Below are 113,109 nucleotides of genomic sequence, written 5' to 3' on the forward strand. Positions count from 1 at the left end.
ATCGTGAAGCTGATCGACGCGGTCCGTACGGTGCACGTCGCCGACGCCGTGCGGCGGTACGCGGTGGAGCTGGTCGGGGCCACCCGCAGCCACCCGGACCTCAGGCTCGGTGCCTCCCCGCGCGCGACGCTGCACCTGCTGCGCGCCGCGAAGGCCTCGGCGGCCCTCAGCGGCCGGGACTACGCCCTCCCCGACGACGTGCAGGCCTTGGCCGCGCCCGTGCTCGCGCACCGGCTGCTGCCCACCGCGCAGGCCCAGCTGAACCGCCGGACGGCGGAGCAGGTGGTGCTGGAGATCATCCAGCGCACCCCGGTCCCGACCTCGGCCGGTGGCGGTCCCGTGCCTCCGCCCCAGGGCGCGCACGATCCGGGCCGCCCGCTCTACGGTCAGCAGCAGCCCGGCACCCGGCGGCTGTGATGACGGCCGGCGAGCCCGGCGCCGTGCAGGACGGCTCCAGCAAGGGCGGACTGCGGGCGGCTTTCGGCGGGCTCACCACGCGGGGACGCTCCTTCCTCGCCGCCGGGGTGGCCGCCGCCGTCTGCGCGTACGTCCTGGGCCAGGCCGACCTGCTGCGCGTCGGGCTGCTGCTGGCCGTGCTGCCCCTGGTCTGCGTGATCGTGCTCTACCGCACCCGCTACCGGGTGACGGGGACCCGGCGGCTGACGCCGTCCCGGGTGCCCACGGGCTCGGAGGCCCGGGTGCACCTGCGGATGGACAACGTGTCCCGGCTCCCCACGGGGCTGCTGATGCTCCAGGACCGCGTGCCGTACGTGCTCGGGCCGCGGCCCCGGTTCGTGCTGGACCGGGTGGAGGGGGGCGGCCGGCGTGAGGTGTCCTACCGGGTCCGTTCCGATCTGCGCGGCCGCTATCCGCTGGGCCCGTTGCAGCTGCGGCTCAGCGACCCGTTCGGGATGTGCGAGCTGACCCGCTCGTTCAGCGCGTACGACACGCTCGTCGTCATCCCGCGCACGGTCCCGCTGCCCGCTCTGCGGCTCGCGGGCGAGGCCTCGGGGTACGGCGACGGGCGGCAGCGTTCGCTCGCGCTGGCCGGTGAGGACGACATCATCCCGCGCGGCTACCGGCACGGCGACGACCTGCGCCGGGTCCACTGGCGCTCCACCGCCCGCTACGGCGAGCTGATGGTCCGCCGCGAGGAACAGCCGCAGCGGGCCCGCTGCACGGTGCTGCTGGACACCCGGCAGGCCGGGTATGTAGGCGCCGGGCCCGACTCGGCTTTCGAGTGGGCGGTCTCGGGGGCGGCCTCCGCCCTGGTGCACATGCTGGAGCGCGGCTTCGCCGTACGGCTGCTCACGGACGACGGGAACGCGGTGCCCGGGAGCGGGTCCGACGGCTTCGCGGGCTCGACCCAGGAGTCGGCGGACTCTGCGGGCCTGATGCTGGACACGCTCGCGGTCGTCGACCACTCCGACGGCGGCGGGCTCTCGCGCGCCCACGATGTGCTGCGCGGCGGCGACGAAGGGCTGCTGATCGCGTTCTTCGGCGATCTCGACGAGGAGCAGACCTCGGTCGCGGCCCGGATGCGGCAGCGCACCGGAGCGGCGGTCGCCTTCGTCCTGGACAGCGCCCGCTGGTCCGGCGGCATGGAGCTGCTCCTCGGCCCCCCGCCCGGGCAGGCCGAGGAGCGGCTGCGGAAGCTGCGCGAGGCGGGCTGGATCGTGGTGCCCGTACCGCCGGGGGCCGAGCTGCCGGCGGTGTGGCAGCTGGCGGGCCAGATGCGCACCGAAACCCAGTCCGCCGGCAACGGCGGTTCGACAGGTTTCCCGGGGGGATGGTCATGAGCGGGCGGGCCCGGCTGGCGCTGTGCGCCTTTGCGGCGACACTCCTGGCGTCGGGGGCCCTGCTCCCGCTGGTGGAGGGGGCGGGCTGGCTCGTGCAGGCGGTTCTGCTGCTCGGGGTCCAGGGCGGGGTGGGCGCGCTCGCCCGCCGGGTTCCGCTGGCCCGGTCGCTGACGATCGCCTCCCAGACGCTGGTCACCCTGCTGCTGCTGACCGTGGTCTTCGCGAGGGACCAGGCCGTGTTCGGCGTGCTCCCGGGCCCGGAGGCCGTCGTCCGCCTCGGTGAGCTGCTGGTGGCGGGCGGCGAGGACATCGGTACGTACGCCATCCCGGCCCCGATGACGGACGGCATCCGGCTGATGGTGGTCGGCGGGGTGGTGCTGATCGGGCTGGCGGTGGACGCCCTGGCGGTGACCTTCCGCAGCGCGGCACCGGCCGGACTGCCCCTGCTCGCCCTGTACTCGGTGGCCGCCGGACTCGGTGACGGCGGGACGGGCTGGCTCTGGTTCCTGCTGGCGGCCTGCGGCTATCTGCTGCTCCTGCTCGCGGAGGGCCGCGACCGGCTCTCCCAGTGGGGGCGCGTCTTCGGCGGTGCCAACCGGTCCCCGGGAGGCCTGGCGGACGGCCTGTCCGGCCGGGGCGGAGGTGCGTCCGCACCGGTCCGCACCGGCCGGCGCATCGGTGTGCTGGCCCTGGGCATCGCCCTGGTGGTCCCGCTGGCGCTGCCCGCCATGGACAGCGGTCTGCTGGGCGGCCGGGGCGGCGGGAACGGCAAGGGCAGCGGTGGCGGCACCATCACCGCGGTGAACCCGCTGGTGTCGCTCAAGGACAACCTCAACCAGCCGGACAACCGGGAGGTGATGACGTACCGCACCAACGCCGAGGACCCGCGCGACCTCTATCTGCGGATCATCTCCCTGGACGAGTTCAACGGCAGCGAGTGGCGCTCCTCGACCCGCCGTCTCACGGATGTGCCGGACCGCCTCCCGCAGCCCACCGGGCTGGGCCGGGACGTCTCCGTCACCGAGATCCGCACGAACATCTCCTCCTCGCCCTCGTACCAGCAGAACTATCTGCCGCTCCCCTACCCGGCGAGCGAGGTGGCGATCGAGGGCCGCTGGCGGTACGAGCCGGAGGGCCGCACGCTCATCGGCGACGACGGGCAGGACACCGGCGGCGCGCAGTACGAGGTCTCCAGCCTGATCGTCGAGCCGACGGCGGCCCAGCTGGCGGCGGCCGGACCGCCGCCGGAGAAGCTGCGCAGCGAGTACACGCAGGTCCCCGACTCGCTGCCGAACGTGGTGGCCGAGGAGGCCGAGAAGATCACCGAAGGCTCGGCCAACGCCTACGAGCGGGCCGTGAAGCTCCAGAGCTGGTTCGCCTCCGAGGGCGGCTTCACGTACGACACCTCGGTCAGTTCGGGGACGGGCTCCTCGGCCATAGCCCGGTTCCTCCGGGACAAGGAGGGGTTCTGCATCCACTTCTCCTTCACGATGGCCGCGATGGCCCGGACCCTGGACATCCCGGCCCGGGTCGCGGTGGGCTTCACGCCGGGCACCCTCCAGGCGGACGGTTCGACCTCGGTCGGGCTGCGGGACGCGCACGCCTGGCCCGAGCTGTACTTCGAGGGCGTCGGGTGGACCCGCTTCGAGCCCACCCCGAGCCGGGGGGCCACACCGACGTACACCCTGCCGGAGACCCCCACGGACGGTGCGAGCGCTCCGGCTGAGCCGTCGGCCGGTGCCTCCACCGCCCCGTCGGCGGTCCCGTCCGCCTCGGAAAGCTGCTCGCCGCAGATGCGCCGACAGGGTGAGTGCGGTCTGTCCGCCGCGCCCGGTCCGACGTCCCCGACCGACGAGTCCACCCCGGCCGGCACGGTCGCGCTGGTGGTTCTCGGTGCGCTGCTGGTCCTGCTGCTGCCTCTGCTGCCGCTGCTCTGGCGGATCCGCGTGAGAAACCGGCGCCTCGGTTCCGGGGGGCGTACGCCCGCGGACGCGAAGGCCAGGGTCCTGGCGGCCTGGCAGGAGATCACCGACTGCGCCTGGGACTACGGCATCGCGCCGGACGAGTCGCTGACGCCCCGCAAGGCGGCGGCCCGGATCGTGCGTCTGGGCGGGCTCGACACCATGGCGGCCGAGGCCGTGCACCGGATCGCGGGCGCGGTGGAACAAGTGCTGTACGCCCCCGAGCCGCGCCTCGCGGCCGGGCTGACCGAGGACGCGCTGGCGGTGCGGGCGGGGCTGGAGGCCAACGCCGGCCGGGGCGCACGGCTGCGGGCGAAGCTGGCACCGCGCTCGGCCGTCCGGGTGGCTTGGGCGGTCTCGGACCGGTGGGCGGCGCTCGTCCAGCGGTGGACGGACCGTCCGGGGCGCGGCCGCTGGACGGCCCGGTGGCGCCGGCTGTCACGCCAGCACGGCTGAGGCGGAGGCGGGGCCCGGCCAGGACCGCGTGGTCCTGGCCGGGCCCCGCTCGTCCGTCCGCCCGTTCATCCGTCACAGAGAATCCATGCGCCGACGGCTAAGGGGCGGCCGCAGAAACGCGGCCGCCCCTCACCCATCAGTGTCGTACGTCGTGCCAAGCACGGCCCGCCCCGCCATGAGCTCCGGAGCCGGGCCGGAAGATTCTTACTGGCCCTGTTCGTCGCGGCGGCGCTGCCACCGCTGCTCGATGCGGTTCATCACCGACCGGCGTTGTCTGGGTCGTCGGCGCGAGCCGCCGTCCCCGCCGTCCGCGGCGGCCGGCTGCTGTTCACCGGGCTTCGGCGCCTTGCGCCATCCGGTGACCGCGAGCACGGCACAGCCGAGCATGACGAGGAACCCCACCACGCTGATCCAGATCTGCTGGGCGACCATTCCGGCCATGAGGAGCGCGATACCCACCAGGAAGCCAGCGACCGCCTGGTAGACCCTTTTACGGGTGTACGTACGCAGCCCGCTTCCCTCGAGCGCTGTCGCGAACTTGGGATCTTCGGCGTACAGCGCTCGCTCCATCTGCTCGAGCATGCGCTGCTCGTGCTCCGAGAGCGGCACGGGATCCTCCTCGTCGTCGGCCGCGGGGGCGACCGGTATGCGGCCCTTCCAGGATAGGCAGGGATTCGCCCCCGTGAAACCCGCCCTCTAGCGTTCAGCCAGTCCGGACCGCTATGTCGGCTCGGCTGCTGAGGCGTAGATTCCCCGACGACCGATCCGTCATGCCGGATGGTGTCACCCGATCATACGGGGCTCCTGCCCGCTACGGGGGTCCCGAGTCCGACTCCGTGCACAGCTTCGTTGCTGATCAGCCCCGTACCGGCCCTCGCGGGGGCTTCCGGGGGCCGGTCCAGGCGGCCGGTTCAGGGGCGCTTCTCGCCGAGAACGTGCAGCTGGGTCGCGACGGAGTGGAAGGCGGGCAGCTCCGCGACGGCGGCTTCGAGCTTGAGGAGCGCGTCCATGGCACCGGGCTCGGTGTCCACCAGGACGCCCGGCACGAGGTCGGCGAAGACCCGCACGCCGTGCACGGCGCCGACCTCCAGGCCGGCCCCCGAGACCAGCTCGGCGAGCTGCTCGGCGGTGAAGCGGCGGGGCACCGGGTCGCCTTCGCCCCAGCGGCCCGCCGGGTCGGCCAGCGCCTGCCGGGCCTCGGTGAAGTGGCCGGCCAGCGCGCGGGCCAGGACGGCCCCGCCCAGGCCCGCGGCGAGCAGGCTGAGGGCGCCGGAGGGGCGCAGGGCCGCCACCGCGTTCCGTACGCCCTCGGCGGGGTCGTCGACGTACTCCAGGACGCCGTGGCAGAGCACCGCGTCGAAGCCGCCGCGCTCCACGACGTCGAACAGGCCGAGGATGTCGCCCTGGACGCCCCGGACGCGGTCGGCGACCCCGGCCTCGGCGGCGCGGCGCTCCAGCGCGAAGAGCGCGTTGGGGCTGGGGTCGACGACGGTGACGTGGTGGCCGAGCCGGGCGGCGGGCACCGCGAAGTTGCCGGTGCCGCCGCCGGTGTCCAGTACATCCAGGGCGTCCCGGCCGGCCGCCTTGACCTGACGGTCCAGAGCGTCCTTCAGGACCTCCCAGACCACGGCGGTACGGAGGGAGGCGCGGGGGCGCAGCTGGTCCGACACGGCAGATGACTCCTCGGCACGGTGCCGCCTGGGACGGCGGAGCGTGAACAGTGCAGGTGGTGATGTGAGCGTTGACCACCCTATTGCCTCGCACCGCCGTCCCGGTCATCCGGCACCGGCCCGTCTCATCCCGTGGCCGGCCTCCCCGGCCTCGGCTGCGGGAGCACCGGCTGGAGGACCAGCAGCCGCTCCACCAGGCGCAGGAATCGGGCGGCGTCACGCAGCAGGTCGTCCGCGTCCCGGTCGTCGGCGGCGCCGGGCATGCCCGCCTCCGCGCGGGCCCGGCGGGGCGCCCCGGAGGCGAAGAGGTCGCTCCAGTCGGTGAGCTCCGGGGCTATCTCCGGGAGCACCTCCCAGACGCTCCGGATGCGGTCGCGGTGGCGCTTGTTCGTCTCGGGGCGGCCCCGGGCGGCCAGCACGGCGGCCGCCGTGCGCAGGGCCGCGAGGTGGGCGGTGGCGTAGCGCTCGTTCGGTTCGTGGAGCACGGCGGCCTCGTCCAGGCCGGTGCGGGCCTTGGCGAGCAGGTCGAGGGCGGCGGGCGGTGCCGTGGTGCGGCGCAGCACGGGGTGCACATCGTCGGCGGGACCGGTCAGTGAGGGGGCAGGGCTGCCTGCGCGGCGCCGCGGGGCGGCGGCTGCGGACGAGCTGGCCATGACGAACCTCCTGTCGTCGTGTGACGGCTCCGTGGCCGTATGTGTCCATGGTGACGGGCCCCACTGACAATCGGTCAGAACCCTTCCCTGACCTGCTGTTCCTTCTCCGCGAGGGTGGCGAGCGGGGCGTCCTCTGAGCTGGGGTTCGCCATGATCACTGAGCGGTTCTCGGTGTTGCCGTCTCAGTAATCATGGCGATTTTTGGGTTCCGCCAACGGGCCCTGTCCATCTGGAGCATGTAGAAGAACTTGTTGATGGGGTCGCCCGTTGGGTTGCGCCGGGGGTCCAGGCCGAGGCGGGATCGCAGGTGTGCTTTGAACTCCCACTCACGGAGGTCACGGCGGTAGTGGCTTGGGTCCAGGTAAATGGGCACGAGGGCGAAAGCGAGGGTCACGACTTCCGGGTGGGTCATGACGTGGGCAGGCAGTTCGTAACTGCGGAACCCCGTTGGCAGGCCCAGCTGCCTGCGGCGCTGTTGCCAGAGATCTTCGAATTTCGGCTCCCGGCTTGGGATGGGAATCCAGCCGCTGATGATCCAGCGGGCATCTCGGACGCAGCAGGCCATGATGTGGTTACCGTGGACCTTCCGAAGCTTGCGAAGGCTCCGTTGTGCCCGTTCGATCTCGGGGACCGCCGCAACATCCCAGGGCTCTGGTGACTGCCAGATGTGGTGGCGGTGACACACGATGTCGGGCAGGGCCAGGTGCGCTCGGACCGCGGCGCTGACGCCTCGACGGAGGGTGCACTGTCGGCAGATAGTCGCGTTGGGCGAGTGGGCTTGGCGCAACCAGACAGTGGGGACGTCGGTGGGTAGCGCCGATGACTCTTGGGTGGCCCAGGAGAGCGCCGGAAGAGCCTTGCGCAACCGTTCGATGGGAATCCCGGACATGACGACAAGCCGTGCGACGGCGGGATGGTTGAGGGTGGCTTCCCAGGGCAGCGTTGCGCTGCTCGCTCCGGCCCTGAAGGGCACTCCGATATGCCTCCAGAGAGCCGTGTGCGGGGTGTGATTGGCGTGCGCGAGACGGGCCACGTAGGAGGGCAAGGACTCGCCTCCCCAGGGGCGCACGGGGATGGACAGGCGTCTTGCGGGTGTCAGGGTTTCAGGATTGTGCTCGTTCCTGTTCATCCGGCACGTCGCTGTGCGGTGCGGGTTCGGCGCGAACGCGCACTGAGCGGTGCACTCGTCTCTGCGGCGGTGTCGAGGGGAATCTCTGCCAACAGCTGCTTGGTGATCTTTTCGGTTCCGGAAGTCATGGCCCGCAGGGCCGCCGCCCTGATCAGGTGCGCGAGGCTGCCGATCATGCCGGAGGTGCGCTGGTAGAGGAAGTCCGCGTGGGCGGTCAGCATCCCGGGGGTGTGTCGGTGAAGTCGCAGGGACTGTTCCATGGTGGCCAGCAGCGCGAGCCATTCCTGCCTGTAGGCGGTGGTGGCGATGGTGAACGGTTCGGCGTGGATGCTGACGAAGCGTCCGGCGATCTGCTTACCGCGGGTGCCGGCGAACAGTCCCGCGGACTCGACGTCGATGCCCGTATAAACGAACGTGGCCGCGATCCGTTCTGACAGGTATTTGAGCTGGTCGGAGACTTCTGCGCCGGACCTGGTGGTGAGCGAGATGTTATGGATCTCGTCGACTAGGACCAGTTCGCAGCGCAGTTCGGCTAGGACCTCGCAGACTGCGTTGGTGATTTCGGTCTGGTTCATGCGGCGCGACAGCGGGAGGCCGAGGAACCGGGCGAACTCGACCGCGAGCATTTTCGGGGTGGCGGCCGGGGGAACGGTGACGTAGGCAACGGGTTGCCGGGGCCCGCAGTCGGCGGGCAGGCGGCGGCGGACGTGCTGTTCGTGTGCCTTGCCGAGCTGGGTGATCGCGGTCGTCTTGCCTGTGCCAGCCTCGCCGGAGACGATCAGGCCGCGGCGGGCGGAGACTTGGCGGCGGTTCAGGAGGGCCAGCTCCCGGCCGGTGCGGATCACTTCCATCACAGTCGGGGTCTTCGCGACGAACAGCTGGGTGTGGTGTTCGGCCCGGGCCTCGTCGTAAAGCTCGCGCTCGATGTCGCTCAGGGCCAGCAGCGCGGAGCTGTCCAGCACGGGGACACTGACTGGGGCGTGCTGGACGAAGCGGCTCCATCCTTCCTTGGCGGTCAGGGGAAACTCGTGGTCGGCCGTGTCGGACGCGGTCACCGGTAGTCCTCCTCGTTGAAGGGGTCGAAGACGCCGAAGGGGATCACCTTGGCCAGCTCGGCTGGCTCACTCTCCGCCTGGTCGTCGTCTCCGTCCGGCGCAGAAGCAGTCCGCAGTGGGGTCGGCGCAGGTGGCCCCCCAGCCCTGGCCGACCGTGCTTCGCGTCCCTCAGCTCCTCTCTGCCGTTCGGCCCGTCGCAGTAGTCCCTCCAAGGCTCGGGCAACGACGGTCTGGTCGTCGCCGTTCTGACCGCGTTCGACGACCTGGCGCCGGGCCTGCCGCCAGAGAGCATCGGAGAACGGGCGGGCGACCAGTGGCAACAACGTCCACTCGGCGGTGATCCAGCCTTCCCCGCGGTGATTGCGTACGAAGATGTGGCTGAGGTCGTGAGGGTCGTAGTGGACCTCCCACTTGCCGCGCTGGACCGCGACGCCCGAGGATTGTCGGCGGTAGGCCGTCAGCTCCGGTGCGTCGTACGTGCGGTTGGCGATCCGGATGCCGTAGTCGTTGATCACTCGCCAGGTGACCGGCAGAAGCTCGATGTAGTCAGACGGCCCCAGCGGCATCGGCAGATAGCCGGTGGCCGACACCTGAAGCGCGTAGGCGTCGTTGGGCGACAGCGACCGGCCAGGCAGATAGGGGTGTACCAGTCCGTCATGCGGGCGCATCTGCCACCCCACGATCACCCATTCCTGGAGCAGGTCATCAAGTTCAGCAAGGGTGAAGGCCGCCTTGCGGGCTGGGTCGACGCCGCGTCGACTGACGTCCCGGCCCGTGTAGCTGGCGATGTGCTGGCAGAACAGGGTGTTGATCGAGGAAAACGTGCGCTCGACAACGCCCTTGTCTGTCGGGGTGCCGGGGTGGGCAAGTTGGATGGAGACGCCTAGACGCTGGCAGGCCGAGGTGAAGGTCCGCGAGAGATAGACCGCGCCGTGGTCAGTGACGATGGTCTCCGGGACGATCACCGGCTTCGCTGCAGCGTGCTCGAACCGGGCGTCGATCTCCAGCAACCGGGCGTGCGGAAGCCGGGACGCCGAGGCGGCAAGCGCCCTCGGCCAGGCTGGCCGCATCGGTTCTGGCACTAGCATCCGCGCCAGCAACAGGGCGGCGTCCACCGCTTTCGTGCTCTCCGGCCGCAGCACCGCCGCGCAGATTGTCCGGGTGGCGATGTCGACCGCAATGGTCAGCTCCGGCCTGCGGACCGCCCCGTCGTCGAGGACCGCCAGCACGTCGAGCTTGGTGGTGTCGATCTGCACCTGCTCCCCTGGCCGGCCGGCCAGGGTCAGAGTGAACGGGCCTTCAGGGCGGTTGGCGTTCTGTCGCCGGGTGGTAGCCGGGCCGAAAGTGTGCCGCCCGGTGGAAAGCCGTTCGGCCAGACGGTAGAAGGCTGGTCGAGAGGGCATCGGGACCACGCCAGGCCCATGCTCGGCCTCCAGAAGCCGCTCGACCCGACGCATCAGACGAGAGCGCGTCCCAGTGGACGTGTCAGTCTCCTCCCCGATCGCTCGGACGATCGCGTTGACAACTCGCTGATCGGCCCGTCCGGTCGGGGACGAGGGCCGTATCGCCCTGCGGTCCACGAGCCCGAGCAGTCCCTGGGCCCGGTAGCGGGCGCGCATCCGCTGCAAGGTCCGCCGTCCCACCGGCCGCCCCAGCGCGGCCAGCTCCTCGGCCTTTGCCCGCTCCCGGTCGGCCAGTACCGTGCGGGCCGGGTCGTATGTTGGTCGAGGGCGAGTGCCCGGTGCGACGTCCGCAGGCAGTCCGCACTCCACCTCAGTCACATGCTGTTCCCAGAACCGGGCCTCGGCCACCGCTTCCGGCGGCACTGAGTCGAGCAAGCCCGCCGATGCCAACTCCGTCGTCTCACCGACCGAGCCGACGAGTGCGAACCCGTCCGAGGCCAGCAGGTAGGGCAGTAGTAGAGCCTGGTCTCGACCGTTGGCGCCGTGCAGGCGTACAGTGACGCCTTCGATGCCGACCACGGTGTGCTCAATGTCCTCGAACAGCACCTGGTCACCGAGTCGGAGCACCCCCGCCCTGGACGTCATTGCCATCGTCACGGCACCTCCACCCGCCGAACAAGGGCGTACTCTCCCAAGACGGCCGATAGGTCCGTAGCCAGCCAGCCCGACCACAGCAAGTGGAACAGCACCGGCAGAGCCGCGATGGGATCGCCGACCCGTTCGACACCGACCCGCAGGGGCGTCTCGCTGGTGAAGGCGTCCAGGCACCGATCGACGACAGGGGCCACCCAGTGCCGTGGGTGCCGGTAGCCTGCCAGCCAGCGGACGTTGGCCATCTGAACCACGTCCGGTGCCCCAACCAGGCGGTACTCCCATCCAATCTCCTGGCAGGCCTGCTCAGTCGCCGCAAACGCCTCAGCATCCCGCGGCTTGATCCGGTCCAGAGGACGGCAGTCCACCACCAGACCAGAGCCGTCCGACCGACGCGCGAACCAGTCCGGAGCATGCGACCGGCGACGACCGCCCACCCCCCAGAACAGCCACATCGGCTGCGACGCGAACCCTGTGACCCGCCTGTCGAAGTCCAGCAGCATCGCATGATCGCGCTCCAGCCAGGACTCGTAGCCGACGTGCCGGCCCACCGTCGCCGACCACCACAACCCTGAATAGTTGCGCTGCCCCTTCCAAGACGGAAACGACCTCACGGGACGACAGTCCTCGAACCTCACGAGTGATGCGTCATGCAGGGCTACACGGTGCTCGCCACCCGCCTTGTCTACATACCCGACTTCGTACCCAGTCCCCGCTCTCGGAAGACCGCCAGTAACTACCCGAAGTGCTCTCACCTGCACCACGGTGACAAGCGGCAGGGGGCGGCATTCGCCACTCTCGCCATGTTCACTGGGACGAGTGGTCGCGCCGTAGGACCGTCACGGGAGGTCGACACAGTGAACTTTTCCATCTTGATCAGGTTGCGAGTTCGAGGGCGATGACGGCACGGACGGCGGCTGTGATCCGGGGGGGGGTGCTGCAGCGGAGCTTCCGCAGGAGCCGCCAGGACTTGAGTATGGCCATGGCGCGTTCGCCGAGGCTGCGAATCTTGGCGTGATCGCGGTTGCGGTGTCGGCGCCAGTCGCGGAGGTGCTTGCCACGGATCGGGACACGGATCGCAGGGCCAGCGTCCTGGTACGCCTTGTCGGCCCAGCACTTGCTGTCGTCTACGTCGAGGGGGCAGGTATGCCGTGGTTCCGGGCCGCGGTCAGGTCGTGTGCGGCTCCCGGCAGTGCGTCCGAGGCCCAGATCAGGCGCCCGGCGGGATCGGCGAGGACTTGCACGTTCATCCCGTCAGGTTGGAAAGGCTCACTGCCCAAGATCCACTTTCGATACACGGCCTCGCAGGCCGCGCCGGTTCGGTGGACCTCGGCAATCCACTGGCGTGGGGGCACTGTCGGGTCATATCCTGATCTGTTCTTCGATGAGTAACTACCACACGGAGGCTGCTAGTTGATGGACGTAGCGAGGATGATGGCTCAGCTTGATGAGCTTATTGCTGAGTACCGAGAAATGATCAGCACCCGGGCTGAAGGAGTACTGGCCTCTGATCGAGCCAAGCTCCTTGTGAGCCGTCTCGAAGCCGCTATCGATCGCTTGGCCCCTCCTGGTAGTAGCTACGTGAGGCAGCTAGATGCCTATCGGGAACAAAAGCGAACCTCGCTGAAGATTCGCGAGATATTTAGCATTGCTCTTGGCCTCCATCACGACCTGGCATCCGGATGGATGGAGACATTTGCTGAGATGGCGCACGCTGACACCCATAAAAGTTACCTGGATATGGCAGAGACGTTGTTGCAATCGGGATACAAGGACGCCGCAGCCGTCATCACAGGTACGTCATTGGAAGTTCATGTGCGAACACTCTGTGTTAAATATGGCATAGACACCGAACTGGCCAGTGGTGCACCGAAGAAGGCCGACGCCATGAACTCCGACCTGAAGAAGGCTGACATCTATGACGGACTACGGCAAAAGCAGATTACGGCCTGGATGGACCTGCGCAACAAGGCGGCTCACGGTGACTACCAAAGCTACGACGAACACCAGGTACGTATGTTCATTGATGGCGTGCGGGACTTCATGCTGAAGTACTCGGCATAGCCCGCAGACAAGGGGACTAAACGATGGTCAACATCGACAAGGTAGTCGAGCAGCTCAACTTTCTGATCAAGGCTTCCGAAAACTACGCACGGAACGATAACTGGTCTCTCCTGCATGACGGGGCAGACGACCCCATTGTTCTCAGCAACCGGCTCGAAGCCGCAATCGAGCGAGCTACGCGACCGACCTCTCTGTATATGAAGCAGCTTGACACTGCCCGCCGTAGCGTACAGCCTTATCGACTCAGAGAAGTGCGCATTGTCGCACTGGGACTACGTGACGATTTGGCCGCCGGGTGGGTAGAATCGGTCGTCGAGCTGGTACACGCTGATACCTACCGCGATTACTTGGAAATGGCGGAGGAGCTGCTTGCCAAGGGATACAAGGATGCCGCGGCCGTCATTACGGGAACGTCCCTCGAAGTCCACGTGCGCGCTCTGTGCGCGAAGAACAACGTGACCGCGGCAGTGGCAGGCAAGCCAAAGAAGGCCGACACCATGAACGCCGACCTCAAGAAGGCTGGAGTGTACGACGGCTTGCAGCAGAAGGAAGTTACCGCCTGGATGGACCTCCGGAACAAGGCAGCCCACGGGGACTACGCCGACTACGACCGCGAGCAGGTACGTCGGCTCATCGGTGGAGTAGAAGCCTTTATGAGGAAGTACCCAGCGTAGGCGAACCCAGTAGGCCAGGGGTAGGTGTGAAGACTTCTCGCTATCAGTCACCCTTAGCCTACGGATGACTTGGACCATTGTGATGATGTCATGACGTCAGGTGCGCCGAGAATAATTCGGATCGAAAGAAGAGGGACCAATGACAGTTCAAGATGATGTGGTGGCGCTCGGCATAAGAAGTGATGCCGCCTATGTCGGCCGGTTCAGTCGCGATTTGGGTGCATCGAGAGCCTCTGGACACGGCGGTACCATCATGTTCTGTTTGGTGCCGTACCTGTCACTGTTTGTACATGAGTCGTATAGCAAGCTCAAGCGAATTGATCCCAAATTGCCCGCCTTGTTGTCGGCTGATGCCGAAGCAATCGTTGCGCGTTCACGCCACAGTTTGAAGCTTTTCGAGGACAACCGGCGCGGCATTGAAGGGCAGCTTGCGTACTTCCGTGACGAGATCTCGCCTGCACACGCGGATAAATTCCTGAACAACACGTGGCTTAAGGCTGCCCGCTTTCTAGAGACAGACTTGGGTCTCTATAGCTACGACGGAAGGATTATCTCGACGACGCATGCCGCCACGTTCCATCTGGGATTTGACCCTGTCGCACTACTGGAGGAGGAGGCGGGTCCGAATCTGCAATCCGTCTACGAAGAGTACGGCCGTTACTTCAGTGGGCTGGGCGCGAGGACCGATTCAGGCGCGAAGACCTTTGTGAGTCATCTCGATCCGATGCGCTTTGATCAGCGGGACAACGACGTTCGATCGACTAATTACTACGGTCAAGTATTTAATGGCAAGGGTACGCCAGACCTCAACCGGCTACTGATGGTTTTCCGGGGTTTGATGAATTTCGTCGACTCCATGGTCGGGCTGGGCGCAGATGCGAATGAGGTCGAGTACACCGTATTCAAGATTCGCTTTCTGACCCTATACCAGGTTCTTGGCAGCTTGCAGATGCTTCATGACGAACGGCCCGGTGACCTCACCACGCAGTCCACGAGGCTTATCGAAAAGATCACGGGCACGCGGTCGGCAAGCCTGATTATGGATCGCTCAGCAAAGCCGTTCCGCAACACCCTGATGCACTACAACCTGGACTCTCGCGTCGACCTGGCGAGGGTGGACGCAGCTCAGCCACTCTTTGGACTCGTGCCGATCTATTTTCCGTCGCACGACGCTGCATCGTTCGTCGAGGCCGTTGACAGCTGTATCGAGGAAACCGCGTCGATCATAGAGGAGTGGGCTACTGCCTGAGCAGTGAGCGCGGAGTCAGTTCGGCGAGCACGAGGACTCGGCCGTCTGCACGTAGGACAGCACTGCGGCCACTGGTCGCGGGGTGCTTGGCTTGCGCGGCTTATTCAGGCGGACCTGACAGGCGTGGCCGGCGCAGGGTTGGTCGGCTCGATCCAGGCGGCCGACTCCGGCTTCCCGCTCCTGGCGTCTTTGACCGCAACGCTGACGGCTACGACACCGATCAACCACCAAAGGCCGTTGGCAGCATCGGCACAACAGCACACACGCCAAAATCCGCAGCCTGGGCGAGCAGGCAATGGCCTCCCTGAAAGACTGGCGCCTCCTATCAACACGTCTCCGCGTGAGGTTGGAAAGGGTTCAGTGGTTCAGTGCAGGCCAGGGGCTACCTACGCACAGGATTCCCAACGGTCAGCGCTTGGGGAACTGACCGCCGAACAACAAACCCAGGTAGTCGAAAGCCGACTGCACGTTCCCCGACTGTTCAGCTGTGACGACCTTCCTGGCCCGTGTCGCAGCTGTGTGGAGGTTGGAAAGCGCGATTGTTCGGGTTGCCACGCTAGAGCATGCAGAGAAACGACTCGCCTTCCCCATAGGGTCATTCATGTCCGCCAGGTCCATCTTGTTAAGCCACTCCAGGTATCCGCAGAAATACAGAGCAGCACTGAAGGATTTCTGTGCTGCCATGTACTGCGCAGCACGCATCTCCAGGTAGAAGGAAGAGATCGGCACTCGGTTGTAGTACTTCCATGCCTTGGCCAGCCGGGCGAGCTTCTTTGTGCCGCCGACGACGCCAACCTGCTGGTTGGTGCTGTTGACATAGTCCAGGTGCGCAGTCGGGGCCGAACTCATCCACCCACCGGCTGGTCCGGGTATGTCATAGATCGGCGTCTCACTCTGGGAGGACGTACGAAATCCTGGGAGGATCTCCCATTGCTCCACTCCACCAGCGAACCTGACGACGACTGTTGGACGGCGGATCTCAACAGCGGTCGTCGGAAAGCTCGCCTTCAGGGCGTCTTTCACCCAGTTCAGGGCGGTGTCAGAAGTGGGCTGGCTACCGCTCATGCTGACCAGGAGATCCACGTCGCAGTGGTTCCTGATGCCAGTTCCGTGAGTAAACGAGCCTGTCTCGCGGAAGAGTTGCACGCCGAAACGGGTGGACCCCTTCAATGAGGTTTCGACGCTGAGTCGGTGTCGAGCCTTGGCGTCCCGCTCGCTCTGGAGAGGTGTCAATCGTTCCAGAAAAATGTCGAATCCCTGAGAGACCGTCAGCGCCATCGTTTCTCTACCGCCCCGTCGTCGTGGTCGTTTCGTCGACAGCGTAAGTCTGCCCACCGCTGCCGATGTTCCGCTGAGCTCGCCTGTACGCCCGAGTATTTGGCGGCTCGGCAGTCTTGTTCTGCTCATCCCGTCGGGCCGTGAGTTCAGCTAGGGCTTGACGTGCCTCCTCTATGGTCGAGTAAGGCAAGTCGATCTCCCTGACCTGGCGAGCCGCAGTCTGGATCTCCAAGTAGGCGTTACCTGCGGCCGCCGCCTGATTCATCCGTTGCGCGGCATTGATCGTGGTGAGGATCACGCCACAGCCAGAAGCGACGAGGGCAAGGATGCCAGCAGGAACCCGCCCCGCGGTGGAGACGAGGGCGGCAGCACCAGAGATAGCGGCCAGCACACTTGCTGGTATGCCGAGCCAGAGGTTAACGCTCCGCCACTGTTTGGTCAGCTCGAACTGCATCTGCCCGCTATACATGGCGCTCTCTTCGAGCCGCTTCAGTTCGACTTCGATCGCACTCCGACGCGCGGCCTCGGAGGGGCCGTCAGGGTCTGTCATGCCGACAAAGGTACGGGCAAGCGGCGGGCATCCGGCAGTAGTTGCCAGCCACCAGCCCAGGCGGGGCGTCGCTCTGGCCATCACGAACGTCCCACTCGCCACCTTCGCCAGGTTCGGCGAGACGAGACGGCCGCGGCTCGCCAGCTTGAGTGGACATTCGCCACATACATAGAGAACGGACACCTGCCGTTTTGCTTCGAGCGCGAGTTCGGGCTAACTTTTTGCACTGACCGGTCAGTTCAAAGAATGGGACCGGATCGGATCACGGACGAGATCAGGGGAGGGTCTGTGGAGAGCCCGCACGGTGCCGCAGTCGGCGCCGAGGACTTCGGACTCAAGGGGCCGCGCGGCTGGGTCTTCCGCCACGTGGGGTTCAGCGCTCCACCGGGGTCGCTCGTCGCCGTCGAGGGGCCCTCCGGCTCCGGACGCACCTGTCTTCTGCTCGCCCTGACCGGCCGTATGCGCGCCACCGAGGGCAGCGCGGAGACCGGCGGCCTCGAACTGCCCCGCAAGGCGGCCGCCGTCCGCAGGATCGCGGCCCTCGGCCCGGTGCCCGGCGTCAGCGAGCTGGACCCCGCCTTCACCGTCGCCGAGCACCTGCGCGAACGGGCCCTGCTCCAGGGCCGTTACGGGGCCTCCCTGCGCACCCTGCTCCGCCCGCGCGCCGAACGCCGGGCCACCGCCCGGGCCCGGATCGACACGGCGCTCGAAGCCGCGGGGCTCGACCCCGCCACCCTGCCGAAGGCCGAGCGGACCTCCGTACGGGATCTGGAGCGGCTCGAAGCGCTGCGGCTCTCCGTCGCCCTGGCGCTGATCGGCACCCCGCGGCTGCTCGCCCTGGACGACGCCGACCTCAAGCTCTCCCCCGCCGAACGCGCCGACGCCTGGGCGCTGCTGCGGTCCGTGGCCGACTCCGGCACCACGGTGCTCGCCGTGTGCAGCGAGGCCCCCGAGGACGTCCAGGTCGTCCGCACCACGCCCGCGACCGCCGAAGAGGCCCCGACCGCACCCACCGACGAAGAGGAGAGCGCCGATGCGATCGCCGAAACTGGCCGCGCTTGAGCTGCGGCGGTTCCGCAGGGGGAAGCTGCCGGCCGCCGCGCTGGTCGCCCTGCTGCTGCTGCCGCTGCTCTACGGCGCCCTGTACCTGTTCTCGTTCTGGGACCCGTACGGGAACCTCGACAAGCTGCCCGTCGCCCTGGTCAACAACGACAAGGGGGCTTCGAACGACGGCAAGCGTGTCGAGGCGGGGGACGAGATCAGCGACAAGCTCCTCGACTCCAAGGTGTTCGCGTGGCATGAGGTGAGTTCCGCGGAGGCGGAGAAGGGCGTCGAGGACGGGACGTACTACCTCTCGCTGACGATGCCGGCCGACTTCAGCAAGAAGATCGCGTCCAGCGGCGGGGACTCCCCCGAGACGGGCGCGCTCCAGGTGCGGACGAACGACGCCAACAACTACATCGTCGGGCAGATCTCCAAGACTGTCTTCGGTGAGGTGCGCAACGCCGCCTCCACCAACGCCTCGCGGGGCTTCCTGGACCGGATCTTCGTCAACTTCTCCGATCTGCACGACAAGACCGCCGACGCGGCCAAGGGCGCCGACGAGCTCAAGGGCGGCATATCGAAGGCGAAGAAGGGCTCCAAGGAGCTCGCGGACGGCCTCAAGGACTCCAAGGCGGGCACCGAGCGGCTCTCCGACGGAATCGTCAAGCTGAACACCGGCGCGGGCGAAGTCGCCTCCGGTGCCCGCCAGGTGGCCGGTGGCACCCAGCAGCTGGCCGACAAGGTCAACGGCGCCGCCGGCCGGGCCCGCCCCTTCTTCACGTACTTCAAGGAGAACGGGAAGAGCATCGGGGAGACCGCCCGCCTGGCCGCCGACGGGGCGAAGACCGCGCGCGAGAACCTCGGCAAGCTGGTGGCCGCCGCCCCGGCGGCGGCAGCCGACGCCCGCACCGCCGCCGACGAACTCGGTGAGGTGTACCGCACCCGGTGCGAGGAGGCGGACGAGCCCGACCAGGCGTCCTGCCCCGCGTTGAAGAAGGCCAGTGAGGCGGCGTCCGACGCCGCCGCGACGGCCGCCGACGTGAGCAAGCTGGTCAGCAGTCAGAACGGCGAGCTGAAGACGCTCAGCAGCCACCTGGCCGCCTTCCAGAAGCAGGCCGAGAACCTGGCGCAGCACGCGCCGAACCTGGAGTCCGACCTGGAGAAGGCCGTCAAGGACGTCAACGCCCTCAACACCGGCGCCCAGAAGGTCGCCAAGGGCGCGGTCGCGCTGCACACCGGCCTCGGCAACGCCCGCACCGGCTCGGCCGACCTCAACACCGGCATGGGCAAGCTGAAGACGGGCGCCGAGAACCTCGACGGCGGGCTGTTCCGGCTCGGCGACGGCTCGGCCGAGCTCGCGCAGGGGCTCAACGACGGCGTCGAGAAGATCCCGGACTACGACAAGAAGGACCGCGACGCCCGGACCGACGTCATGGCCGACCCGGTGAAGCTGGCCTCCAAGTCCCTTCACGCGGCACCCAACTACGGCACCGGTTTCGCCCCGTACTTCATCCCGCTCTCCCTCTGGGTCGGCGCGATGGTCGCTTACATGATCATCCAACCGCTCAACAAGCGGGCCCTCTCCACCGGCGCCTCCGCCTGGCGGATCGCCTTCGCCGGCTGGCTGCCGGTCGCCGCCATCGGCATCCTCCAGGTCGGCGCCCTGATGGCCGTCCTGCACTGGGGCCTCGGGCTGGAGATGGAGCGCTCGGCCGGGACGATCGCCTTCCTGGCGCTGGTGACCTGCTGCTTCGGCGCGATCGTCCAGTGGCTCAACGCCTGCTTCGGCGCGGCGGGACGCATCCTGGTGCTGGTCGTGCTGATGCTCCAGCTGACCTCGGCCGGGGGCACCTACCCCGTGCAGACCAGCCCCGGCTTCTTCGGCGCGATCCACCCGTACCTGCCCATGACGTACGTCGTCGAGGGGCTGCGCAGGCTCATCACCGGCGGTCCCCTCGGCCCGGTCTGGCTGGGCTGCGCGGTGCTGGGAGCCTTCACCGTCGGCGCCCTCGCCCTGACCGCGTTCACCGCCCGCCGCAAGCAGGTGTGGAGCCTGAGCCGGCTGCACCCGGAGCTGAGCCTGTGAGCGCCCCGGAAGCTGGGAGAATCGGCCTCATGGAAAGCAGTGGCACCACGCGCCGCCAGGCCACCCGGCAGAGGCTCTACGAGGCGGCGGTGACCCTCATCGCCGAGCAGGGCTTCTCCGCCACCACCGTCGACGAGATCGCCGAGCGGGCCGGGGTCGCCAAGGGCACGGTCTATTACAACTTCAAGAGCAAGACCGAACTGTTCGAGGAGCTGCTCCGGCACGGCGTCGGGCTGCTCACCGCCTCACTGCGGGCCGCCGCCGAGGAGTCGGAGGAGCGCGGCGGCACCCGGGTCGAGGCACTGGACGCGATGATCCGGGCCGGCCTGGCCTTCATCGACCGCTACCCGGCCTTCACCCAGCTGTACGTGGCCGAGCTCTGGCGCACCAACCGCGCCTGGCAGTCCACGCTGCTGGTGGTGCGGCAGGAGGCCGTCGCGGTGGTGGAGGACGTGCTGCGCGAGGCGGTGCGCAGCGGTGAGCTGAGCGAGGAGATCGACATTCCGCTGACGGCCGCGGCGCTGGTCGGGATGGTGCTGGTGGCGGCGCTGGACTGGCAGGCGTTCCAGCCGGAGCGGTCGATCGACGAGGTCCACTCGGCGCTGTCCCTGCTGCTGCACGGGCGGGTCAGCGGGCACTGAGGGCCGGAGCTCTCGGAGAATCGCAAAAAACACGAAGACGCCGGCCGGTGAAGCTCGCATCCCCCTGCGAACTCCACCGGACCGGCGTCTTCCGTGCATCCGCCGGACCCGTCCCCGTGACCCCGTATGTCCCCCGTGGCCCCCGGTCCTGACGTCGTGCACCCCCGTTCCGGCAGGGGCCGCGCCGGTCCGCCGCCCCGTGTCGGCGGTCCGGGCGCCGCGCCCCTTCCGTGGTCACCACTCTTCCGTCCCCGCAGGTCCGGGCCTATCCGCGCACCTACTCATCTCGCTCCCTGAGTACGGGTACTCAGGGCTGCGCACCCGACCCCAGCCCGTTGTCGGACCGGGTCGTTACGATCTCCTGCGTGTCCGTAATCCCTCTGGTGTTCACAAGCGGCTGGGCGAGCGGGATCAACGCCTATGCGGTGGTCCTGTTGCTCGGCGTCTTCGGCGCGACCGGCGTCTCCGACGAGGTGCCCGCCGCGTTGCAGCGCACCGACGTCCTGATCGTGGCCGGTGTGCTCTTCCTCTGCGAGGTGGTGGCCGACAAGATCCCGTACGTGGACTCGGTCTGGGACACCGCGCACACCGTGATCCGCCCGGTGGCGGGGGCGGTGATCGCCGCGCTGCTCGCCGGGGAGAGCGGTTCGCTGCCGGAGCTGGCGGCCGGGGCGATCGGCGGGTCGACGGCGCTGATGAGCCATCTGGTGAAGGCCGGCACGAGGATGGCGGTCAACACCTCGCCGGAGCCCTTCAGCAACATCGGGATGAGCATCGCCGAGGATCTCGGGGTCGCCGGGGTCGTCACGTTCGCCATATTCAACCCGGTGGCGGCGGCGATCATCGCCGCGGTGCTGCTGGTGCTCGGGATCGTCATAGTGATCTTCCTGGCCTCGCGGATCCGCCGCTTCCTGCGCCGCCGGGCCCAGCGCCGCGAGGAGAAACGGCTGGCCGGCGCGGAGGGGCCCTGGCCTCCCGGCTGAGCTGCCGGTCGGTGGGCCCCGGCCTCCCGGCCGGGCTGTCGGTGGTGGTCGATAAAGTCACCCGCATGGCACGAATTGCGGTGATCGGCGCCGGGACGGGCGCCATGGCGGCGGCCGCCCGGCTCGCCGTCGCGGGCGACAAGGTGACGGTGTACGAGCGGTCCGCGAGCTACGGCGGCTCGCTCGGCCGCCATGAGCACGAGGGCTTCGTCTTCGACACGGGACCCGGGCTGCTGCATCTGCCCGCCGTCCAGCGGGACCTCTTCGTCAAGACCGGCAAGGAGTCCCTGGAGCAGAGCGTCACGCTGACCCAGGTCGACCCGGCGAGCCGTCACCTCTTCGCCGACGGCACGGCGGTGTCCCTGCCCAACGCCTCGCGGGCCGGGGTGGCCTCCGCCCTGGACGCGGCGCTCGGCGCCGGTGCCGGGGAGCGGTGGACCGGGTTCCTGGAGCGGGCCCGGGACGCCTGGGACCGGTCGCGGCGGCCGTTGCTGGAGGAGCCGCTCCGGGCGGACCACCAGGTGCTGGGCCGCGACCCGTATCCCGCCCTGAAGCAGCGGCGGTTGCTGCGCACCCGGCAGGCGGCCACCGTGGCGGAGATCGGCGCCTGGGAGCTGGCGGACGCCCGGCTGGCCGCCCTGCTCGACGGGTACGCGCTTTCCTACGGCCTCGACCCGCGCACCGCGCCCGCGAGCGCCGCGCTGCTTCCGTACATGGAGCAGAGCTTCGGCAGCTGGTACGTGATGGGCGGGATGCGGGAGCTGGCCCGGGCGGTGTACGAGCGGTGTGTGGCCCGGCGGGTGGAGTTCGTCTTCGGGGCCGAGGTGGTCCGGGTCGTGGAGAAGGACGGCCGGGCGGCGGGCGTGGAGCTGGCCGGCGGTGAGGTGGCCGAGGCGGACCGGGTGGTGCTGGGGGTGCGGCCGCACGCGGGGCTGGTGCCGGGCGGGCAGGTGTGGGGCGCGGACGACGTGACGGTCCGGGAGGGCTCGGTGCCGGGGCGGTTCGTGGTGCTGCTGTCGCTGCGCGGGGGCCGGGAGGCGGACGCGGTGCACCGGACCGTGGTGCACAGCGCCGATGCGGCTGCGGAGCGGGAGGCGGTGTTCGGGGGCCGGGTCGCCGCGCACCCGACGGTGACGGTACTGCGCCCCGACGATCCGGCGACCCGGCCGGACGAGGCGCACGAGGCGGTGACGCTGAGCGCGGTGGTGGCCCCGCAGGGCCCGGTGGACTGGACGGACCCGGCGGTGCGGCAGCGGTTCGCGGACGTGCTGGTGGAGCGGGCGGGCGCGGCCGTGCCCGGGCTGCGGGAGCGGATCCTGCACACGGAGGTCCGTACGCCTGCGGAGACCGAGGCGGAGACGGGGGCCGAGGGCGGTGCGGTGCCGCCGCCCGCGCTGGCCGGTGCTCAGGGCGCGTATCTGCACCCCCGCAACCTCACCCGGCTGCCGGGGCTCTATCTGGCGGGCGGCTGGTCGCACCCGGGCGGCGGGCTCGCGCACGCCGGGATGTCGGGGACGCTGGTGGCCGGGCTCGTGGTGGAGGGCGACGGATTCCGCGGCTCGCAGTAGGGGCCGCGGGGGCGCGCCGCCTCAGTAGCGGTACTGCTCGTTCTGGCCGGTGTCGTAGCCGTTGGTGTTGCCGTTGCCCTGGCCGTACGGAGCGGGCTGCTCGGGCTCCATCGGGGGGTACTGCTCGGCGTCGCGCTGCTGCGGGACCCAGACGCCGCCGGGCGGGGTGTCCGTGGTGTACGCGTCCGTGCCGTAGCTCTGGGCGTAGGGGTCGGCGTAACTCTGCTGGCCGCCCTGGCTGTCGTAGCCGTTGCCGCCGTTCCCGTAGGCGTCGTAACCGGCGTAGGAGGCCGTCCCGTTGGTGGTGCCGATGTACGGGTCGGAGTAGGCGGCGTAGCTCTGCTGGCCGGTCGTACCGTAGTCGTACGAGCCCGCGTAGGGGTCCTGGGCCTGCTGCGGGTCGTAGCCGGTGTACGGGTCGTACGCGGCGAACTGCGGCTGGCCCGCCGGGTCCGGCTCGTACCCGTGCTGGTCCTGGGCGCCCGAGCTGTCCGGCCCGTAGCCCGAGTCGCTGTACACGCCGTACTGGCCGGTGTCGTCGGGCAGCGGCTGCGGCTCGTAGACCGAGGTGACCGAGGTGGGGTCGTCGGACCCGGTGGCCGGAGCCCCGATGCCGTTGCCGAAGGAGTCGAAGGCCGGTTCGGCCGCGGGGTCCGAGACCTCCAGGCCGGAGACCTCCAGCGTGGGCTCCTTGGCGGCCGCGCGCTCGCCGCCGCCCCGGCGACGGCGGCTCTCGCCCGGGCTGCCGCCTATGGCCCAGCCGGTGGAGAAGCCGCGGCGGAAGGAGAGCGTCACATAGGTCTGGCCGGTGGCGAAGGCGAGGGTGCCGACGACGATGACCGGGACGGAGGCGAGCAGGACCCCCATGACCACGCCGAGGAAGCCGCCGAAGGCGAGGAGCCGCCAGCGCAGCCGCGCCTTGTACTGCAGCAGCACCTCACCGAGCAGCCACAGCGCCACCAAGCCGAATGCGATGTAGAGGACCGTCCAGCCCACGCCCGCCCCCTCCTGCGGCCGCAGCCGCTCGGGGGCGGGTACGGCCGGTCACGACTGCTTGTGCAGTCCGAGATTCTCGTAGATTTCGAGCGTTGCCGTCGAGTTGTTGAGCGTGATGAAGTGCAGCCCGGGCACACCCTCGGACAGCAGTTTCGCGCAGAACTCCGTTGCGAACTCGATACCGATGGAGCGTACAGCGGCCGGATCGTCCTTGACCGCGAGGATCCGCTCTTTCAGCGGCTCCGGGACGGTCGCGTTGCTGAGCTGGGAGAATCTTTCCAGTTGCTTCACACTCGTGAGCGGCATGACCTCGGGAATCACCGGCGTATCGCAACCGGCCGCGACCACCCGGTCACGCATCCGGAGGTAGTCCTCCGGGCGGAAGAACATCTGGGTGATCGCGTAGTCGGCTCCGGCCCGGCACTTGTCGACGAAGTGGCCGATGTCCGTCTCCCAGTCGGAGGAGCGCGGGTGCATCTCGGGGAACGCGGCGACGCCGACGCAGAAGTCGCCGGACTCCTTGATGAGGCGGACGAGGTCGGCCGCGTACTTCACGCCCTGCGGGTGCTCGACCCACTCCCCCATGGGGTCGCCGGGCGGGTCGCCGCGGACCGCGAGGATGTTCCTGATCCCGGCGTCGGCGTACTGGCCGATCATGTTGCGTAGCTCGGCGACCGAGTGGCTGACCGCGGTGAGGTGGGCGACCGGGGTGAGCGTGGAGTCGGCGGCGATCTGCTGGGTCGCCCGCACGGTCCCGGCCCGGGTGGAGCCGCCGGCCCCGTAGGTCACCGAGACGAAGCTCGGGCGCACCGCCTCGACCCGGCGCAGCGCGTTCCAGAGGTTGCGCTCGCCCTTCTCGGTCTTGGGCGCCCAGAACTCGAAGGAGTACGAGGTCTTGCCGGTCGCGAGCAGGTCACGCACCGTGCGTGCGTGGTCCGTCCTGGTGGAAGCTGTCCCAAGGGCCATAGGGCGAGGTTAACCAGGGGGTGGACACTCCCCCAACCAGAGCGGCCAAGATTGTCTCGTTTTGCCGGTTTGCCGTCCACCCCTTGGGACGAAGGTGGATCGGAGACCTCGTAAGACCTGATCAGAGGGTGTGTGCCCGGACCCTCTTCGCGAGCTCGGCGGTGGCGGCCGCCGGGTCGTCCGCCGCGGTGATCGCCCGGACGACGACGATCCGGCGGGCGCCCGCCTCCAGCACCTCGTCCAGGTTGCCCGCGTCGATGCCGCCGATCGCGAACCAGGGGCGCGACTGCCGCAGGGAGGCGGCGTACCGCACGAGGCCGAGGCCGGGGGCGTGGCGGCCGGGCTTGGTGGGGGTGGGCCAGCAGGGGCCGGTGCAGAAGTAGTCCACGCCCACCTGGGCGACGGCGGCGTCGACCTCGGACTCGGCGTGCGTGGAGCGGCCGATCAGCCGGTCGGAGCCGACGATCGCGCGGGCGGCGGGCACGGGCAGGTCGCCCTGGCCCAGGTGCAGGACGTCGGCCCCGATGGCGTGGGCGACGTCGGCGCGGTCGTTGACGGCGAGGAGCTTGCCGTGGCGCCGGCAGGCGTCGGCGAAGACCGCGAGGTGCTCCAGCTCCTCGGCGGCCTCCATGCCCTTGTCCCGGAGCTGGACGATGTCGACACCGCTGGAGAGCACGGCGTCCAGGAAGGCCGGGAGGTCGCCTTGGCGCTTACGGGCGTCCGTGCAGAGGTAGAGCCGGGCGTCGGACAGCTGCTCGCGAGGCGTGGGCATGGTGGATTCCCCCCGTGGTCGTGGCGGGGCACGGGCCCGCGCTCAGCGCGGGGCCCGTACGCCGCTTCCGGTCGTGTCGGTCAGACGGCGAGCGCCTGGGCGCGGCGCTTCACCTCCGTACCGCGATTCTCACTCAGCGCCTGTGCGGGGGTGCCGGGCAGGGTCGGGTCGGGAGTGAAGAGCCACTCCAGCATCTCTTCGTCGGAGTAGCCGTCGTCCCTCAGGAGGGTCAGGGTGCCGGAGAGGCCCTTGACCACCTTGTCGCCGTCGATGAAGGCGGCAGGCACCTGGAGCGTCCGGTTCTCACCACGGCGTACGGCGATGAGCTGGCCCTCCTTGACCAACTGCCGTACACGCGTCACCTCGACATCGAGCTTTTCCGCGATGTCGGGAAGGTGGAGCCAGGCGGGGACGAGAGCATCGGTCTTTGCGTCAATCTCGGTCACAAGGACAAGCGTGCCATCCGGGACTGACAGCCGGTAGCCGGGCCGACCGTACGGGGGTCGGCCCGGGGCGTCACAGGGCGGTGGACTTCAGCGGTACGGCGGGGTCGGCGACCCGCTCGGGGTCGAGGACGGCCCCGGATTCGATGAGCTTGCGGCCCTGGGCGAGGTCGCGCGGGCGCCCCACCGCGAGGACGGCGACCAGCGCACCGGCCTTCAGCCAGCACACCGACCAGGTGGCCTCGGCGCCGTCGCCGCGCCAGATCAGGGTGTCGGCGTGGGCGTGGTGGCCGGCGTACTGCACGAAGCGGCCGAACTGCTCGGACCAGAAGTACGGGACGGGGTCGTGGACCGGCAGCGGCTCACCGCGCTCCGCGGCGAGGATCGCGGCGGCCGCGGTGCGCGGGCCTTGGAGGGCGTTGTCCCAGTGGTGGATCAGCAGGCGTTCGCCGTAGCGGGCGGAGGGGAAGGAGGCGCAGTCCCCGACCGCGTACACATCAGGCAGGGAGGTGCGCAGGGCGCTGTCGGCGGTGACCGAGCCGTCCGGGCCGCGTTCGATCCCGGAGCCGGCGAGCCAGCCGGTGGCGGGGCGGGCGCCGATGCCGACGACCACGGCCCCGGCGGGCAGCGTCCGGCCGTCCGCGAGGACAACCGTGGACTCCTCGACGCGCTCGACCCGGGCCTCGGTGAGGAGTCCGGTGCCGCTCTGGGCGTACCAGTCGGCCATCGGGGCGGCGACCTCGGCGGGCAGGGTGCCGGCCAGCGGGCGGGCGGCGGCCTCGACGACGGTGACCGCGCAGCCGGCGGCGCGGGCGGCGGTGGCGAACTCGGCGCCGATCCACCCCGCCCCGACGACGACCACGTCGTGCCGCTCCTCCAGGACGGGCCGCAGCCGGGCGGCGTCGTCCAGGGTGCGCAGCAGATGGACGCCGGGGACGCCTTCGGTGCCGGGCAGGGCGATGGGCTCGGCGCCGGTCGCCAGGACCAGGACGTCGTAGGGGACGGGGCCGTCCGCCGTGTCCAGGACGTGGTCGGCGGCGCGCAGGGCGGTGACGTCCACACCGAGGCGCAGCGTGATGTCCAGCGCCTCGAAGTCGACGTCGAAGGCGGAGTCCTCGGCCTTGCCCAGCAGCACCGCCTTGGACAGCGGCGGCCGGTCGTAGGGCTGGTGGGGTTCGGCGCCGATCAGGGTGACGGGGCCGGTGAAGCCGGCTTCCCGCAGGGCGACGGCGGTCTGCACGCCCGCCATGCCCGCTCCGACGACCACGACGTTCCGTGTCGGCCGCCCAGCCACGTGGTGTTCCGTCTGCTCGCTCACGTGTACCACTCTATTCAGCTGACGCGACGTCAATGGGTGACTTCCTCCACCACGCTCGTCCCGCTGCCTTCCTGTGACTCCCATTCCCAGCGCTCGTCCAGCCGCACCCGGCCGTCGGCGAGATCGGTGACGGTGGAGAGGCAGTGTCCGGAAGAGGTCGTTCCGTCCTGCTTGAGCTGGACGTAGCGGAAGTCGAGGGCATCCCCCTCGCGGGTGCCGACGAGATGGCCGCGGACCACGTCACCGCCCGCGTACTCGGCCCAGATCGTGCCGTCCCGCTCGTGGTACGTGAAGCGGGTACGGGTGCCGACCTGGCCCGGGGCCTGGTCGGCGACGGGTGAGAGGACGAGTCCGTCGAGTGAACGGGCCATGGTGGCTGCTCCCTTGCCGGGCGAGAGGCGGGTGGGTCTAGGCTGGACAACGTAGAACACTCGCGGGAGCCCGGACGCACCGGGCTGAGAGGGAGGCTGGAGCGCCTCCGACCGTACGAACCTGATCCGGGTCATGCCGGCGAAGGGAGGGGCTGGACACCCATGCGCGTCTCGGGGAAGACCTCCGGAAGCCCGGGGGAGAGATCAGGGTCCGATGTCCTCGTCATCGGGGGCGGCGTCATCGGCCTGGTCACGGCGTGGCGGGCGGCCCAGCGCGGGCTGACCGTCACCGTGGCCGATCCCGGTCCGGGCGGCGGCGCCGCCCAGGTCGCGGCGGGCATGCTGGCCGCCGTCACCGAACTGCACTACGGCGAGGAGATGCTGCTCGGCCTCAACCTCGCCTCGGCCGCCCGCTATCCGGAGTTCGTCGCGGAGCTGGAGGCGGCGAGCGGCCGGGAGACCGGCTTCCGTACCTGCGGAACGCTGGCTGTCGCGCTGGACTCCGACGACCGGGCCCATCTGCGGGAGCTGCACGCCCTCCAGGAGCGTTCGGGCCTGGAGTCGGTCTGGCTGAGCGGCCGTGAGTGCCGCCGCCTGGAGCCGATGCTCGCCCCGGGGGTACGGGGCGGGCTGCGGGTGGACGGTGACCACCAGGTGGATCCGCGTCGGCTCGCCGCGGCGCTGCTGACCGCCTGCGAGCGGGCGGGGGTGGTCTTCCGCAGGGCTTCCGCCGTACGGCTCACCGTCAGCGGGGGCCGGGCGGCCGGAGCCGTGCTCGACGACGGTACGGAGGTCGGGGCCGACCAGGTCGTCCTGGCGGCGGGCAGCCTCAGCGGGCGGCTCGCGGGGCTGCCGGAGGAGGTCGTGCCGCCGGTCCGCCCGGTCAAGGGCCAGGTTTTGCGGCTCACCGTGCCCCGGGCGTACGCCCCCTTCCTCAGCCGGACCGTGCGCGCCGTCGTCCGCGGCGGCCACCTCTACCTCGTGCCGCGCGAGAACGGCGAGCTGGTCGTCGGCGCCACCAGCGAGGAGATGGGCTGGGACACCACGGTCACCGGCGGCGGGGTCTACGAGCTGCTGCGCGACGCCCACGAACTGGTGCCCGGCATCACCGAGCTGCCGCTCACCGAGACCCGGGCCGGACTGCGCCCCGCATCCCCCGACAACGCCCCGCTGCTCGGCCCGACCGCCCTGCCCGGTCTCCTCCTCGCCACCGGCCACCACCGCAACGGCGTCCTGCTGACGCCCGTCACCGGCGACGCCATGGCCGAGGCGCTGACCACCGGCGAGCTGCCCGAGGTGGCCCGCCCCTTCACCCCGGGCCGGTTCACGTCCGCCGGCGCCGCCCCCGTACTCCAGGAGCAGCCCGTATGAGCACGCTGAGCCCACCCGTGTCGGTATCGGTCAACGGGGAGCCGCGCGTCCTCGACGCGGGCACCGCGCTGGACCGCCTCGTCGCCACCCTGACCACCGCGCCCTCCGGCGTCGCCGCCGCCGTCAACGAGTGCGTCGTGCCGCGCGGCCAGTGGGCCGCCACCACGCTCGGCGAGGGCGACCGCGTCGAAGTCCTGACCGCTGTCCAGGGAGGCTGACCGTGTCCGACGACGTCTTCACCCTGGGGCCGGCCACCTTCGGCTCCCGGCTGATCATGGGGACCGGCGGGGCGCCGAGCCTGGAGGTGCTGGAGCGGTCGCTGATCGCCTCCGGCACCGAGCTGACCACCGTCGCGATGCGCCGGCTCGACCCGACCGTGCAGGGCTCGGTCCTCTCCGTCCTGGAGCGCCTCTCCATCCAGGTGCTGCCCAACACGGCGGGCTGCTTCACGGCCGGTGAGGCGGTGCTGACCGCGCGGCTGGCCCGGGAGGCGCTCGGCACCGACTGGGTCAAGCTGGAGGTGGTCGCCGACGAGCGGACGCTGCTGCCCGACCCGATCGAGCTGCTGGACGCGGCGGAGATCCTGGTCGACGACGGGTTCACCGTGCTGCCGTACACCAACGACGACCCGGTTCTCGCCCGGAAGCTGGAGGACGTGGGGTGCGCGGCGATCATGCCGCTCGGCTCCCCCATCGGCTCCGGGCTCGGCATCCGCAACCCGCACAACTTCGAGCTGATCGTGGAGCGGGCCGGGGTGCCGGTGATCCTGGACGCGGGGGCCGGGACCGCGTCGGACGCGGCGCTGGCGATGGAGCTGGGGTGCGCTGCTGTGATGCTCGCCTCGGCGGTGACCCGGGCGCAGGAGCCGGAGCTGATGGCGGGTGCGATGCGGCACGCGGTGGAGGGTGGGCGGCTGGCGTACCGGGCGGGGCGCATCCCGCGCCGCCACTTCGCGGAGGCGTCGTCGCCGGTGGGCGGGCGGGCGGCGCTGGATCCGGAGCGGCCGGCGTTCTGAGGTCCCCCGCGCCCCCCACCACCTGGGACGTGTCCCTGTCACGGATCGGCTGCAGAACGGCCCCGGGAGTGCCCCGGCCCGTCCGGGGTGTCGGTGGCGGCTCGTAGACTCTCGGGGTGGACACGACCCTCCAGGACCCTCTCGTCGGGCAGCTGCTCGACGGCCGGTATCGCATTGAGGCGCGCATCGCCGTCGGCGGGATGGCCACGGTCTACCGGGCCGTGGACACCCGCCTGGACAGGATGCTCGCCCTCAAGGTGATGCACCCGGCGCTCGCCGTCGACGCCGCCTTCGTGGAGCGGTTCATCCGCGAGGCCAAGTCGGTGGCCCGGCTCGCCCACCCCAATGTCGTCGCGGTCTTCGACCAGGGCGCCCAGGGCGCGTACGTCTATCTCGCGATGGAGTATGTGGCGGGGTGCACCCTGCGCGACGTCCTGCGCGAGCGCGGCGCCCTCCAGCCCCGGGCCGCGCTGGACATCCTGGAGCCGGTCCTCGCCGCGCTCGGCGCCGCGCACCGGGCGGGGTTCGTGCACCGCGACATGAAGCCGGAGAACGTCCTGATAGGGGACGACGGGCGGGTGAAGGTCGCCGACTTCGGCCTGGTCAGGGCGGTCGGCACGGCCACCGACACCACGGGTTCGCTGCTGGGCACGGTGTCGTATCTGGCGCCCGAGCAGATCGAGCACGGCACCGCCGACACCCGCAGTGATGTGTACGCCTGCGGGGTCGTGCTGTACGAGATGCTGACCGGCGCCAAGCCGCACACCGGGGAGAACGCCGCCCAGGTCATCTACCAGCACCTCAACACCGATGTCCCGGCCCCGTCCGCCGTCGTGCCGGGGCTCCCGGTCGCGCTGGACAGCCTGGTGGCGAGCGCGACCGCCCGTAATCCCGAGGTGCGCCCGTACGACGCGGTCCTGCTGCTGGCCGAGGCCCGGGAGGCCCGTGCCGGGCTGACCGAGGCCGAGCTGGACGCCGTACCGCCGCAAGCACTGTCGGACACCCACGACAGCGCCCAGGACCGTACGAGCGTGATCCCCCGGGCCCTTCCGGTGGACGGCGGCGCGGACGGGGGCGGCGTGCACCGCACCAGCCGGCTGGAGATGCCGCCGCCGGTCGCCCCGCCCCGGCGCCGGGCCGCCCGGCGCGGGCCGTTCGGCGGACCGCACCGCAAGCTGATCACGATCATCAGCGCCGTCCTGCTGACGCTCGGCGTCGGGGCGGGCGTCTGGTACATCAACTCGGGCCAGTTCACCCAGGTCCCCTCGCTGCTCGGCCAGACCCAGAAGGTGGCGGAGCGGCGGCTCGCGGACGAGGGGCTCGGGCTGAAGGGCGTGGAGCGGGTCTTCAGCGACACCGTCGAGCGGGGTTCCGTGGTCGACAGCGACCCCGCCTCCGGCGACCGGATCCGGGGCAACGGCTCGGTGAAGCTCGTCGTCTCGCGCGGTCCGGAGATCGTCCGGGTGCCCGATGTCGCGGGCTCCTCCCTCGCGGACGCCCGGCGCTCCCTGAAGAAGGTGGGCCTGGCCCCCGGCATGGTGACCAGGGAGTTCAGCGAGGACGTGGCGCGCGGTGAGGTGATCCGTACGGATCCGCGCGCGGGCACCGACCGGAACCCCGACACGGCCGTCGCCCTGATCGTCAGCAAGGGCAGTCCCGTCGACGTCCCGGACGTCACCGGCCTCTCGGTCGAGGACGCCACCGCGGAGCTGGCGGAGGAGGGGCTGAAGGTGGACGTGCTGCCCGGCCGGGTCCACTCCTCCGAGGCCGACGGCGACATCGCGAAGCAGTCCCCCGGCGCGGGCACCGAGGCGGCCGAGGGCGACACCATCGAGCTGACCGTCTCCAAGGGCCCCCGCATGCTGGACGTCCCCGACATCACCGGGCGGGACGTCGACGAGGCCCGGGCCACCCTGGAGGAGGCGGGCTTCGAGGTGAAGGTCGACCGGCCGTTCCTCTCCTTCAGCGACACCATCGCGAGCCAGTCCGTGGAGGGCGGCGAGCAGGCGCCCGAGGGCTCCACCATCACCATCAGGACCAAGGGGTTCTAGACATGCGTAACCCTGTGGGCGGACACGTCCCGGTGGCCGGCGGCCTTGCCAAGGTCGGTCTGGAGTACGCCCGTGAGCTGGCGGCCGAGGCCGTGCAGGTCTTCGTCGCCAACCCGCGCGGCTGGGCGACGCCCACGGGGAACCCGGCCCAGGACGAGCTGTTCCGCGCCGAGTGCGCGGCCGCGTCGATACCGGCGTACGTCCACGCCCCGTATCTGATCAACTTCGGCTCGCACACCGAGGCGACGGTCGAGAAGTCCGTGGAGTCGCTGCGCCACTCGCTGCGGCGGGCCCGGGAGATCGGCGCGCTGGGCGTGGTGGTGCACACCGGCTCGGCGACGGGCGGGCGGCCCCGCTCCGAGGCGCTGGCCCAGGTACGGGAGCACATGCGGCCGCTGCTGGACGAGCTGACCCACGACGACGACCCGTATCTGCTGCTGGAGTCCACCGCGGGCCAGGGCTCCTCGCTCTGCTCCCGTACGTGGGACTTCGGACCGTACTTCGAGGCGCTGGACGCCCACCCCAAGCTGGGCATCTGCCTGGACACCTGCCACATCTACGCGGCGGGGCACGATCTGGCCGGCCCCTCGGGGATGCGGCAGACACTCGACCTGCTGGTGGAGACGGTGGGCGAGGGCCGGCTGAAGCTGATCCACGCCAACGACTCCAAGGATGTCGTGGGCGCTCACAAGGACCGGCACGAGAACATAGGCGCCGGTCACATCGGTGCGGAGCCCTTCCGGGAGCTGTTCGCGCACCCGGCGACCGAGGGCGTACCGCTGATCATCGAGACGCCCGGCGGCAAGGAGGGGCACGCGGCGGACGTGGCCCGCCTGAAGGAGCTGCGGGGAACCCGCTAGAGCTCCGGGCCGTCCCCGGGTTCCTCCTGGTAGGAGTAGCGCTGCTCGCTCCAGGGGTCGCCGATGTTGTGGTAGCCCCGCTCCTCCCAGAATCCGCGCCGGTCGGTCGTCATGTACTCCACGCCCCGGACCCATTTCGGGCCCTTCCAGGCGTACAGGTGCGGGACGACGAGGCGGAGCGGGAAGCCGTGCTCGGCGGTGAGGAGCTCGCCGTCCTTGTGGGTGGCGAAGAGGGTGCGCTCGGAGGCGAAGTCGGCCAGGCGCAGGTTCGAGGAGAAGCCGTACTCGGCCCAGACCATCACGTGCGTGACGTCGGGCGCGGGGGGTGCCAGGTCCAGCACCGTACGGGCGAGGACTCCGCCCCATTCGGCGCCGATCATGCTGAACTTCGTCACGCAGTGCAGATCGGCGACGACCGAGGAGAACGGGAGCGCCGAGAAGTCCTGGTGGTTCCAGCAGTGCTTGTCGCCGTCGGCGGTGGCCCCGAAGACCCGGAACTCCCAGCGCTCCGGTTTGAACTTGGGAACGGGCCCGTAGTGGGTGACCGGCCATCCGCGCTGCAGTCGCTGTCCCGGCGGAAGCTCGGACTGCTCTGATTCGCGGTATTCCCGGCTTTCCGGCTGACCCATGCCTCCATGGTGACAGACAGGCAGGGGTGGTCATGACCAGGGCAGACCCCCATGGGGTCAACTCGTACTAAGCGTGCACTTACTGGACGGCCGGTGAGTGCGGTGCGAGGATGCGGCCACCTTGTCGATCACGCTTGGAAGGAGCCTCTGCGATGCAGGGCGACCCCGAGGTCCTTGAGTTCCTCAATGAACAGCTGACTGCCGAACTGACCGCTATCAACCAGTACTTCCTGCACGCGAAGATGCAGGAGAACTTCGGCTGGACCAAGCTCGCCAAGTACACCCGGGCCGAGTCCTTCGACGAGATGAAGCACGCCGAGATCCTCACGGACCGGATCCTGTTCCTGGACGGGCTGCCGAACTACCAGCGGCTCTTCCACGTCCGGGTGGGCCAGACGGTCACCGAGATGTTCCAGGCGGACCGCCAGGTCGAGGTGGAGGCGATCGACCGCCTCAAGCGCGGGATCGAGGTGATGCGCGCCAAGGGGGACATCACCTCGGCGAACATCTTCGAGTCGATCCTGGAGGACGAGGAGCACCACATCGACTACCTCGACACCCAGCTGGAGCTGGTGGAGAAGCTCGGTGAGGCGCTCTACATCGCGCAGCTGATCGAGCAGCCGGAGAGCTGAGCCGACGCGTTACGAGCCGACGCGTTACGGTCCGACGCGTTACGAGCCGACGCGTTGCGAGACGCGTTACGAGGAGTGGTCAGGCGGCGTCGGAGAGCTGGACGTCCCGGATCGCGGAGAGGGCGACCCCCGCCGCGACCGGCGTCGCGACCGGTGCGGTGCCCGGGTGCGTGACGGACGCCGCTGCGGGAACCGGGTGGGTGACCGATGCCGCCGCGGAGACGGGGTGGGTGACGGACGCCGCCACGGGCTCCCGCTGCTGGCCCGTGAGGTCGCGGCGCGAGCAGTCGCGCCCCAGCAGGGCCTGGATCCGGCGGACGCAACCGCCGCAGTCGGTGCCGGCCTTGCAGGCCGAGGCGATCTGGCGCGGGGTGCAGGCCCCGGCGTCCGCGTGCTTCTTGACCTGCGCCTCGGTGATGCCGAAGCAGGAGCAGACGTACATGCGCTTCACCTCCCTGCGGGCCGGTCGCTGATGCCGCCCCCGTCTTCGTCGGTGAGGCTAACCTAACCTTACCCGCCTGGCGAGGCGCGCAAAAGCCCGGAGACGGACTGTGGGGCACGGATCACATGGATCCGTGCCCCACAGGTGCGTCCGGCGGGAATACCCGCCGGGGAGTCCCTACTGGTCGCGGTACATCTCGGCGACGAGGAAGGCCAGGTCGAGGGACTGGCTGCGGTTGAGCCGCGGGTCGCAGGCCGTCTCGTAGCGCTGGTGGAGGTCGTCCACGAAGATCTCGTGGCCGCCGCCCACGCACTCGGTGACGTCGTCACCGGTCAGCTCCACGTGGATGCCGCCCGGGTGGGTGCCGAGGCCCTTGTGGACCTCGAAGAAGCCCTTGACCTCGTCCAGGACGTCGTCGAAGCGGCGCGTCTTGTGGCCGGAGGCGGCCTCGAAGGTGTTGCCGTGCATCGGGTCGGTCACCCACGCCACGGTGGCGCCGGACGCGGTGACCTTCTCGACCAGCTCGGGGAGCTTGTCGCGGACCTTGTCGGCACCCATGCGGACGATGAAGGTCAGCCGGCCGGGCTCGCGCTCGGGGTCCAGGCGGTCGACGTAGCCGAGGGCCTCGTCGACGGTGGTCGTCGGGCCGAGCTTGATGCCGATCGGGTTGCGGACCTTGGAGGCGAACTCGATGTGCGCGCCGTCCATCTGCCGGGTGCGCTCACCGATCCAGACCATGTGGCCGGAGGTGTCGTACAGCTCGCCGGTGCGCGAGTCGGTGCGGGTCAGCGCCGTCTCGTAGTCCAGCAGCAGCGCCTCGTGCGAGGCGTAGAACTCGACCGCCTTGAACTCGGCCGGGTCGGTGCCGCACGCCTTCATGAAGTTGAGCGCGTTGTCGATCTCGCGCGCCAGGGCCTCGTAGCGCTGGCCCGCCGGGGACGACTTCACGAAGTCCTGGTTCCAGGCGTGCACCTGGCGCAGGTCCGCGTAACCACCGGTGGTGAAGGCACGCACCAGGTTCAGCGTCGAGGAGGACGCGTGGTACATCTGCTTCAGCCGCGCCGGGTCCGGGATCCGGGCCTCTTCGGTGAAGGCGAAGCCGTTCACCGAGTCGCCCCGGTAGGTCGGCAGGGTCACGCCGTCGCGGGTCTCGGTCGACTTGGAGCGCGGCTTGCTGTACTGGCCCGCGATCCGGCCGACCTTCACCACGGGCACGGAGGCCGCGTAGGTCAGGACGGCGCTCATCTGGAGCAGCGTCTTCAGCTTGGCCCGGATGTGCTCGGCGGACACGGCGTCGAAGGCCTCGGCGCAGTCGCCGCCCTGCAGCAGGAACGCCTCGCCCTTGGCGACGGCTCCCAGGCGGGCGCGCAGCTGGTCGCACTCGCCCGCGAAGACGAGCGGCGGATACGACGCGAGGTCCGCGAGTACATCGCGCAGGGCCTCGGAGTCGGGGTACTCGGGCTGCTGCGCCGCGGGAAGGTCTCGCCAGGTGTTGCCACCGGCGACGGAGGTATTGGCGTTCACGGTCACGTGCACCACATTACGGGGTCGCGCGGGGCGTCCATCCGAGCGCTCAATAGTTGAGACACCCGCTCCGATGCCCGGAACGTCCGCTAGGGTCGGAGCATGTCGACGCAACAGATCCAGATCTCGATCCAGAACTGGTGGTGGACCGCTCATCCGGCGGCCCGCTGACTCATCGCGCTGACACACTTCGCGAAGGCCGCCCGAGGGGCGGCCTTTCCTGCGTTTCGGAGCCGTTCCTCTACCCCGTGAATCCCGTACGAAGCCCTCGTACGGTCCGTCCGGAAGGAACCCGCTCCCATGTCCCGTACCGCGCCCCGCCCCGCCTTCGACCTCGTCCGCCGACTGCTGGCCGACGACGCCCCGCCGTTCGCCCTGCTGCGCCGGCGTACGCCCGGCCGTGACCACGATCACGTGGAAGTGCTGATCGGCCGGGTGCGGGAGGCGGAGCGGCTGGCCGATCTGCCGGTGGGCGTGTCGCCCGCGCTGGCCCTGGTGCCGTTCCGGCAGATCGCCGAGCGCGGCTTCGACGTACGGGACGACGGGACGCCGCTCAGCGTGCTGGTCGCCGACGAGACGCACGAGCTGGAGCTGGCGGAGGTGCTGGCGGCGCTGCCCGAGCATGACGTGACGGTGGAGGACCGGGGCTTCGATGTGCCGGACGCGGAGTACGCGGAGATCGTGCGGCGGGTGATCCGGGAGGAGATCGGGCAGGGCGAGGGCGCGAACTTCGTGATCCGGCGGACGTTCCGGGGAGAGATCCCGGGGTTCGGGCGGGCGGACGCGCTGGCGCTGTTCCGGCGGCTGCTTGCGGGTGAGCGGGGCGCGTACTGGACGTTCGTCGTGCACACGGGCAACAGGACGCTGGTGGGGGCCAGCCCTGAGGTGCATGTGCGGATGTCCGGCGGGACCGTCGTGATGAACCCGATCAGCGGGACCTACCGCTACCCGGCCGAGGGGCCCACCGCGACAAGCCTGCTGGCGTTCCTCGGGGACCGCAAGGAGAGCGAGGAGCTGTCCATGGTGGTCGACGAGGAGCTGAAGATGATGTGCACGGTGGGCGACATGGGCGGGGTCGTCGTCGGACCCCGGCTCAAGGAGATGGCCCACCTCGCGCACACCGAGTACGAGCTGCGGGGCCGCTCCTCCCTGGACGTACGGGAGGTGCTGCGCGAGACCATGTTCGCGGCCACCGTCACCGGCTCCCCGGTGCAGAACGCCTGCCGGGTGATCGAGCGGTACGAGCAGGGCGGGCGCGGCTACTACGCGGGCGCGCTGGCCCTCCTGGGCCGGGACGCCAACGGGGCGCAGACGCTCGACTCGCCGATCCTGATCCGGACCGCCGACATCGCCCCGGACGGTTCGCTGAAGGTCCCGGTCGGCGCCACTCTCGTACGCCACTCCGACCCGGAGAGCGAGGTCGCCGAGACCCACGCCAAGGCCGCCGGGGTGCTGGCCGCGCTGGGGGTGCGGCCGGGGCGGCCGGAGACGGAGGCGGGGCGTCCGCTGCTGGCCGCCGATCCCCGGGTGCAGGCGGCGCTGGACGACCGGCGCGGCTCTCTCGCCCCGTTCTGGCTGCGGATGCAGGAGCGCACCCGGGAGCTGACCGGCCACGCGCTGGTGGTGGACGGCGAGGACACGTTCACCGCGATGCTGGCCCACCTGCTGCGCTCGTCCGGGCTGGAGGTGTCGGTGCGGCGCTTCGACGAGCCGGGGCTGCGTGAGGTGGTGCGGGCGCACGCGGGGCCGGTCGTGCTGGGCCCCGGTCCCGGGAATCCGGGCGATCTCGCGGACCCGAAGATGCGGCTGCTGCGGGAGCTGGCGGCCGGGCTGGTGCGGGAGCACCGGTACGGGCTGCTGGGCGTCTGCCTCGGGCATGAGCTGATCGCGGCCGAGCTGGGCATGGAGATCGTGCGCAAGGCGGTGCCGTACCAGGGGGCGCAGACCAGGATCGAGCTGTTCGGGCGGCCGGAGACGGTCGGCTTCTACAACAGCTTCACCGCTCGGTGCGACGGTCCGGCCGCCGCCGAGCTGGCCGCGCACGGGATCGAGGCGAGCCGGGACGAGGAGAGCGGGGAGCTGCACGCACTGCGCGGGCCGGGCTTCGCCTCGGTGCAGTTCCACCCGGAGTCGGTGCTGACCGTGCGGGGGGCCGCGATCGTGACGGAGCTGCTGGCGGGGCTGCCGGTGCTGAGCTGAGCCCTCCGGTTCACATACGCGGCACGAGCACGTTCTCGCTGGTGCGGCGGGCCAGGTAGTCGGTGACGTTCTGTACGGTCGCGTCGATGATCTGGCCCACCGCGTCCTCGGTGTAGTACGCCTGGTGCGAGGTGACGATGACGTTGGGGAAGGTCACCAGCCGGGCCAGGGTGTCGTCGTCGACGCCCTCCAGGGACTTGTCCAGGAAGAAGAGCCCGGCCTCCGCCTCGTACACGTCGAGTCCGACGCCGAGGAAGCGGCCCGCACGCAACTCGGTGACCAGGGCTGCGGTGTCGATGAGGCCGCCGCGGCTGGAGTTGACGAGGATCGCGTCGTCCTTCATCGACTTGAGGGCCGCCTCGTTGATGATGTGCTGGGTGGCGGGGAGCAGCGGGACGTGGAGGCTGACGAGGTCGGCCTCGGCGAAGAGGCGCTCCTTCTCCACGTACTCCATGCCCAGCTCCAGGCAGGCCGGGTTCTCCACGACGTCCCAGCCGAGCAGTTTCATGCCGAAGCCGTGGGCGATCCGGGTGAACGCCTCACCGATCTTGCCGGTGCCGACGACGCCGACGGTCCGCCCGTGCATGTCGCGGCCGAGCAGCCCGTCGAGGCGGAAGTCGAAGTCGCGGGTGCGGCTCGCGGCCCGGATGACGCGCCGGTTGACCGCCATGGCCAGGGTCCAGGCGAATTCGGCGACCGAGTACGGCGAGTAGTACGAGACCCGGGCGACGCGCAGGGCGAGCCGTTCGGCGACGTCCAGGTCGATGTTGTTGAAGCCGGTGGAGCGCTGGGCGATCATCTGCGTGCCGCCGGTGGCGAGGGTCTGGAGCACCGGGGAGCCGAGGTCGGCGTTGACGCTGGTGGAGATGATCTCGTACCCGGCCGCGATGGGGGCGGTGTCCCGGTTCAGGAAGACGTCCAGGCAGCGGACCTCGTGCAGCCCCGCGAAGGCCTTCTCGATCAGAGGCTTCTCATCTGACTGCACACCGAACGCCAGGATCTCCATAGCGCGAATATACGACCCGGCCGCCGGGCGCGCAGGGGCCGGACGGCCCGCCCGCCCGGCCACAGGTCCCGGGCCGGGGTCCCGGTCAGACGTCGTCGAGGCCGCGCTCGATCGCGTACCGCACGAGCTCCACCCGGTTGTGCAGCTGGAGCTTGCCCAGGGTGTTCTGCACATGGTTCTGGACGGTGCGGTGCGAGATGACCAGGCGCTCGGCGATCTGCTTGTACGAGAGTCCCTTGGCGACCAGCCGCAGCACCTCGGTCTCCCGGTCGGTGAGCTGCGGGGCCTTGGGCTCGTTGGACGCGGCGGGTACGGGGTCGGAGGCGAGCCTGCGGTACTCGCCGAGGACCAGGCCCGCGAGGCCCGGCGTGAAGACCGGGTCGCCGTTGGCGGTGGAGCGGACGGCGTCGGTCAGCTCCTGGGTGGAGGCGGACTTCAGCAGATAGCCGGTGGCGCCGGACTTCACCGCCTCCAGGACGTCGGCGTGCTCGCCGCTCGCGGAGAGGACCAGGACGCGCAGGCCCGGGTGGGAGGGGACCAGCTCCTTGCAGACCTGGACGCCGGGCATGCCTGGGAGGTTCAGGTCGAGGACCAGGACGTCCGGGTTGGCGGCCTTGGCGCGGCGGACCGCCTGCGGGCCGTCACCGGCGGTCGCGACGACGTCGAAGCCGGACTCGGCGAGGTCGCGGGCGACGGCGTCGCGCCACATGGGGTGGTCGTCGACCACCATGACCTTGATCGGCCGGTCGGCGGCCTCCACGCCGTCCTGCCGCGGTGCGTTCTGAGGTGCGTCCTGCGGTCCTGCGTTCTGCGTGCTCATCGGGCCGATCCTGCCTTCCCCCGGGAAACCTGTGCTTTCGGAACCTTCAACTCGACCTCGGTGCCCTGTCCCGGCACCGAGATCACCTCGGCCGTGCCGCCGAGATCGCGCAGTCGGCCGCGGATGGAGAGCGCGACCCCCATCCGCCCCTCCCCCTCCGCCTGGGCGAGGCGGCCCTCCGGGATGCCGGGGCCGTCGTCCCGGACGGTGACGATGACCTCGCCGGGCTCGTCCTCGACCAGGATCCATGCCTGGGCCTCCGCCCCGGCGTGCACCCGCACATTGTCCAGGGCGGCACTGACAGCGGCGGCCAGCTCGCGGGCGGCCTCCGCCGGCAGGACCACCGGAGCGCCGGGCTCCGCGAGGCTCGTACGGGAGCCGGCGTGCGGGGCCAGCAGGGCGCGCAGGTCGCAGGTGGCCCCATCGCCGCCCGGGCTCTCCTCGTCCACGTCGACCGTGCGCACGACGGCCCCCTCGGCGGCGTCCTCGGAGACCCGGGTCGGCGGGACCAGGCCGCTGGAGACCAGGGTGCGCAGGGCGACCTCCTGCTCCCCGGCCATCCGGCCCAGCTCGGCCGCCTCACCGCCGATCGCGGTGCCCCGGCGCTGCACCATGGCGAGGACCTGGAGGACGCTGTCGTGGATGTCGCGGGCCAGCCGCTCGCGTTCCCGGGTCGCCGCCTCGATCTCCAGGGCGCGGGCCAGGGTGCGTTCACTGGCGCGGGCGACCTCGACGACGTACCCGATGGCGATGGAGGCGACCCAGACCAGCAGGACGTTGTGGAAGGTGTCCCGGCTGGGGTCGCCGCGCTGGATGATGTTGGCGATGGCGACGAAGGTGGAGGCGAAGGCCGCCCACCGCCAGCCGCCCTTGATGGCGAAGGCGAGGACCGCTCCGGCCGTCCAGATAGAGGGCAGCGTCGGGCCGTCGAAGGTCTGGGAGTGGATGTCGGCGACCGGCGTGAGCATGATCCCGGTCAGCGCGACGACGAGATCCGCGCCCAGGAAGCGCTTGGTACAGGCCGCCGCCGAGCGGACCTTGGGCAGGGTGGCGAGCGTCCACACGAAGAGGAACGCGAGGTAGGCGAAGGCCACCCAGGGCCGCTCGAACCTCGGCTGGCCGAAGTTGTCCTTCCCGAAGATCGCGAGCAGCACCGCGTAGACCATCGTCAGTACGCGGTAGCCCGTCAGCGCACGCCACAGCGGCTGCTCGACCGACATCCGTACGACCCGCTCACGCTTGGCCATCCGGCCTCACCCCCCGACGGTCTACGACGCTGTTACGCGCCGGACCGTTCCGTTCCGTCCTCGTCGCCGGCCGCCTGTGCCTGCTTCCGCTCACGCTTGGCCTCCTCCGCCTTGGCCTTCGCCTCGTCGGCGATCTGGCGCTTGGCGGCGGTGGCGTAGATGTCCACGTACTCCTGGCCGGAGAGCTTCATGATCTCGTACATGACCTCGTCGGTCACCGAGCGCAGGATGAAGCGGTCGCCGTCCATGCCCTGGTAGCGGCTGAAGTCCAGCGGCTTGCCGATGCGGATGCCGGGCCGCATCAGCTTGGGCAGCACCTGGCCGGGCGGCTGGATCTTCTCGGTGTCGATCATCGCGACCGGGATGACGGGGGCGCCGGTGGCCAGCGCGACGCGGGCCAGGCCGCCGGGCTTGCCGCGGTAGAGGCGGCCGTCGGGCGAGCGGGTGCCCTCGGGGTAGATGCCGAAGAGGCCGCCGCTCTCGACGACCTGGATGCCCGCCTTGATGGCGGCCTCACCGGCGCCGCGCGCTCCGGAGCGGTCGACGGGGAGCTGGCCGACGCCCTTGAAGAAGGCGGCGGTGAGCTTGCCCTTCACCCCGGGGGCCGTGAAGTACTCGGCCTTGGCGATGAACGTGACCTTGCGGTCCAGGACAGCGGGGAGGAAGAACGAGTCGGAGAAGGAGAGGTGGTTGCTCGCGAGGATCGCCGGCCCCCGCTCGGGGATGTTCTCCAGGCCCTCCACCCACGGCCGGAAGGCGAGCTTCAAGGAGCCGCCGATGGAGAACTTCATTGCGCCGTAGATCAACTGTGGTGCCTCCTGTGTGCTGTCGGTTGAGACCTTAACCCGGGGCCCCGGAGAGGCGGTGACGGCCCTGGTCGGTGTCGGTCCGGTCGCGTACGGTGAAGTCATCCGTCAAGCACGCCCCGGTGCGCGCCCCCGCCCCCGCCTCACCTCACGAACAGGAGACCCCGGTGCCGGTCCTCCCTGGAGCCGAGCCGTTCCGCCACGAGGGCGGAGAGGTCGGCGTCCTCCTCTGTCATGGCTTCACCGGGTCCCCGCAGTCGCTGCGCCCCTGGGCCGATTACCTTGCCGAGCGCGGGCTCACCGTCTCCCTGCCGCTGCTGCCCGGCCACGGCACCCGCTGGGAGGACATGGCGGTCACCGGCTGGCAGGACTGGTACGCGGAGGTGGACCGCGAGCTGCGGGTGCTGCGGGAGAAGTGCGCGCAGGTCTTCGTCTTCGGCCTCTCCATGGGCGGCGCGCTGTCCCTGCGGCTGGCGGCCAAGCACGGGGACGCGATCAGCGGTCTGGTGCTGGTCAACCCGGCCAACAAGGTGCACGGCCTCTCGGCGTACGCGCTGCCAGTCGCCCGCCACCTGGTGCGGACGACGAAGGGCGTGGCCGACGACATCGCGCTCCCCGGCTCGCACGAGGTGGGCTACACCAAGGTGCCGCTGCACGCCGCCCACTCGGTGCGTAAGTTCTTCCGGCTGGTCGACGGCGAGCTGCCGCAGGTGACCCAGCCGGTGGTGCTGCTGCACAGCCCGCAGGACCATGTCGTGCCGCCCGCGGACAGCGCGCGGATCCTGAGCCGGATCTCCTCCACGGACGTCGAGGAGATCCTGCTGGAACAGAGCTACCACGTGGCGACGTTGGACCATGATGCGGAGCGGATCTTCGATGAGAGCTACCGGTTCATCGGCCGTCTCGCACCGAGCGTCGGGATGAAGGGGAGCACGTCCGGTGGCTGAGCACGACGCGGAACGCACAGGCAGCGACGAGGAGCGCGAACCGCGCCCCACGGAGAGCGCGGCCGTCCCGGAGGGGACGACGAAACCGGCTGTCCCGGAAGGGGCCGAGCCGGAGAAGAGGGCGGACGAGGAGCGGGTGATCGACGAGGACGCGGCCTGGGCCGCGATCGTCGCGGGGTACGGGGAGGAGCCGCCGGACCCACCCGGCGCCAAGCCCTTCAAGTCGGTCGAGGACCTCGCCCTGCTGGAGGACGACCAGCGCAACGTGGTCGGGCCGGACAACGGCCGGGCCGGTGACCCGGCGGACAAGGGGGCGGGCAAGACGCCCCCGAAGCCGCCGGAGAAGAAGCCGCTCGGCAGCTCCGTCGTCTTCGCGCCCGGTGTCGCCGGTCCCCGCGACTACGAGCTGCCCGAGTCCAAGGACGACGGCATCGACGTGCCGGACGACGGCGAGGAGGGCCACTTCGTGCCCCCGGAGCCGCCGCCGCTGCCGGAGGCCGACACCACGGCGAAGTTCGCCTGGCTCGCGGTGATCGGCGGGCCGGTCCTGATGCTGCTGGCGGTGCTGCTCCAGTGGCACATGACGTGGTGGCTCACCACGCTCTGCGTCGGCGGCTTCCTGGGCGGCTTCGTCACCCTGGTGGCCCGGATGCCGCACGACGACGATGACGACAGCTACGGCGACCCGGGGCGCGGCGCGGTCGTGTAGCTCACCTCGTGGCAGGGACTCTGAGGGCGGCCAGGACCGGCAGATGGTCCGTGGCCGCCCTCAGGTCTTTCTCGCTCACCCCAGGGAGCCCGGCCGGGACGCCGCAGCCGAGCACCTCGATGCCCGGGGTCGCGAAGACCGCGTCGATGCGCTTGCGCGGGTCGTCGGGGGTGAAGGTGAGCTCGCCGCCCCAGGGGGCGACGGCCCGGCAGTCCTGAAGGTGCCCGGCCAGGTGCTGGAACGCCTTCCCGGTCGGTACGTCGTTGAGGTCGCCGCCCGCCACGGCGTGCTGGACGCCCATGGCCGCCAGCCGCTCAAGGAGCAGGTCCGCCTGGGTGAGGCGCTCCTCGCGCTGGAGGCTCAGATGGCAGCTCAGCACCCCGAGCCGGACCCCGCCGATCCTGACGACGGCGGTGGCGAAGCCCCTGCGGTGCAGGCCCGGCGTGAGCGGCAGCAGAACGTCCTCGGTGCTCTCGACGGCCGCCCGCAGCGAGCACAGCAGCAGCGGTCCGGCGGCGGTGGCACCCCCGCTGAGGACCACGAGGTCGCTGCTCCTGGCCAGCCTCGCGGCCGCCTTGCGCCAGCGGAAGAAGCGCGGCGCCTCCTGGACGAGGACGAGGTCGGGGGCGCAGGCGCGGATGACCCGGGCCAGGGCAGCGGTGTCGTCGTGCATCGACCGGACGTTGTAGCTCAGCACCCGGATCACGGCTGAACCGTCCGGCTCGGTACGGGAGTCGGGCAGGGGCGTCAGGACCATGCGGGCCACGATACGACGGACGCCCGCCGCTGCCCCGGAGGGCGGCGACGGGCGTCCGATGCGTCGTGCGGGGTCGGGCTCAGCCCTGGCGGGCCAGGTCGGCCGCGCCCACGAGCCCTGCCTTGCCGCCGAGTTGGGCGGCGAGCACCTGGGCGTGCGGGCGCCACTCGCCGCCGATCAGCCAGCGCCGGAACGACTTGCGGATCGGGTCGAGGACGAGCTCGCCCTCGTCCGAGACGCCGCCGCCGACGATGAACGCGGACGGGTCGAACAGCGAGGCGAGGTCGGCCAGTCCGGCGCCGGCCCAGCGGGCCAGCTCGCGGAACGAGTCGATGGCCACCGGGTCGCCCTGGCGGGCGGCCTCGCTGATGTGCTTGCCCTCGATGCCGTCCACGGTGCCGTCGCCGAGGCCCAGCAGTATGGCGGCGTTCTCGGGAGTGGCGTTGGCGCGCTGCTTCGCGTACCGCACGAGGGCGCGGCCGGAGGCGTACTGCTCCCAGCAGCCCTGGCTGCCGCAGCCGCAGAGCAGGCCGTCCGGGACGACCCGGATGTGGCCGAACTCGGCGGCCACGCCGAAGCGTCCGCGGCGCAGCTTGTTGCCGATGATGATGCCGCCGCCGAGGCCGGTGCCGAGCGTGATGCAGATGACGTCGTCGTGGCCCTGGCCGGCCCCGAAGCGGTACTCGCCCCAGGCGGCCGCGTTGGCGTCGTTCTCGACGACGACGGGCAGGCCGATGCGCTGCTCGACCTTGTCCTTGAGCGGTTCGTGGCGCCAGTTGATGTTGGGCGCGAAGAGCACCGTGGCGCGCTTGTCGTCGACGTAACCGGCGGCGCCGATGCCGACGGCCTCCACCTCGTGGCCCTCGCTCGCGCCGGCCACCGCCGCGCAGATCGCGTCGACGATGCCTTCGGCCGTCGGGGGCGTCGCCACCTTGAACGTCGAGAGGATCCGGCCCTCTTCGTCGACCACTCCAGCCGCGATCTTCGTGCCGCCGATATCGACGCCGATGGTGAGTCCCATGAATCCCTCAGTTTCGGTCGAGCCCCGCTAGGGCCAACCGTACCCGAGGCAGCGCCCGGCCTGGCCGGGACCGGTCGGTCCCGGCCGATGTGGAGCGGCCTTGCCGGGTGGTGCGTCCGCTCGGTCCAGGACGATTCAGTCCAGGTCGATGCGCTCGGTGCCGGAGGGGCCTTCGCCGCGGCCTTCGTCGCGGGGGTCGGACGGGTCGTCGGCGGCCTTGTCCGCCTGGGCGGCAGGGGTGGCCTTGGAGGGGTCGGCCGCGGTGCGGGTCCAGCGGCTCTCCTGGCCCTCCACCGCCGAGCGGTAGGCGGCGAGCAGCTCGTTGCCCGCGGCGGCGAGGTGGTCGAAGACCTGCGGGTTGCGCTCGATGACCGGCTCCACGGCGGACTTCGCCTGCCGGATGGCCTGCTGGACCGCGCCCTGGGCGGCGACGCCGAGCAGCGGCGACTGGAGCGAGGAGACCTTGTCGGCGACCGCGTCGACCAGCTTGCGCAGCTCCTCGGCGGCCGAGCCGGGCTGCGGGCCGTACTGCGCGCGGCGGCGGGCCTTCTCCTCCGCGAGGTCCTCGGCGCAGGCGTCGGCCCACGCGTCGCCGTCGACGGGACGATCGGTGGCTTCACTCATGGCGGACTCCTGCGACGCGGGTGCCGGCCGCCGACGGGCGGCCGGCGGGGCTCGTGGTTCGTACTACCGACGTTACCCGAATGGCCGCGGCCCGTTCAGGAACCGGGACGTACGCGGCCAAAGGATCACGGGGTGCGCGGCGGAAGGATCACGGGGTGCGCGGCCAGAGCGCCGGGTCCGGCGTGAAGCGGACCCGCAGGACCCCGTCGGTCAGGGCCGCGCCCGCGACCGTGCAGCGGCGCAGCGCCGAGGCGACCCGCACGATCCGGTGGAACGGGCCCACGGTCAGGAGCAGTTCCTCGCCCCGGCGGACCAGGCGCAGGTCCTCCTTCGTCGCGCCGGGCAGCGGCAGGCACCAGGCCAGCACGGACGGGCGGCCTTCCTCCCCAGGCCCGTCCTCCCCCGGCTCCTCCTCCTCGATCCACCAGGGGTCGTCCACCCGGCCCGCTCCCCGCTCGTCCGGCGCCGGGATACCGAGCGCGGCCAGGTCGTCGGCGGTCCGGGGGTCGCGGCCGAGGTGCGCGGCCTCGTGGACCGGGACGTGCGGGGCCCACTCCTCGTGCCAGTGGCCCAGGCACTTCTCCTGCTGGGCGGCGAGATCGGCGAACCAGGGGTCGGAGGAGTGGCGCGGCAGGACCCGGTTGGCCACCAGCAGGTCGGCGCGGAGCCCGTACAGGGCGAGGCCGGTGCGGGCGGTGCGCAGGGCGTCCTCGGCGGCGGGCCCGGGCTCTGCGGCCAGGCGGAGCGTGGTAGAGCCGTCTTCGACCAGGGCTTGTACGGCGGCCAGCTCCTCGTCCTTGCGGGCGGCGGCCTCGTACAGCCACTGCGCGGGCATCGGGACCCCGGCGAGCTGGGCGAGGACCGGGCGCAGGGCGCGGGCGGCCTGGCGTTCGGCGGGCAGCAGGCGGCGCAGATAGCGGCGGAGCTGCTCGGGGAGGGCCAGCAGGGCGAGGGCCTGGTCGAGCGGCGGGAGGTCGACGACGAGGGTGTCGTAGCCGGCCGTCGACCAGTCGCCTGCGGCGGCCCGGTGCAGGGTGTGCAGGAGGGCCAGCTGCGGGGAGCCGGGGAGTTCGGTCAGCTCCTCGCCGTCCAGGCGCCCGGCCCCGACCAGGTCCAGGACGCTCGATGCGCGCTGCTGGAGCTCGGTGAGTTCGGCGCGGAAGTGGGCGCCGGAGTCGATCCGGGCGTGGTCGAGGCGGTCGGTGACCGGGGTGGGTTCCGGGCCGAAGGGGAAGCCGGGTATGGGCTCGGCGGAGACCAGGAGCGTGCGGCGGCCGCTCGCGGCGGCGGCCAGGGCACTCGCCGCGGCGAGGGTGGTACGGCCCGCGCCGCCGGGGCCGGTGACCAGGACCGTACGCATCGCTCTCAGCCCTGCGGCATGGACTCGACGCGCTTCTTCAGGCCGGCGAGCGCGCGGTCGATGATGACCTTCTCGGCCTTGCGCTTGATCATGCCGAGGAGCGGGATTTTGACGTCGACGGCGAGCTTGTAGGTGACCTCGGTGCGCACCCCGCCGGCCATCGACGCGAGGGCGTACGTGCCGTCCAGCGAGCGGAGCATCTGGGACTTGACCAGGGTCCAGCTGACTTCCTTGTCGCCCAGCCAGGTGTACTTCAGGACGTGGTCGTCCTTGATGGCTCCGGCGTCCAGGACGAGGCGGACCTGCTCGGCGCGGCCCTCGTCGTCCGTGGCCAGGACCTCGGCCTCCTTCACCTCGCCGGTCCACTCGGGGTAGCGGGCGAAGTCGGCGATCACGCTCATGACGTCGGCCGGTGCCGCCTCGATCGTGATGCTCGAGCTGGTGTGTTCAGCCATCGCCGTGGCCCTCCAGTGCGGTGTAACCGGTCGCTTTCGGCAGGAGCCTGCCGCTGTGCAGGCTATCGCGTGCCCGCCGCGCTCCGGTCCACGGCCCGGGCCCTTCCGGTCACCAGGTCAGCGCCCAGGGCGTCCCGGTGGAGGCGAAGTGTCCGACGTTGACGCACTCGGTGTCGCCGATCCGCATCCGGCGGACCAACGGCTGGTGAACATGGCCGAAAAGTGCGTACCGGGGGCGGGTGGTGCGGATGGCCTCCAGCAGGGCGGTGGAGCCGCGTTCGAAGCGGCGGGCGACGGTGTCGTACGTCAGCTCGGGGACCTCGGGCGGGATGTGCGAGCAGAGCACGTCGACCGGGCCGAGCGCCTCGACCTTGGCGGCGTACTCCTCGTCGCTGATCTCGTACGGGGTGTTCATCGGGGTCCTGAGGCCGCCGCCGACGAACCCGAAGACCCGGCCGCCGATCTCCACCCGTTCGCCGTCCAGCACGGTGGTGCCGGGGAGGACGTACTCGGGCCACAGACGGGGGACGTCGACGTTGCCGTAGGTGGCGTACGTCGGGGTGGGGAAGGCGGCGAAGAGTTCGGCGTACTGCCTGCGTACCGCGCCGATGATCTCGGTGTTGCGGTCCCGGCCCGCCCACAGCTCGCGGCCGAAGGCGCGGGCCTCCTCGTAGCGGCGGGCGGTGCGCAGGGCGACGATGCGGCTCGCGTTCTCCTTGCCGAACAGGTCGGGGAAGATACCGCGCGAGTGGTCGGCGTAGTCGAGGAAGAGCACCAGGTCACCGAGGCAGATGAGGGCGTCGGCGCCGTCCCCGGCGCGGGCCAGGGCCTCGGTGTTGCCGTGCACATCGCTGACCACGTGGATCCGGGTGGTGCGCCGGGTGCCGGCCGCCGGGCCGCCTGCTTCGCTGCCTCGCATACGGATCACCCTAAAGCGCCCGTCCACGCGCGGGTAGACCGGCTGGACCTGCGGTTACTTTCGAGTCGTCACGCCGGTGGACTACTGTGCGCGAAAGGGCCATTTATATGTGTGATGCATAAGACATCTGGCCGGAACCCCCTATCGGGAACCTAGTACCGGTGGGTAACGTCCGGGCAGTCCAGTCGTGCTCACCCCACGGAGCACCTGCCATTCTTGGACCGCAGCCGGTGCGTCACACAGAGCCGTGGCACCGGAGCCCGATGAGGAGCAGCAGTCTTGCGCGAGTTCAGCCTTCCGGCCCTGTACGAGGTCCCGACGGACGGCAATCTGACGGATCTCATCCGCCGCAACGCCGCTCAGCATCCCGAAGTCGCGGTGATGAGCCGCAAGGTGGCCGGTGCCTGGACCGACGTCAGCGCCACCCAGTTCCTGGCCGAGGTGAGAGCCGCCGCCAAAGGTCTGATCGCCTCGGGCGTGCAGCCCGGCGACCGGGTCGCCCTGATGTCCCGCACCCGTTTCGAGTGGGTGCTGCTGGACTTCGCGATCTGGAGCGCGGGCGCGGTGACCGTGCCGGTGTACGAGACCAGCTCCGCCGAGCAGGTCCAGTGGATCCTGGGTGACTCCGGTGCGGTGGCGGTGCTCGTGGAGAGCGACGCGCACGCCGCCTCCGTGGCCTCGGTGCGGGACGCGCTGCCGGAGCTGGAGCATGTCTGGCAGATCGACGCGGGCGCCGTGGAGGCGCTCGGCAAGGCGGGTGCCGAGGTCTCCGACGAGACCATGGACCTGCGGATGGTCAGCGCCAAGGCGGACGACCCGGCGACCATCGTCTACACCTCCGGCACGACCGGCCGCCCCAAGGGCTGTGTGCTGACCCACCGCAGCTTCTTCGCGGAGTGCGGCAACGTGGTGGAGCGGCTGAAGCCGCTGTTCCGTACGGGCGAGTGCTCGGTGCTGCTGTTCCTGCCCGCCGCGCACGTCTTCGGCCGGCTGGTCGAGGTGGCCTCGGTGATGGCCCCGATCAAGCTCGGCTGCGTCCCCGACATCAAGAACCTCACCGACGAGCTGGCCGCGTTCCGGCCGACGCTGATCCTCGGGGTGCCCCGGGTCTTCGAGAAGGTCTACAACGCGGCCCGCGCCAAGGCGCAGGCGGACGGCAAGGGCAAGATCTTCGACCGGGCCGCCGACACGGCGATCGCCTACAGCCGGGCGCTGTCCACCCCGCAGGGCCCCTCGCTGGGGCTGAAGCTCAAGCACAAGCTCTTCGACAAGCTGGTCTTCGGCAAGCTGCGCGCGGTCCTCGGCGGCAAGGGCGAGTTCGCGATCTCCGGCGGCGCCCCGCTGGGCGAGCGGCTCGGCCACTTCTACCGGGGCATCGGCTTTACGGTCCTGGAGGGCTACGGCCTGACCGAGACCTGTGCGGCGACGGCGTTCAACCCGTGGGACCGGCAGAAGATCGGTACGGTCGGCCAGCCGCTGCCCGGCTCGGTGGTCCGGATCGCGGACGACGGTGAGGTGCTGCTCCACGGCGAGCACCTGTTCACCGGGTACTGGAAGAACGAGTCGGCCTCGGCCGAGGCGCTGGCCGACGGCTGGTTCCACACGGGCGACATCGGCACCCTCGACGAGGACGGCTACCTCGCGATCACCGGCCGCAAGAAGGAGATCATCGTCACGGCGGGCGGCAAGAACGTCGCCCCGGCGGTGATCGAGGACCGCATCCGCGCCCACGCCCTGGTCGCCGAGTGCATGGTGGTCGGCGACGGCCGCCCGTTCGTCGGCGCACTGGTCACCCTGGACGAGGAGTTCCTGGGCCGCTGGGCCGAGGAGCACGGCAAGCCGGTCGGCTCGACCGCCCTGTCGCTGCGCGAGGACGCGGAGCTGCTGGCGGAGGTGCAGCGGGCGGTGGACGACGGCAACGCGGCGGTCTCCAAGGCCGAGTCCGTACGCAAGTTCCGGATCCTGCCCGCCCAGTTCACCGAGGAGGCGGGCCACATCACGCCGTCGCTGAAGCTGAAGCGGAACGTGGTGGCGAAGGACTTCGCGGACGAGGTGGAGTCGATCTACCGCGCCTGAGCGGTGTCACGCGTACGAAGGGGCCCGCGCTTTTCGACCAAGCGCGGGCCCCTTCTCCGTACTCACAGCAGCGTCTTGTCCGTACTCACAGCAGCGTCTTGAGCTTCTCCGCCAGCAGGTCCCAGCGCCACTTCTCCTCGACCCAGGCGCGGCCCCGCTCCCCCATCCGCCGCCGCAGCTCCGGGTCGCCGAGCAGCGTCACGATCCGGTCCGCCGACTCCCCGGCGCTGCCGCCGCGCACCACCCACCCGGTCTCGCCGTCCAGCACCGCGTCCGGCGCGCCGCCCGAGTCCCCGGCCACCACCGGCAGCCCGGTCGCGGACGCCTCCAGGTAGACGATCCCGAGCCCCTCCACGTCGAGCCCCCGCCGCCGGGTCCGGCACGGCATGGCGAAGACGTCCCCGGCCCCGTAGTGCGCGGGCAGCTCCGCCCACGGCACGGGCCCGGTGAACCGCACCGAGTCCGCCACCCCGGTCTCCACCGCGAGCCGCTCAAGCTCCTTGGCGTACGGCCCGCCGCCGACGATCAGCAGCACCGCGTCCGGGATCTGCGCCAGGATCGCGGGCATGGCGAGGATCAGCGTGTCCTGGCCCTTGCGCGGGACCAGGCGCGAGACGCAGACGACGACGGGCCGGTCGGAGAGCCCGAGGCGGGCGCGGACCTGGTCACCGCCCGAGGCCGGGTGGAAGGTCTTCTCGTCGACGCCCGGGGGCAGTTGCACCATGCGGGCGGCCGCCTCCGGGGTGAGGGCGGCGGCGATCCGGGAGCGGGTGTACTCCCCCAGATAGGTGATCGTGTCCGTGGACTCGCCGATCCGGCGCAGCAGTTGCCGGGAGGCGGGCAGCTGGGCCCACCCGGCCTCGTGACCATGGGTGGTGGCCACCAGCCGCCTCGCGCCCGCGCGGCGCAGCGCCGGGGCCATGAGCCCGAGCGGGGCGGCGGCACCGAACCAGACGGAGGTGCAGCCGTGTTCTCGCAGCAGGTCGGTGGCCCGCCGGGTGACGCGCGGGGTCGGCAGCAGCATCGTCGTCCGGTCGCGCACCACGGTGAACGGCTGCTCGGCGTCGAAGGCGGCGGTGGCCGCCGTACCCTCCTCGCCGCGTTTCCAGGTGGAGGCGTAGACGACGACCCGGTCGGGGTCCAGGCGCAGCGCCATGTTGTGCAGGAACGCCTGGATGCCACCGGGGCGGGGCGGGAAGTCGTTGGTCACGATCAAGGTCTTGTCCATCGCGGCTGACAGTACCGAACGGCCGCGCTTCACGGCCCACGCCCTCACCCCCCGGCATCATGGGCCGCCGGACGGGAGCCGGAGACGATCCAGGGCGGCGGCGATGACGGGGCAGACATTCGCATGACAAGGCAGACACTCAGATGACAGGGCAGACATCCAAGGGCGCGGCGCTCCTGCCGTACGCGGCCTGGACGGTGACCCGGGCGGCGCTGCTGCTCTGGGTGTCCGGGGTGTTCACCCTGGGCGGCCTCAATGTCACGGTGGACGTGTCGGTGATCTACCGGGGCTGGTACGAGACGCTGCTGACGGGCACGTACCCGTTGGACGACGTCACCTGGCAGTACCCGCCCGGCGCCGCCCTCGCGATCCTCTCCCCCGCCCTGCTGCCCTTCTGGGAGTACGCGAGCGCCTTCTACGCCCTCGTGCTGCTCTGCGACGCCCTCGTGTTCGGGCTGCTGCTGTACGCGGGCCGGCGGCCGGGGATGAGGGCGGCGGGTGCGTGGGTGTGGGTCGTGGGGGTGCCGCTGCTGGGGCCGACCGTGTACGCCCGCTACGACCTGATGGTGACGGCGGTCGCGGTGGCGGCGCTGCTGGCGGGGGTGCGCCACCCGAAGGCGCTGGGGGTGCTGGCCGCGTTCGGGGCGCTGCTGAAGGTGTGGCCGGTACTGGTGCTGATCGGGGTCCGGCGAGGGCGGCCGACCCGGGCGGCCTGGTCGGCGGCGGCGCTGACGGCGGCCGGTCTCGGTGTGGGCTTCGCGCTGTGGATGCCGGGGGCGTACGCGTTCCTCGCCTTCCAGCGGGACCGGGGCCTGGAGATCGAGTCGCTGGGGGCGCTCTACTTCCACCTGGCCCGGCACACCGGCTGGGAGGGGCGGGTGGAGCTGCACTACGGCTCCATGGAGTTCCTCGGCCCGCACGTGGGGCTGGTCTCGACGCTGGTGCTGGGGCTGGCCGTGGTGGCACTGGGCTGGCTGCTGGTGTGGCGGCTGCGGGCCCGGACGTTCGCCGCCCACACCCCGGCGCAGGCCGCGTTCACGGCGGTGCTGCTGTTCACCACGACGAGCCGGGTGATCAGCCCGCAGTACGTGGTGTGGCTGGTCGGTCTCGCGGCGGTCTGCCTGGCGTTCCGGGGTGGCGGGATGGTGCGGCCCGCCGTGCTGGTGCTGGTCGCGGCCGGGGTGACGGTGCTGGAGTTCCCGGTGTACTTCGCCGAGGTGGTGGCGAGCGACGCGTGGGGCGTGGCGCTCCTGTTCGTACGGAACGGGCTCCTGATGGCCGCCTCGCTGATCGCCGCGCGGCGGTTGTGGCGGGAGACGGTGCCGGGGGCGCGGTCCGAGAAGGCGGCCCCGGTCCGCGGGGATCAGCCGAGCCGGGCGCTCAGGTAGTCGCGCCAGTCGGCGGTGAACTCCTCGGGCGTCGTGTCGAGGACCGATCCCATCGCCTGCTCCACCGCCCCGTCCCGCCCGGGATGGGCCCCCACGGCCGCGTAGAAGGCGGTGAGCTTCTCCTGGCCCCACCGCTCCGCGATGAGTTCGCAGGCCATCCAGGCGCTCTCGTAGGCCCGGGCGAGCTCGGCGGGGTCGCCGTCGAAGCCGAAGTCCTTGTCGTCGGGGAGTCCGGCGGGTACGTCACCGGCCCGGACCGCGCCCGTCAGCTCCGGGGCGATGAGGTCGGGGGTGCGGTCCTCGCCCCGGTAGGCGGCCCAGTCGGCGAAGCCCTCGGAGAGCCAGACGGGGGTCGCCGTGGAGGTGCTGGTCCGGGTGGCGACATGGGTCGTCTCATGGGTCAGGACGACGCGCTGGCCGAAGCTGCCGAGTGAGGCGTACGCCTGCGGGTTGACGATCACCCGGTCCGCGAGGGCGGGCCGCTTGCCGGTGGTGCCCGCCTCGCCGGTGGTGACGGCGGCGATGCCCCGGTAGCTGGTCTCCGGGGAGCCCAGCAGCCCCGCCATGGACTCCACGGAGTCCGGGACGAGGACGACGACCCGGCGCGCCCACGGCTGCGGCCAGGCGTCCGACACGGCCGGGACGGCGAGGTCCACGGTGTCCGCGATCTGGCGCAGCTCCTCCTCGGGCCGCCCGACGCCCAGGACGAGGCTGTGGGCGCCCCGGACGACCTCCACCTCCCCCTGGTGCCAGAGCTGGTCGGAGGCGCCCTTGGCGGGCCGGTCGGCGCTGACGTACCACCGCTCGCCGTCCCGCATCAGCTCCAGGGTGCGGCGGGCGGCGACGGGCGCGGTGTCGTACCCGTCGATCCGGTAGCGCAGCTCCACCTCGGCGGTGGCCCAGTCGCCGTCCTCCTCGGTGATGCCCTTCACCTCGTACGCCCAGGACTTCAGGGGTACGTCGGCGAGGTTGGCCAGTTCCGTGCGCTGGGCGGCCCGCAGCTTCGCGGCGTCGGGGGCCAGCGCGTCGAGGTAGCCCGCCGGGTCCCGGGCGAGGACGGCGGCGGCGCGGCGCTCCAGGGTGGCGTCGATCTCCCGGACGGTGAGGGTGGTGTCGGCATCGGCCGGGGCCGCGCAGGCGGAGGCGGTCAGCAGGACGGCGAGCGCGAGGCCCGCCGCACGCCGAGGGAGCCGAGGGCGTCTCCCTCGCGCATCACGTCCTCGTACGGCCACCCTGCCGATCGTACGGTCCGTTCCGGGCGGGGCGATCAGATCCGGGCGCGCGTCAGACCGGCGTGCGGCCGGATCCGGCGTGCGGTCAGATCCGGGTCACCGAGGAGACGGGCATCATCCCGACGGGGTCGTAGCGGATCGCGGCGCCCGGGTAGGGGGCGTGGATGACCTGGCCGTTGCCCACGTACATCCCGATGTGGCTGGCGTCGGCGCGGTAGGCGACCAGGTCGCCGGGCTGGGCCTGGGAGAGCGGCACCATGCGTCCCGCGTACCGCTGGGCCTGCGAGGTGCGGGGCAGGCTCACCCCCGCCTGGGCGTAGGCCCACTGCATGAGGCCGGAACAGTCGAAGCCGGAGGGCCCGTTGGCGCCCCACACATACGGCTTGCCGAGCGCCTGGCGTACGGCGGCGACGGCGGACATCGCCCGGGCCGAGCCGGGGGCGACGCCGGAGAGGTCGGGGGCGCCGTCGCGGCCGGAGCGGGAGACCCGGTCGAAGGAGGCGCGGTCCTCGGCGGGCAGCGAGGCCAGCAGTTGCCGGGCCTGGCGGAGCTTGGCCTCGACGGATCTCTTGTGGCGGGTGACGGCGGCCCGGTTGCGCTCCAGCTCGGTGAGGGCGCGGGAGGCCTCGGCGCGGGTCTGGGCGACGCTGCGCTGGGCGTGGCGGAGCTTGTCCAGGGTCAGCGCCTGGCGCGCGCCGGCCCGGTCGAGGGCGGCGGCCCGCTCCAGGTAGGTGTCCGGGTCGGAGGAGAGCAGCAGGGCGAGCGCGGGGTCAATGCCACCGGTGCGGTACTGGGCGCCCGCCATCGCGCCGAGCGAGTTGCGCATCCGGTTGATGGACTCCTGGCCGCGGGCCGCCGCGTCCTGGGCCCGGTCCGCCTCGCCGCGCAGCCGGTCCACCCGCTCCCCGGCCTCGTTGTAGAGCTCGGTGGCCTTCTCGGCCTCGCCGTAGAGCCGGTCGACGGCCGCCTTGGCGCTCTCGCGGGTGTCCTTCGGGTCGGCGTTCGCGGGGGCCCCGGTCAGGGTCGCGGCCGCGGTGGCGGCGGCCGCTGTGACGACCGTGACGCGGACGCCCCGATGGAGGCCGGACTGGGTGGGACGGCGATGGGACACCACAGGAAGCCGCACTTCCTTCCGCTGACGCAGTTGACGCAGGAACGCGCGGGTCCGTACGGGGAGCCGCGCAGCAGCCAGACAGTAATCGGACGACTACCGGGCGGCCAAAGACCCCGGCGGTGGCGGAAGGGGCGTCGAAACGGCGCTGCCCCGCCGGTGACCTCGGTCTCCGGGCGGGGCAGGGCGTCAGTGCGGGGTGGGGCGATTCCCTCGTTCGGGCGTCGCTCCGGGCGGGCGTGGCGTCAGATGCGGACGCCGAACTGGAAGGTGCCCATGTAGTCCATCGACTCGTAGCGGACGACGGTGCCCGGCTTCGGGGCGTGCAGGATCTGGTTGTTGCCGGCGTAGAAGCCGACGTGCGACAGGCCGTTGAAGAAGACCAGGTCGCCCGGGCGGAGCTGGCTGCGGCCGATCTTCGTGCCGTCGTTCTGCTGGGTGTACGTGGTCCGGGAGATGCCGACACCGGCCTGCGCGAAGGCCCACTGGGTCAGCCCGGAGCAGTCGTAGGAGTTGGGGCCCGAGCCGCCGGAGACGTAGGGCTTGCCGAGCTGGGTGGCGGCGGCGCTGAGGGCGGCGGCTCCGCGGCCCGAAGCGGGGGCCTCGTTGCCGAGATCGACCCGCTCGCTGGTGGCGCGGCTGGCGCGGTCCTTCGCCTCTTCCTCCTGGGCGATCTTCGCCCGCTCGGCGGCGGTCAGGCTGTTGAGCAGCCGCTGCGCGTCGGCCAGCTTGCCCTGGTACTTCTTCTTGTTCTCGCCGAGCGCCTTGCGGACGTCGGCGAGGTCGCCGAGTTTGTCCTGGGCTTCCTTGCGCTGCTGGGCGAGGGTGCGCTGCTTGGCCTGGATCTTCTGCAGCGACTCCGTCTGCTTGACCGTCAGCTGGTCGAGCGCGGAGGCCTGGTCGAGGAAGCTGTCCGGGTCCGAGGCGAGGAAGAGGGCGACCGAGGGGTCGATACCGCCGGAGCGGTACTGCGCGGTGGCGATCGAACCCAGCTCGCCGCGCAGGTCGTTGAGCTCGTCCTGACCCCGGGCGACCTTGTCCTGCAGCGCGTCGACCTGCTTCTTGAGCTTGTCCTGCTGCTCCTTGGCGCCGTTGTACTTCTCGGTGGCGGCCTCGGCCTCGTGGTAGAGCTTGTCGACCTTCGCCTTGACCTCGTTCTTGGTCGGCTTGGGGTCGGCGTGGGCGGCCTGGGAGGTCAGGGCAACGGCCGCGGCGGCGGTCGCGGTGAGCACGGTCACGCGGGTGCGGCTCGGCTGCTTGGGACGACGGTGGGACGCCACGAAGGCGAGCTCCTTCTTCCTCAGAGCCGCCTACCGGGCTGTGGGGAAGAATCCCCGGCTCCGTACACTCACGGACTCGGCGGTTCCTTCGCCGTCACCCCCAATGGGTGATCAACCGTGCGAAGGTTCGAGGCCTGACCCTAGTGACCCTCTTGTGATCAGTTCAAATCCTCACAGGATTTTTCTTGTCACATCAGGCACTTCTTTACTCTCACTCCACCACGTGTAGTGGCGACTTGACGGTACGTTCCCAAAAATCCGGCATGCCACACATGTCGCACAACTGTGCCTAGACGCGCGAAAGGCGCTTCAGGAGCAAGACGGACGCGACGGGCCGGGCCCCGGCCTTGGCCACCCCGTCCGCCACCTCGCGGTCGGTGGAGACGACCACGACAGGCCTCCCCGGCGGTTCCGCGCGGGCCAGTTGACGGATCAGCTCGTCCGCCGTGACCCCCGCCTTGCTGAACAGCACCCGCACCCCGCGCGGCGGCGCGAGCAGCACCGGGGCGGCCAGCTCGGCGCCGTCGAAGACACAGGTCATCTCGGCACCGGTCTGCGCGGCGAGCACCGAGAGGCCGCCCAGCAGCCGCAACCGCTGCTTCTCCAGCGGCATCTGGGGATAGCCGGTCTTGGTGACGTTGTAGCCGTCCACGATGAGATGTGCCTGCGGGAGTGCCAGCAGTTGGTCGAGCAGCGCCGGGTCGGTGTCCGAAAGCGCCCTGGCGGCGATGTCCTTGGGCGACATCCGGCCCGGCTCCACCGCGTCCACGCTGTCGGCCGGCCGGGCCGTCACCGGGGGCAGGGCCAGCTCGCGCCGGAGCCCCGAGGCCGCGTCCAGGACCGTGTCGAGCAGCAGCCGCAGCCGCATGTCCTCCATCGAGCGCCCCTCACGGGAGGCTCTGCGGCCCGCCTCCACGGCCGCCTCGGCCTCGCCGAGCCGGTGCTTGAGCCGGCGGGACTCGCTCTCGGCGGCGGAGAGCTGGGCGGCCGCCTCGGCGCGCTGGGCCTCCGCCTCGGCGGTGGAGCGGCGCAGGGCGGCCTCGCCGCGCTTCACCTCGCTCTGCGCGGAGCGGAGCTTGCGGTGGAGCGACTCGGACTCCTTGCGGGCCGCGTCCAGCTCGGCGCGGAGCCGCTCGGTCTCGCTACGGGTGTGGGCGCGCGCCCGCTCCAGCTCCTCGCGCAGCTGGACCAGTTCGCGCCGGGTCTCCTCGCCCACCCGTTCCGCGTCGGCCCGCTGGACCTCCTCGCCGGCCGCCTCGACCAGCTTGACCCAGCCCACCGGGCGCAGCACATAGGCGGCGGCGGCCACATCGACGGGGTCGGCGGCCGCGGGCGGCGACCCGGCCTCCAGCGCACCGGCCAGCTCCGGCTGGGCCTGGCTCAGCCGCTCACCGATGCGCTGCCGGAAGAGCGGCTCGCTCTCCAGGGCGGCGGCCATCGCGTTCCCGGCGAACTTGGCCCGCCGGGTCGGGGTGAACCGGGCATACTGCCGCAACTGGGCGGGCAGTTCGGCGACGGTCAGGCCGCCGAAGGCGTCCGCGACCAGGGCGATGACCCGCCGCCGTACGCCTTCGGGCAGCGGGCGGTCGAGCGCCTCTGCACCGCCGTCGGCCGCATCGGCCGGTTCGGCGCCGCTGGTCGGCTGATCCACCGTCCGTCACCCCATAGATATGTCTGTCGGTGCGCTCCCTCAGGAGGCGGCACCCGGCCTGTCCACCAGTTCGATCTGGTCCACCGCGTTGCACCAACGACAGCGGACCGACTCGATGGTCTCACTGACCACCTCCCGCTCCTCGACACTGGACTCACCGGCCAGGTCGAGGTGCACGTACTCCACGACCTTGGAGGACCGCGTCACGTCGAAGCGCGTGAGATTGCCGCACAGGGTGCAGCGCCAGCGGGTCGAGTCCGTCGGCAGGGGAACCGTCGTCATCGTCTGCGTCCTCTTTCGTCGTCTCCAGGAGCCCGCGCCGGGCGCGCCGCCGCGACTCCACCTGTCTACGTCAAGGATCTCGCGGTGCGCCGTCGAACTGCGGAAGTCCTGGCGTAACCCTACGGCCTCGCGTATAGGCATCGGCACGGCGAGGCGCTCCGTCCCGTTCTCGCCCTGTACGTCATGCTCTGTACATGATCGACCTACGGCGGTTCGACTGGCGGACCTCGGCCGGGAGGGTCCGGGACAGCGCGGCGGGCGGGACCGTGGGCGGGGCACCGGTGACGTACGGGCTGATCGCCCTGTGCTGCGCGATCTTCCTGATCAGCCCGCTCTCCGGCTTCGGCGGCGCCTCCTACGGCAGCCAGGACGCGCTGCTCGCCGCGCAGGCCGGGTACTTCGAGCGGTGGGGCGTGATCCCGGCCGAGCTGTGGGAGGGCTCTGCGCGCGCCCTGCTCACCCCGTTCACCGCGCTGTTCGTGCACGGCAGCTGGCTGCACCTGCTGGGCAACCTGCTCTTCCTGTACGTGTTCGGGGCGATGACCGAGGAACGCATGGGCCGGGTGCAGTTCGCCCTTTTCTACGTGGGGTGCGGCTATCTGGCGCTGGTCTGCTACGCGGCGGTGCACGCGGACTCGGAGCAGACGCTGGTCGGGGCGTCGGGCGCGATCTCGGCGGTGCTCGGCGCGTTCCTGTACCTGTTCCCCAAGGCCCGGGTGACCAGCCTGTTCCCGTTCCTCTTCTTCCTGCCGCTGCGCTTTCCCGCCTGGATCGTGCTGGTCTTCTGGTTCGGGCTCCAGTGGGCAGCCGCCCAGGCGGCGGACGCGGGGCCGGGGGTGGCGTATCTGGCGCATGTGGCGGGGTTCGCGGCGGGGTTCCTCTACGCCTGGGGACGCTATCGGGGTGGGGCTAGAGTGAAGGTTCCAGCCACGGCCACCGAGGGAGACAGCCAGCCGTGATCACCGCGATCGTGCTCATCAAGACCAGCGTGGACCGGATTCCGGAGATCGCCGAGGCCATCGCCGCGCTGGACAGTGTCAGCGAGGTCTTCTCCGTCACCGGCACCTACGATCTGATCGCCATGGTCCGGGTCGCCCGCCACGACGACCTCGCCGATGTCATCCCCGGCCGGATCAGCAAGATCCCGGGCGTCGAGGGCACGGACACGCATGTGGCGTTCCGTACGTACTCCCAGCACGACCTGGAAGCGGCGTTCGCCATCGGCCTGGACGCGTAGGACCACACTTTTTCGGCCGGGGACAGGCGCGCTGCCTGTCCCCGGCCGACGTGTTCGCGTACGGGTGGTCCTCAGACCCGGGCGGCCGTGCCCCGGTCCGGGACGCAGCGGCCGTCCTCGGTGCGGTACTTCCACTGGGCGCCCTCGCGGACCAGCTCGGTGACCGCGCGCAGGAACCGCTCGATGTGCTCGTCGGGCGTACCGGCGCCGAAGCTGACCCGGATCGCGTTGAGGGACCGCTCGCCCGGCTCGGCCTCGGGGGCGCCGCACTCGCCCGGGTCCTGCGGGTCGCTGCCGAGGAGGGTGCGGACCAGCGGGTGGGCGCAGAAGAGGCCGTCGCGGACGCCGATGCCGTACTCGGCGGAGAGGGCGGCGGCGAAGTGCGAGCTGTTCCAGCCGCGCACCACGAAGGAGATGACGCCGACCCGGGGCGCGTCGTCGCCGAAGAGCGAGAGCACCTGGACCTCGGGGACCTGGGCGAGCCCTTCGCGTACCCGGCGTACCAACTCCTGCTCCCGGGCGACCAGGTTGTCGAAGCCGGCCTCGGTGAGGGCCTTGCAGGCGGAGGCGATGGAGTAGACGCCGATGACGTTGGGCGAACCGGCCTCGTGGCGGGCGGCCGTGGTGTGCCAGTCGACGTCCACGCCGCCGTCGGCGCGCCGGGCGACCTTGCGGGAGGCGCCGCCGCCGGCGAGGTACGGCTCGGCGGCCTGGAGCCAGTCGGCGCGGCCGGCGAGGACCCCGGAGCCGAAGGGCGCGTACAGCTTGTGGCCGGAGAACGCGACCCAGTCGACGTCCAGTTCGGCGATGTCCACGGGGTGGTGCGGGGCGAGCTGCGCGGCGTCGAGGACGATCCGGGCGCCGTGCGCGTGGGCGGCGGCGGCCAGCTCCTTCACCGGCCAGAGCTCACCGGTCACGTTGGAGGCGCCGGTGACGCAGACCAGGGCCGGGCCGTAGGGGTCGCGGTCGGCCAGCGCGCGCTCCAGGGTCTCCACCGCCTGGCCGGGGGTGCGGGGCGCATTGAGGTAGGTGACCTGGGCGTCGCGCCAGGGCAGCAGGGAGGCGTGGTGCTCGGTCTCGTACACGAAGACCTGGCAGTCGGCGGGGATCGCGGCGGCCAGCAGGTTGAGGGAGTCGGTCGTCGAGCGGGTGAAGACGACCTGGTCCTCCGCGCGGCAGCCGAGGAACTCCGCGACCGTGCGGCGGCTGCTCTCGAAGAGGTCGGTGGAGAGCTGCGAGAGGTATCCGGCGCCGCGGTGGACGCTGCCGTAGTACGGGGCGTAAGCGGCGACGTCGTCCCAGACCCGCTGAAGGGCCGGGGCGCTGGCGGCGTAGTCGAGTGCGGCGTAGGTGACTTCACCGCCGGTGACGAGCGGAACGGTGACATCCTGCCCCAGAACGGGCAGCGGGGCACAAACCGACGGGTCGATGGCAGCGGTGGAGACAGACATGGCGAACTCCCGTAAAAGGCAGGCGAAATCCAGCGCCGGCGGTACGCGGCAGCGCGGGAGGGGAAAGGAAAAATGGTGCGCTGAAGGAGGGCGATGAAGCCCTAGCGCATTCGCTTGCTCACAAGAGGCTCCCTAGGGACCAGGACCCCGGGGGCTGGCGTCCACTGGACGCCGAGGGGCCCGCGCTTGCCGCAGACCTCGCTGCCTACGGCCTGGTCTTCACCCGGGGCACCCCGCCACGGACGGAGGGTTGCCGGACAGCGGGCCGGGGCCGTAGTCGCTGTCACTCATGACCTGCGCAGCATCTTGCCATATGTATGCGCACGCGCAAGGGCGCAGTCCGGCATCCGGACTGCGCCCTACGTCACACCGTGACTACGGTCAGGCGTTGCTGGCCGCCACCCACCGCTCCAGCGCGCGCTTGGCGGCCCCGGAGTCGACGGCCTCGGCGGCCACCTGGATCTTCGCCGCGATCTGCTCGGTCAGCGTGCCGGGCCCCGGGTCGAGGGCGACCAGCGCCGCCGCCGAGTTGAGCAGCACCGCCTCCCGTACCGCGCCGCCCTCGCCGTCCAGCAGCCTGCGGGCCACATCGGCGTTATACGAGGCGTCGGCGCCGCGCAGCGCCTCGACGGGGACCAGCGGGAGGCCGACGTCGCGCGGGTCGAAGGGCTCCTCGCGGACCGTGCCGTCGCGGACCACCCAGACCCGGGAGGTGGCGGTGGTGGTCAGCTCGTCGAGGCCGTCGTCGCCGCGGAAGACGAGGGCCGAGTTGCCCCGCTCCGCCAGCACGCCCGCGACGATGGGCGCCATCCGGGCGTCGGCCACCCCGATGGCCTGGGAGCGCACCTGGGCCGGGTTGGTGAGGGGGCCCAGGATGTTGAACGTGGTCTGCGCGCCGAGCTCCCGGCGGGCCTTGGCCGCGTACCGCAGGGCGGGGTGGAACTTCACGGCGAAGCAGAAGGTGATGCCCGCCGCCTCGGCGACCTCGACCACCCGCTGCGGGGTCAGCTCCAGGTTGACGCCGAGCTTCTCCAGTACGTCGGAGGAGCCGCTCGCCGACGAGGCGGCCCGGTTGCCGTGCTTGACGACCTTGGCGCCGGTCCCGGCGATGACGATCGCGGACATGGTGGAGATGTTGACCGTCTTGGCGAGGTCGCCGCCGGTGCCGACGATGTCGACGGTGCGGCCGGGCACATGGATGGTGTTGGCGTGCGCGTACATCGCGCGCACCAGACCGGTGACCTCCTCGACGGTCTCGCCCTTGGCCCGCAGCGCGACCGCGAAGCCGGCGATCTGCGCGTCGGTCGCCTCGCCGCTCATGATGCGGTCCATCGCCCAGGCGGTCGCCTCGGAGGAGAGGTTCTCGCCGCGCAGCAGGGGGTTCAGCAGGCCGGGCCAGGAACGGTCCGCCACGCTGTCGCCGCCGCTCGGGGTCACAACGTTCATGGTCCGCTCCAGGGGGTCCACAGCCGGAAAAGATACGGCTCCACCCTATCCAGCCACCGGGACCGCGAAGAGCCCCGTCCATCGGATGGACGGGGCTCCCACGGTGGCGATCAGTTCGGACGATCAGTGGTGGCCGTGGCCCTCGCTGATCTCCTTGTACTCCTCGGCGGTGGGCTTGGCGATCTGGTTGTTCTCGCCGTAGTAGCCCTTGCTGAGCTTGGCGCGCAGCTTCTGGACCGGGGAGATCTTGCGCTTGACGCCGTTCTCGTCGACCTCGGGGCCGAGTTCGACCGGCTTGTACTGCTCGTGCGCGGTGAGCGTGTGCAGCTGCCCCGGGGAGAGCGGCTCGTGGATCTCGACGAACTCACCGTGCGGCAGGCGCTTGATGATGCCGGTCTCGCGACCGTGCAGCACCTTGTCCCGGTCGCGGCGCTGGAGGCCCAGGCAGATCCGCTTCGTGACGATGAACGCGATGACCGGTCCGGCGAAGAAGAAGATCCGGACGAACCACGAGATGGCGTTCAGCGACAGATGGAAGTGCGTGGCCCACAGGTCGTTACCACCGCCGACGAGGCCGATGAAGTACGCCGTGATCCAGGCGACGCCCAGCGCCGTACGGGTCGGGGCGTTGCGCGGGCGGTCCAGGATGTGGTGCTCGCGCTTGTCCCCGGTGATCCAGGACTCGACGAACGGGTACACCGCGGGCAGCGAGAGCACCAGGCCGAAGAGGACCAGCGGGATGAACACGCCCAGGTTGAGCGTGTGGCCCCAGAAGTTGATCTCCCAGCCCGGCATGACACGGACCAGACCCTCGGCGAAGCCCATGTACCAGTCGGGCTGGGCGCCGGTGGACACCTGGTCCGGGCGGTACGGGCCGAGCGCCCAGATCGGGTTGATCGTGGCGATGGCCGAGATGATCGCGATGATGCCGAAGACCAGGAAGAAGAACCCTCCGGCCTTCGCCATGTACACCGGCAGCAGCGGCATGCCCACGACGTTCTTGTTGGTCCGCCCGGGACCCGCGAACTGCGTGTGCTTGTGGTAGAAGACCAGGATCAGGTGGGCCACCAGCAGCCCGAGCATGATGCCCGGCAGCAGCAGGATGTGGATCGAGTAGAACCGGGCCACGAAGTCGTGGCCGGGGAACTCGCCGCCGAACAGGAACATCGAGATGTACGTACCGACGATCGGCACGGACAGGATCGCGCCCTGGGTGAAGCGGACACCCGTACCGGAGAGCAGGTCGTCCGGGAGGGAGTAGCCGGTGAAGCCGGTGAACATGCCCAGCACGAAGAGCAGGAAGCCGAAGACCCAGTTGACCTCGCGCGGCTTGCGGAAGGCACCCGTGAAGAAGACCCGGCACATGTGCACGAACATGGCGGCCAGGAAGATCAGCGCGCCCCAGTGGTGGATCTGCCGCACGAGCAGACCACCGCGGACCTCGAAGCTGATCTTCAGCGTGGAGGCGTAGGCCTCCGACATCCGGATGCCCTGCATCGGCTCGTACGGGCCGTGGTAGACGACCTCGGTCATGCTCGGCTGGAAGAACAGCGTCAGATACACACCCGTGAGGATGATGATGATGAAGCTGTAGAGCGCGACCTCACCGAGCATGAAGGACCAGTGGTCCGGGAAGATCTTGCGCATGTTGGCCTTGGCCAGGCCGTAGATGCCCAGCCGGCCGTCCGCCCAGTCGGCGACCCGCTCGCCCGCGGGTGCCTTGCGCTGTCCCGCCTGGTCGGCGGGCGGGTTGGTTGTCGCAGTACTCATCCGCGCTCCCAGAAGGAAGGGCCGACGGGCTCGTCGAAGTCACCGAGCGCCTCGAGGTTGCCCTCGCTGTTCACGCCGATCCGCAGCTGCGGGAGCGCGTGGCCGGCCGGACCGAAGATGACGCGGGCGCCGTCGGAGAGGTCGAAGGTGGACTGGTGGCACGGGCAGAGCACGTGGTGTGTCTGCTGCTCGTACAGGCTGATCGGGCAGCCGACGTGGGTGCAGATCTTGGAGAAGGCGACGATGCCCTCGTGGGCCCAGTCGCGCTGGCGCTTGTCCTTGATGTCGTCCGGCTCGATGCGGACGATCATCAGGGCGGCCTTGGCGATCTGCGACAGGAAGTCGTGCGCGTCGTCCTCGAGCCCCTCGGGCTTCGCGAAGGTCAGCGACCCCACGGCGACGTGCTCGGGACGCAGCGGCTGGCCAGTGTTCATGTTGACGAGCAGCTTGCCCTTGGCCCACATCGTGGTCCGGAGCTTCTTCTCCGGGAGCGGACCGAGGTCGCGCAGCAGCACCACACCGGCGAGCGGCACCAGGGCCAGCGCGCCGAACATCGTGGTGCGGATGAGCTTGCGCCGGCCGATCGCCGACTCCTCGGCACCGGCCTTGAAGTCGGCCAGGACCTGGGCCTTGACCTCGGCCGGAGCCTCGATCGGGTGCCGTTCGGCGGCGACCTCGACGTCGGACATCAGGGTGCGCGCCCAGTGGACGGCGCCCGCTCCGATGAAGAAGAGCGCGAAGCCGAGCGTCAGTCCCAGGGAGAAGTTGAGCGCGCTCACATGGCCGAAGGGCCAGATGAAGACGATCTTGTCCACCGGGAAGATGACGTAGGAGGCGATGAAGCCCACCGTCGACAGCATCGAGAGGACGAACATGAACGCGACGGCCCGCTCCGAGCGGTTCGCGGCGCGTTCGTCGAGGTCCTGGATGCGCGGCTTGTGGGCCGGCAGCCCGGGGTCGGCGAACGGGTCGGCCGTACCCTCCACCGCGCCGTGCGCGGTCTCCTGCACTACGGGCAGGTTGTCTTCTGGAATCTGTTGGCTACTCATGACTTCTTGGCCTTAGCGGTGTGGGCCGCGACCCAAATGGCAACTGCGACGAGGGCACCGAGCCCGAAGATCCAGGCGAACAGACCTTCGCTGACCGGACCCAGACCGCCGAGGGCGAGGCCGCCGGGGCTCGCCGACTCCGAACCGTTCACGGTCTGGATGTACGCGATGATGTCCTTCTTCTCCTGCTCCGGCATCGTCGTGTCGGGGAAGGAGGGCATGGACTGCGGGCCGGTCTGCATGGCCTCGTAGATGTGCTTCGGGCTCACGCCTTCGAGGTCCGGGGCGTACTTGCCCTTGGTCAGGGCGCCGCCCTTACCCGTGAAGTTGTGGCACTGGGCGCAGTTGTTGCGGAACAGTTCGCCACCCTTGGCGACGTCCGCGCCGGCCGGGTCGACCTGCTTGTCGGTCGGCGTGATCGGACCGGCGCCGAGCGACGCGACGTACGCCGCGAGCTGGTCGATCTCCGCCTGGGTGTAGATGACCGGCTTCTTCGGTACCTGGGCGCCCGGCTGCTGCGCGGGCATACGGCCCGTGCCGACCTGGAAGTCGACGGCGGCGGAGCCCACGCCCACGAGGGACGGCCCGTCGGTGGTGCCCTGACCGCCGGTTCCGTGGCAGCTGGCGCAGCCTACGGTGTAGAGCTTCTTGCCCTCGTCGATGGCGAGGGACTGGGCGGTTTCATCGGCCTGCGCCTTGCCCGCAGGCGCAAACGCGGCGTACAGCCCCCCGGTAGCCGCCAGCGCGAGGAGTAGTACGACGACCGCCGCCAGCGGATGGCGTCGTCGTGCGGAGAGCTTTTTCACGGATTACCCCGGTGTCAGGATCTTCTGCGTCGATGGTGGGCGGGTGCGAGCCCCGGTTACTTGATCATGTAGATCGTTGCGAACAGACCGATCCACACCACGTCCACGAAGTGCCAGTAGTAGGACACGACGATGGCCGCGGTGGCCTGGTCATGGGTGAACCTCTTGGCTGCGTACGTCCTGCCGAGTACCAGCAGGAAGGCGATGAGACCGCCCGTCACGTGCAGACCGTGGAAGCCGGTGGTCAGGTAGAACACCGAGCCGTACGGGTCGGACGACAGGGAGAGCCCTGCGTCCTTGACCAGCTCGGTGTACTCCAGGACCTGGCCGCCGATGAAGATCGAACCCATCACGAACGTCACGATGAACCAGGTGCGGAGCTTCTTCACATCGCCCCGCTCGGCGGCGAAGACGCCGAGCTGGCAGGTGAGTGAGGAGAGCACCAGGATCGTGGTGTTCGTGGCCGAGAACGGGAAGTTCAGATGCCCGGCCATCTCCTTCCAGTAATCGGGTCCCATCACCGATCGCAGGGTGAAGTACATCGCGAAGAGGGCCGCGAAGAACATCAGCTCGGAACTCAACCAGATGATGGTTCCGACGCTGGTGAGGTTCGGCCGATTGACCGACGGGTGCGCGTGCCCGGTTTCTACTGTCGTTGCTGTCGCCACGACCGACATTATGTCGGTCGCTTATCCCGCCCTCACTCCGGGGGGTGCCGTTCGGTGTGTCAGTCCCGTGTGTCCTGCCCGAACGGCCCATCGAATCGGTGTCCTTACCGGTGCTGACGGCCGGTCGACCGGAGTACGATCCGCGCATCGGTTCATGCCCCGAGAGCCCCGAAGACACAGATGTCACGGAGGAACAATGCAGGCGACCGCCACGGTCCTGGTCTACAGCGACGACGCCAACATCCGCGAGCAGGTGAAGCTGGCAGCCGGTCGCAGGCCTGCCGCCGACGTGCCACCGGTGAAGTTCCTGGAGTGCGCGACGCTTCCGGCCGTCCTGGCGGCGCTGGACGGCGGCGGCATCGACGTCTGCGTCCTGGACGGCGAGACGGCTCCCATCGGCGGCATGGGCGTCTGCCGTCAGATCAAGGACGAGATCTTCCACTGCCCCCCGGTCCTCCTGCTGATCGGCCGCCCGCAGGACGCCTGGCTGGCCACCTGGAGCCGGGCGGAGGCGGCTGTGACGCTGCCGGTGGACCCGGTGGAGTTCGCCGACGCGCTGGCGGCGCTGCTGCGCGCCCGGCTCGCCGTGGAGGCCTGAGAGGGCCCTGTGAGCCCGCCAGGAGCGCCCCGCCGTGCGGGGCGCTCCTGCTGTGTCCGGTCAGACATGCGGGCGCAGGCGGGCGGCCTGGAGCGTCTGCGGGCTGTCCGGCACCCCTTCGTTGAGGGCGCTGCCCTTCTGCCACTTCTCCCAGGAGAGGTTCCAGTCGCCGAACCCGTTGTCGAACGGGGTCATGGTCTCCCCCGCGCTGCCGACGACCTTCACGATGTCGCCCTGGCGCACGGTGTCGAAGAACCACTCGGCGTTGCCGGTGGACATCCCGGTGCAGCCGTGGCTGACGTTGGCGCTGCCCTGGGAGCCGACGGACCACGGCGCGGCGTGGACGTACTCGCCGCTCCAGGTCACCCGGGTGGCCCAGTAGACCGGCAGGTCGTACGACTCCGAGGAGCCGGCGGCGATGCCGATGCTCTCCCCGCGCATCCGTACGAACTGCTCCTTGGCGAGGATCACCTTGACGCCGTTGCGGGTGGAGAAGCCGGGCTTGCCGGTGGTGACCGGAATGGTGTTGATCACTTCTCCGTTGCGCAGGACCGTCATGGTGTGGGTCGAGGCGTCGGTGAGGGCCTCGATCCGGTCGCCGGTGGTGATCTTCAGGGGCTTGGCCTCGGCCCCGTAGAGGGCGTTGGTCACCTTGATGCCGGTGAGGTTGGAGCGGACCTCGATGGTGGCGTTGGCGGGCCAGAACTCCTGGGGGCGGTAGTGGAGCTTCTTGTCGTCGACCCAGTACCAGGAGCCGGTGGAGGCCGGGGTGGAGCGGACCTTCAGGGCGCGCTCGACGGTGGCGCGAGCGGCCTTGTCGGTGACCGGAGCACTGAGTTCCGCCGTGATGGGCTGTCCGACGCCGTAGGTGCCCGCCTCCGGGCCGAAGGCGACCTTCAGCAGCTTCTTGGGCGAGGAGGTGTCGAAAGCGAGCGTACGGGTGCCAGGAGCGCCGTCCCCGTTCTCGGTGGAGACCCTGACGGTGTATCCGGTGCCGGCCGCCAGCGGGGCCGTGGAGCGCCACCTCCGGCCGTCGGCGGAGAGCTCGCCGGCCAGGTGGCGGCCGCCCGTGTCCACGGCGCTGACGTCGGTGATGCGGCCGTCGTCACCCTTGACGGTGACTTCCAGCGGCTTGTCGGGGTCGGCCTTCTCGTTCTTGGAGGGGCCGTTGAAGGAGACCTGGTCGCCCGCGTCGTACGGCTTCGTCGACAGCGGGTGTCCGTCGGGCTCACCACAGGCGGTCGCACCCGCGCCAAGGGTCACGACCAGCAGAGTGCAGCTCACTACGGTGCGGATGCGCGGCGTGTGGTTCATGTCATCACGCTAAGAAGATTCATCCGATCCAGCGCGTTCAATGACTCCGAACGAGCGAGGGGCCCGTGTCGCTTCCTGCGACGCGGGCCCCTCGTGGGGTAGTGCGGTGTCACCCTCCAGAGGGTGTCACTGGGTGCGGTTCTCACCCCGGTAGTACTCGAAGACCCAGCCGAAGAGGCCGATCAGGAGCAGCGGAGCCGAGAAGTACATCAGCCACCAGCCGAAGACGACGCCCAGGAAGGCGAAGGCGCCACCGACCGCCAGGGAGAGCGGCTGCCAGCTGTGCGGGGAGAAGAAACCCAGCTCGCCCGCCTCGTCGGCGACGTCCGCCTCCTTGTTGTCCTGGGCCATGGCGTCGACCCGGTTGGCCGTGAAGGCCAGGTAGAAGCCGATCATGACCGAGAGCCCGAAGGCCAGGAAGAGGGCCGTGGTGCCGACCGGCTCCTTCGACCACACGCCGTACACGACGGCCATGCCGAGGATGAAGACGCTCAGCCAGATGAACATCTGTCCCTGGATCTTCACTTGCCTGCCTCCTTGCCGCCGGCGAGGGCCTTGTCCGACTCGGAGTGGTGCTCAAGCTGTTCGAGCGCCGCGATCTCCGGGTGGTGCAGGTCGAACGCCGGGGATTCGGAACGGATCCGCGGCAGGGTGATGAAGTTGTGCCGCGGGGGCGGGCAGGAGGTCGCCCACTCCAGCGAGCGGCCGTAACCCCAGGGGTCGTCGACCTCGATCTTCTTGCCGTACTTGGCGGTCTTCCAGACGTTGTAGAAGAACGGCAGCATCGACAGGCCGAGCACGAAGGACGCGATCGTGGAGATCGTGTTCAGCGCGGTGAAGCCGTCGGCGGCGAGGTAGTCCGCGTATCGACGCGGCATTCCCTCGGCACCGAGCCAGTGCTGCACCAGGAAGGTGCCGTGGAAGCCGACGAACAGCGTCCAGAAGGTGATCTTCCCGAGCCGCTCGTCCAGCATCTTGCCGGTGAACTTCGGCCACCAGAAGTGGAATCCGGAGAACATCGCGAAGACCACGGTGCCGAAGATGACGTAGTGGAAGTGCGCGACGACGAAGTACGAGTCGGAGACGTGGAAGTCCATCGGGGGCGAGGCCAGGATGACGCCGGTCAGACCACCGAAGGTGAAGGTGATGAGGAAGCCGACGGCCCAGAGCATCGGTGTCTCGAAGGACAACGACCCCTTCCACATGGTGCCGATCCAGTTGAAGAACTTCACACCCGTTGGCACCGCGATGAGGAAGGTCATGAAGGAGAAGAACGGCAATAGCACGCCGCCCGTCACATACATGTGGTGCGCCCACACCGTCACCGAAAGACCGGCGATCGCGATCGTCGCGGCGATCAGACCGATGTAGCCGAACATCGGCTTGCGGCTGAATACCGGGATGACCTCGGAAATGATTCCGAAGAACGGCAGGGCGATGATGTACACCTCTGGGTGTCCGAAGAACCAGAAGAGGTGTTGCCACAGCAACGCGCCGCCATTGGCGGAGTCGAAGATATGCGCACCGAATTTACGGTCCGCCTCCAGCGCGAAGAGCGCGGCGGCGAGAACCGGGAAGGCCAGCAGGACCAGGACACCGGTCAGCAGGACGTTCCAGGTGAAGATCGGCATGCGGAACATCGTCATGCCGGGGGCGCGCATGCAGATGATCGTGGTGATGAAGTTGACCGAGGTCTTGTGGTCAGTGGTGGTCAGCCACTTGATGACGACGTTTCCCGGCTGCTTGCGGCGGACGGGCAGCTCGTCCTCGTACGAGTCGTCTGCCGGCGCCGCACCCTGAGGTTCGTTGAGGATGCTCACAGTTGCTTCTTCTCCGAATCCCTGGCCGGGTCGGTCTGCTCGATACCTGCCGGCATGTAGCCCGTCTGACCCTTCTCGGCCAGCTCCTTGAGGTGCTGCTGGTACCGCTCCGGGGAGACGACCTTGACGTTGAAGAGCATCCGGGAGTGGTCGACGCCGCACAGCTCGGCGCACTTGCCCATGAAGGTGCCCTCCCGGTTGGGAGTCACCTCGAAGACGTTGGTGTGGCCCGGGATGACGTCCTGCTTCATGAGGAACGGCACCACCCAGAAGGAGTGGATGACGTCACGCGAAGTGAGGACGAAGCGGACCTTCTCCCCCTTCGGCAGCCACAGGGTCGGGCCCGGGTTGCCGTTCTGGGGGTTGCGCGTCCCGGGGATGCCCGCGTCGTAGACGCCGGTGGCGTCCTTCGGGAAGTCATCCTGGAACTTCTTGGGGATGGCGTCGAGCTCCTTGGGGATCTCGTTGCCCGCCGGGGCGGGCTGGCCTTCCACCTTCTCGATGTAGTTGAAGCCCCAGCTCCACTGGTAGCCGACCACGTTGACGGTGTGGGCGGGCTTGTCGGAGAGCTCGAGGAGCTTCGACTCATCACGCGCGGTGAAGTAGAAGAGCACCGAGACGATGATGAGGGGGACCACTGTGTACAACGCCTCGATGGGCATGTTGTACCTGGTCTGCGGAGGTACCTCCACCTTGGTGCGGCTACGCCGGTGGAAGAAGACGCTCCAGAGGATCAGCCCCCAGACAAGGACACCCGTGACGAGCGCTGCCGCCCACGAGCCTTGCCAGAGGGAGAGGATCCGAGGGGCCTCTTCCGTCACCGGGGTGGGCATACCGAGGCGGGGAAAATCCTCCCAGTTGTATGAACAACCGGAGGCCGTCGCCAGGACCAGGCCCGCAGTCAGCACCTGCGGCAGCTTCCGCCGCATCGGGCGCCGCGACGAGCGGTCGGAGCCGTTGGGACTCACGTAGCGCCTTCCCGAGAGTCTCGCCCGCACGGTCGGCGCGCCCGTCTCTCTGGTCGGTCGCCGTCCCTGTCGCGGGCAGGGGTTTGGATGTTTATGCGGACCAAACCCTACTGGACGCTATTTGGGGTCGCGCGGGGAGGGTGCCCAACGCGCCGCCCGACTCCCCGAAGGGGTGGAATCCGGGCCTCCGGCCGTCATCTGACACCCCTTAGGACGGGCGGCCGGGCAGGCGGGCGCCGAGGTGGGAGGCGGTGCGGGCTAGCGTGGCGGTGTGCCCTACTTCGACGCCGCCTCCGCCGCCCCCCTGCACCCCGTCGCACGCCAGGCGCTGCTTGCCGCGCTGGACGAGGGCTGGGCCGATCCCGCCCGCCTGTACCGGGAGGGGCGCCGCGCCCGGCTGCTGCTGGACGCCGCCCGGGAGGCCGCCGCGGACGCCGTCGGCTGCCGTCCGGACGAGCTGGTCTTCACCTCTTCGGGGACGACCGCGGTGCACGCGGGAATTGCCGGAGCTCTTTCGGGGCGTCGGCGTGTCGGCCGCCATCTGGCCCTCTCGGCCGTCGAGCACTCCTCCGTACTCCATACGGCGGCGGCGCACGAGGCGGCGGGCGGGACGGTGACGCAGGTGCCGGTGGGGCGGTCGGGGGCGGTGGACCCGGCGGCGTACGGCGGAGCGCTCCGGCCCGACACCGCACTGGCCTGCCTCCAGTCGGCCAACCACGAGGTGGGGACCGAGCAGCCGGTGGCGGAGGTGGCCGCGCTCTGCGCCGAGGCGGGGGTACCGCTGCTGGTGGACGCCGCCCAGTCGTTGGGGTGGGGGCCGGTGGCGGGTGGCTGGTCCCTGCTGACGGGGAGCGCGCACAAGTGGGGCGGGCCGGCCGGGGTGGGGCTGCTGGCGGTACGCAAGGGGGTGCGGTTCGCGCCGCAAGGCCCGGCCGGGGAGCGGGAGTCGGGCCGGGCGCCGGGGTTCGAGAACCTGCCGGCGATCGTGGCGGCGGCGGCCTCGCTGCGCGCGGTACGGGACGAGGCGGCGGCGGAGGCGGTGCGGCTGCGGGCGCTGGTGGACCGGATCCGGTCGGTGGTGGCCGAGCGGGTGGGCGATGTGAAGGTGGTGGGCGATCCGGAGCGGCGGCTGCCGCATCTGGTCACCTTCTCCTGTCTCTATGTCGACGGGGAGACCCTGCTGCACGAGCTGGACCGGCATGGTTTCTCCGTATCATCCGGTTCGTCCTGCACCAGCAGCACGCTGGAGCCGAGCCATGTGCTCAAGGCGATGGGCGTGCTGTCGGAGGGGAACGTCCGGGTGTCGCTGCCGGTGGGCACGGCGGAGGCGGATGTGGACCGGTTCCTGGAGGTGCTGCCCGGGGTCGTCGCGGAGGTACGGGAACGGCTCGGCGCGCCGGTCGCCTCGCCCCCGTCCCCCTCCCTCGCCGCGTCCCTGGTGGTCGACGCGCTCGGCCGGCGCTGCCCGATCCCGGTGATCGAGCTCGCAAAGGTGATCGGGGAGGTACCGGTGGGCGCCACGGTGACGGTGCTCGCCGACGACGAGGCGGCGCGGCTGGACATCCCCGCCTGGTGCGAGATGCGGGAGCAGGAGTACGTGGGCGAGGAGCCGGCGGACCGGGGTTCGGCCTATGTGGTCCGCCGGCTCAGCTGAGGGCTAGGCCAGGTGCTGCTGGACCTCGGCGGCGGCCTCGTGGCCGTACGCCTTGGTGAAGCGGTCCATGAAGTGGGTGCGGCGCAGGGTGTACTCCTGGGTGCCGACCGTCTCGATGACCAGGGTGGCGAGCATGCAGCCGACCTGGGCGGCACGCTCCAGGCCGACGCCCCAGGCGAGACCGGAGAGGAACCCGGCCCGGAAGGCGTCGCCGACGCCGGTCGGGTCGGCCTTGGTCTCCTCCTCGGGGCAGCCGACCTCGATGACCGGCTCGCCGGCCTTCTCGATCCGGACACCGCGCGAGCCGAGCGTGGTGACGCGGTGGCCGACCTTGGAGAGGATCTCCTCGTCGCTCCAGCCGGTCTTGGACTCGATGAGCCCCTTCTCGTACTCGTTGGCGAAGAGGTAGGTGGCGCCGTCCAGCAGGATGCGGATCTCGTCACCGTTCATCCGGGCGATCTGCTGCGAGAAGTCCGCGGCGAACGGGATGTTCCGGGAGCGGCACTCCTCCGTGTGGCGGAGCATCGCCTCCGGGTCGTCCGCGCCGATCGAGACCAGGTCGAGGCCGCCCACCCGGTCCGCGACGCTCTTCAGCTCGATGAGGCGGGCCTCGCTCATCGCGCCCGTGTAGAAGGAGCCGATCTGGTTGTGGTCGGAGTCGGTGGTGCAGACGAAGCGGGCGGTGTGCAGGACCTCGGAGATCCGGACCGACCCGGTCTCGACGCCGTGCCGGTCGAGCCAGGCGCGGTACTCGTCGAAGTCGGAGCCCGCGGCGCCCACGAGGATCGGCTTGGTGCCGAGCAGGCCCATGCCGAAGCAGATGTTGGCGGCGACACCGCCCCGGCGCACATCGAGGTTGTCGACCAGGAAGGAGAGGGAGACCGTGTGCAGCTGATCCGCGACCAGCTGGTCGGCGAAGCGGCCGGGGAAGGTCATGAGGTGATCGGTGGCGATGGAGCCGGTGACTGCAATACGCACGGGGAGGCTTCTCCTGCGGAAGGCGAAGGGCCGAGGTGCGCCCTCCGGGACGGCGTGACAGTTCACGCTACCGGGTGAGCTCTTCAGGCGGGAAAAGGGAAAACTACCCGATAGTAGGGCTTTCTACCTGAGCGTGACCGTGGTTACGGTGCGGATATGTCGAACCACACCGCATCGCGGGAGTCCCGAGAGTCCGAAGTGAGCCTGGCCGAGCTGCGCGGGGACTGCGCGCGTATGGCTCCGCACTGGGCCGCGCCCAAGAAGGCGGTCACCGCGCCGGTGAAGCCGTCCCTGATCCACGGGGTCACGGTGCCGCCCGCGTCGGCGCGGCTGATCGACGCGATGTGCGAGTACGGGGACTGAGCACTTCGGCGCGTATTCCGGCCGGAACTGTCGCGTTTTTCGGCCGGAACTGTACGGGCTCCGCGCCCGGTTCACCGCCGTACGGGAACCGCATGCTCCTCCGCTCCGTCCCATCGGTGTCCCCGTCCGGGGGCACGCGGTAGTGAACGCGACGGCAACGCAGTCGAAGGAGCGATCCGGTGAGCACCGAGCGACCCGACAACGACGTGACCGGCCCCCGGCGGCGGCGTACGCCACTCGTGGCGGCCTCGGTGGCGGCAGCGGTGCTGCTGGCCGGGGGCGGCGCGGCCTACTGGGCCTCCACCGCCTCCAGCGACGGGGGCGCGGCGGACAGCGGCTCCGCCTCCCGCGACAAGGCCCCCGTGCTGGCCCTGGACTCCGTCGCCGAGGCGGGCCCGGCCACGCCCGGCGAGCCGAGCACGCCTCCCCCGGGCATCGCCCCGGGTGAACCGGACCCGAACGGCCCGCCCGTGGTCTACCGGGCGGCGGGCCAGCTCCCCGACGGCCCGGACGAGGCGGCGGTCCACCGCGCCACGGGCACGGTCGCCTCGGCGGAGGTGGCCCGGCTGGCGGAGGCGCTCGGCATTCCGGGGACCCCACGGAGCGTGGACGCGTCCTGGGTGGTCGGTGACGAGGACGGGCCCGGCGCGCTCCTGAAGGTCACCAAGCAGGCCCCCGGCACCTGGACGTTCGCCCGCACCACGCCCTCCAAGCCCTGCGACCCGGGGAAGATGTGCGCGAACCAGAGCCCGCCGGAGGCCGACGGGCAGCCGGTGAGTGAGAAGGCCGCGAAGGCCGCCGCGGTGCCGGTGCTCAAGGCCGTCGGCCAGGACGACGCGGCGCTGAACGCGGGCCAGCTCATGGGCAACGTACGCGTGGTGAACGCGGACCCGAAGGTGGACGGGCTGCCCACGTACGGCTGGTCGACCGGGGTGCAGGTCGGCCCGGACGGCAAGGTGGCCGGGGGCAGCGGGCAGCTGAAGGCGCTGGAGAAGGGCGACACGTATCCCGTGGTCGGCGCCGAGGACGCGCTGAAGCAGCTCAACGAGGCGGGCAAGGCCAAGGGGGAGGCGAGCCGGGACATCGGCGGGTGCGCCACTCCCGTACCGCTGGAGGGTGAGCCGAAGCCTTCGGACCCGCAGTGCGTGCCGTCGAACGGCAAGCGGGCGCCGGTGACGCAGACGGTCGAGGACGCGGAGTTCGGCCTGGCCCTCCAGTACGTGGACGGCCGGCAGACCCTCGTACCGTCGTGGCTGTTCCACGTCCGCCAGGGGGCGGGCGGGCCGGAGAGCACGGTCACGCAGATCGCGGTGGCGCCGGAGTTCGTCGAGAAGCCCACGGCCCCGACGCCCTCGGGCGACCGGAAGGCGACCTCGTACGCGGCCGACGGCCGGACCCTTGAGGTGACCTTCTGGGGCGGTGTCTGCTCCACCTACACGGCGAGCGCCGAGGAGAGCGCGGGCCAGGTGCGGGTCACCATCACGGAGGAGAAGCAGAAGAAGGGCGCCTGCATCATGATCGCCAAGGAGCTGAAGCGGACGGTGACGCTGGAGAAGCCGCTGGGCGACCGGACGGTGATCGACGCGGAGAGCGGGGCGACGGTGCCGCGCAGCTGAGCGTGTTTCCCGCGCAGGACAGTTTCCCGCGCAGGACGTACGAGGGCGGCCCCGGGAGTGATTCCCGGGGCCGCCCTCGTACGTCTGTGTCCGCTCAGCGGTTAGCTGAACGAGTCGCCGCAGGCGCAGGAGCCGGTGGCGTTCGGGTTGTCGATCGTGAAGCCCTGCTTCTCGATGGTGTCGACGAAGTCGATGGAGGCGCCGCCCAGGTACGGGGCGCTCATGCGGTCGGTGACGACCTTGACGCCGTCGAAGTCCTTCACGACATCGCCGTCGAGCGAACGCTCGTCGAAGAAGAGCTGATAGCGCAGGCCCGAGCAACCGCCGGGCTGGACGGCGACGCGCAGCGCCAGGTCCTCGCGGCCTTCCTGCTCCAGCAGGCCCTTGACCTTGGCTGCGGCGGCGTCGGACAGGAGGATGCCGTCGCTCACGGTGGTGGTCTCGTCCGATACGGACATCTGCTTCTCTCCCGGGTTGTACGGACTGCTTGCCGACGGTTCAACCGCCTTCGCCGCGGATTCATTCCGGGCCAAGCGCTTGTCTGTTCCTTTTCATGCTCGCACACCCGGCCGCCCGGGGGATGCGTCACATCGACGCTATCGGCATCGTCAAAGTGACACGAAGGAGCTATGATAGATAGCGTCAAATAGACGAAAAGGCGCGTTCGCAGAAGCGCAGAGCAGAACGCAGAGAAGAAAGGGTGCGTGACGTGACCACGGCCCAGCCCCTGGACGTACAGCCGACACCCCTCGCGCTGCTGCTGCTCGGCCGCGAGGCCGACCCGAGGAGCGAGCGAGGCGTCGAGTGCCCCGGCGACCTCCCCTCCCCCTCCGACCCGGACCTGGTGGCCCGCGCCCGGGCGGCCAAGGAGAAGCTCGGTGACCGGGTCTTCGTCCTCGGCCACCACTACCAGCGCGACGAGGTCATCCAGTTCGCGGACGTGACCGGCGACTCGTTCAAGCTCGCCCGCGACGCGGCCGCGCGCCCGGAGGCGGAGTACATCGTCTTCTGCGGTGTGCACTTCATGGCCGAGTCCGCGGACATCCTGACCACGGACGCCCAGGCGGTCGTGCTGCCCGACCTCGCGGCGGGCTGCTCGATGGCCGACATGGCCACCGCCGAGCAGGTCGCCGAGTGCTGGGACGTGCTGACGGAGGCCGGGGTCGCCGACCAGGTGGTTCCCGTCTCGTACATGAACTCCTCCGCCGACATCAAGGCCTTCACCGGCAAGCACGGCGGCACGATCTGTACGTCGTCCAACGCGAAGCGGGCCCTGGAGTGGGCCTTCGAGCAGGGCGAGAAGATCCTCTTCCTCCCCGACCAGCACCTGGGCCGCAACACGGCGGTGCGGGACATGGGGATGAGCCTGGACGACTGCGTCCTGTACAACCCGCACAAGCCGAACGGCGGCCTCACCGCCGAGCAGCTGCGGAACGCGAAGATGATCCTGTGGCGCGGCCACTGCTCGGTCCACGGCCGCTTCTCGGTCGAGTCGGTCGAGGACGTCCGCGCGCGGATGCCCGGGGTCAACGTGCTGGTGCACCCGGAGTGCAAGCACGAGGTCGTGGCGGCCGCGGACTACGTCGGGTCGACGGAGTACATCATCAAGGCCCTGGAGGCGGCTCCGCGCGGCTCGAAGTGGGCCATCGGCACGGAGCTGAACCTGGTCCGCCGCCTGGCGAACCGTTTCGCCTCGGAGGACAAGGAGATCGTCTTCCTCGACAAGACGGTCTGCTTCTGCTCGACGATGAACCGCATCGACCTGCCGCACCTGGTCTGGACCCTGGAGTCGCTGGCCGACGGCAAGCTGGTGAACCGGATCGAGGTCGACCCGGAGACGGAGAAGTACGCGAAGCTCGCGCTGGAGCGGATGCTGGCGCTGCCGTAACGGCAGGGCCCCGCCCGCCAGGAAGCCCGGGTATGCCGCAGGTGCGGCATACCCGGGCTTTTCGCCTTCTGCCGGGCGGGCTGAATCTTCCTCATACGACCTCCGACTCCTCCTCCCCGTAACTACGCTGCTACTCACCGCAGTGGGCTGTCGGCGCGCGCGGGACTGACCGGATGGAACGGCGAGGACAGTGGGGCGGGCATGAGTTACGAGGACCGTGGGACGGGTGCGGGCGACGAGGCGCGGGGGGCGGGGGGTGCCGGGCAGGCGGTAGCGGCCGGTCCGGGCGGCTTGGGCGGCCCGGGTGCGCTTGCGCGGACGGAGACGACCGGCCCGGTCGGCCTCCCCCAGGCTGAGGAGGAGGTACGGAACCGGCGTGCCGCGGCCGAGGGTGATCCCGCCGCCGGCCGGCCCGGGCTGGCGGCCGCGCTGGGTGCCCTCTCCGCTCTCCGTGCCGAGGCCGGGGACCGGGAAGGGGCGGTGGCTCCGGCCCGGGAGGCGGTCGACATCTACCGGTCGCTCAGCGAGAACCCCGAGGACGGCTTCGTACCCACGCTGGCCGGGGCCCTGCACCAGCTCTCGAACCGGATCGCCGACACCGGGGACCACACCGCCGCCCTGCCCCCGGCGAAGGAGGCCGCGAAGCTCTACGCCGAGCTGGGCATGAAGCGCCCGGACCGCTACCAGTCCGAGCTGGCCGAGGCGATGAACGCCTTGGGCGACCGGATCGCCGGCACCGGGGACCGGACGACCCCCGTGCCGTTCGGGAAGCAGGCCGTACGGCTCGAGCGGGAGCTGGTGGAGGAGGAGCACCCGGAGGCGTCCGTACCGGCGCTCGTGGAGTACCTGCTGAACTACGCCCGGCATCTGGCGGCCGCCGGGGAGCCGGTGGAGGCGGTACCGCGGGCCGAGGAGGCGGTCGGCCATCTCCGGAGCCTCGCCGCCGAGGACCCGGAGGCGTTCCGGCCCCGGCTCGCCGCCGCCCTGCACGCGCTGGGCAGCCACCGGGCGGCGGTGAGCGACGTGTCCGGGGCGGTCGAGGCGGCCCGGGAGGCGTGCGGCCTCCTCCGCGAACTCTCCGCTCACCGGCCGGACGCCTGCCGCCCGGAGCTGGCCACGGCGCTCGACGGCCTCGCCGGTCACCTCAGCAGGGCGGGCGACCCGGCGGAGGGCCGGCAGGCTGCGGAGGAGGCCGTGGCCCTGCACCGCGAGCCGGCCGCACCGGACCGCCCCGGCCTCGCCGCCGCCCTGCTCACCCTGGCCCGGTGCCTGGCCTCCACCGGGGACCCGGTGGGCGCGCTGCCGCCGGTGCGGGAGGCCGTCGGCCTGTTGCGGGAGCTGGGGGACGCCTTCCTGCCGGAGCTGGCCGACTCCCTCCAGGTGCTCGGTACGTACGTGGAGCTGAACGGCGACACCGAGGGGGCGGTGGAGGCGTTCTGGGAGGCGGTGGCGCTCCACCGGGCCCTGGCGCAGGAGAGGCCGGGCGCCTCGGCCCCCTCGGTCACCGCCCTGGTCTCGGCGCTGGACGACCTGACCCGGGCGCTCGCGCGGACCGGTGAGCATGCGGCGGCCATCGACGAGTTCGAGGAGACCGTCAAGGAGTTCGAGGACACCGACCCGGCGACCGCCCGGCGCCTGGGCGTGGAGCGGGACATCTTCCTGCTGCGCTGCCCCGAACCGTGGCCCGGGAACGGGCTGACCGAGCTGGTGGCGTGGCTGGACCGTGAAGCGGAGGCCGGCGTGAGCGCGGACACCGTGATCGTACGGGCCCGGCAGGCGCTGCGTTCGTACGGTGACACGGCGGCGGTGCGCACGGCGTGGGAGGAGGAGACGTTCACGCCCGTACCGGACTGGCTCGCGCTGCGGCCGGAGACCCTGGAGCTGGTCAGCGCCTGGATGTTCGCGCCCAACTGGCCCCGGTCGCGGGACTTCTGGTCCGAGAACGCGGAGGTGCTGAGCGGCGAGGCGGCGGGGACGGCCCTGGACGAGCTGGCGGTCCTGGACCCGCACGGGGCGCAACGGCACGCCGTGCTCCGCGACGCCGTACTCGTCCACGGGGTGACCGCCGCCTACGATCCGCTGATCCTGTCGGAGCAGCTGGCGGAGTGGCTGGAGTGCGCGGACTGGGCGGAATCCCGCGCCTACCTGGAGGAGCACCCGCGCCTCCTGACCGTGACGCCGCCGCAGGACACCCCGCTGGCCCACGTCGCCATGCTCGACATCGGCCGCGCGGAGGGCCTGGACGCGGCCTACCGCCTGGTGGCGGACCGGGAGGCCCTCCAGGCTTACGTGGACCGGTCGTTGGAGGCCGGCGACGGCACCGCCCTGATGCACGGCGGAGGCATCGAGGGCCAGGTCTTCGGCGACCGCCTCTCCTCCCTCACCCACGCCCAGGTGGCCCTGGTGCTCTCGGGCGAGAGCGAGGGCTTCGACCCCGACGACCTGGCCGCGCTCCGGCACAAGTCCGACGAGGAGACCCGTATCCGCCTGCTGAAGGAGACCATCGCCGTCGGCGTCCGCCACCCCGAGCGGCACGGTGAGACGCTGCGCCGGATCATCCGGGCCCTCGGCGGGGGCGCCTGACCCCGCTCACCGCTCAGCCCTCACTCTCCAGCCGCCCGCCCCGGCTCGCCGCGATCCGCAGGGTGTCCCTCAGCGACTCGGCGAGCCGGGTGCCGGCGAACCGCAGCTCCTGCTCCCCCACGACGGACTCCGCCAGCAACTCCTTCGCCTCGGCCAGCACTTCCTCGGCCGAGGCGATCATGGCGGCCTCCAGCTCGTCGGCCATCCGGGAGACACGGCTGTCCGGGTTCGTCGTGCCGAGCCAGCACGGCGCCCCGAAGTCGTTGGTCCACGGGAGCAGTCGCATGGCCCGGCCCTTGCCGTCGAACATCATCTCGGTCGCTACCTCCGGAGGAGGCCCCCTGGTGCGGCGCACGAGAGGGCGGTTACGGTGTGTGCCGCAACCGTCGCCCTGGGGAATGTCTCCCCAACAGGGCGCCGCTGTCCCGGGCTTGGGAACGGGACACACGAAGGGCACGCACCGTGACGGGCCCCAGCCCCTCACCCCGTACCTCTCCGCCCGCCACTACTTCGGCTCGCAGCAACGCCGCCATCGCGAGCAGGCGGGCCTCTCCCTCAACCAGTTCGCGGGCATCGTGAACTCCAGCAAGAGCACGCTGGGCCGCATCGAGACGGCGGAGCTGATGCCGCCGCCGGACATCCCGAGCCGCCTGGACATCGCCTTCGGGACGGACCAGCACTTCCACGAGCTGTACGAGCTCGCCCGGCGCGAGATCCATCCCGACCAGTACAAGCGGTACATGGACTTCGAGTACCGGGCCGAGGTGATAGAGCAGTACGGGGCACAGGCTCTGCCGGGGTTGTTGCAGACGGAGGAGTACGCGCGGGAGTTGCTCCGCTGCCAGGAGGACCTCAGCCCCGAACAGGTCGAGGAACGCGTCACCGCGCGGATGTCTCGCCAGGGGCGGCTGCGGTCGGAGAATCCGCCGTTCCGCTGGGCGATCATCGACGAGGCGGTGCTGTGGCGGCAGGTCGGCAGCCCTGACTGCATGAGCGAGCAACTGGCCTCGCTGTTGGAGCAGGTGGACACGCCGAGCAGTAAGGTTCAGGTGATGCCGTTCAGTGCGGGGCCGCACTCGTTGCTGGGTGGCGCGCTGACTCTGCTGACCTTGCCGGATGGCACTTCGGTGGCGTACGAGGAGGGCATCCAGGCCGGTCATCTCTACGAAGACCCGGTCGCGGTGAAGAAGTGGCGGCGGCAGTACGACGTACTCCGGGCCAACTCCCTCACACTGGACGGGTCGGCGGAACGGATTCGTACCGCGATGGAGGGCTACCGACCATGACCCACTACCCCGAGCTGAGCACCGCCAGCTGGCGTAGCAGTAGCTACAGCAACACCAACGGGGGTGAGTGTGTCCAGGTCAGCGACGACTTCCCCGGGCTCGTCCCCGTACGCGACAGCAAGAACCCCACCGGCCCCGCACTCGTCATCCGGGCCGCCGCCTGGGGTGCGTTCGTCTCCTCGGTCAATTGACATCCTCTCCGCCCTAAAGGACGGAGATTCCCGCCTGTCTGCCGGTGGCCACCGGCTTGGGCTTCGGGTGGGTTCCTGCTTCGCTGCGCGGTGCCGGGACGAGTCCCGGTCTTACCTGCGCTCGACAGGCTGATACCGCCAGTCCGGCGGCCTTGGCGACGTTGACCGCCGCGTTCACGTCCCGGTCGAGGACGGCCCCGCACGCCCCGCACGTCCACACCCGGACGTGGAGGGGCTTGGGGCCGTCCTTGACGCCGCACCGCGAGCACACCTGGGAAGTCGGCTCGAACCGGCCGATCTTCACGAAGGTGCGTCCGTACCGGGCGGCCTCGTACTCCAGCATGTTCACGAACGCCGACCATCCGGCGTCGTGCACGGACTTGGCCAGGCGTGTGCGGGCGAGTCCCTTCACCGCCAGGTCCTCCACGGCGACCGCTTGGTTATCGCGGATCAGCCGCGTGGAGAGCTGGTGGTGGAACTCGCGGCGCGCGTCCGCGACACGGGCGTGTGCCCGTGCGACGCGGATTCTGGCCTTGCCCCGGTTCTTGCTGCCCTTGGCCTTGCGGGACAGCTCCCGCTGGACTTTCTTCAGGCGCTTCTCGGCACGGCGCAGGAAGCGCGGGCTGTCGATCTTCGTCCCGTCGGAGAGGACCGCGAAGTGTCCGAGACCCAAGTCGATGCCCACCCCGGGCAGCACCTCCTGTGAGCCGGTCTCCACCACAAACGACGCGAAGTACGTGCGCAAGGGCCGTCACGTCGTCCACAACCTGCATGTGCATTTGGTCTTTGTCACCAAGTACCGGCGCGGTGCCATGACGAACGCCATGCTGACGCGGTGCGAAGAGATCATGCGCGAGGTCTGTTCGGACTTCGAGGCCGAGCTGAAACAGTTCAACGGCGAGGACGACCACGTGCACCTGCTCGTGCACTACCCGCCCAAAGTCCAGCTCTCGAAGCTGGTCAACTCTCTCAAGGGAGTCTCCGCCCGGATACTGCGCAAGGAGCACGACGCGCACGTCCGGCGGCACCTGTGGGGCGGACACTTCTGGTCCGGCTCCTACTTCGCCGGGAGCTGCGGCGGCGCACCGCTGACCATGGTCCAGCAGTACATCGAGAACCAGAAGCACCCAGTGGGCTGAGGTGAACACTGCGGACCCGTGCTCACGCGCGGGCCGGAGCAGCTCTGAGATGGCCATCACCCCCGGCGTAAACGCCGGAGCACTGGCCAAGATCAAAGGTAGATGGAAACGCGGAGGGGCCTGCTCCCACACAGGCGTGGGAGCAGGCCCCTCCGTATTCAGGCCTTGACGGAGCGGATCTAGAACACGAAGTCCTCATGAGGGATGGCGCGCACCCACAAAGCCTCGAACGAGGCGACGACCCTCTTCACCGTGGCGGGGTCCTCGTTGAACTCGTGCCCGGCCCACTCGCCGTCGCCGGTGAACCAGTGGAAGAGCACCCGCTCGCCGTCGATCAGCCAGAGGTCGTTCCCTGGTAGCGCGAGGTCGGACGAAAGCCGCCGGGGCAGCCAGCGCACGACCTCACCGGCCGCAATGTTGTGGCGCGCGGTGAGGGAATGCTCCCAGCGGATGTAGTCGGTCACCGGCTCGGAGACGATCCGGGCCCGCCGCAGCGTGACGCCGCGGGCCGCTGTCTCCTTCACCAGCTCCTGCCACTGAAGGTATTCCTCGGGCAGTTCGGCTTCGCGGCCTTCCCTCCACATGTCGAACAGCGCGTCTGCCATGTAGGAGTCGCGCATCTCCAGGTGAACGGCCGAGCGCTCAGCGCTCCTCAGCAGAGCGGTGAAGTCCGGCACGTTCTGCTGCATCGCACGCCTTCTTAAGGGTCGGAATCATCCGGGCGGGAACGCGGATCACGGTCTCGTGGCCGTTCCTGGACAGCTATCTCGCCAAGCCAGGTGTGAGGTCTTGCGGTGACGCTCCCTCAGGCGGTTCAGGCGGTCAAGTCCGAGCGGGTGGTTGGCTCGTTCGGGCCCCTCGCCTCACCGGTGCCGGGGACCCCGCAGGGGCCCGTCCCACGCGCGTGCGTGGGACAGGCCCCTGTGTCGTGTCAGGTTGTCAGGCCTTCGCGGGCTCCGTCTCCTTCGCCTCCTCCGGCTCCGGCTGTGCCGGGACGCCTGCCTTGGCTGCGCGCTTGGCGGCCTTCTTCTTGGCGCGGCGTTCCTTGCGGAGTTCGACCATCGCGTACAGCGTCGGGACCAGCACCAGGGTCAGGACCGTGGAGCTGATCAGGCCGCCGATCACCACGACGCCCAGCGGCTGCGAGATGAAGCCGCCCTCGCCGGTGACGCCGAGCGCCATCGGGAGCAGGGCGAAGATCGTGGCCAGGGCCGTCATCAGGATCGGGCGGAAGCGGTGGCGGCCGCCCTCGATGACGGCTTCGACGATGCCGAGGCCGCGTGAGCGGTACTGGTTGATCAGGTCGATCAGCACGATCGCGTTGGTGACCACGATGCCGATGAGCATCAGCATGCCGATCATCGCGGGGACGCCCAGCGGGGTGCCCGTGATGAGCAGGAGACCGATGGCGCCGGTCGCCGCGAACGGGACCGAGACCAGCAGGATCAGCGGCTGGACGAGCGAGCGGAACGTGGCCACCAGCAGCATGAAGACGATCGCGATGGCCGCCAGCATGGCCAGGCCGAGCTGCATGAAGGCTTCGTTCTGGTCCTCGGTGACGCCGCCGATGGTGGCGGTGGCGCCCTCGGGGAGGTCCAGTGCGTCGATCTTGGAGGCGAGCGTCGTGCTCACCGCACCCGTGTTGTCGCCGACCGGCTTGGCGGTGATCGTCGCCGCGCGCTGGCCGTCGATGCGGGTCATGGAGACCGGGCCGGGGACCAGTTCGACCTTCGCGATGTCGCCGAGCTTCACCGGGCCGAGCGGGAGGGCCTTCAGTTCGGCCATGGTGGCCGTCGGGCGGGACGACCTGATGACGATGTCGCGCTCGGTGTCGTCCAGTGTCGCGCTGCCGGCCGGGGTGCCGCGTACGGCTCCCGTGACGATCCCGCCGAGGGTGGTGGAGTCGAAACCGGCTGCCGCCGCCTTCTCGTTGGGGGTGACCGCGATGCGCGGGACGCTCTGGGCCAGGTCGCTCTGGACGTCGGTGACGTCCTTGATCGTGGCGACCTCCGTACGGACCGCCTCCGCCGCCTTCTTCAGGACCTCGGCGTCGGACGCCTTGACCACCACGCTGAGGTCCTGGGAGCCGAAGCCGTCGCCCGCCGCGATGGTGGTGTCGCCGATGCCGTCGAGCTTGCCGAGGGCCGCGTCGATACGGTCCTGGGCGTCCTCGTAGTCCGCCGCGTCCTTCAGCGTGACCTGGTAGGACGCCTGGTTGGAGCCCGTACCGCCGCCGAAGGCAGCCATGAAGCCGGAGGAGCCGACGGTGACCTGGTAGTCCTTGACGCCCTTGTCGTCGGTGAGGACCTTCTCGACCTTGCGGGCCGCCTCGTCGGCGGCTTGGAGGCTGGTGCCGGGAGCCAACTCCTGCTTGACGGTGAGGACTTCCTGCTCGCCCGCGTCGAAGAAGTTGGTCTTGAGGAGCGGGAGCATGCCGAACGTGGCGATGAGTACCGCGACCGCGATGACCAGGCTGGTGATCCGGCGGCGGGTCGCGAAGCGCAGGACGGGGACGTACAGGCGCTGGAGCTTGCTCGCCGCCTCCTTCTCCTCGGCCAGGCGGCGGGCCTCCGCCGCGTCCTCGGGGGTGCCCTTGGGGGCGCGCAGGAACCAGTACGAGAGGACCGGGACCACCGTCAGCGAGACCAGCAGCGAGGCCAGGAGCGCGGCGGTGACGGTCAGCGAGAACGAGCCGAAGAGCTGGCCGACCATGCCGCCGACCAGACCGATGGGCAGGAACACGGCGACGGTGGTGAGCGTCGCGGAGGTGACCGCTCCGGCCACCTCCTTGACCGCGGTGATGATCGCCGCGTGGCGCTCCTCGCCGTAGCCGAGGTGCCGCTTGATGTTCTCCAGGACCACGATCGAGTCGTCGACGACGCGGCCGATCGCGATGGTCAGCGCGCCGAGCGTCAGCATGTTCAGCGACAGGTCGCGGGTCCACAGCACGATCAGCGCGAGGACGACCGAGAGCGGGATCGAGACCGCGGTGACCAGCGTCGAGCGGATCGAGGCGAGGAAGACCAGGATCACCAGGACCGCGAAGACCAGGCCGAGCGCGCCCTCGGTGGTGAGGCCGGAGATCGACTTGGAGACGGCCGGGCCCTGGTCGGAGACGACGGTCAGCTCGGCGCCCGCTCCGAGGTCCTTACGGAGGTCGGGGAGCTTCTCCTTGACGGCGTCGGAGATGGCGACGGCGCTGCCGTCCTTGTCCATCGTGGCCATCACGGCGAGGCTCGGCTTGCCGTTCGTCCGGGTGATGGAGACCGCGGTGGACGGCTCCTGCTTCACCTCGGCGACGTCGCCCAGCCGCACCGGCTTGGCCGGGGCGTCTTCCGTAGCGCCCGCCGGGGCCTTGGCGACGATCTGGAGGTCCTCGATCTGCTTCAGCGAGGTGTAACCGCCGCCGACCTGGATCGTGCGGTTCTTGCCGGCCTCGGAGAAGGAGCCGGCCGGGAGCGTGGCGCCTCCCGCCTGGAGCGCCTGGGCGAGCGTGCCCGCGTTCAGGCCCGCCGCGGCGAGCTTCTTGTCGTCGGGGACGACGGAGACCTGGAGCTCCTGCACCCCGTCCACCGTGACCTGGCCGACGCCCTCGATGTCCTGGAGGGCGGGGACGACCGTGCGGTCCAGCTGGTCGGCGAGCGCCTGCTGGTCCTTGTCGGAGGTGACGGCGAGGACCACGGTCGGGATGTCGTCCGTGGAACCGGCGATGACCTGCGGGTCGACCGTCGGGGGCAGCTGGGCGCGAGCCCGGTTCACCGCCTGCTGGATGTCCGCGACGAGCTGCTTCGTACCCTCGTCGCCGAAGTCGAAGGTCGCCATGATGAGGGCGTTGCCCTCACTGGCGGTGGAGGTGATGCCCTCGACGCCGTCGACGGCCTTGAGGGAGTTCTCCAGCGGCTCGACGACCTGCTTCTCCACCACATCGGGAGACGCACCCTGGTAGGGGGCCAGCACCGAGACCATCGGGAGTTCGATGGTGGGCAGCAGCTGTTGCTTGAGCTGCGGTATCGCGATCGCGCCGAAGACGAGCGCGACGATCGAGATCAGCCCGATCAGGGCCCGCTGCGCGAGGCTGAATCTGGACAGCCAGGACATGGGTGGGTCTCTCTTCTGTGGCGTACGAGACGGAGGGGCGGGAGAGAGCGGGGACCCAAGGTCTGAGGTCCCGGTGTGTTCCGGGGTCCGCTCGGGGGGACAAGCCCGCCCGCTTATACGATCTCCGACCCGGATCGCCCGGACGTCGGTCCCCGGGCTGCTTTCTTATGCCGCGCATACCGCAGGTGGAGTACGCCGTCTCTCCACCCTCCGCGTCCTCCTGCTCCGCCTCACTCCACCCGGGGGCGTACCAGGCCCGACTCGTACGCGATGACGACCAGCTGGGCGCGGTCGCGGGCCGCCACCTTCGCCATCGCCCGGTTCACATGGGTCTTGACGGTGAGCGGGCTGACCGCCAGCCGCTCCGCGATCCGGTCGTTGGAGTGGCCGCCCGCCACCAGGACGAGCACCTCCCGCTCGCGCACGGTGAGCGCGGCCAGCCGTTCCGCGTACTCCGCGCTGTCCGGCCCCTCCCCCGAACTCCCGCCCTGGGCCAGGAAGGTGGCGATGAGCCCCTTGGTCGCCGCCGGGGAGAGCAGCGCCTCGCCCGCGTTGGCGATCCGGATCGCGTTGAGCAGCTCCTCCGGCTCCGCGCCCTTGCCGAGGAAGCCGGAGGCTCCGGCGCGGAGGGCCTGGACCACGTACTCGTCGACCTCGAACGTGGTGAGCATGACCACCCGCACCGCGGCCAGCGCCGGGTCGGCGCTGATCATGCGGGTGGCGGCGAGCCCGTCCGTGCCCGGCATCCGGATGTCCATCAGCACCACGTCGGCGCCGGTCTCCCGGGCCAGCTCCACGGCCTGGGCCCCGTCGGCCGCCTCGCCGACGACCTCCATGTCGGGTTCGGAGTCCACCAGCACCCGGAACGCGCTGCGCAGGAGCGCCTGGTCGTCGGCGAGCAGCACCTTGATGGGTGCCTCAGATGCCTCAGGTGCCCCAGGTGCCTCAGGCCCTGCAGGTGCCTGTACGGACTCGCTCATCGGCGCTCCCCCGTCGCGGCCGCCGGGCCGGGCTGTTCCGGTTCACCCGTGCGGGCCTCCAGGGGCAGGATCGCATGGACCCGGAACCCGCCCCCGTAGCGAGGTCCCGCCGTGAGGGCGCCGCCGAGGGCGGTGACCCGTTCGCGCATGCCGAGGAGACCGTGGCCGCCGCCGTCCGGGGTGCTCTCGGCACCCGGGCGCCCGGCCGCGCTCCCCCGGCCGTTGTCCAGCACCGTGATCTCGGCGGTGGTTCCGACCCGTACGACGCTCACCTCGGCCTTCGCTCCGGCGCCCGCGTGCTTGCGTACGTTGGTCAGGGCCTCCTGGATGACCCGGTACGCGGCCAGGTCGACGGCGGCGGGGAGCCTGGGGCCCCGGTCGGCGCCGGCCACCTCGACGGGGAGCCCGGCGTTGCGGAAGGTGTCCACCAGCTCGTCCAGGACCGCGAGGCCGGGGGCCGGTTCGGTGGGGGCCTCGGGGTCGCCGGACTGGCGGAGCAGGCCGACGGTGACGCGTAGCTCGTTGAGCGCGGAGCGGCTGGCGTCCCGTACGTGGGCGAGCGCCTCCTTCGCCTGGTCCGGGCGCTTGTCCATGACGTGGGCGGCGACCCCGGCCTGCACGTTGACCAGGGCGATGTGGTGGGCGACGACGTCGTGGAGGTCCCGGGCGATCCGCAGCCGCTCCTCCGCGACGCGGCGGCGGGCCTCCTCCTCGCGGGTGCGCTCGGCCCGCTCCGCGCGCTCCCGGATCGCGTCGACGAAGGCGCGCCTGCTGCGTACGGCGTCCCCGGCGGCCGACGCCATCCCGGTCCAGGCGAAGACGCCGAGGTTCTCCTGGCTGTACCAGGGCGTCGAGCCGAACACCATCGCGGCCACCGTCAGGATCCCCATGGTCAGCAGGCCGACCCGCCAGGTGGTGGGGCGGTCGGTGCGCGAGGCGACGGTGTAGAGCGCGATGACGGTGCTCATCACGACCGGGGCCGGCGGGTCCATGAAGATGTACTCGGTCGCCGTGAGGACGCCGGTCACCGCGAGGACCGGCATGGGGTGCCGCCGGCGCAGGACGAGCGCAGAGGCGGCCAGCACCATCAGCAGCACGCTGAACGCCTCGGGGGTGCGGGTCCCGAACGTCGGCCCGTGGCCGCCCTTGCCCGGGTCCGCGAACGAACCGCAGATCATCGCGATCAGGACGCAGAACGCCAGGGTCGCGTCGAACGCGAGCGGGTGGTCCCGAAGCCAGCGGCGGGCGCGCGCGAACCCGGAGGGGAGGGTGGTCACGTCCAGCAACGGTACGGCGTGTCGCCTACGGATCCGTCTCCGCGGTGTGCCGGTACGGCCACGGAACCACGGAACCGTACGAGGACAGCAGGCGCGTACAGCACGGTGCCCCGCACCGGGCAGGCCGGATGCGGGGCACGGGTGTGCGAGTGCTGGTGGAGCAGGTACGTCTAATTCGGGATGAGTCCGTCGTCGCTGAGCATGGCGCGCACCTCTTCGAGGGTCGCGTCGGGCGCCGGCAGGATCAGCTCCGACGGCTCCAGGGAGTCGTCGGGGAGCGGAGTGCCGAGCTCGCGCACCTTGTCGAGAAGCGCGTGGAGCGTGGTGCGGAAGCCGGGACCGTCCCCGCTGTCCATCTCCTTGAGCAGGACGTCGTCGAGCTCGTTGAGTTCGACGAAGTGACTGTCGGCCAGCTTGACCTGGCCTTCCCCCATGATCCGTACGATCATGACGCCGCCCTCACTACTGCTTGTCGAACTTGTGCGGGGACTGCTGCGACTGCTGCGTGCCGTCCTGGGCACCGCCCTCGATCGCCTGCTGCGAGGACGAGGAGCCGCCGGCCAGCTCGGCCTTCATGCGCTGGAGCTCCAGCTCCACGTCCGAGCCGCCGGAGATCCGGTCCAGCTCGGCGGCGATGTCGTCCTTCGCCGTGCCGGTCGGGTCGTCCAGGGCGCCGGAGGCGAGCAGCTCGTCGATGGCGCCGGCTCGCGCCTGGAGCTGCTGCGTCTTGTCCTCGGCCCGCTGGATCGCCAGGCCGACGTCGCCCATCTCCTCGGAGATGCCGGAGAAGGCCTCGCCGATCCGGGTCTGCGCCTGGGCCGCCGTGTAGGTCGCCTTGATGGTCTCCTTCTTGGTGCGGAAGGCATCGACCTTGGCCTGCAGCCGCTGGGCCGCGAGGGTGAGCTTCTCCTCCTCGCCCTGCAGCGTCGTGTGCTGCGTCTCCAGGTCGGTGACCTGCTGCTGGAGGGCGGCGCGCCGGGACAGCGCCTCGCGCGCCAGGTCCTCACGGCCGAGCGCCAGCGCCTTGCGGCCCTGGTCCTCCAGCTTGGACGACTGGCCCTGCAGCTGGTTCAGCTGCAACTCCAGCCGCTTGCGGGACGTCGCGACGTCGGCGACGCCGCGGCGCACCTTCTGAAGCAGCTCCAGCTGCTTCTGGTACGAGTAATCCAGGGTCTCGCGCGGATCCTCGGCCCGGTCAAGGGCCTTGTTTGCCTTCGCGCGGAAAAGCATCCCCATACGCTTCATGACACCGCTCATGGGCTTCGCGCGCCCCCTTCTGACGGACTGAGCTCCAGCACTCCCGATAGAACCCACAGTACGGGCCCTGTCTCTATTACCGCACTGTTCGAGTCCCGATGTGCTCCTCCCCAAGGACGACTGAGCCCGGCCGGTGCTCCCGCCCAGGGTGTAGGTGACGGTCAGGGAAACCGATGGTTAAGGCCTGTTCTGCCCCTGTCGGGTGCCTACAGGGACGCCGTCCGTTGCCGGATCGTTCCCGCCCGGGTCCACGAGCCCGCAGCCCGACCCCGTACCCTTGGGTTTTGTGTTCCGTAGCCGTGCCAAGACAGAGAAGGCCCCCACCGACAAGGTGACGGCGGACCTCTCCCAGCAGCCCCGCGACCCGCAGGCTCCCAAGGGTCGCCCCACCCCCAAGCGCAGCGAGGCCCAGACGCAGCGCCGCCGTGCCGCGTCCAGCGCGCCGACCGACCGCAAGGCGGCCGTGAAGCGCCAGCGCGAGGCGCGCCGGGCCGATCTGGCCCGGCAGCGTGAGGCGCTCGCGTCGGGCGACGAGCGGTACCTCCCGGTCCGCGACAAGGGCCCGGTGCGGCGCTTCGTCCGTGACTTCGTGGACTCGCGCTTCTGCATCGCCGAGTGGTTCCTGCCGCTCGCCGTGGTCATCCTGATCCTCAGCGTGATCCAGGTGCAGAACATCCAGAGCATCTCGCTGCTGCTCTGGATGGGTGTGATCATCCTGATCGTGATCGACTCGATCGGTCTGTCGATCCGCCTGAAGAAGCAGCTGCGGGAGCGTTTCCCGGACACCCCCAAGCGCGGTGCCGTCGCCTACGGTCTGATGCGCACGCTCCAGATGCGTCGTCTGCGGCTTCCGAAGCCGCAGGTCAAGCGCGGAGAGCGGCCCTGAGCACGGACACCTCCGGCTCCACTGCTCCCGTAGGCGTACGGGACACCGTCCGCCAGGAGCTCGTCGCCCGGCAGCTGGACGAGCAGATAGCCGGGCGGTTCCCGGTCGGTCAGCGGTTGCGCGTCCTGGACGTCGGCATGGGCCGGGGCGTCCAGGCGTTGCGTCTCGCGCGGGCCGGTCACTCGGTGACCGGCCTGGAGTCGGACGCCGAGCTGCTGCGGGTGGCCCGCGAGGCCCTGGCGACCGAGCCCGAGGGCATCCGGGCGCGGGTCAAGCTGATCGAGGGGGACGGCCGGGAGACCGGTGTGCACTTCCTGCCCGGCAGCTTCGACGTGGTGCTCTGCCACGGCGTCCTGATGTACGTCGAGGAGCCCGACCCGATGCTGGCCGGGCTGGCCCGGATGCTGGCGCCGGGCGGTCTGCTCTCGCTGCTCGTGCGGAACGCGGACGCCCTCGCGATGCGCCCCGGCCTCACCGGCGACTTCGGTGCGGCGCTGGAGGCCTTCGACTCGGCGACGTACACGAACGACCTCGGCCTCACCGTGCGGGCCGACCGGCTCGACGCGCTGCGGGCCACCCTGGCCGGGATCGCCGCCCCGCTGCACGCCTGGTACGGGGTCCGGGTCTTCACCGACAACGCGGCCGACGGGACCGAGCTGCCCGCAGGGGAGCTGGAGCGGGTGCTGACCCTGGAGGACCGGGCCGGGCGGACCGACCCGTACCGGGGTGTCGCGGCGCTGCTGCATCTGTGCGGAGTGCGCGGCTAGCGGACAGCGGCTGGCGGCTGGCGGCTGGCGGACAAGCGGTCGGCAGGCGGTACGGGGACCGGGGGCCCTCGTTCGGCCCATCAGTACAGGCACCCGAAAGGGTGGGGGCATCAGACTCCGGATATGGACGCATCCCCCTCCCGCCGCTCCGCACGGCGCCTGCCGCCCCTGATCGCGGGGGTCTGCGCGATCGCCCTGGCGGCCGGCTGCTCCGGCGCGGAACCGGCGGCATCCCCCGCGCCGGAGGCCAGTCCCTCCGGTACGGCCCAGGGCTCCGTGACCCGTGACACCGCCGAGCTGGAGAACGCCTACAAGGCCGTCATCAACGATGTGCTGCCCTCGGTGGTGCAGATCGACGCGTCGGACAGCCTCGGTTCCGGGATCGTCTACGACGACAAGGGCCATATCGTCACCAACGCCCATGTGATCGGCGACGAGAAGACCTTCAAGGTCACCGTCGCCACCGGGGAGGCGGTGCTGAACGCCTCGCTGGTCTCCTCGTACCCGGAGCAGGACCTCGCGGTCATCAAGCTGGACGACGTACCCGACGGTCTGAAGCCCGCGAAGTTCGGCGACGCGGAGAAGGTCGAGGTGGGGCAGATCGTGATGGCGATGGGCTCGCCGCTCGGCCTCTCCAGCAGCGTCACCCAGGGCATCGTCTCGGCGCTCGGCCGGACCGTCAGCGAGAGCCGGGCGGGCGGTGGCACGGGCGCGACGATCGCCAACATGGTGCAGACCTCGGCGGCGATCAACCCGGGCAACAGCGGCGGGGCGCTGGTCAACCTGAGCAGCGAGGTGATCGGCATCCCGACCCTCGCGGCGACCGACCCGCAGATGGGCGACAGCGCGGCGCCGGGCATCGGCTTCGCGATCCCCGTCTCGATGGTGCGGACGGTCGCCGACCAGATCATCAAGGACGGCCGGGTCACCGACTCGGGCCGGGCCGGGCTGAACATCACCGGCCGTACGGTCGTCGACGACTCCTACCGGCCCGCCGGGGTGGCGCTGGTGAGCGTGGAGCGGGACGGCGCCGCGGGCGAGGCGGGGCTGCGGGCCGGGGACATCATCACGAAGATCGGCGACACGGCCGTCACCACCATCACCTCGCTCTCCGAGGCCCTGGCGGGCGACCAGCCGGGCGACAAGGTGACCGTGACGTACACCCGGGACGGCGACAGCAGGACGGCCGAGGTCACGCTCGGGGAGATCTGAGACCTCCCGAACGGAGAAGAGGACGGAGAAGAGGGCGGTACGGAATCTCCCGTACCGCCCTCTTCTGCGGCGTTCAGGCGCCGTCGGCCTGCAGGCTCATGGGGCCGTAGATCTTGGTCGAGTCCTCGAAGAGCGTCACCTGGGCGGCGCCGCCCTCCAGGAGCTCCTTCCAGTACTCACCGATCCAGGACTCCGCGTCGCCCTGGGTGGTGAACTCCTCCGGCTGCAGCGCCGGCTCCGTCTCCGTACCGTCGGACTTCTCGAACCGCCACGTCCACGCCATGTCCGCCTCCTGGGTCGCGTTGCGCCCGACTCCCGGGCCCGTTGCCGCTCCTGGGTCAGTTGCTGCCCGAAGCCTAGCCGGGCGCGCACCCGGCGTGAGGACACGGGAGGATCAAGGTGTGGAACTGACTCTGCTCGGCACCGGAGCCCCCGACGGGCTGCCGCGCCCCTCCTGCCCCTGTGCGGCCTGCGCGACGGCCCGTGGTCCGTGGGCGCGCGCCGCGACCGCCCTGCTGATCGACGACGCGCTGCTGCTGGACCTGACCCCGGGAGCGGTGTTCGCGGCCGCCCGCGCGGGGCATTCGCTGGGCGCGGTGCGCCAGGTGCTGCTGACCCATCCGCACGACGGGCCCGCCGTGGAGCTGCCGCCCACCCTGCCGCCGGCCGGGCGGGTGCCGGACGGCCAGGTGTTGACGCTGATCAGCGGGCACCGGGTGCGGGCGGTGCCGATGGACGCGCCGGGGACCGGTTACGAGGTGGGCTCACCGGACGGCGAGCGGCTGCTGTACCTGCCGCCCGGGGCCGCGCCCGCCGGTCTCGACGGGCGGGTCGAGCGGCCGTACGACCTGGTCGTCGGCGATGTCGTCGGGCGGCCCGACGCGGTGGCGCGGCTGCGGGCGGTCGGCGCGGTCGGGCCGGCCACCGAGGTGATCGCGGTCCACCTGGACCACGACGCCCCGCCGGGTGGGGTGCTGGACCGGCTCCTGGCGGCGGCCGGGGCGCGGGCGGTGCCGGACGGGACGACGCTGGTGGTGGGCGAGTACCCGGTGGTGCCGGACGTGCCGCGCCGGGTGCTGGTGACGGGCGGTGCCCGGTCGGGGAAGTCGGTGGAGGCGGAGCGGCGTCTGGAGACGTTCCCGGAGGTGGTGTATGTGGCGACCGGCGGGCGGCGCGAGGGGGACCCGGAGTGGGCGGCGCGGGTGGGGCTGCACCGGGAGCGCAGGCCGGGCGCGTGGCGGACCGAGGAGACCTGCGAGGTGGCGGAGCTGCTGGGCGCGGAGGGGCCGCCGCTGCTGGTGGACTGCCTGTCGCTGTGGCTGACCGACGCGATGGACCGGGTGGACGCCTGGGAGGACGTGCGGTGGCGGGAGGGCGGCCAGGAGGCATTGCGGGCGCGGGTCGCGGAGCTGGTGGCGGCGGTGCGCCGGACCCGGCGTCAGGTGGTGCTGGTGACCAACGAGGTGGGTGCGGGGGTGGTCCCGGCGACCCCGGCGGGGCGGCGGTTCCGGGACGAGCTGGGGCGGCTGAACGCGGCGGTGGCGGCCGAGTGCGAGGAGGTGCTGCTGGTGGTGGCGGGGCAGGCGGTGGTGTTGCGGGGGTGAGGGGGCGTTCCTAGGTGCGTCTCGCGGGGTGAGGGGGGCGGTCCTGAGCTGGTCTCGCGGGGTGAGGGGGGCGGCCCTTGGTGCGTCTCGCGGGGTGAGGGGGCGTCACCGCTACCTCTCGGGCCGTCCGGGCCGACCGGTACTGTTCCCGGCAGGGGCCCGCCGCCGGGTGCCCGGACCGGAAACCGACGTGACGACCCGCGAGGCAGACCTCCGTGAACCTGGACGACTTCTCCGACCTGATCGAGCGCCCCGACGGGGGCGTACGGCGCGACGCCGAGGAACGGCGGGAGCGGCTGATCGTCCCGCCGGGGGCCCTGGGCCGGCTCGACGAGCTGGGCGAGTGGCTCAGCGCCGCGCAGCAGTCCGTACCGGTCAAGGCCGTCGCGCAGCCGCGCGTGGTGCTCTTCGCCGGTGACCACGGGGTGGCGGAGCTGGGCGTCTCGGGGCGCGCGGCGGGCACCGCCCATGAGCTGGTGCGGGCGGCTCTCGACGGGGCGAGCCCGGTGGCGGTGCTGGCCCGGCGCTTCTCGGTGCCGGTGCGCATCGTGGACGCCGGGGTCGACTGCGACCCGGAGCTGCTGCCCGAGTCCGTCGTACGCCACCGGGTGCGGCGAGGGTCGGGGCGCATCGACATCGAGGACGCGCTGACCGCCGAGGAGGCCGAGCGGGCCGTCCGCCTGGGCATGGCGATCGCCGACGAGGAGGCGGACTCCGGCACCGATCTGGTGGTGCTCGGCGACCTGAGCGTCGGCGGGACCACGGCTGCGGCCACCCTCATCGCGGCGCTGTGCGGTACGGACGCCTCGGTGGTGACCGGGCGCGGCGGTGCGGGCATCGACGACCTGACCTGGATGCGCAAGTGCGCCGCGATCCGGGACGCGCTGCGCCGGGCCCGGCCGGTGCTCGGCGACCAGCTGGAGCTGCTGGCCACGGTGGGCGGGGCGGACCTGGCCGCGATGACGGGGTTCCTGCTCCAGTCGGCGGTGCGCCGGATGCCGGTGATCCTGGACGGGGTCGTCGCGGCGGCCTGTGCGCTGGTGGCGCAGCGGGCGGCGTTCCGGGCGCCGGACTGGTGGCTGGCCGGGCAGGTCAGCGGGGAGCCCGCGCAGTCGAAGGCGCTGGACCGGATGGCGCTGACCCCGCTGCTGGACCACGGGGTGACGGTGGGCGAGGGCACGGGGGCGCTGCTGGCCCTGCCGCTGGTGCAGGCGGCTGCCGCGTTCGCCGCCGAGCTGCCGGAGCGTACGCCGGCGGCGGCGGAGGAGACCGCTGCCGAGGACGAGGCTGAGGCCAAGGACGAGGACGGGGTCGACGTGAAGGCACTCGACGCGACCTGAGCGGCCGGGGGCGGCGGTGCGGGGCAGGCCCCGTGAGCTACCTTCGCCGCCCCTATGTCCGTAATGCGCCATATGATCGCCTCTCATGGGAGAGGTTCGATCGGCCGAAGAGGCAGCCCGGCACAGCACCGCCCGTTCCCGGCGCAGCGCGGCGTTCGCCATCTGGTACCTGCGCGTCGTCTCGTTCATCAATTTCCTGAGCGCCGTCTGGGTCACCCTCGGCCAGGACCTGCGCCGCCACAACACCGAGAACTACTTCACGCCGTACCTGCTCACGGCCGGGTTCTCCTCCGGGGTGATCGCCCTGTTCCTGGCGGTCACCATGCGGCGGCGGAAGCGGGCCGCGTGGATCGTGAACATGGTCCTGGGCGGGCTCGTCCTCGTCGCGTATCTCCTCGCGTTCTTCTTCGGGGAGATCCGGCAGCACGCGCAGAACTGGGTCTCCCTGGCGCTGACGGCCGCCTTCGTCGTGGCCCTGGTGCTGGGGCGGCGGGAGTTCTACGCCAAGGGCGACCGCTCCAATCCCAAGCTGGCGTCCCTGGTCGCCGTGGTGGGGCTGCTGGTCACCTCGCTGATCGCGACGGCCCTGGTCACCGTCACCAACACCGCCCACGACGACTACCGCTCCACCTTCCTGGACCGCTGGCGCTACGGCGCGCTGCGGCTGATCTCGGTGGCCGCCGACGACTCACGCTTCCCCGGGATCGCCACCCCGGGGTGGGTCAACGTCGTCATCAACATCCTCTCCACGCTGCTGCTGATCGCCGTCGTGTACGTCGCGTTCCGCTCCCGCCGGGCCGTCGACCCGCTCTCCCCCGAGGACGAGGCGAAGCTGCGCGCCCTGCTGGACAAGCACGGCGACCGGGACTCGCTCGGCTACTTCGCTCTGCGCCGGGAGAAGAGCGCCGTCTGGTCCCCGACCGGGAAGGCAGCCGTGGTCTACCGCGTGGTCGGCGGGGTCTCGCTGGCCTCCGGCGACCCGATCGGCGACCCGGAGGCCTGGCCGGGCGCGATCGACCCGTGGCTCGCGGAGGCCCGCGAGCACGGCTGGATCCCGGCGGTGATGGGCGCCAGCGAGGAGGCGGGCACGGTCTACGCCCGGCACGGCATGGACGCGCTGGAGCTGGGTGACGAGGCGATCGTGGAGACGGCCGACTTCACCCTCGACGGGCGGGCGATGCGCGGGGTGCGCCAGGCCTACAACCGGGTCAGGCGCGCCGGTTACGAGGTGACCATCCGGCGCCACGCGGACATCCCCGAGGCCGAGATGGCCGAGCTGGTCCGGCGCGCCGACGACTGGCGCGACGGGGAGACCGAGCGCGGCTTCTCCATGGCGCTCGGCCGGCTCGGCGACCCGGCGGACGGACAGTGCGTGATGCTGGAGTGCCGGAACGCGAGCGAGGGCGGAAAGCCGGGCAAGGACGACACGGGAAAGCCGGATCGGACACAGGCCCCCGGCGAACTCCGCGCCGTCCTCAGCTTCGTCCCCTGGGGCCCGCACGGCCTCTCCCTGGACCTGATGCGCCGCGATCGGGAGGCGGAGAACGGCCTCATGGAGTTCATGGTCATCCAGCTCCTCCAGCGCTCCGGCGAGATCGGGATCACGCAGGTCTCGCTCAACTTCGCCATGTTCCGGTCCGTCTTCGAGAGGGGATCGCGGCTCGGCGCGGGACCGGTGCTGAGGCTGTGGCGTGCGCTGCTGAGCTTCTTCTCGCGCTGGTGGCAGATCGAGTCGCTGTACCGGGCCAACGCCAAGTACCGACCGATCTGGGAGCCACGTTTCATGTTGTTCGAGAAGAGCGCCGACCTGGCGCGCATCTCCATCGCGGCAGGCCGCGCCGAGGGGTTCCTGGAAGCGCCGGGGCTGCCGAAGTGGCTGCACCGCGCGCGTCTCGGCGCCCCTAGATGAACCGCTCCGGGATGAGCCGCTCCGGCATGAGCCGCCTTCCGGCGCTGCGCCGGGCCGCGCGGCGGGAGTGGGGCCCGCTCGTCACCACCGTACGGACGGGGCTCCACGACCACGGCGTACGGGCGCTCGCACTGACGTGGACGGCGGTGGCGCTGACCGCGACCGTCCAACTGGTCCAGAACCAGTCGTGGGGCTACGGACCGGTGCAGAGCCTGGGGGCGGTGCGGGCCGAGGACCCGGTGTGGCTGGCTCTGCTGCGTACCCCGCTGTCCCTCTTCGTCCCCGCCCTCGACCTGCCGGTGTGGGGTGCGCTGGCGCAGATCCTGCTGGTGTTCGGCATCGCGGAGGTGTGCCTGGGGCGGTGGCGCACCCTCGCGATCGCGTACATGGCCACGCTGGCGGGGACCCTGTACGCCCGGGTGGGCACCGCCCTCGGCCCGGACGCGTTCCTGGGGCTGCCGGCCTCGGACGCGCAGGTGGTGGACACCGGGCCGTCCGCTGCGGTGGTGGGGCTCGCGGTGTACGTCTGCCACGCCTACCGGGCCTGGTTCACCGGGGCGCTGGTGGTCGTCGCGATGGTGGTGGAGGTCCTGGTCAAGGACAACCTGGCGGGCCGGGAACATCTGGCCTCCATCGCCGCCGTCCTGGTGGTCTGTGCCGTACGGGAGTGGCTCGGGCGGCGGCGGACGGACGGCGGTCAGGGCTTGCGGGCGGGCGGCAGCGGGACCCGGTCGGGGGCGCCGCCGATGAGGTCCTGAAACTTCCGGCGCGGCCCCGCCCACCGCACATCGTGGTGGTAGGCGCGCAGCACCGCCTTGGAGCGGGCCCGATGGCGGTTGCGGTAGAACCGCTTGGCCCACATCGAGGTGGGGCGGGCCAGCCGGATCGCCCCGATCAGCGCGACGAACGGGACGAGGGTGCCCAGCACCGCCATCCGGGTCTTGCCCTTGAACAGCGCGATCAGGACGAAGCAGAAGTTGACCGCGTACGAGGTGATGACGCCGAGCCTGCTCTGCTGCTCCTCGTCGGTGACGTCGTCCACGCCGAGCGGTGAGAACCCCGCCAGGACCAGCAGCACGAGCGAGGCGGTCAGCACGACCACCTCCACGCTCTGGCGGCCCTCCTCGGTCCAGTACACGTCGTCCAGATGCAGGATCAGCGCGAACTCGTCCAGCACCAGACCGGCCCCGATCCCGAAGATCACCGCGAACACCCCGGCGGCCACCCCGTGCCTCCCGGCGGCCACCGCGCCGAAGCCGCCGACCACCGTCAGCACGACCCCGGGCACCACGTGGTGGACGTGGATCCCGCCCGGGGTGATGTTGCGGAACGGGCCCTTCCCCGCGCGGATCATCCGTGTGATGGTGCGCGTGACGGCGAAGGTCAGCACGAAGGCGGCCAGCGCGAGGAGCAGCGGGAGCTTGCCCGGCTCGGCGATGTTGGTGTGCCACCAGTTACCCATGCCACCCGCTCCCGATGTGCTCAGCTCTGCGGCTTTTCTGACGTTTTGGCCAATCTATCCGTACGCGGGAGCGGCTAACCTGCCCGCGGTGACCTCCCTGAACAGCCACGGGCTGCGTTTCGCCTTCGGCACCCTCACCGTGCTGCCCGTCCGCGTGACCCGCTGGGACCGCGCGACCGCCAGGGCCGGGATGCTCTGCGCCCCGCTCGCCGGGCTCGTCGTCGGCCTGCTCGCCGCCGGGCTCGGCGCGCTGTCGCTGCTGGCCGGGTCGGGGCCGCTGCTCGCCGCGGTCGTCTCCGTCGCGGTGCCCGCCGCGCTCACCCGGGGGCTGCATCTGGACGGCCTCGCCGACACGGCGGACGGCCTGGGCAGCGGGAAGCCGGCCGAGGACGCGCTGCGGATCATGAAGCAGTCCGACATTGGGCCGTTCGGTGTCATCACCCTGCTGCTGGTACTGCTGGCCCAGGTCGCCGTCCTCTTCGAGCTGTACGGGGAGGGGGGCTGGGCGCACGGCGCGCTCGGGGCCGTCGTCGCGGCCGTCGCCGCCCGGCTCGCGCTCACCCTGGCGTCCCGTCAGGGCGTCCCGGCGGCCCGGCCGGAGGGGCTCGGCGCGGTGGTGGCGGCCACGGTCCCGGTGAGGTGGGCGGTGGTCGTGGCGGCGGTGACGGTGGCCCTGTGCGCGGCGGCGGGCGCGGCCTTCGGCCCGTACGGTGCACTGCACCACGCGCTCGCGGTGCTGGGCGCGCTCGCCGCCGCCGAACTCCTGCTGCGCCACTGCGTGCGGCGGTTCGGCGGGGTGACCGGGGACGTGTTCGGCGGGGTGGCGGAGACGGCGGCGACGGCGGCCCTGGTGGTGCTGGCGCTCGGCCCCTGACCGGCGTACGACAGGTCGCGGGCGCCCGGCCCCTGATCGGCGTACCACCGGTCGGGACCGGCCCCTGATCACCGTAGGACCGGTCAGGAACCGGCCCGCGCACGGCCGGAACCGACCGCCTTACCGGTCGGGAACGGCCCGCCGCCGTAACCCCCGGCGAACGGCGCGCGTAGGCTCGATCCCGGCACATTGCGGAGGCGTCTACGATGCGCCGGGCACGGTCGGCCCACCCCTCGACCGAACTGGAACTCAACGGAAGCGAGATTTCACCACCGTGACTGCTCTCACTCTCAGCACTGCCGGTGCGGCGACGCTGCGCGCCGACGCACTCGTCGTCGGCGTCGCGAAGGGCGCCAAGGAGCCGGTCCTCGCGCCTGGCGCCGAGGCCGTGGACAAGGCGTTCGACGGAAAGCTCGCCACCGTTCTCGCGACCCTGGGGGCCGTGGGTGCCGAGGGCGAACTGACCAAGCTGCCCGCGCCGTCCGGCCTCAAGGTCCCGGTCGTCATCGCGGTCGGCCTCGGTCCGGTCCCGGACAAGGAGGACGCGTACGACGCGGAGGCGCTGCGGCGCGCCGCGGGTACCGCCGCCCGTGCGCTGTCCGGCTTCAAGAAGGCCGGCTTCGCGCTGCCCGCCGGCTCCGTCGAGGACGCCGCGGCCGTCGCCGAGGGCGCCCTGCTCGGCGCCTACGCCTTCACCGCCTACCAGGGCGGCGAGAACAAGCTCGCCCCCAAGGACGCCAAGGCCAAGGACAACGGCCCGAAGCTCCCGCTCGCCGAGATCACCCTGGTCGGCGCCAAGCCGCGCGACAAGGCGTACAAGGCGGCCGTCGAGCGCGCCCTCGCGCTGGCCGAGGAGATCAACCGCGCCCGCGACCTGATCAACACCCCGCCCAACGACCTCTACCCCGAGTCCTTCGCCGCCGTGGCCACCGCCGCGGGCAAGGAGCACGGCATCAAGGTCCAGGTGCTCGACGAGAAGGCCCTGGTCAAGGGCGGCTTCGGCGGCATCCTCGGCGTCGGCCAGGGCTCGGCGAACGGCCCGCGCCTGGTGAAGCTCGCCTACACCCACCCGAAGGCGGAGAAGACCCTGGCCCTCGTGGGCAAGGGCATCACCTACGACTCGGGCGGCATCTCGCTCAAGCCGGCCGGCCACAACGAGACGATGAAGTGCGACATGAGCGGCGCCGCCGCCGTGTTCGCCGCCGTCGTCACGGCCGCCCGCCTCGGCCTGAAGGTCAACGTGACCGGCTGGCTGGCGCTCGCCGAGAACATGCCCTCCGGCACCGCCACCCGCCCCGGTGACGTGCTGCGCATGTACAGCGGCAAGACCGTCGAGGTCCTCAACACCGACGCCGAGGGCCGGCTCGTCCTGGGCGACGCGCTCACCCGCGCCTCGGAGGAGAAGCCCGACGCGATCGTCGACGTGGCGACCCTGACCGGCGCGATGGTGCTGGCGCTCGGCAACCGCACCTTCGGCATCATGGCCAACGACGACGCCTTCCGTACGTCGATCCACGAGATCGCCGAGGAGGTCGGCGAGGCCTCGTGGCCGATGCCGCTCCCCGCCGACCTGCGCAAGGGCATGGACTCCCCCACCGCCGACATCGCCAACATGGGCGAGCGCATGGGCGGCGGCCTGGTGGCCGGTCTCTTCCTCAAGGAGTTCGTGGGCGAGGGCATCGCCTGGGCGCACCTGGACATCGCGGGCCCGGCCTTCCACGAGGGCGCCCCGTACGGCTACACGCCCAAGGGCGGCACCGGCTCCGCGGTCCGCACCCTGGTGCGGCTCGCCGAGCGCACCGCCGACGGCGACCTGGGCTGAGTGAGCGACGTGTGCGGCCCCGGGCATAGGTCCGGGGCCGTACGTGTTGTCCGGGCGGAACCGGTGAGAAGGAGAGCGGAACCGGTGAGAAGGAGACAGGGTTTCGCTGTCGACGAACACCGGCCGAATACGTAGGTATCTACGCAGCAGTAACCCTCCGGAACGGACGATCATCCGTCCCGGACCCGGGCCCCGCGTCCCGCCCGCCGTCGACAAGTGCGAAGATGGGTTCTCGGCAGGACAGGGCCCCCACCACAGGGCCGAAGACAAAGCGGCCGAACACCAGCCGACCGGCCGGTCACACCCCAGCGACGGGGCCCGGCGTACGGCGCACATGCATGGAGGACGTGACGTGGCGAACGACGCCAGCACCGTTTTCGACCTAGTGATCCTCGGCGGTGGCAGTGGCGGGTACGCCGCGGCCCTGCGCGGAGCGCAGCTGGGCCTGGACGTCGCCCTGATCGAGAAGGGCAAGGTCGGCGGCACCTGCCTGCACAACGGCTGCATCCCCACGAAGGCGCTGCTGCACGCGGGCGAGATCGCGGACCAGGCCCGTGAGTCGGCCCAGTTCGGCGTGAAGGCGACCTTCGAGGGCATCGACATGGAGGCCGTCAACAAGTACAAGGACGAGGTGATCTCGGGCCTGTACAAGGGTCTCCAGGGTCTCATCGCCTCGCGCAAGGTCCACTACATCGAGGGTGAGGGCAAGCTCTCCTCCCCCACCTCCGTGGACGTGAACGGCCAGCGCATCCAGGGCCGCCACGTGCTGCTGGCGACCGGCTCCGTGCCGAAGTCGCTGCCGGGCCTGGAGATCGACGGCAACCGGATCATCTCCTCGGACCACGCGCTGAAGATGGACCGGGTCCCGAAGTCGGCCATCGTGCTGGGCGGCGGCGTCATCGGCGTCGAGTTCGCCTCGGCGTGGAAGTCCTTCGGCACCGAGATCACCATCGTCGAGGGCCTGAAGCACCTCGTCCCGGTCGAGGACGAGAACAGCTCGAAGCTTCTTGAGCGCGCGTTCCGCAAGCGCGGCATCAAGTTCAACCTCGGTACGTTCTTCGAGAAGGCCGAGTACACGCAGGACGGCGTCCGCGTCACCCTCGCCGACGGCAAGACCTTCGAGGCGGAGATCCTCCTCGTCGCGATCGGCCGCGGCCCGGTCTCGCAGGGCCTGGGCTACGAGGAGCAGGGCGTCGCGATGGACCGCGGCTATGTCCTGGTCGACGAGTACATGCAGACCAACGTGGAGACCATCTCGGCCGTGGGCGACCTCGTCCCGACCCTCCAGCTCGCCCACGTCGGCTTCGCCGAGGGCATCCTGGTGGCGGAGCGTCTCGCCGGTCTCAAGACCGTCCCGATCGACTACGACGGCGTGCCGAAGGTGACGTACTGCCACCCCGAGGTCGCCTCCGTGGGTATCACCGAGGCCAAGGCCAAGGAGATCTACGGCGCGGACAAGGTCGTCGCCCTCAAGTACAACCTCGCGGGCAACGGCAAGAGCAAGATCCTCAAGACCGCGGGCGAGATCAAGCTCGTCCAGGTCAAGGACGGTGCCGTGGTCGGCGTCCACATGGTGGGCGACCGCATGGGCGAGCAGGTCGGCGAAGCCCAGCTGATCTACAACTGGGAGGCGCTGCCGTCCGAGGTCGCCCAGCTCATCCACGCCCACCCGACGCAGAACGAGGCGATGGGCGAGGCTCACCTGGCGCTGGCCGGCAAGCCCCTCCACTCGCACGACTGATCCCCCGGTCCCGGGCGCGACGACCGACCACTTCCGCATTTTCGTAAGGAGCAACTGAAACCATGTCGGTTTCCGTAACCCTTCCGGCGCTCGGCGAGAGCGTCACCGAGGGCACTGTCACCCGTTGGCTGAAGGCCGAGGGCGAGCGCGTCGAGGCCGACGAGCCGTTGCTCGAGGTCTCGACCGACAAGGTCGACACCGAGATCCCGGCCCCCGCGTCCGGCGTTCTGTCGTCCATCAAGGTCGCCGAGGACGAGACCGTCGAGGTCGGCGCCGAGCTGGCCGTCATCGACGACGGCTCCGGCGCTCCGGCCGAGGCCGAGGCTCCGGCCCAGGCCGAGTCCACCGAGCCGGCCGCCACCCCGGCCCCGGCCGCCGAAGAGGCGCCCACCGCCCCGTCGACCGAGACCGAGGCTCCGGCCGAGGCCCCGACCGCCGAGGCCGCCACCGGCGGTTCGTCCGCCGAGGGAACCGACGTCACCCTCCCGGCGCTCGGCGAGAGCGTCACCGAGGGCACCGTCACCCGCTGGCTGAAGGAGGTCGGCGAGGAGGTCGCGGAGGACGAGCCCCTCCTCGAGGTCTCCACGGACAAGGTCGACACCGAGATCCCCGCCCCGGTCGCCGGTGTGCTGCTGGAGGTCGTGGTCGGCGAGGACGAGACCGCCGAGGTCGGCGCCAAGCTCGCCGTCATCGGTGCTCCGGGCGCCGCCCCGAAGCAGGAGGCCCCCAAGCAGGAGGCCCCGAAGGCCGAGGCCCCCAAGCAGGAGGAGGCTCCGAAGCAGGAGGCCCCGAAGGCCGAGGCACCCAAGGCCGAGGCGCCGAAGCAGGAGGCCCCCGCGGCTCCCGCACCGGCACCGGCCGCTCCGGCTCCGGCTCCGGCCGCCCCCGCGGCCCCGGCTCCGGCGCAGCCCGCTCCCGCCGCCGCCCAGGCACCGGCCGCCGCGCCCACCGGTGACGACGGCGCGTACGTCACGCCGCTGGTCCGCAAGCTCGCGTCCGAGAACAGCGTGGACCTGAGCTCGGTCAAGGGCACCGGCGTCGGTGGCCGTATCCGCAAGCAGGACGTCGTCGCCGCCGCGGAGGCCGCCAAGGCCGCCGCAGCTGCCCCGGCACCCGCCGCCGCTCCGGCCGCCGCCAAGGCAGCGCCGAAGCTGGAGGCCTCCCCGCTGCGCGGTCAGACGGTCAAGATGACCCGCATGCGCAAGGTCATCGGCGACAACATGATGAAGGCGCTGCACTCGCAGGCCCAGCTGACCTCGGTCGTCGAGGTCGACATCACCAAGCTGATGAAGCTGCGCAACCAGGCGAAGGCCGCGTTCGCCGCCCGTGAGGGCGTCAAGCTGTCCCCGATGCCGTTCTTCGTGAAGGCGGCGGCCCAGGCGCTGAAGGCCCACCCGGTCATCAACGCCCGGATCAACGAGGGCGAAGGCACCATCACGTACTTCGACGCGGAGAACATCGGCATCGCCGTGGACGCGGAGAAGGGCCTGATGACCCCGGTCATCAAGGGTGCGGGCGACCTGAACATCGCCGGCATCTCGAAGAAGACCGCCGAGCTGGCCGGCAAGGCCCGCGGTGGCGGCCTGACCCCGGACGACATGTCCGGTGCCACCTTCACCATCAGCAACACCGGTTCGCGCGGTGCGCTCTTCGACACCGTCATCGTGCCGCCGAACCAGGCAGCCATCCTGGGCATCGGCGCCACGGTCCGCCGCCCGGTGGTCATCGACCACCCGGACCTCGGCGAGACCATCGCGGTGCGCGACATGACGTACCTCGCGCTCTCCTACGACCACCGCCTGGTGGACGGCGCGGACGCCGCCCGTTACCTGACGTCGGTCAAGGCGATCCTGGAGGCCGGTGAGTTCGAGGTCGAGCTCGGCCTCTGAACGCTCCGGCTGTAACCAGCCTCACCAGCGGCGCCCCCGTCCGGAACTCTTCCGGACGGGGGCGCCGCCGTATTGTCTAAACAGCCCGGGAGGCCCACCGCCACCGTGATGATGTAGGCAGCACCGGTCTGCCCTGAAGGAGCACCACATGACCCCGCCCGTCGTCCACTCGCTGCGCGAACAGATCCGCGAGCACATCGTGGAGGGGATCGTCAGCGGGCGCTGGAAGCCGGGTGAGCGGATCGTGGAGCGCCGCATCGCCACCGAGCTGGAGGTCAGCCAGACGCCCGTACGGGAGGCGCTGCGCGAGCTGGAGACGCTCCGGCTGATCGAGTCGGCCCCCAACAAGGGCGTCCGGGTCCGCAACCTCACCGCGGCCGACCTGGAGGAGAGCTACCCGGTACGGGCCGGCCTGGAGCAGATCGCCGCCGAGCTGGCCGCCCCGCTGCTCGGCCAGGACTGCTCGGCGCTGGAGCCGCATGTGGCGGCCCTGTACGAGGCGGACCGGCTGGCCGACGGCGAGGCCCAGGTGCGGCACACGGTCGGCTTCCACCGGGAGATGGTCCGGGCCGCCGGGAACGCGGTGCTGCTGCACACCTGGGAGGGACTCGGCATCGAGGTGTTCACCGCCCTCTCCATCCGCTGGCTGGGCACGGTGCAGAAGTCGTACGCGGAGGAGCACCAGGCCCTCATCGACGCGTTCCTCGCCGGGGACCCGCAGATCGGGGCCCTGGTGAAGGCGCACGTCCTGGGCTGCGCGCCCCGGGCCTGAGCCGGCTGGGCTGCGCGGCACGCGCCTGAACCACCGGATCATTTGGCGTGCGACCTGCTCTTCCGTGCAGGTCAGCGCCCTATTTGCACGCTATTTCGCGTCACTCCGTGCCCCCTTTCGAGGCACCCCATGCCACTTTTCTTCGTATCGAGAAGTTTTGCCTTCAATCCTTTGATCGATCATCGATCAGCGCCTTACAGTTCACTTCGCGGGCCCACCGGCCCCATCGCTCTGTCCTGCCAGATAGAGCCTTCTCCACCCCCCTCCTCTCCGGAAGGCGGCGATCATGACCGACCCCGTAGGAAAGCTTCCGAGCGAGCTCGACCAGCTCCCGGACCGTGACCCCGAGGAGACCGCCGAATGGGCGGCCTCCCTGGACGCCGTCACCCAGGCCGCCGGCCCGCACCGCGCCGCGTACCTGATGCGCCGCTCGCTCCAGCACGCCGAGGGCGCCGGTCTCGCGCTGCCCAAGCTGCTGGAGACCGATTACGTCAACTCCATCCCGACCGCCGCCGAGCCCGCGTTCGACGGCGACCTGGAGATGGAGTCGAAGATCACCGCGTGGAACCGCTGGAACGCGGCCGCGATGGTGACCCGTGGCGCCCGGTACGGGGTGGGCGGCCACATCGCCACCTTCGCCTCGGCGGCCTGGCTCTACGAGACCGGCTTCAACCACTTCTTCCGCGGCAAGGAGGGGGACGGCTCCGGCGACCAGCTCTACATCCAGGGCCACGCCTCCCCCGGCATCTACGCCCGCGCCTTCCTCGACGGCCGGCTCAGCGAGCAGCAGCTCGACAACTTCCGCCAGGAGTCCGGTGGCGAGGGCCTGCCCTCCTACCCGCACCCGCGGCGGCTGCCCTGGCTGTGGGAGTTCCCCACCGTGTCGATGGGCCTCGGCCCGCTCTCGGCCATCTACCAGGCGCGCTTCAACCGCTATCTGACCAACCGCTCCATCAAGGACACCTCCAACTCGCACGTCTGGGCCTTCCTGGGCGACGGCGAGATGGACGAGCCCGAGTCGACCGCCGCCCTCGCGCTGGCCGCGCGTGAGCAGCTCGACAACCTGACCTTCGTCATCAACTGCAACCTCCAGCGCCTCGACGGTCCGGTACGCGCCAACTTCCGCGTGGTCCAGGAGCTGGAGGCGCAGTTCCGGGGCGCCGGCTGGAACGTCGTCAAGACGCTCTGGGGCAACGCCTGGGACGAGCTGTTCCAGCTGGACACCACGGGCGCGCTGCTGCGCCGCCTGCGGGAGGTCCCGGACGCGCAGTTCCAGACGTACGCGACGCGCGACGTCGCCTACATCCGCGAGCACTTCTTCGGTGCCGAGCCCGCTCTCGCCGAGCTGGCGAAGCTGCTCACCGACGCGAAGATCGCCGAGTGTTTCTACACCTCGCGCGGCGGCCACGAGGCCCGCAAGGTCTACGCGGCGTACAAGGCGGCCGTCGAGCACAAGGGCGCGCCGACCGTGATCCTGGCCCAGACGGTCAAGGGCTACACGCTCGGCAAGGGCTTCGAGTCCAAGAACGCCAACCACCAGATGAAGAAGCTGTCGATCGACGAGTTCAAGGGCATGCGCGAGCTGCTCGGCCTCCCGATCCCCGACAGCGCCTTCGAGGACGGTCTCGTCCCCTACGGCCACCCCGGCGCCGACTCCCCCGAGGTCCGCTACCTCCAGGAGCGCCGCGCGGCCCTCGGCGGCCCCGCCCCGGCTCGCCGCCTGCACGCCTCCGCTCCGCTGCCGCAGCCCGAGGAGCGCGCGTTCAAGGCGCTGTACAAGGGGTCCGGCAAGCAGGAGATGGCCACCACCATGGCGTTCGTCCGCCTGGTGAAGGACCTGATGCGGGACAAGGAGACCGGCAAACGCTGGGTGCCGATCGTCCCGGACGAGGCCCGTACCTTCGGTATGGAGTCCCTGTTCCCGTCGGCCGGCATCTACTCGCCGCTGGGGCAGACGTACGACCCGGTCGACCGCGACCAGCTGATGTACTACAAGGAGGCCAAGGACGGCCAGATCCTCAACGAGGGGATCACCGAGGCCGGCGCCATGGCCGACTTCATCGCCGCCGCCACGTCGTACGCGACGCACGGCGAGACGATGATCCCGTTCTACATCTTCTACTCGATGTTCGGCTGGCAGCGGACCGGCGACCAGATGTGGCAGCTCGCCGACCAGCTCGGCAAGGGCTTCATCGTCGGCGCCACGGCGGGCCGTACGACCCTGACGGGTGAGGGCCTCCAGCACGCGGACGGCCACTCGCACCTGATCGCGGCCACCAACCCGGCCTCGCTCAACTACGACCCGGCGTTCGCGTACGAGGTGGCGGTGATCGTCAAGGACGGTCTGCGGCGGATGTACGGCCAGGCCGCCCCCGGCGAGGACTCGGACGTCTTCTACTACCTGACGGTCTACAACGAGCCGAAGCCCCAGCCCGCGATGCCCGAGGGCGTCGAGGAGGGCATCGTCAAGGGCCTGTACCGCTTCAAGGAGGGCACGCCCGCGAAGGCGGACGCGCCGCGCCTCCAGCTGCTGGCCTCCGGGACGGCGATCCACTGGGCCCTGGAGGCCCAGGAGCTGCTGGCCGCCGACTGGGGTGTCACGGCCGACGTCTGGTCCGCCACCTCGTGGGGTGAGCTGCGCCGCGACGCGCTGGAGGCCGACGAGGCGCTCCTGCGCGGTGAGGTGCAGGTGCCGTACGTGACGCAGGCGCTCTCCGGTGCGCCGGGTCCGGTGCTCGCGGTCAGCGACTGGATGCGCCAGGTCCCGGACCAGATCAGCCAGTGGGTGGAGCAGGACTGGTCCTCGCTCGGCACGGACGGCTTCGGCCTCTCCGACACCCGCGCGGCGGCCCGCCGCCACTTCGGCGTCGACGCCCAGTCGATCGTGGTGGCGTCGCTGGCCCAGCTCGCCAAGCGCGGCGAGGTCCCGGCCTCGGCGGTCAAGGAGGCCCGGGAGCGCTACGGCCTCTGAGCCCCACTCCCGTACAGATCCCAGACCCCCGGTCACCGGGGCGAGCGCGTCCGACAACGCGTCCGCCCCGGCGGCCGGGGGTTTCGGCGTGGGCGGGACGGGCTGCGGCGCAGGGGGCGGCCGGGCTGCGGCCCCTGTGCCTCGCTGCCGCCACAATGGGCCCATGCGTGCTGCCCGGCTGATCAAGATGGTGCTGCTCCTCCAGTCCCGCCCCGTCATGTCCGCCGCCGAACTGGCGGCGGAGCTGGAGGTGTCGGAGCGCACGGTCACCCGCGACGCCCAGGCCCTCTCCGAGGCGGGTGTCCCGGTCTACGCCGAGCGCGGCCGGGCGGGCGGCTACCGGCTCGTCGGCGGCTACCGCACCCGGCTGACCGGCCTCGCCCGCAACGAGGCGGAGGCCCTCTTCCTCTTCGGCCTGCCCTCGGCGCTCCGCGAGATGGGCCTGGAGGACGCGGCATCGGCGGCCCGGCTCAAGGTGTCGGCCGCGCTGCTGCCCTCCGTACGCGACGCCTCGGCCTCCGCCGCCCAGCGCTTCCACCTGGACGCCCCGTCCTGGTACCACGAGCCGGAGCCCCCGGACGCCCTGCCCGCCGTCGCCGACGCCGTCTGGGACGACCGCCTGCTGCGCACCCGCTACCGCAAGGGCGGCGGCCGCGGACACGGACGGAACGGTACGGAGGTGGCGCGGGAGCTCGCTCCGTACGGGCTCGTCCTCAAGGCCGGGGTCTGGTACCTCTGCGCCAAGGTGGGGGACGACTTCCGGGTCTACCGGATCGACCGGTTCACCTCGGTGGAGCCGGCCGACGAGCGCTTCGAGCGGGACGGCACCTTCGACCTGCCCGCGTTCTGGGACGCCCGGGCCGCCGAGTTCGCCCGGTCCCTCCTCCGTACCGAGGTGACCGTACGGGTGTCCGAGAGCGGTGCCCGGCAGCTCGCGTTCACCGGTGACCGGGCGGCCGCCGCCACGGCCCTCTCCGAGGCCCCTCCCGCCGGTCCGGACGGGTGGCGCACAGTCGTCCTGCCCGTGGAGTCACTGGACGTGGCGTACAGCCAGCTCCTTTCGCTGGGTCCTGAGTTGGAGGTCGTGGCCCCGGAGGAGTTGCGGAGCCGGTTCGCCGAGGCGGTCGAACGCCTGAGTGATCTATATCGCTGAAAGGCTTCTTTTCGCCGTCTGGGCGTGCGGGGGGTCCCGGCAGGCTGGATGCTGGACCCGTGATGGACGAGACGGAATTCTGGGAGCTCATCGACAGCAGCCGCGAGGGAGCCGAGGGCGACCCCGACGAGCAGGCCGACCTGCTCGTGGAACGGCTGGTGCAGCTCGACCCCGATTCCGTGCTGGACTTCGCCCGGCACTTCGAGGCCCGCTACAACCGCGCCTACCGCTGGGACCTGTGGGGCGCGGCCGCCGTGCTGCTCGGTGGGGCCAGCGACGACGCCTTCGACTACTTCCGGTGCTGGCTGATCGGCCAGGGCCGGGAGGTCTTCGAGGGCGCGCTGCACGACCCGGACGATCTGGCGGAGCTGCTGGAGGAGTTCGACGAGGAGATCGACGGGGACGGCGAGGAGCTGGGCTACGCGGCCGACGAGGCGTACGAGCAGCTCACGGGCGTGGTCGCGCCCGACCTGGGCCTGCCGCCGCAGCCCACCGAGCCGCTGGGCTCCCCGGTCGACTTCGAGGACGACGAGGCGCTGGCGGCCCGCTACCCGGAGCTCTGGGACCGCTTCGCACCCCGCTGAGTCACCGGGCGGCTGAAACCCCCACCGCTCAGGGCGACCGCTCAGGGCGCCAGCGAGCGGCCCATCAGGACGTCGTCGACATAGCGGCCGTGCAGGAAGAACTCCCCGCTCAGCACCCCTTCCACGGCGAACCCCTCGGAGGCGTAGAGCGCCCGGGCGGGGGTGTTGTGCCCGAGCACCCGCAGCGTGATCCGGTTGGCGCCCTGGCGCCGCCCCTCGGCGAACGCCGCCCGCAGCAGGGTCCGCCCGACCCCGCCCCCGCGC

105 protein-coding genes, 3 pseudogenes and 2 riboswitches (2 of these 110 running past the window's edge) are annotated in these 113,109 nt (G+C 70.8%); of the genes and pseudogenes, 50 read left to right on the plus strand and 58 right to left on the minus strand.

Annotated features, from left to right (window positions below):
- The 3 genes in view from IF17_RS0109550 to IF17_RS0109560 are tightly spaced (each overlapping or abutting the next) and all read left to right on the plus strand, a layout consistent with a single transcriptional unit that may run on beyond the window.
- On the plus strand, positions 1-417 hold the end of the coding sequence (locus IF17_RS0109550; RefSeq protein ID WP_026241481.1) for an AAA family ATPase. Its footprint begins 639 nt before the window's first position; only the last 417 of its 1,056 coding nucleotides appear in the window; its start codon lies beyond the left edge, outside the window; the stop codon is at positions 415-417.
- Positions 417-1,799 carry a DUF58 domain-containing protein gene (locus IF17_RS0109555; protein ID WP_030564154.1) on the plus strand — a complete coding sequence of 461 codons (1,383 nt, stop codon included), beginning with the start codon at positions 417-419 and terminating at the stop codon, positions 1,797-1,799. The genes IF17_RS0109550 and IF17_RS0109555 overlap by 1 nt, the downstream gene beginning before the upstream one ends.
- Positions 1,796-4,216: a transglutaminase TgpA family protein gene (locus tag IF17_RS0109560; protein WP_030564156.1), complete on the plus strand. Its 2,421-nt coding sequence runs from the start codon at positions 1,796-1,798 to the stop codon at positions 4,214-4,216. The genes IF17_RS0109555 and IF17_RS0109560 overlap by 4 nt, the downstream gene beginning before the upstream one ends.
- Positions 4,217-4,420: 204 nt before the next feature.
- Here IF17_RS0109560 and IF17_RS0109565 read toward each other — a convergent pair whose 3' ends face one another.
- The 8 genes and pseudogenes from IF17_RS0109565 to IF17_RS01000000136260 all read right to left on the minus strand — a co-directional run.
- Positions 4,421-4,825, minus strand: coding sequence for a DUF3040 domain-containing protein (locus tag IF17_RS0109565; protein WP_018511987.1), 405 nt, complete (start codon positions 4,823-4,825; stop codon positions 4,421-4,423).
- Between the two features lie 302 nt (positions 4,826-5,127).
- The gene (locus tag IF17_RS0109570; protein WP_030564158.1) at positions 5,128-5,886 is read right to left on the minus strand and encodes a class I SAM-dependent methyltransferase; all 759 of its coding nucleotides are present in this window, start codon (positions 5,884-5,886) and stop codon (positions 5,128-5,130) included.
- Between the two features lie 125 nt (positions 5,887-6,011).
- Positions 6,012-6,539: an SAV_6107 family HEPN domain-containing protein gene (locus IF17_RS0109575; RefSeq protein WP_030564160.1), complete on the minus strand. Its 528-nt coding sequence runs from the start codon at positions 6,537-6,539 to the stop codon at positions 6,012-6,014.
- A 154-nt stretch (positions 6,540-6,693) separates the two neighbouring features.
- On the minus strand, positions 6,694-7,668 hold the full coding sequence (locus IF17_RS0109585) for a TniQ family protein (RefSeq protein WP_078615845.1): 975 nt from the start codon (positions 7,666-7,668) through the stop codon (positions 6,694-6,696).
- The gene (locus tag IF17_RS0109590; RefSeq protein ID WP_030564163.1) at positions 7,665-8,723 is read right to left on the minus strand and encodes an AAA family ATPase; all 1,059 of its coding nucleotides are present in this window, start codon (positions 8,721-8,723) and stop codon (positions 7,665-7,667) included. The genes IF17_RS0109585 and IF17_RS0109590 overlap by 4 nt, the downstream gene beginning before the upstream one ends.
- Positions 8,720-10,777 carry a Mu transposase C-terminal domain-containing protein gene (locus tag IF17_RS0109595; RefSeq protein ID WP_032771829.1) on the minus strand — a complete coding sequence of 686 codons (2,058 nt, stop codon included), beginning with the start codon at positions 10,775-10,777 and terminating at the stop codon, positions 8,720-8,722. The genes IF17_RS0109590 and IF17_RS0109595 overlap by 4 nt, the downstream gene beginning before the upstream one ends.
- A 2-nt stretch (positions 10,778-10,779) precedes the next feature.
- Entirely contained in the window at positions 10,780-11,415 is a 636-nt protein-coding gene (locus IF17_RS0109600) for a TnsA-like heteromeric transposase endonuclease subunit (RefSeq protein WP_342342159.1), read from the minus strand.
- Between the two features lie 238 nt (positions 11,416-11,653).
- Positions 11,654-12,030 (minus strand): annotated as a pseudogene (locus tag IF17_RS01000000136260) (transposase family protein); the annotation flags it as partial.
- 163 nt (positions 12,031-12,193) lie between these two features.
- On the opposite strand from IF17_RS01000000136260, the gene IF17_RS1000000139450 reads away from it, so the two are divergent.
- The 4 genes and pseudogenes from IF17_RS1000000139450 to IF17_RS1000000140340 form a co-directional block, all read left to right on the plus strand.
- Positions 12,194-12,841, plus strand: coding sequence for a hypothetical protein (locus IF17_RS1000000139450; protein WP_209437755.1), 648 nt, complete (start codon positions 12,194-12,196; stop codon positions 12,839-12,841).
- Between the two features lie 23 nt (positions 12,842-12,864).
- Complete coding sequence (locus tag IF17_RS1000000139690; protein WP_244890449.1) at positions 12,865-13,515, plus strand: hypothetical protein; 651 nt, start codon at positions 12,865-12,867, stop codon at positions 13,513-13,515.
- A gap of 139 nt (positions 13,516-13,654) precedes the next feature.
- Complete coding sequence (locus IF17_RS0109625) at positions 13,655-14,764, plus strand: hypothetical protein (RefSeq protein WP_157851141.1); 1,110 nt, start codon at positions 13,655-13,657, stop codon at positions 14,762-14,764.
- Between the two features lie 232 nt (positions 14,765-14,996).
- Positions 14,997-15,191, plus strand: a pseudogene (locus IF17_RS1000000140340) (hypothetical protein); the annotation flags it as partial.
- Here the strand turns inward: IF17_RS1000000140340 and IF17_RS01000000136265 are convergent.
- On the minus strand, positions 15,173-16,042 hold the full coding sequence (locus tag IF17_RS01000000136265) for a nucleotidyltransferase domain-containing protein (RefSeq protein WP_030564169.1): 870 nt from the start codon (positions 16,040-16,042) through the stop codon (positions 15,173-15,175). The pseudogene IF17_RS1000000140340 and the gene IF17_RS01000000136265 overlap by 19 nt on opposite strands.
- A 7-nt stretch (positions 16,043-16,049) precedes the next feature.
- A complete protein-coding gene (locus tag IF17_RS01000000136270; protein WP_032771831.1) occupies positions 16,050-16,592 on the minus strand; it encodes an SLATT domain-containing protein in 543 nt (180 codons plus the stop codon).
- A gap of 288 nt (positions 16,593-16,880) precedes the next feature.
- Between IF17_RS01000000136270 and IF17_RS0109640 the strand changes: the two genes are divergently transcribed.
- From IF17_RS0109640 to IF17_RS0109660, 5 genes are all read left to right on the plus strand, one after another.
- Positions 16,881-17,654, plus strand: coding sequence for an ATP-binding cassette domain-containing protein (locus IF17_RS0109640; protein ID WP_030564170.1), 774 nt, complete (start codon positions 16,881-16,883; stop codon positions 17,652-17,654).
- Positions 17,626-19,722, plus strand: a complete 2,097-nt coding sequence (locus tag IF17_RS0109645) for a YhgE/Pip family protein (RefSeq protein ID WP_030564171.1) — start codon at positions 17,626-17,628, stop codon at positions 19,720-19,722. Before IF17_RS0109640 ends, IF17_RS0109645 begins: the two co-directional genes overlap by 29 nt.
- A 29-nt stretch (positions 19,723-19,751) precedes the next feature.
- Complete coding sequence (locus tag IF17_RS0109650) at positions 19,752-20,363, plus strand: TetR/AcrR family transcriptional regulator (RefSeq protein ID WP_018511982.1); 612 nt, start codon at positions 19,752-19,754, stop codon at positions 20,361-20,363.
- 365 nt (positions 20,364-20,728) lie between these two features.
- The gene (locus IF17_RS0109655) at positions 20,729-21,346 is read left to right on the plus strand and encodes a DUF4126 domain-containing protein (protein WP_026241479.1); all 618 of its coding nucleotides are present in this window, start codon (positions 20,729-20,731) and stop codon (positions 21,344-21,346) included.
- A 65-nt stretch (positions 21,347-21,411) separates the two neighbouring features.
- Positions 21,412-22,914 (plus strand): phytoene desaturase family protein, encoded by a 1,503-nt coding sequence (locus IF17_RS0109660; protein ID WP_078615856.1) that lies wholly within the window; start codon positions 21,412-21,414, stop codon positions 22,912-22,914.
- Between the two features lie 21 nt (positions 22,915-22,935).
- Here IF17_RS0109660 and IF17_RS0109665 read toward each other — a convergent pair whose 3' ends face one another.
- The 6 genes from IF17_RS0109665 to IF17_RS0109690 all read right to left on the minus strand — a co-directional run bounded on the left by IF17_RS0109665 (position 22,936) and on the right by IF17_RS0109690 (position 27,780).
- Positions 22,936-23,910, minus strand: coding sequence for an SCO2102 family sporulation regulator (locus IF17_RS0109665; RefSeq protein ID WP_030564173.1), 975 nt, complete (start codon positions 23,908-23,910; stop codon positions 22,936-22,938).
- Between the two features lie 48 nt (positions 23,911-23,958).
- Positions 23,959-24,876 carry a methylenetetrahydrofolate reductase [NAD(P)H] gene (metF, locus tag IF17_RS0109670; protein WP_076967482.1) on the minus strand — a complete coding sequence of 306 codons (918 nt, stop codon included), beginning with the start codon at positions 24,874-24,876 and terminating at the stop codon, positions 23,959-23,961.
- 121 nt (positions 24,877-24,997) lie between these two features.
- Positions 24,998-25,648 (minus strand): thiamine phosphate synthase, encoded by a 651-nt coding sequence (gene thiE, locus IF17_RS0109675; RefSeq protein ID WP_030564175.1) that lies wholly within the window; start codon positions 25,646-25,648, stop codon positions 24,998-25,000.
- Between the two features lie 80 nt (positions 25,649-25,728).
- On the minus strand, positions 25,729-26,094 hold the full coding sequence (locus IF17_RS0109680; protein ID WP_030564177.1) for an Rv2175c family DNA-binding protein: 366 nt from the start codon (positions 26,092-26,094) through the stop codon (positions 25,729-25,731).
- A gap of 70 nt (positions 26,095-26,164) precedes the next feature.
- A complete protein-coding gene (locus IF17_RS0109685; protein WP_030564179.1) occupies positions 26,165-27,409 on the minus strand; it encodes an NAD(P)/FAD-dependent oxidoreductase in 1,245 nt (414 codons plus the stop codon).
- Positions 27,410-27,438: 29 nt separating this feature from the next.
- A complete protein-coding gene (locus IF17_RS0109690; RefSeq protein ID WP_030564181.1) occupies positions 27,439-27,780 on the minus strand; it encodes an avidin-fold protein in 342 nt (113 codons plus the stop codon).
- A gap of 52 nt (positions 27,781-27,832) precedes the next feature.
- A riboswitch (TPP riboswitch) is annotated at positions 27,833-27,945 on the plus strand.
- Here IF17_RS0109690 and thiO point away from each other — a divergent pair.
- From thiO to IF17_RS0109715, 5 genes are all read left to right on the plus strand, one after another.
- Positions 27,943-29,151 carry a glycine oxidase ThiO gene (gene thiO, locus IF17_RS0109695; protein WP_030564183.1) on the plus strand — a complete coding sequence of 403 codons (1,209 nt, stop codon included), beginning with the start codon at positions 27,943-27,945 and terminating at the stop codon, positions 29,149-29,151. (Overlaps the previous riboswitch by 3 nt.)
- Positions 29,148-29,369 (plus strand): sulfur carrier protein ThiS, encoded by a 222-nt coding sequence (gene thiS / locus IF17_RS0109700; protein WP_018511972.1) that lies wholly within the window; start codon positions 29,148-29,150, stop codon positions 29,367-29,369. The genes thiO and thiS overlap by 4 nt, the downstream gene beginning before the upstream one ends.
- 2 nt (positions 29,370-29,371) lie before the next feature.
- Positions 29,372-30,166, plus strand: coding sequence for a thiazole synthase (locus tag IF17_RS0109705; RefSeq protein ID WP_030564186.1), 795 nt, complete (start codon positions 29,372-29,374; stop codon positions 30,164-30,166).
- Positions 30,167-30,282: 116 nt separating this feature from the next.
- Positions 30,283-32,217: a Stk1 family PASTA domain-containing Ser/Thr kinase gene (gene pknB / locus IF17_RS0109710; protein ID WP_030564188.1), complete on the plus strand. Its 1,935-nt coding sequence runs from the start codon at positions 30,283-30,285 to the stop codon at positions 32,215-32,217.
- A gap of 2 nt (positions 32,218-32,219) precedes the next feature.
- Positions 32,220-33,077: a deoxyribonuclease IV gene (locus IF17_RS0109715; RefSeq protein WP_030564190.1), complete on the plus strand. Its 858-nt coding sequence runs from the start codon at positions 32,220-32,222 to the stop codon at positions 33,075-33,077.
- Here IF17_RS0109715 and IF17_RS0109720 read toward each other — a convergent pair.
- The gene (locus IF17_RS0109720) at positions 33,074-33,706 is read right to left on the minus strand and encodes a sulfite oxidase-like oxidoreductase (protein ID WP_030564192.1); all 633 of its coding nucleotides are present in this window, start codon (positions 33,704-33,706) and stop codon (positions 33,074-33,076) included. The two genes, IF17_RS0109715 and IF17_RS0109720, sit on opposite strands and share 4 nt — an antisense overlap.
- A gap of 152 nt (positions 33,707-33,858) precedes the next feature.
- Between IF17_RS0109720 and bfr the strand changes: the two genes are divergently transcribed.
- The gene (gene bfr / locus IF17_RS0109725; RefSeq protein WP_030564193.1) at positions 33,859-34,338 is read left to right on the plus strand and encodes a bacterioferritin; all 480 of its coding nucleotides are present in this window, start codon (positions 33,859-33,861) and stop codon (positions 34,336-34,338) included.
- A gap of 79 nt (positions 34,339-34,417) precedes the next feature.
- On the opposite strand, the gene IF17_RS0109730 is transcribed toward bfr, so the two are convergent.
- Together IF17_RS0109730 and IF17_RS0109735 are read right to left on the minus strand one after the other, a co-directional pair.
- A complete protein-coding gene (locus IF17_RS0109730; protein WP_032771832.1) occupies positions 34,418-34,780 on the minus strand; it encodes a (2Fe-2S)-binding protein in 363 nt (120 codons plus the stop codon).
- 177 nt (positions 34,781-34,957) lie between these two features.
- Complete coding sequence (locus IF17_RS0109735; protein ID WP_026241475.1) at positions 34,958-36,304, minus strand: class II 3-deoxy-7-phosphoheptulonate synthase; 1,347 nt, start codon at positions 36,302-36,304, stop codon at positions 34,958-34,960.
- 102 nt (positions 36,305-36,406) lie between these two features.
- Between IF17_RS0109735 and IF17_RS1000000140345 the strand changes: the two genes are divergently transcribed.
- Positions 36,407-36,475 (plus strand): trp operon leader peptide, encoded by a 69-nt coding sequence (locus IF17_RS1000000140345; RefSeq protein WP_106429850.1) that lies wholly within the window; start codon positions 36,407-36,409, stop codon positions 36,473-36,475.
- A gap of 129 nt (positions 36,476-36,604) precedes the next feature.
- Complete coding sequence (locus IF17_RS0109740; protein WP_030564197.1) at positions 36,605-38,503, plus strand: anthranilate synthase family protein; 1,899 nt, start codon at positions 36,605-36,607, stop codon at positions 38,501-38,503.
- A 10-nt stretch (positions 38,504-38,513) separates the two neighbouring features.
- Here IF17_RS0109740 and IF17_RS0109745 read toward each other — a convergent pair whose 3' ends face one another.
- From IF17_RS0109745 to IF17_RS0109760, 4 genes are all read right to left on the minus strand, one after another.
- Positions 38,514-39,509, minus strand: a complete 996-nt coding sequence (locus IF17_RS0109745) for a 2-hydroxyacid dehydrogenase (protein ID WP_018511963.1) — start codon at positions 39,507-39,509, stop codon at positions 38,514-38,516.
- Positions 39,510-39,594: 85 nt separating this feature from the next.
- Positions 39,595-40,239, minus strand: coding sequence for a response regulator (locus IF17_RS0109750; protein ID WP_051883954.1), 645 nt, complete (start codon positions 40,237-40,239; stop codon positions 39,595-39,597).
- An 86-nt stretch (positions 40,240-40,325) separates the two neighbouring features.
- The gene (gene macS / locus IF17_RS0109755; RefSeq protein WP_030564201.1) at positions 40,326-41,576 is read right to left on the minus strand and encodes a MacS family sensor histidine kinase; all 1,251 of its coding nucleotides are present in this window, start codon (positions 41,574-41,576) and stop codon (positions 40,326-40,328) included.
- Between the two features lie 32 nt (positions 41,577-41,608).
- Positions 41,609-42,382, minus strand: coding sequence for a lysophospholipid acyltransferase family protein (locus IF17_RS0109760; RefSeq protein ID WP_030564203.1), 774 nt, complete (start codon positions 42,380-42,382; stop codon positions 41,609-41,611).
- A 167-nt stretch (positions 42,383-42,549) separates the two neighbouring features.
- On the opposite strand from IF17_RS0109760, the gene IF17_RS0109765 reads away from it, so the two are divergent.
- A complete protein-coding gene (locus IF17_RS0109765) occupies positions 42,550-43,329 on the plus strand; it encodes an alpha/beta hydrolase (RefSeq protein WP_030564204.1) in 780 nt (259 codons plus the stop codon).
- Positions 43,322-44,038 carry a hypothetical protein gene (locus IF17_RS0109770; protein WP_030564206.1) on the plus strand — a complete coding sequence of 239 codons (717 nt, stop codon included), beginning with the start codon at positions 43,322-43,324 and terminating at the stop codon, positions 44,036-44,038. The genes IF17_RS0109765 and IF17_RS0109770 overlap by 8 nt, the downstream gene beginning before the upstream one ends.
- A gap of 1 nt (position 44,039) precedes the next feature.
- Here IF17_RS0109770 and IF17_RS0109775 read toward each other — a convergent pair whose 3' ends face one another.
- From IF17_RS0109775 to IF17_RS0109800, 6 genes are all read right to left on the minus strand, one after another.
- Positions 44,040-44,795, minus strand: a complete 756-nt coding sequence (locus tag IF17_RS0109775) for an endonuclease/exonuclease/phosphatase family protein (RefSeq protein WP_030564209.1) — start codon at positions 44,793-44,795, stop codon at positions 44,040-44,042.
- A 79-nt stretch (positions 44,796-44,874) separates the two neighbouring features.
- Positions 44,875-45,816: an ROK family glucokinase gene (locus tag IF17_RS0109780; protein ID WP_030564211.1), complete on the minus strand. Its 942-nt coding sequence runs from the start codon at positions 45,814-45,816 to the stop codon at positions 44,875-44,877.
- A gap of 135 nt (positions 45,817-45,951) precedes the next feature.
- Positions 45,952-46,440 carry a DUF5304 domain-containing protein gene (locus IF17_RS0109785; RefSeq protein WP_030564213.1) on the minus strand — a complete coding sequence of 163 codons (489 nt, stop codon included), beginning with the start codon at positions 46,438-46,440 and terminating at the stop codon, positions 45,952-45,954.
- Positions 46,441-46,588: 148 nt separating this feature from the next.
- Complete coding sequence (locus tag IF17_RS0109790) at positions 46,589-47,800, minus strand: ArsA family ATPase (protein WP_030564215.1); 1,212 nt, start codon at positions 47,798-47,800, stop codon at positions 46,589-46,591.
- 5 nt (positions 47,801-47,805) lie between these two features.
- Positions 47,806-48,255, minus strand: coding sequence for an SRPBCC family protein (locus IF17_RS0109795; RefSeq protein ID WP_030564217.1), 450 nt, complete (start codon positions 48,253-48,255; stop codon positions 47,806-47,808).
- Between the two features lie 109 nt (positions 48,256-48,364).
- Positions 48,365-49,174 carry a metallophosphoesterase family protein gene (locus tag IF17_RS0109800; RefSeq protein WP_030564218.1) on the minus strand — a complete coding sequence of 270 codons (810 nt, stop codon included), beginning with the start codon at positions 49,172-49,174 and terminating at the stop codon, positions 48,365-48,367.
- A 279-nt stretch (positions 49,175-49,453) separates the two neighbouring features.
- On the opposite strand from IF17_RS0109800, the gene IF17_RS0109805 reads away from it, so the two are divergent.
- On the plus strand, positions 49,454-51,250 hold the full coding sequence (locus IF17_RS0109805; RefSeq protein ID WP_030564220.1) for an AMP-dependent synthetase/ligase: 1,797 nt from the start codon (positions 49,454-49,456) through the stop codon (positions 51,248-51,250).
- Positions 51,251-51,335: 85 nt separating this feature from the next.
- On the opposite strand, the gene IF17_RS0109810 is transcribed toward IF17_RS0109805, so the two are convergent.
- Entirely contained in the window at positions 51,336-52,478 is a 1,143-nt protein-coding gene (locus tag IF17_RS0109810; RefSeq protein ID WP_030564222.1) for a glycosyltransferase family 4 protein, read from the minus strand.
- A 143-nt stretch (positions 52,479-52,621) separates the two neighbouring features.
- Between IF17_RS0109810 and IF17_RS0109815 the strand changes: the two genes are divergently transcribed.
- Positions 52,622-53,866, plus strand: a complete 1,245-nt coding sequence (locus IF17_RS0109815; RefSeq protein ID WP_030564224.1) for a glycosyltransferase family 87 protein — start codon at positions 52,622-52,624, stop codon at positions 53,864-53,866.
- On the opposite strand, the gene IF17_RS0109820 is transcribed toward IF17_RS0109815, so the two are convergent.
- From IF17_RS0109820 to IF17_RS0109840, 5 genes are all read right to left on the minus strand, one after another.
- The gene (locus IF17_RS0109820; protein WP_030564226.1) at positions 53,842-55,098 is read right to left on the minus strand and encodes a hypothetical protein; all 1,257 of its coding nucleotides are present in this window, start codon (positions 55,096-55,098) and stop codon (positions 53,842-53,844) included. The two genes, IF17_RS0109815 and IF17_RS0109820, sit on opposite strands and share 25 nt — an antisense overlap.
- Before the next feature lie 85 nt (positions 55,099-55,183).
- Positions 55,184-56,212, minus strand: coding sequence for a C40 family peptidase (locus IF17_RS0109825; protein ID WP_030564228.1), 1,029 nt, complete (start codon positions 56,210-56,212; stop codon positions 55,184-55,186).
- A gap of 242 nt (positions 56,213-56,454) precedes the next feature.
- Positions 56,455-57,489, minus strand: coding sequence for a C40 family peptidase (locus IF17_RS0109830; RefSeq protein WP_030564230.1), 1,035 nt, complete (start codon positions 57,487-57,489; stop codon positions 56,455-56,457).
- A 289-nt stretch (positions 57,490-57,778) separates the two neighbouring features.
- On the minus strand, positions 57,779-59,140 hold the full coding sequence (locus tag IF17_RS0109835; protein ID WP_030564232.1) for an NYN domain-containing protein: 1,362 nt from the start codon (positions 59,138-59,140) through the stop codon (positions 57,779-57,781).
- A gap of 39 nt (positions 59,141-59,179) precedes the next feature.
- Positions 59,180-59,422 (minus strand): hypothetical protein, encoded by a 243-nt coding sequence (locus IF17_RS0109840; protein WP_003969643.1) that lies wholly within the window; start codon positions 59,420-59,422, stop codon positions 59,180-59,182.
- Between the two features lie 194 nt (positions 59,423-59,616).
- Here IF17_RS0109840 and IF17_RS0109845 point away from each other — a divergent pair, with 194 nt between their 5' ends.
- Both IF17_RS0109845 and IF17_RS0109850 read left to right on the plus strand, forming a co-directional pair.
- Positions 59,617-60,381: a rhomboid family intramembrane serine protease gene (locus tag IF17_RS0109845; RefSeq protein ID WP_030564233.1), complete on the plus strand. Its 765-nt coding sequence runs from the start codon at positions 59,617-59,619 to the stop codon at positions 60,379-60,381.
- The gene (locus IF17_RS0109850) at positions 60,378-60,659 is read left to right on the plus strand and encodes an Lrp/AsnC family transcriptional regulator (protein WP_003969641.1); all 282 of its coding nucleotides are present in this window, start codon (positions 60,378-60,380) and stop codon (positions 60,657-60,659) included. The genes IF17_RS0109845 and IF17_RS0109850 overlap by 4 nt, the downstream gene beginning before the upstream one ends.
- A 71-nt stretch (positions 60,660-60,730) precedes the next feature.
- On the opposite strand, the gene IF17_RS0109855 is transcribed toward IF17_RS0109850, so the two are convergent.
- The 6 genes from IF17_RS0109855 to ctaE all read right to left on the minus strand — a co-directional run bounded on the left by IF17_RS0109855 (position 60,731) and on the right by ctaE (position 67,858).
- Positions 60,731-62,110: an aminotransferase class V-fold PLP-dependent enzyme gene (locus IF17_RS0109855; RefSeq protein ID WP_030564234.1), complete on the minus strand. Its 1,380-nt coding sequence runs from the start codon at positions 62,108-62,110 to the stop codon at positions 60,731-60,733.
- 177 nt (positions 62,111-62,287) lie between these two features.
- Positions 62,288-62,405, minus strand: a riboswitch (SAM riboswitch).
- Positions 62,406-62,491: 86 nt separating this feature from the next.
- A complete protein-coding gene (gene trpD, locus IF17_RS0109860; RefSeq protein WP_030564235.1) occupies positions 62,492-63,556 on the minus strand; it encodes an anthranilate phosphoribosyltransferase in 1,065 nt (354 codons plus the stop codon).
- Between the two features lie 123 nt (positions 63,557-63,679).
- A complete protein-coding gene (qcrB, locus tag IF17_RS0109865) occupies positions 63,680-65,326 on the minus strand; it encodes a cytochrome bc1 complex cytochrome b subunit (protein WP_030564236.1) in 1,647 nt (548 codons plus the stop codon).
- On the minus strand, positions 65,323-66,375 hold the full coding sequence (qcrA, locus tag IF17_RS0109870) for a cytochrome bc1 complex Rieske iron-sulfur subunit (RefSeq protein WP_030564237.1): 1,053 nt from the start codon (positions 66,373-66,375) through the stop codon (positions 65,323-65,325). Before qcrA ends, qcrB begins: the two co-directional genes overlap by 4 nt.
- Positions 66,372-67,181 (minus strand): cytochrome bc1 complex diheme cytochrome c subunit, encoded by an 810-nt coding sequence (gene qcrC / locus IF17_RS0109875; protein WP_030564238.1) that lies wholly within the window; start codon positions 67,179-67,181, stop codon positions 66,372-66,374. The genes qcrA and qcrC overlap by 4 nt, the downstream gene beginning before the upstream one ends.
- Positions 67,182-67,237: 56 nt before the next feature.
- Positions 67,238-67,858 carry an aa3-type cytochrome oxidase subunit III gene (ctaE, locus tag IF17_RS0109880; RefSeq protein WP_030564239.1) on the minus strand — a complete coding sequence of 207 codons (621 nt, stop codon included), beginning with the start codon at positions 67,856-67,858 and terminating at the stop codon, positions 67,238-67,240.
- 187 nt (positions 67,859-68,045) lie between these two features.
- On the opposite strand from ctaE, the gene IF17_RS0109885 reads away from it, so the two are divergent.
- On the plus strand, positions 68,046-68,447 hold the full coding sequence (locus IF17_RS0109885; protein WP_030564241.1) for a DNA-binding transcriptional response regulator: 402 nt from the start codon (positions 68,046-68,048) through the stop codon (positions 68,445-68,447).
- A gap of 60 nt (positions 68,448-68,507) precedes the next feature.
- Here IF17_RS0109885 and IF17_RS0109890 read toward each other — a convergent pair whose 3' ends face one another.
- The 4 genes from IF17_RS0109890 to ctaC all read right to left on the minus strand — a co-directional run bounded on the left by IF17_RS0109890 (position 68,508) and on the right by ctaC (position 72,549).
- Positions 68,508-69,761, minus strand: coding sequence for a L,D-transpeptidase (locus IF17_RS0109890; protein WP_030564243.1), 1,254 nt, complete (start codon positions 69,759-69,761; stop codon positions 68,508-68,510).
- Positions 69,762-69,887: 126 nt separating this feature from the next.
- A complete protein-coding gene (locus tag IF17_RS0109895) occupies positions 69,888-70,286 on the minus strand; it encodes a cytochrome c oxidase subunit 4 (RefSeq protein ID WP_030564246.1) in 399 nt (132 codons plus the stop codon).
- A complete protein-coding gene (locus IF17_RS0109900) occupies positions 70,283-71,581 on the minus strand; it encodes a cytochrome c oxidase subunit I (RefSeq protein WP_030564247.1) in 1,299 nt (432 codons plus the stop codon). The genes IF17_RS0109895 and IF17_RS0109900 overlap by 4 nt, the downstream gene beginning before the upstream one ends.
- Positions 71,578-72,549 (minus strand): aa3-type cytochrome oxidase subunit II, encoded by a 972-nt coding sequence (gene ctaC / locus IF17_RS0109905; RefSeq protein WP_030564250.1) that lies wholly within the window; start codon positions 72,547-72,549, stop codon positions 71,578-71,580. The genes IF17_RS0109900 and ctaC overlap by 4 nt, the downstream gene beginning before the upstream one ends.
- 271 nt (positions 72,550-72,820) lie before the next feature.
- Between ctaC and IF17_RS0109910 the strand changes: the two genes are divergently transcribed.
- On the plus strand, positions 72,821-74,203 hold the full coding sequence (locus IF17_RS0109910) for a cysteine desulfurase/sulfurtransferase TusA family protein (RefSeq protein WP_030564252.1): 1,383 nt from the start codon (positions 72,821-72,823) through the stop codon (positions 74,201-74,203).
- Between the two features lie 3 nt (positions 74,204-74,206).
- On the opposite strand, the gene IF17_RS0109915 is transcribed toward IF17_RS0109910, so the two are convergent.
- Positions 74,207-75,181 (minus strand): carbohydrate kinase family protein, encoded by a 975-nt coding sequence (locus IF17_RS0109915; RefSeq protein WP_030564254.1) that lies wholly within the window; start codon positions 75,179-75,181, stop codon positions 74,207-74,209.
- A gap of 156 nt (positions 75,182-75,337) precedes the next feature.
- Between IF17_RS0109915 and IF17_RS0109920 the strand changes: the two genes are divergently transcribed.
- Positions 75,338-75,544: a hypothetical protein gene (locus IF17_RS0109920; RefSeq protein WP_030564256.1), complete on the plus strand. Its 207-nt coding sequence runs from the start codon at positions 75,338-75,340 to the stop codon at positions 75,542-75,544.
- A gap of 179 nt (positions 75,545-75,723) precedes the next feature.
- Positions 75,724-77,160: a hypothetical protein gene (locus IF17_RS0109925; protein WP_030564258.1), complete on the plus strand. Its 1,437-nt coding sequence runs from the start codon at positions 75,724-75,726 to the stop codon at positions 77,158-77,160.
- A 101-nt stretch (positions 77,161-77,261) separates the two neighbouring features.
- Here the strand turns inward: IF17_RS0109925 and IF17_RS0109930 are convergent, their stop codons facing one another.
- Positions 77,262-77,618, minus strand: a complete 357-nt coding sequence (locus IF17_RS0109930) for a HesB/IscA family protein (protein WP_003969624.1) — start codon at positions 77,616-77,618, stop codon at positions 77,262-77,264.
- 251 nt (positions 77,619-77,869) lie between these two features.
- Between IF17_RS0109930 and nadA the strand changes: the two genes are divergently transcribed.
- Both nadA and IF17_RS0109940 read left to right on the plus strand, forming a co-directional pair.
- Positions 77,870-79,048: a quinolinate synthase NadA gene (gene nadA / locus IF17_RS0109935; RefSeq protein ID WP_030564260.1), complete on the plus strand. Its 1,179-nt coding sequence runs from the start codon at positions 77,870-77,872 to the stop codon at positions 79,046-79,048.
- Between the two features lie 201 nt (positions 79,049-79,249).
- Positions 79,250-81,631: a tetratricopeptide repeat protein gene (locus IF17_RS0109940; RefSeq protein WP_030564263.1), complete on the plus strand. Its 2,382-nt coding sequence runs from the start codon at positions 79,250-79,252 to the stop codon at positions 81,629-81,631.
- A 13-nt stretch (positions 81,632-81,644) separates the two neighbouring features.
- On the opposite strand, the gene IF17_RS0109945 is transcribed toward IF17_RS0109940, so the two are convergent.
- Positions 81,645-81,944 carry a hypothetical protein gene (locus IF17_RS0109945; RefSeq protein ID WP_030564265.1) on the minus strand — a complete coding sequence of 100 codons (300 nt, stop codon included), beginning with the start codon at positions 81,942-81,944 and terminating at the stop codon, positions 81,645-81,647.
- A 118-nt stretch (positions 81,945-82,062) separates the two neighbouring features.
- On the opposite strand from IF17_RS0109945, the gene IF17_RS0109950 reads away from it, so the two are divergent.
- Positions 82,063-82,917, plus strand: coding sequence for a helix-turn-helix domain-containing protein (locus tag IF17_RS0109950; RefSeq protein ID WP_030564267.1), 855 nt, complete (start codon positions 82,063-82,065; stop codon positions 82,915-82,917).
- A complete protein-coding gene (locus tag IF17_RS0109955; RefSeq protein WP_030564269.1) occupies positions 82,914-83,108 on the plus strand; it encodes a DUF397 domain-containing protein in 195 nt (64 codons plus the stop codon). Before IF17_RS0109950 ends, IF17_RS0109955 begins: the two co-directional genes overlap by 4 nt.
- Positions 83,109-83,121: 13 nt before the next feature.
- Here the strand turns inward: IF17_RS0109955 and IF17_RS0109960 are convergent.
- Positions 83,122-83,844 (minus strand): annotated as a pseudogene (locus IF17_RS0109960) (RNA-guided endonuclease TnpB family protein); the annotation flags it as partial.
- On the opposite strand from IF17_RS0109960, the gene tnpA reads away from it, so the two are divergent.
- Positions 83,786-84,247, plus strand: coding sequence for an IS200/IS605 family transposase (gene tnpA / locus IF17_RS0109965; RefSeq protein ID WP_051883940.1), 462 nt, complete (start codon positions 83,786-83,788; stop codon positions 84,245-84,247). The pseudogene IF17_RS0109960 and the gene tnpA overlap by 59 nt on opposite strands.
- 179 nt (positions 84,248-84,426) lie before the next feature.
- Here tnpA and IF17_RS0109970 read toward each other — a convergent pair whose 3' ends face one another.
- From IF17_RS0109970 to IF17_RS0109995, 6 genes are all read right to left on the minus strand, one after another.
- Positions 84,427-84,936, minus strand: a complete 510-nt coding sequence (locus tag IF17_RS0109970) for a DUF6879 family protein (protein ID WP_030564273.1) — start codon at positions 84,934-84,936, stop codon at positions 84,427-84,429.
- A 250-nt stretch (positions 84,937-85,186) separates the two neighbouring features.
- Entirely contained in the window at positions 85,187-88,345 is a 3,159-nt protein-coding gene (locus tag IF17_RS0109975) for an efflux RND transporter permease subunit (RefSeq protein WP_030564275.1), read from the minus strand.
- A gap of 230 nt (positions 88,346-88,575) precedes the next feature.
- Positions 88,576-89,325: a response regulator gene (locus IF17_RS0109980; protein WP_244890450.1), complete on the minus strand. Its 750-nt coding sequence runs from the start codon at positions 89,323-89,325 to the stop codon at positions 88,576-88,578.
- Positions 89,322-90,602: a sensor histidine kinase gene (locus IF17_RS0109985; RefSeq protein WP_030564279.1), complete on the minus strand. Its 1,281-nt coding sequence runs from the start codon at positions 90,600-90,602 to the stop codon at positions 89,322-89,324. Before IF17_RS0109985 ends, IF17_RS0109980 begins: the two co-directional genes overlap by 4 nt.
- Before the next feature lie 170 nt (positions 90,603-90,772).
- Complete coding sequence (gene pspAA / locus IF17_RS0109990) at positions 90,773-91,051, minus strand: PspA-associated protein PspAA (protein ID WP_018511920.1); 279 nt, start codon at positions 91,049-91,051, stop codon at positions 90,773-90,775.
- 13 nt (positions 91,052-91,064) lie between these two features.
- Positions 91,065-91,847, minus strand: coding sequence for a PspA/IM30 family protein (locus IF17_RS0109995; protein ID WP_018511919.1), 783 nt, complete (start codon positions 91,845-91,847; stop codon positions 91,065-91,067).
- Positions 91,848-92,145: 298 nt separating this feature from the next.
- On the opposite strand from IF17_RS0109995, the gene IF17_RS0110000 reads away from it, so the two are divergent.
- The 3 genes from IF17_RS0110000 to IF17_RS0110010 all read left to right on the plus strand — a co-directional run bounded on the left by IF17_RS0110000 (position 92,146) and on the right by IF17_RS0110010 (position 94,724).
- Positions 92,146-92,745, plus strand: coding sequence for a DUF3043 domain-containing protein (locus IF17_RS0110000; protein WP_018511918.1), 600 nt, complete (start codon positions 92,146-92,148; stop codon positions 92,743-92,745).
- Positions 92,746-92,819: 74 nt separating this feature from the next.
- Positions 92,820-93,512, plus strand: coding sequence for a class I SAM-dependent methyltransferase (locus tag IF17_RS0110005; RefSeq protein ID WP_076967612.1), 693 nt, complete (start codon positions 92,820-92,822; stop codon positions 93,510-93,512).
- Between the two features lie 123 nt (positions 93,513-93,635).
- Complete coding sequence (locus tag IF17_RS0110010; RefSeq protein WP_030564283.1) at positions 93,636-94,724, plus strand: S1C family serine protease; 1,089 nt, start codon at positions 93,636-93,638, stop codon at positions 94,722-94,724.
- Between the two features lie 73 nt (positions 94,725-94,797).
- Here the strand turns inward: IF17_RS0110010 and IF17_RS0110015 are convergent, their stop codons facing one another.
- Positions 94,798-95,007: a hypothetical protein gene (locus IF17_RS0110015; RefSeq protein WP_006123939.1), complete on the minus strand. Its 210-nt coding sequence runs from the start codon at positions 95,005-95,007 to the stop codon at positions 94,798-94,800.
- Between the two features lie 118 nt (positions 95,008-95,125).
- Here IF17_RS0110015 and IF17_RS0110020 point away from each other — a divergent pair, with 118 nt between their 5' ends.
- The 4 genes from IF17_RS0110020 to IF17_RS1000000139455 all read left to right on the plus strand — a co-directional run bounded on the left by IF17_RS0110020 (position 95,126) and on the right by IF17_RS1000000139455 (position 100,335).
- A complete protein-coding gene (locus tag IF17_RS0110020) occupies positions 95,126-96,328 on the plus strand; it encodes a bifunctional adenosylcobinamide kinase/adenosylcobinamide-phosphate guanylyltransferase (protein WP_030564285.1) in 1,203 nt (400 codons plus the stop codon).
- 215 nt (positions 96,329-96,543) lie between these two features.
- Positions 96,544-97,668 carry a nicotinate-nucleotide--dimethylbenzimidazole phosphoribosyltransferase gene (gene cobT / locus IF17_RS0110025; protein ID WP_030564287.1) on the plus strand — a complete coding sequence of 375 codons (1,125 nt, stop codon included), beginning with the start codon at positions 96,544-96,546 and terminating at the stop codon, positions 97,666-97,668.
- Between the two features lie 85 nt (positions 97,669-97,753).
- The gene (locus IF17_RS0110030) at positions 97,754-99,577 is read left to right on the plus strand and encodes a phosphatidylglycerol lysyltransferase domain-containing protein (protein ID WP_030564289.1); all 1,824 of its coding nucleotides are present in this window, start codon (positions 97,754-97,756) and stop codon (positions 99,575-99,577) included.
- A 26-nt stretch (positions 99,578-99,603) separates the two neighbouring features.
- Entirely contained in the window at positions 99,604-100,335 is a 732-nt protein-coding gene (locus IF17_RS1000000139455) for a hypothetical protein (protein ID WP_030564291.1), read from the plus strand.
- Here IF17_RS1000000139455 and IF17_RS0110040 read toward each other — a convergent pair.
- The gene (locus IF17_RS0110040) at positions 100,275-101,039 is read right to left on the minus strand and encodes a hypothetical protein (protein WP_030564293.1); all 765 of its coding nucleotides are present in this window, start codon (positions 101,037-101,039) and stop codon (positions 100,275-100,277) included. The two genes, IF17_RS1000000139455 and IF17_RS0110040, sit on opposite strands and share 61 nt — an antisense overlap.
- A gap of 88 nt (positions 101,040-101,127) precedes the next feature.
- Between IF17_RS0110040 and IF17_RS0110045 the strand changes: the two genes are divergently transcribed.
- From IF17_RS0110045 to IF17_RS0110080, 8 genes are all read left to right on the plus strand, one after another.
- The gene (locus IF17_RS0110045; protein WP_030564295.1) at positions 101,128-101,913 is read left to right on the plus strand and encodes an adenosylcobinamide-GDP ribazoletransferase; all 786 of its coding nucleotides are present in this window, start codon (positions 101,128-101,130) and stop codon (positions 101,911-101,913) included.
- Between the two features lie 274 nt (positions 101,914-102,187).
- The gene (locus IF17_RS0110050) at positions 102,188-103,735 is read left to right on the plus strand and encodes a leucyl aminopeptidase (protein ID WP_030564297.1); all 1,548 of its coding nucleotides are present in this window, start codon (positions 102,188-102,190) and stop codon (positions 103,733-103,735) included.
- Positions 103,736-104,087: 352 nt separating this feature from the next.
- The gene (lpdA, locus tag IF17_RS0110055) at positions 104,088-105,476 is read left to right on the plus strand and encodes a dihydrolipoyl dehydrogenase (protein ID WP_030564298.1); all 1,389 of its coding nucleotides are present in this window, start codon (positions 104,088-104,090) and stop codon (positions 105,474-105,476) included.
- 62 nt (positions 105,477-105,538) lie between these two features.
- Positions 105,539-107,365 (plus strand): 2-oxoglutarate dehydrogenase, E2 component, dihydrolipoamide succinyltransferase, encoded by a 1,827-nt coding sequence (gene sucB, locus IF17_RS0110060; RefSeq protein ID WP_030564301.1) that lies wholly within the window; start codon positions 105,539-105,541, stop codon positions 107,363-107,365.
- Between the two features lie 148 nt (positions 107,366-107,513).
- Positions 107,514-108,137 (plus strand): GntR family transcriptional regulator, encoded by a 624-nt coding sequence (locus IF17_RS0110065; RefSeq protein ID WP_018511906.1) that lies wholly within the window; start codon positions 107,514-107,516, stop codon positions 108,135-108,137.
- A gap of 286 nt (positions 108,138-108,423) precedes the next feature.
- Complete coding sequence (gene aceE, locus IF17_RS0110070; protein ID WP_030564304.1) at positions 108,424-111,108, plus strand: pyruvate dehydrogenase (acetyl-transferring), homodimeric type; 2,685 nt, start codon at positions 108,424-108,426, stop codon at positions 111,106-111,108.
- Between the two features lie 163 nt (positions 111,109-111,271).
- Positions 111,272-112,261, plus strand: a complete 990-nt coding sequence (locus IF17_RS0110075; protein ID WP_030564306.1) for a helix-turn-helix transcriptional regulator — start codon at positions 111,272-111,274, stop codon at positions 112,259-112,261.
- Between the two features lie 62 nt (positions 112,262-112,323).
- Complete coding sequence (locus IF17_RS0110080) at positions 112,324-112,845, plus strand: DUF4240 domain-containing protein (protein WP_030564308.1); 522 nt, start codon at positions 112,324-112,326, stop codon at positions 112,843-112,845.
- Positions 112,846-112,886: 41 nt separating this feature from the next.
- On the opposite strand, the gene IF17_RS0110085 is transcribed toward IF17_RS0110080, so the two are convergent.
- On the minus strand, positions 112,887-113,109 hold the 3' portion of the coding sequence (locus tag IF17_RS0110085; protein WP_030564310.1) for a GNAT family N-acetyltransferase. Its footprint extends 305 nt past the window's final position; only the last 223 of its 528 coding nucleotides appear in the window; its start codon lies off the right edge, out of view — the gene reads right to left on this strand; the stop codon is at positions 112,887-112,889.

The organism is Streptomyces cyaneofuscatus, assembly GCF_000718135.1.
Taxonomy (GTDB): domain Bacteria; phylum Actinomycetota; class Actinomycetes; order Streptomycetales; family Streptomycetaceae; genus Streptomyces; species Streptomyces cyaneofuscatus.

Coding starts and splice junctions, on each gene's coding strand:
- IF17_RS0109810 (WP_030564222.1), bottom strand. CDS start 52,478: ATGGACAAGACCTTGATCGTGACCAACGACTTCCCGCCCCGCCCCGGT.
- IF17_RS0109720 (WP_030564192.1), bottom strand. CDS start 33,706: ATGGGTCAGCCGGAAAGCCGGGAATACCGCGAATCAGAGCAGTCCGAG.
- IF17_RS0109920 (WP_030564256.1), top strand. CDS start 75,338: ATGTCGAACCACACCGCATCGCGGGAGTCCCGAGAGTCCGAAGTGAGC.
- sucB (WP_030564301.1), top strand. CDS start 105,539: ATGTCGGTTTCCGTAACCCTTCCGGCGCTCGGCGAGAGCGTCACCGAG.
- IF17_RS0109940 (WP_030564263.1), top strand. CDS start 79,250: ATGAGTTACGAGGACCGTGGGACGGGTGCGGGCGACGAGGCGCGGGGG.
- IF17_RS0109790 (WP_030564215.1), bottom strand. CDS start 47,800: ATGCGTACGGTCCTGGTCACCGGCCCCGGCGGCGCGGGCCGTACCACC.
- IF17_RS0109595 (WP_032771829.1), bottom strand. CDS start 10,777: ATGGCAATGACGTCCAGGGCGGGGGTGCTCCGACTCGGTGACCAGGTG.
- qcrA (WP_030564237.1), bottom strand. CDS start 66,375: ATGAGTAGCCAACAGATTCCAGAAGACAACCTGCCCGTAGTGCAGGAG.
- tnpA (WP_051883940.1), top strand. CDS start 83,786: ATGCCCACCCCGGGCAGCACCTCCTGTGAGCCGGTCTCCACCACAAAC.
- aceE (WP_030564304.1), top strand. CDS start 108,424: ATGACCGACCCCGTAGGAAAGCTTCCGAGCGAGCTCGACCAGCTCCCG.
- thiE (WP_030564175.1), bottom strand. CDS start 25,648: ATGCCCACGCCTCGCGAGCAGCTGTCCGACGCCCGGCTCTACCTCTGC.
- IF17_RS0109780 (WP_030564211.1), bottom strand. CDS start 45,816: ATGGGACTCACCATCGGCGTCGATATCGGCGGCACGAAGATCGCGGCT.
- IF17_RS0109585 (WP_078615845.1), bottom strand. CDS start 7,668: ATGAACAGGAACGAGCACAATCCTGAAACCCTGACACCCGCAAGACGC.
- IF17_RS0109945 (WP_030564265.1), bottom strand. CDS start 81,944: ATGATGTTCGACGGCAAGGGCCGGGCCATGCGACTGCTCCCGTGGACC.
- IF17_RS0109930 (WP_003969624.1), bottom strand. CDS start 77,618: ATGTCCGTATCGGACGAGACCACCACCGTGAGCGACGGCATCCTCCTG.
- IF17_RS0109645 (WP_030564171.1), top strand. CDS start 17,626: ATGCGATCGCCGAAACTGGCCGCGCTTGAGCTGCGGCGGTTCCGCAGG.
- macS (WP_030564201.1), bottom strand. CDS start 41,576: ATGGCCAAGCGTGAGCGGGTCGTACGGATGTCGGTCGAGCAGCCGCTG.
- IF17_RS0110080 (WP_030564308.1), top strand. CDS start 112,324: ATGGACGAGACGGAATTCTGGGAGCTCATCGACAGCAGCCGCGAGGGA.
- IF17_RS0109815 (WP_030564224.1), top strand. CDS start 52,622: ATGACAGGGCAGACATCCAAGGGCGCGGCGCTCCTGCCGTACGCGGCC.
- IF17_RS0109890 (WP_030564243.1), bottom strand. CDS start 69,761: ATGAACCACACGCCGCGCATCCGCACCGTAGTGAGCTGCACTCTGCTG.
- IF17_RS0109785 (WP_030564213.1), bottom strand. CDS start 46,440: ATGAGTGAAGCCACCGATCGTCCCGTCGACGGCGACGCGTGGGCCGAC.
- thiS (WP_018511972.1), top strand. CDS start 29,148: ATGAGCACGCTGAGCCCACCCGTGTCGGTATCGGTCAACGGGGAGCCG.
- IF17_RS0109955 (WP_030564269.1), top strand. CDS start 82,914: ATGACCCACTACCCCGAGCTGAGCACCGCCAGCTGGCGTAGCAGTAGC.
- IF17_RS0109750 (WP_051883954.1), bottom strand. CDS start 40,239: ATGGTGGTCGACGACCACCCCATGTGGCGCGACGCCGTCGCCCGCGAC.
- bfr (WP_030564193.1), top strand. CDS start 33,859: ATGCAGGGCGACCCCGAGGTCCTTGAGTTCCTCAATGAACAGCTGACT.
- IF17_RS0109745 (WP_018511963.1), bottom strand. CDS start 39,509: ATGGAGATCCTGGCGTTCGGTGTGCAGTCAGATGAGAAGCCTCTGATC.
- IF17_RS0109975 (WP_030564275.1), bottom strand. CDS start 88,345: ATGTCCTGGCTGTCCAGATTCAGCCTCGCGCAGCGGGCCCTGATCGGG.
- IF17_RS0109775 (WP_030564209.1), bottom strand. CDS start 44,795: ATGGTCCTGACGCCCCTGCCCGACTCCCGTACCGAGCCGGACGGTTCA.
- IF17_RS0109980 (WP_244890450.1), bottom strand. CDS start 89,325: ATGAGCGAGTCCGTACAGGCACCTGCAGGGCCTGAGGCACCTGGGGCA.
- IF17_RS1000000139690 (WP_244890449.1), top strand. CDS start 12,865: ATGGTCAACATCGACAAGGTAGTCGAGCAGCTCAACTTTCTGATCAAG.
- IF17_RS0109560 (WP_030564156.1), top strand. CDS start 1,796: ATGAGCGGGCGGGCCCGGCTGGCGCTGTGCGCCTTTGCGGCGACACTC.
- IF17_RS0109660 (WP_078615856.1), top strand. CDS start 21,412: ATGGCACGAATTGCGGTGATCGGCGCCGGGACGGGCGCCATGGCGGCG.
- trpD (WP_030564235.1), bottom strand. CDS start 63,556: ATGAACGTTGTGACCCCGAGCGGCGGCGACAGCGTGGCGGACCGTTCC.
- IF17_RS0110065 (WP_018511906.1), top strand. CDS start 107,514: ATGACCCCGCCCGTCGTCCACTCGCTGCGCGAACAGATCCGCGAGCAC.
- pspAA (WP_018511920.1), bottom strand. CDS start 91,051: ATGATCGTACGGATCATGGGGGAAGGCCAGGTCAAGCTGGCCGACAGT.
- qcrB (WP_030564236.1), bottom strand. CDS start 65,326: ATGAGTACTGCGACAACCAACCCGCCCGCCGACCAGGCGGGACAGCGC.
- IF17_RS0109555 (WP_030564154.1), top strand. CDS start 417: ATGACGGCCGGCGAGCCCGGCGCCGTGCAGGACGGCTCCAGCAAGGGC.
- IF17_RS0109845 (WP_030564233.1), top strand. CDS start 59,617: ATGATCGACCTACGGCGGTTCGACTGGCGGACCTCGGCCGGGAGGGTC.
- IF17_RS01000000136270 (WP_032771831.1), bottom strand. CDS start 16,592: ATGACAGACCCTGACGGCCCCTCCGAGGCCGCGCGTCGGAGTGCGATC.
- thiO (WP_030564183.1), top strand. CDS start 27,943: ATGCGCGTCTCGGGGAAGACCTCCGGAAGCCCGGGGGAGAGATCAGGG.
- IF17_RS1000000139450 (WP_209437755.1), top strand. CDS start 12,194: ATGGACGTAGCGAGGATGATGGCTCAGCTTGATGAGCTTATTGCTGAG.
- IF17_RS0110030 (WP_030564289.1), top strand. CDS start 97,754: ATGGGAGAGGTTCGATCGGCCGAAGAGGCAGCCCGGCACAGCACCGCC.
- ctaE (WP_030564239.1), bottom strand. CDS start 67,858: ATGTCGGTCGTGGCGACAGCAACGACAGTAGAAACCGGGCACGCGCAC.
- IF17_RS0110075 (WP_030564306.1), top strand. CDS start 111,272: ATGCGTGCTGCCCGGCTGATCAAGATGGTGCTGCTCCTCCAGTCCCGC.
- IF17_RS0109625 (WP_157851141.1), top strand. CDS start 13,655: ATGACAGTTCAAGATGATGTGGTGGCGCTCGGCATAAGAAGTGATGCC.
- IF17_RS0109690 (WP_030564181.1), bottom strand. CDS start 27,780: ATGGCCCGTTCACTCGACGGACTCGTCCTCTCACCCGTCGCCGACCAG.
- IF17_RS0110040 (WP_030564293.1), bottom strand. CDS start 101,039: ATGGGTAACTGGTGGCACACCAACATCGCCGAGCCGGGCAAGCTCCCG.
- IF17_RS0109575 (WP_030564160.1), bottom strand. CDS start 6,539: ATGGCCAGCTCGTCCGCAGCCGCCGCCCCGCGGCGCCGCGCAGGCAGC.
- IF17_RS0110010 (WP_030564283.1), top strand. CDS start 93,636: ATGGACGCATCCCCCTCCCGCCGCTCCGCACGGCGCCTGCCGCCCCTG.
- IF17_RS0109650 (WP_018511982.1), top strand. CDS start 19,752: ATGGAAAGCAGTGGCACCACGCGCCGCCAGGCCACCCGGCAGAGGCTC.
- IF17_RS1000000139455 (WP_030564291.1), top strand. CDS start 99,604: ATGAGCCGCCTTCCGGCGCTGCGCCGGGCCGCGCGGCGGGAGTGGGGC.
- IF17_RS0109855 (WP_030564234.1), bottom strand. CDS start 62,110: ATGTCTGTCTCCACCGCTGCCATCGACCCGTCGGTTTGTGCCCCGCTG.
- IF17_RS0109885 (WP_030564241.1), top strand. CDS start 68,046: ATGCAGGCGACCGCCACGGTCCTGGTCTACAGCGACGACGCCAACATC.
- IF17_RS0109970 (WP_030564273.1), bottom strand. CDS start 84,936: ATGCAGCAGAACGTGCCGGACTTCACCGCTCTGCTGAGGAGCGCTGAG.
- IF17_RS0109730 (WP_032771832.1), bottom strand. CDS start 34,780: ATGTACGTCTGCTCCTGCTTCGGCATCACCGAGGCGCAGGTCAAGAAG.
- IF17_RS0109740 (WP_030564197.1), top strand. CDS start 36,605: ATGTCCCGTACCGCGCCCCGCCCCGCCTTCGACCTCGTCCGCCGACTG.
- metF (WP_076967482.1), bottom strand. CDS start 24,876: ATGGCCCTTGGGACAGCTTCCACCAGGACGGACCACGCACGCACGGTG.
- IF17_RS0109840 (WP_003969643.1), bottom strand. CDS start 59,422: ATGACGACGGTTCCCCTGCCGACGGACTCGACCCGCTGGCGCTGCACC.
- IF17_RS0109715 (WP_030564190.1), top strand. CDS start 32,220: ATGCGTAACCCTGTGGGCGGACACGTCCCGGTGGCCGGCGGCCTTGCC.
- IF17_RS0110015 (WP_006123939.1), bottom strand. CDS start 95,007: ATGGCGTGGACGTGGCGGTTCGAGAAGTCCGACGGTACGGAGACGGAG.
- IF17_RS0109795 (WP_030564217.1), bottom strand. CDS start 48,255: ATGGCTGAACACACCAGCTCGAGCATCACGATCGAGGCGGCACCGGCC.
- IF17_RS0109800 (WP_030564218.1), bottom strand. CDS start 49,174: ATGCGAGGCAGCGAAGCAGGCGGCCCGGCGGCCGGCACCCGGCGCACC.
- IF17_RS01000000136265 (WP_030564169.1), bottom strand. CDS start 16,042: ATGGCGCTGACGGTCTCTCAGGGATTCGACATTTTTCTGGAACGATTG.
- IF17_RS0109995 (WP_018511919.1), bottom strand. CDS start 91,847: ATGAAGCGTATGGGGATGCTTTTCCGCGCGAAGGCAAACAAGGCCCTT.